Annotated in this window: 103 protein-coding genes and 6 pseudogenes (2 of these 109 cut by a window edge); 55 read left to right on the top strand and 54 right to left on the bottom strand. The window is 44.6% G+C overall.

Annotated features, from left to right (window positions below; translation table 11 throughout):
- On the bottom strand, positions 1 to 526 hold the 5' portion of the coding sequence (locus tag AK966_RS08450; protein ID WP_119463942.1) for an N-acetylmuramoyl-L-alanine amidase. 293 nt of this gene lie to the left of the window's left edge; the window shows 526 of its 819 coding nt (coding positions 1–526); it begins with the start codon at positions 524 to 526; its stop codon lies off the left edge, out of view.
- Positions 527 to 895: 369 nt separating this feature from the next.
- Here AK966_RS08450 and artP point away from each other — a divergent pair, with 369 nt between their 5' ends.
- From artP to artM, 4 genes are all read left to right on the top strand, one after another.
- Positions 896 to 1,624: an arginine ABC transporter ATP-binding protein ArtP gene (artP, locus tag AK966_RS08445; RefSeq protein WP_119463987.1), complete on the top strand. Its 729-nt coding sequence runs from the start codon at positions 896 to 898 to the stop codon at positions 1,622 to 1,624.
- Positions 1,625 to 1,702: 78 nt separating this feature from the next.
- Positions 1,703 to 2,446, top strand: a complete 744-nt coding sequence (locus AK966_RS08440; protein WP_119463941.1) for an arginine ABC transporter substrate-binding protein — start codon at positions 1,703 to 1,705, stop codon at positions 2,444 to 2,446.
- A gap of 1 nt (position 2,447) precedes the next feature.
- Entirely contained in the window at positions 2,448 to 3,137 is a 690-nt protein-coding gene (gene artQ / locus AK966_RS08435) for an arginine ABC transporter permease ArtQ (RefSeq protein ID WP_099080786.1), read from the top strand.
- Positions 3,134 to 3,802 carry an arginine ABC transporter permease ArtM gene (artM, locus tag AK966_RS08430; RefSeq protein ID WP_099080787.1) on the top strand — a complete coding sequence of 223 codons (669 nt, stop codon included), beginning with the start codon at positions 3,134 to 3,136 and terminating at the stop codon, positions 3,800 to 3,802. The genes artQ and artM overlap by 4 nt, the downstream gene beginning before the upstream one ends.
- A 148-nt stretch (positions 3,803 to 3,950) precedes the next feature.
- On the opposite strand, the gene AK966_RS08425 is transcribed toward artM, so the two are convergent.
- A complete protein-coding gene (locus tag AK966_RS08425; protein WP_099080788.1) occupies positions 3,951 to 4,262 on the bottom strand; it encodes a hypothetical protein in 312 nt (103 codons plus the stop codon).
- Positions 4,263 to 4,598: 336 nt separating this feature from the next.
- Between AK966_RS08425 and AK966_RS08420 the strand changes: the two genes are divergently transcribed.
- Positions 4,599 to 4,790, top strand: a complete 192-nt coding sequence (locus AK966_RS08420) for a hypothetical protein (RefSeq protein ID WP_119463940.1) — start codon at positions 4,599 to 4,601, stop codon at positions 4,788 to 4,790.
- A gap of 153 nt (positions 4,791 to 4,943) precedes the next feature.
- Here AK966_RS08420 and AK966_RS08415 read toward each other — a convergent pair whose 3' ends face one another.
- Complete coding sequence (locus tag AK966_RS08415; RefSeq protein WP_099080790.1) at positions 4,944 to 5,420, bottom strand: DUF1456 family protein; 477 nt, start codon at positions 5,418 to 5,420, stop codon at positions 4,944 to 4,946.
- A gap of 177 nt (positions 5,421 to 5,597) precedes the next feature.
- A complete protein-coding gene (locus AK966_RS08410; RefSeq protein WP_099080791.1) occupies positions 5,598 to 7,259 on the bottom strand; it encodes an electron transfer flavoprotein-ubiquinone oxidoreductase in 1,662 nt (553 codons plus the stop codon).
- A gap of 269 nt (positions 7,260 to 7,528) precedes the next feature.
- Between AK966_RS08410 and AK966_RS08405 the strand changes: the two genes are divergently transcribed.
- Both AK966_RS08405 and AK966_RS08400 read left to right on the top strand, forming a co-directional pair.
- Entirely contained in the window at positions 7,529 to 8,278 is a 750-nt protein-coding gene (locus AK966_RS08405; RefSeq protein WP_099080792.1) for an electron transfer flavoprotein subunit beta/FixA family protein, read from the top strand.
- 12 nt (positions 8,279 to 8,290) lie between these two features.
- Positions 8,291 to 9,256, top strand: a complete 966-nt coding sequence (locus AK966_RS08400) for an electron transfer flavoprotein subunit alpha/FixB family protein (protein ID WP_119463939.1) — start codon at positions 8,291 to 8,293, stop codon at positions 9,254 to 9,256.
- Positions 9,257 to 10,118: 862 nt separating this feature from the next.
- Here AK966_RS08400 and AK966_RS08395 read toward each other — a convergent pair.
- From AK966_RS08395 to pdhA, 3 genes are read right to left on the bottom strand one after another with little or no spacing between them, the layout of a single operon-like run.
- The gene (locus AK966_RS08395) at positions 10,119 to 11,261 is read right to left on the bottom strand and encodes a dihydrolipoamide acetyltransferase family protein (RefSeq protein WP_182852626.1); all 1,143 of its coding nucleotides are present in this window, start codon (positions 11,259 to 11,261) and stop codon (positions 10,119 to 10,121) included.
- Positions 11,258 to 12,241, bottom strand: coding sequence for an alpha-ketoacid dehydrogenase subunit beta (locus AK966_RS08390; protein WP_119463937.1), 984 nt, complete (start codon positions 12,239 to 12,241; stop codon positions 11,258 to 11,260). The genes AK966_RS08395 and AK966_RS08390 overlap by 4 nt, the downstream gene beginning before the upstream one ends.
- On the bottom strand, positions 12,234 to 13,328 hold the full coding sequence (pdhA, locus tag AK966_RS08385) for a pyruvate dehydrogenase (acetyl-transferring) E1 component subunit alpha (protein ID WP_099081060.1): 1,095 nt from the start codon (positions 13,326 to 13,328) through the stop codon (positions 12,234 to 12,236). Before pdhA ends, AK966_RS08390 begins: the two co-directional genes overlap by 8 nt.
- A 533-nt stretch (positions 13,329 to 13,861) precedes the next feature.
- Between pdhA and AK966_RS08380 the strand changes: the two genes are divergently transcribed.
- The 4 genes from AK966_RS08380 (at position 13,862) to AK966_RS08365 (ending at position 17,780) form a co-directional block, all read left to right on the top strand.
- A complete protein-coding gene (locus tag AK966_RS08380) occupies positions 13,862 to 14,182 on the top strand; it encodes a DOPA 4,5-dioxygenase family protein (RefSeq protein WP_119463936.1) in 321 nt (106 codons plus the stop codon).
- 213 nt (positions 14,183 to 14,395) lie between these two features.
- Positions 14,396 to 15,007 carry a hypothetical protein gene (locus AK966_RS08375; RefSeq protein ID WP_099081062.1) on the top strand — a complete coding sequence of 204 codons (612 nt, stop codon included), beginning with the start codon at positions 14,396 to 14,398 and terminating at the stop codon, positions 15,005 to 15,007.
- 119 nt (positions 15,008 to 15,126) lie between these two features.
- The gene (gene yegD, locus AK966_RS08370) at positions 15,127 to 16,479 is read left to right on the top strand and encodes a molecular chaperone (protein WP_099081063.1); all 1,353 of its coding nucleotides are present in this window, start codon (positions 15,127 to 15,129) and stop codon (positions 16,477 to 16,479) included.
- A gap of 263 nt (positions 16,480 to 16,742) precedes the next feature.
- The gene (locus AK966_RS08365) at positions 16,743 to 17,780 is read left to right on the top strand and encodes a Preprotein translocase subunit SecY (RefSeq protein WP_119463935.1); all 1,038 of its coding nucleotides are present in this window, start codon (positions 16,743 to 16,745) and stop codon (positions 17,778 to 17,780) included.
- 87 nt (positions 17,781 to 17,867) lie between these two features.
- Here AK966_RS08365 and AK966_RS08360 read toward each other — a convergent pair whose 3' ends face one another.
- A complete protein-coding gene (locus AK966_RS08360; protein WP_099081065.1) occupies positions 17,868 to 18,218 on the bottom strand; it encodes a DUF5666 domain-containing protein in 351 nt (116 codons plus the stop codon).
- A gap of 105 nt (positions 18,219 to 18,323) precedes the next feature.
- On the bottom strand, positions 18,324 to 19,595 hold the full coding sequence (locus tag AK966_RS08355; protein WP_119463934.1) for a DUF5666 domain-containing protein: 1,272 nt from the start codon (positions 19,593 to 19,595) through the stop codon (positions 18,324 to 18,326).
- A 90-nt stretch (positions 19,596 to 19,685) separates the two neighbouring features.
- Here AK966_RS08355 and AK966_RS08350 point away from each other — a divergent pair, with 90 nt between their 5' ends.
- The 4 genes from AK966_RS08350 (at position 19,686) to AK966_RS08335 (ending at position 24,104) form a co-directional block, all read left to right on the top strand.
- Positions 19,686 to 20,354, top strand: a complete 669-nt coding sequence (locus AK966_RS08350) for a response regulator transcription factor (protein WP_119463933.1) — start codon at positions 19,686 to 19,688, stop codon at positions 20,352 to 20,354.
- A complete protein-coding gene (locus AK966_RS08345; protein ID WP_119463932.1) occupies positions 20,326 to 21,579 on the top strand; it encodes a HAMP domain-containing sensor histidine kinase in 1,254 nt (417 codons plus the stop codon). The genes AK966_RS08350 and AK966_RS08345 overlap by 29 nt, the downstream gene beginning before the upstream one ends.
- Positions 21,580 to 21,717: 138 nt before the next feature.
- Positions 21,718 to 22,647 carry an SRPBCC family protein gene (locus tag AK966_RS08340; protein WP_099081069.1) on the top strand — a complete coding sequence of 310 codons (930 nt, stop codon included), beginning with the start codon at positions 21,718 to 21,720 and terminating at the stop codon, positions 22,645 to 22,647.
- Between the two features lie 167 nt (positions 22,648 to 22,814).
- A complete protein-coding gene (locus tag AK966_RS08335) occupies positions 22,815 to 24,104 on the top strand; it encodes an alkaline phosphatase (RefSeq protein ID WP_099081070.1) in 1,290 nt (429 codons plus the stop codon).
- A gap of 369 nt (positions 24,105 to 24,473) precedes the next feature.
- On the opposite strand, the gene AK966_RS08330 is transcribed toward AK966_RS08335, so the two are convergent.
- Positions 24,474 to 24,812 carry a hypothetical protein gene (locus tag AK966_RS08330; RefSeq protein WP_099081071.1) on the bottom strand — a complete coding sequence of 113 codons (339 nt, stop codon included), beginning with the start codon at positions 24,810 to 24,812 and terminating at the stop codon, positions 24,474 to 24,476.
- An 810-nt stretch (positions 24,813 to 25,622) separates the two neighbouring features.
- Positions 25,623 to 26,347, bottom strand: a pseudogene (locus AK966_RS08320) (amino acid permease); the annotation flags it as partial.
- Positions 26,348 to 26,469: 122 nt separating this feature from the next.
- Between AK966_RS08320 and AK966_RS19915 the strand changes: the two are divergent.
- The 3 genes from AK966_RS19915 (at position 26,470) to AK966_RS08305 (ending at position 29,295) form a co-directional block, all read left to right on the top strand.
- Positions 26,470 to 26,631, top strand: a complete 162-nt coding sequence (locus AK966_RS19915) for a hypothetical protein (RefSeq protein ID WP_172438197.1) — start codon at positions 26,470 to 26,472, stop codon at positions 26,629 to 26,631.
- Positions 26,632 to 27,200: 569 nt separating this feature from the next.
- Complete coding sequence (locus AK966_RS08310) at positions 27,201 to 28,154, top strand: glycosyl transferase family protein (protein ID WP_119463931.1); 954 nt, start codon at positions 27,201 to 27,203, stop codon at positions 28,152 to 28,154.
- A 223-nt stretch (positions 28,155 to 28,377) separates the two neighbouring features.
- Positions 28,378 to 29,295, top strand: coding sequence for a dienelactone hydrolase family protein (locus AK966_RS08305; protein ID WP_099081074.1), 918 nt, complete (start codon positions 28,378 to 28,380; stop codon positions 29,293 to 29,295).
- 221 nt (positions 29,296 to 29,516) lie between these two features.
- On the opposite strand, the pseudogene AK966_RS08300 reads toward AK966_RS08305, so the two are convergent.
- Positions 29,517 to 29,927, bottom strand: a pseudogene (locus AK966_RS08300) (PPC domain-containing DNA-binding protein).
- 1 nt (position 29,928) lies between these two features.
- Positions 29,929 to 30,504, bottom strand: coding sequence for a TetR/AcrR family transcriptional regulator (locus tag AK966_RS08295; protein ID WP_119463930.1), 576 nt, complete (start codon positions 30,502 to 30,504; stop codon positions 29,929 to 29,931).
- A 266-nt stretch (positions 30,505 to 30,770) separates the two neighbouring features.
- Between AK966_RS08295 and AK966_RS08290 the strand changes: the two are divergent.
- Positions 30,771 to 31,130 (top strand): annotated as a pseudogene (locus AK966_RS08290) (glutathione S-transferase N-terminal domain-containing protein); the annotation flags it as partial.
- Between the two features lie 285 nt (positions 31,131 to 31,415).
- On the top strand, positions 31,416 to 31,676 hold the full coding sequence (locus AK966_RS08285) for a hypothetical protein (RefSeq protein WP_099081076.1): 261 nt from the start codon (positions 31,416 to 31,418) through the stop codon (positions 31,674 to 31,676).
- Positions 31,677 to 31,787: 111 nt separating this feature from the next.
- Here the strand turns inward: AK966_RS08285 and AK966_RS20435 are convergent, their stop codons facing one another.
- On the bottom strand, positions 31,788 to 32,057 hold the full coding sequence (locus AK966_RS20435; RefSeq protein WP_259343747.1) for a hypothetical protein: 270 nt from the start codon (positions 32,055 to 32,057) through the stop codon (positions 31,788 to 31,790).
- Positions 32,058 to 32,796: 739 nt separating this feature from the next.
- On the opposite strand from AK966_RS20435, the gene AK966_RS08275 reads away from it, so the two are divergent.
- From AK966_RS08275 to AK966_RS08250, 5 genes are all read left to right on the top strand, one after another.
- A complete protein-coding gene (locus AK966_RS08275) occupies positions 32,797 to 33,921 on the top strand; it encodes an AI-2E family transporter (protein WP_099081077.1) in 1,125 nt (374 codons plus the stop codon).
- A 386-nt stretch (positions 33,922 to 34,307) separates the two neighbouring features.
- Positions 34,308 to 35,252, top strand: coding sequence for a hypothetical protein (locus AK966_RS08265; protein ID WP_119463928.1), 945 nt, complete (start codon positions 34,308 to 34,310; stop codon positions 35,250 to 35,252).
- A 220-nt stretch (positions 35,253 to 35,472) separates the two neighbouring features.
- Positions 35,473 to 35,931: an exoribonuclease R gene (locus AK966_RS08260; RefSeq protein ID WP_099081080.1), complete on the top strand. Its 459-nt coding sequence runs from the start codon at positions 35,473 to 35,475 to the stop codon at positions 35,929 to 35,931.
- Between the two features lie 384 nt (positions 35,932 to 36,315).
- Entirely contained in the window at positions 36,316 to 37,320 is a 1,005-nt protein-coding gene (locus AK966_RS08255; RefSeq protein WP_099077672.1) for a metal-dependent hydrolase, read from the top strand.
- A gap of 44 nt (positions 37,321 to 37,364) precedes the next feature.
- Positions 37,365 to 38,051 (top strand): glutathione S-transferase, encoded by a 687-nt coding sequence (locus AK966_RS08250; protein ID WP_099077673.1) that lies wholly within the window; start codon positions 37,365 to 37,367, stop codon positions 38,049 to 38,051.
- A gap of 86 nt (positions 38,052 to 38,137) precedes the next feature.
- On the opposite strand, the gene AK966_RS08245 is transcribed toward AK966_RS08250, so the two are convergent.
- The 4 genes from AK966_RS08245 to AK966_RS08230 form a co-directional block, all read right to left on the bottom strand.
- The gene (locus tag AK966_RS08245) at positions 38,138 to 39,898 is read right to left on the bottom strand and encodes an ABC transporter ATP-binding protein/permease (protein ID WP_119463927.1); all 1,761 of its coding nucleotides are present in this window, start codon (positions 39,896 to 39,898) and stop codon (positions 38,138 to 38,140) included.
- Positions 39,899 to 40,144: 246 nt separating this feature from the next.
- Entirely contained in the window at positions 40,145 to 41,404 is a 1,260-nt protein-coding gene (locus AK966_RS08240) for an FAD-dependent oxidoreductase (protein ID WP_119463926.1), read from the bottom strand.
- Complete coding sequence (locus AK966_RS08235) at positions 41,377 to 42,993, bottom strand: NAD(P)/FAD-dependent oxidoreductase (RefSeq protein ID WP_099077676.1); 1,617 nt, start codon at positions 42,991 to 42,993, stop codon at positions 41,377 to 41,379. The genes AK966_RS08240 and AK966_RS08235 overlap by 28 nt, the downstream gene beginning before the upstream one ends.
- Positions 42,994 to 43,398: 405 nt before the next feature.
- Positions 43,399 to 44,013, bottom strand: a complete 615-nt coding sequence (locus AK966_RS08230) for a PolC-type DNA polymerase III (protein WP_099077677.1) — start codon at positions 44,011 to 44,013, stop codon at positions 43,399 to 43,401.
- Between the two features lie 358 nt (positions 44,014 to 44,371).
- Between AK966_RS08230 and AK966_RS08225 the strand changes: the two genes are divergently transcribed.
- Both AK966_RS08225 and AK966_RS08220 read left to right on the top strand, forming a co-directional pair.
- Positions 44,372 to 44,632, top strand: coding sequence for a DUF5062 family protein (locus AK966_RS08225; RefSeq protein WP_099077678.1), 261 nt, complete (start codon positions 44,372 to 44,374; stop codon positions 44,630 to 44,632).
- Positions 44,633 to 44,841: 209 nt separating this feature from the next.
- Positions 44,842 to 45,336: a YcxB family protein gene (locus tag AK966_RS08220; RefSeq protein ID WP_119463925.1), complete on the top strand. Its 495-nt coding sequence runs from the start codon at positions 44,842 to 44,844 to the stop codon at positions 45,334 to 45,336.
- A gap of 671 nt (positions 45,337 to 46,007) precedes the next feature.
- Here the strand turns inward: AK966_RS08220 and folM are convergent.
- The 7 genes from folM to AK966_RS08185 form a co-directional block, all read right to left on the bottom strand.
- Positions 46,008 to 46,724: a dihydromonapterin reductase gene (gene folM, locus AK966_RS08215; RefSeq protein WP_099077680.1), complete on the bottom strand. Its 717-nt coding sequence runs from the start codon at positions 46,722 to 46,724 to the stop codon at positions 46,008 to 46,010.
- A complete protein-coding gene (gene folE / locus AK966_RS08210) occupies positions 46,721 to 47,359 on the bottom strand; it encodes a GTP cyclohydrolase I FolE (RefSeq protein WP_099077681.1) in 639 nt (212 codons plus the stop codon). The genes folM and folE overlap by 4 nt, the downstream gene beginning before the upstream one ends.
- Entirely contained in the window at positions 47,353 to 47,748 is a 396-nt protein-coding gene (gene folX / locus AK966_RS08205) for a dihydroneopterin triphosphate 2'-epimerase (RefSeq protein WP_119463924.1), read from the bottom strand. Before folX ends, folE begins: the two co-directional genes overlap by 7 nt.
- Before the next feature lie 42 nt (positions 47,749 to 47,790).
- A complete protein-coding gene (gene folK, locus AK966_RS08200; protein ID WP_099077683.1) occupies positions 47,791 to 48,306 on the bottom strand; it encodes a 2-amino-4-hydroxy-6-hydroxymethyldihydropteridine diphosphokinase in 516 nt (171 codons plus the stop codon).
- A 526-nt stretch (positions 48,307 to 48,832) separates the two neighbouring features.
- A complete protein-coding gene (gene gcvP, locus AK966_RS08195) occupies positions 48,833 to 51,697 on the bottom strand; it encodes an aminomethyl-transferring glycine dehydrogenase (protein ID WP_119463923.1) in 2,865 nt (954 codons plus the stop codon).
- Between the two features lie 125 nt (positions 51,698 to 51,822).
- Complete coding sequence (gene gcvH, locus AK966_RS08190) at positions 51,823 to 52,203, bottom strand: glycine cleavage system protein GcvH (protein ID WP_119463922.1); 381 nt, start codon at positions 52,201 to 52,203, stop codon at positions 51,823 to 51,825.
- Between the two features lie 51 nt (positions 52,204 to 52,254).
- Entirely contained in the window at positions 52,255 to 53,550 is a 1,296-nt protein-coding gene (locus AK966_RS08185) for a serine hydroxymethyltransferase (RefSeq protein ID WP_119463921.1), read from the bottom strand.
- A gap of 380 nt (positions 53,551 to 53,930) precedes the next feature.
- Here AK966_RS08185 and AK966_RS08180 point away from each other — a divergent pair, with 380 nt between their 5' ends.
- Both AK966_RS08180 and gcvT read left to right on the top strand, forming a co-directional pair.
- Positions 53,931 to 54,554, top strand: coding sequence for a helix-turn-helix domain-containing protein (locus tag AK966_RS08180; protein WP_099077687.1), 624 nt, complete (start codon positions 53,931 to 53,933; stop codon positions 54,552 to 54,554).
- Positions 54,555 to 54,814: 260 nt separating this feature from the next.
- Complete coding sequence (gene gcvT, locus AK966_RS08175; RefSeq protein ID WP_099077688.1) at positions 54,815 to 55,933, top strand: glycine cleavage system aminomethyltransferase GcvT; 1,119 nt, start codon at positions 54,815 to 54,817, stop codon at positions 55,931 to 55,933.
- Between the two features lie 179 nt (positions 55,934 to 56,112).
- On the opposite strand, the pseudogene AK966_RS08170 reads toward gcvT, so the two are convergent.
- A pseudogene (locus AK966_RS08170) lies at positions 56,113 to 56,301 on the bottom strand (TetR/AcrR family transcriptional regulator); the annotation flags it as partial.
- A 190-nt stretch (positions 56,302 to 56,491) separates the two neighbouring features.
- Here AK966_RS08170 and AK966_RS20430 point away from each other — a divergent pair.
- Positions 56,492 to 56,600: pseudogene (locus AK966_RS20430) on the top strand (AcrB/AcrD/AcrF family protein); the annotation flags it as partial.
- 182 nt (positions 56,601 to 56,782) lie between these two features.
- Here the strand turns inward: AK966_RS20430 and fruA are convergent.
- Genes fruA through fruB form a run of 3 tightly spaced genes read right to left on the bottom strand, consistent with a single transcriptional unit; the run spans position 56,783 to position 60,682 of the window.
- The gene (gene fruA / locus AK966_RS08160; protein WP_119463920.1) at positions 56,783 to 58,516 is read right to left on the bottom strand and encodes a PTS fructose transporter subunit IIBC; all 1,734 of its coding nucleotides are present in this window, start codon (positions 58,514 to 58,516) and stop codon (positions 56,783 to 56,785) included.
- 19 nt (positions 58,517 to 58,535) lie between these two features.
- Positions 58,536 to 59,537 carry a 1-phosphofructokinase gene (gene pfkB / locus AK966_RS08155; protein WP_119463919.1) on the bottom strand — a complete coding sequence of 334 codons (1,002 nt, stop codon included), beginning with the start codon at positions 59,535 to 59,537 and terminating at the stop codon, positions 58,536 to 58,538.
- 11 nt (positions 59,538 to 59,548) lie between these two features.
- On the bottom strand, positions 59,549 to 60,682 hold the full coding sequence (fruB, locus tag AK966_RS08150; protein ID WP_119463918.1) for a fused PTS fructose transporter subunit IIA/HPr protein: 1,134 nt from the start codon (positions 60,680 to 60,682) through the stop codon (positions 59,549 to 59,551).
- Positions 60,683 to 61,019: 337 nt separating this feature from the next.
- Between fruB and cra the strand changes: the two genes are divergently transcribed.
- Positions 61,020 to 62,012: a catabolite repressor/activator gene (gene cra, locus AK966_RS08145; protein WP_119463917.1), complete on the top strand. Its 993-nt coding sequence runs from the start codon at positions 61,020 to 61,022 to the stop codon at positions 62,010 to 62,012.
- On the opposite strand, the gene AK966_RS08140 is transcribed toward cra, so the two are convergent.
- Positions 62,009 to 62,944 (bottom strand): endonuclease/exonuclease/phosphatase family protein, encoded by a 936-nt coding sequence (locus AK966_RS08140; RefSeq protein WP_119463916.1) that lies wholly within the window; start codon positions 62,942 to 62,944, stop codon positions 62,009 to 62,011. The genes cra and AK966_RS08140 overlap by 4 nt on opposite strands.
- A gap of 155 nt (positions 62,945 to 63,099) precedes the next feature.
- Here AK966_RS08140 and AK966_RS08135 point away from each other — a divergent pair, with 155 nt between their 5' ends.
- The 4 genes from AK966_RS08135 (at position 63,100) to AK966_RS08120 (ending at position 67,141) form a co-directional block, all read left to right on the top strand.
- A complete protein-coding gene (locus AK966_RS08135) occupies positions 63,100 to 63,639 on the top strand; it encodes an RNA-binding S4 domain-containing protein (protein WP_099077693.1) in 540 nt (179 codons plus the stop codon).
- 395 nt (positions 63,640 to 64,034) lie between these two features.
- Positions 64,035 to 65,078, top strand: a complete 1,044-nt coding sequence (locus AK966_RS08130; protein WP_099077694.1) for an alpha/beta hydrolase — start codon at positions 64,035 to 64,037, stop codon at positions 65,076 to 65,078.
- 75 nt (positions 65,079 to 65,153) lie between these two features.
- Complete coding sequence (locus tag AK966_RS08125) at positions 65,154 to 65,357, top strand: hypothetical protein (protein ID WP_099077695.1); 204 nt, start codon at positions 65,154 to 65,156, stop codon at positions 65,355 to 65,357.
- Entirely contained in the window at positions 65,357 to 67,141 is a 1,785-nt protein-coding gene (locus AK966_RS08120; RefSeq protein WP_119463915.1) for a mechanosensitive ion channel family protein, read from the top strand. Before AK966_RS08125 ends, AK966_RS08120 begins: the two co-directional genes overlap by 1 nt.
- Positions 67,142 to 67,193: 52 nt before the next feature.
- On the opposite strand, the gene AK966_RS08115 is transcribed toward AK966_RS08120, so the two are convergent.
- From AK966_RS08115 to AK966_RS08095, 5 genes are all read right to left on the bottom strand, one after another.
- On the bottom strand, positions 67,194 to 68,171 hold the full coding sequence (locus AK966_RS08115) for a LysR family transcriptional regulator (RefSeq protein WP_099077697.1): 978 nt from the start codon (positions 68,169 to 68,171) through the stop codon (positions 67,194 to 67,196).
- Between the two features lie 320 nt (positions 68,172 to 68,491).
- Positions 68,492 to 68,662, bottom strand: a complete 171-nt coding sequence (locus AK966_RS08110; protein ID WP_253252634.1) for a MarC family protein — start codon at positions 68,660 to 68,662, stop codon at positions 68,492 to 68,494.
- Positions 68,663 to 68,822: 160 nt separating this feature from the next.
- A complete protein-coding gene (locus tag AK966_RS20130; RefSeq protein ID WP_259343746.1) occupies positions 68,823 to 69,146 on the bottom strand; it encodes a magnesium transporter MgtE N-terminal domain-containing protein in 324 nt (107 codons plus the stop codon).
- Between the two features lie 107 nt (positions 69,147 to 69,253).
- Positions 69,254 to 69,910, bottom strand: a complete 657-nt coding sequence (locus AK966_RS08100) for a DedA family protein (RefSeq protein WP_119463986.1) — start codon at positions 69,908 to 69,910, stop codon at positions 69,254 to 69,256.
- A 59-nt stretch (positions 69,911 to 69,969) separates the two neighbouring features.
- The gene (locus AK966_RS08095) at positions 69,970 to 71,061 is read right to left on the bottom strand and encodes a calcium:proton antiporter (protein WP_119463914.1); all 1,092 of its coding nucleotides are present in this window, start codon (positions 71,059 to 71,061) and stop codon (positions 69,970 to 69,972) included.
- A gap of 242 nt (positions 71,062 to 71,303) precedes the next feature.
- Between AK966_RS08095 and AK966_RS08090 the strand changes: the two genes are divergently transcribed.
- Positions 71,304 to 71,663 (top strand): hypothetical protein, encoded by a 360-nt coding sequence (locus AK966_RS08090; RefSeq protein ID WP_182852624.1) that lies wholly within the window; start codon positions 71,304 to 71,306, stop codon positions 71,661 to 71,663.
- Between the two features lie 31 nt (positions 71,664 to 71,694).
- Here the strand turns inward: AK966_RS08090 and AK966_RS08085 are convergent, their stop codons facing one another.
- The 5 genes from AK966_RS08085 to AK966_RS08065 form a co-directional block, all read right to left on the bottom strand.
- Positions 71,695 to 72,615, bottom strand: coding sequence for an amino acid ABC transporter permease (locus tag AK966_RS08085; RefSeq protein ID WP_119463913.1), 921 nt, complete (start codon positions 72,613 to 72,615; stop codon positions 71,695 to 71,697).
- Positions 72,616 to 72,679: 64 nt separating this feature from the next.
- Positions 72,680 to 73,498, bottom strand: a complete 819-nt coding sequence (locus AK966_RS08080; RefSeq protein ID WP_119463912.1) for a transporter substrate-binding domain-containing protein — start codon at positions 73,496 to 73,498, stop codon at positions 72,680 to 72,682.
- 10 nt (positions 73,499 to 73,508) lie between these two features.
- Positions 73,509 to 74,306, bottom strand: coding sequence for an amino acid ABC transporter permease (locus tag AK966_RS08075; protein ID WP_099077700.1), 798 nt, complete (start codon positions 74,304 to 74,306; stop codon positions 73,509 to 73,511).
- Positions 74,307 to 74,309: 3 nt separating this feature from the next.
- Positions 74,310 to 75,053: an amino acid ABC transporter ATP-binding protein gene (locus tag AK966_RS08070; RefSeq protein WP_409119915.1), complete on the bottom strand. Its 744-nt coding sequence runs from the start codon at positions 75,051 to 75,053 to the stop codon at positions 74,310 to 74,312.
- 193 nt (positions 75,054 to 75,246) lie between these two features.
- A complete protein-coding gene (locus AK966_RS08065) occupies positions 75,247 to 76,395 on the bottom strand; it encodes an iron-containing alcohol dehydrogenase (RefSeq protein ID WP_119463911.1) in 1,149 nt (382 codons plus the stop codon).
- Positions 76,396 to 76,575: 180 nt separating this feature from the next.
- Between AK966_RS08065 and AK966_RS08060 the strand changes: the two genes are divergently transcribed.
- Complete coding sequence (locus tag AK966_RS08060; protein ID WP_099077702.1) at positions 76,576 to 77,460, top strand: AraC family transcriptional regulator; 885 nt, start codon at positions 76,576 to 76,578, stop codon at positions 77,458 to 77,460.
- 274 nt (positions 77,461 to 77,734) lie between these two features.
- Positions 77,735 to 80,893 carry a chitinase C-terminal domain-containing protein gene (locus tag AK966_RS08055; protein ID WP_119463910.1) on the top strand — a complete coding sequence of 1,053 codons (3,159 nt, stop codon included), beginning with the start codon at positions 77,735 to 77,737 and terminating at the stop codon, positions 80,891 to 80,893.
- Positions 80,894 to 80,975: 82 nt separating this feature from the next.
- Here the strand turns inward: AK966_RS08055 and glgC are convergent, their stop codons facing one another.
- The 4 genes from glgC to AK966_RS08035 form a co-directional block, all read right to left on the bottom strand.
- Positions 80,976 to 82,190, bottom strand: a complete 1,215-nt coding sequence (gene glgC, locus AK966_RS08050) for a glucose-1-phosphate adenylyltransferase (protein ID WP_119463909.1) — start codon at positions 82,188 to 82,190, stop codon at positions 80,976 to 80,978.
- A gap of 371 nt (positions 82,191 to 82,561) precedes the next feature.
- The gene (locus tag AK966_RS08045) at positions 82,562 to 84,310 is read right to left on the bottom strand and encodes a formate--tetrahydrofolate ligase (RefSeq protein WP_119463908.1); all 1,749 of its coding nucleotides are present in this window, start codon (positions 84,308 to 84,310) and stop codon (positions 82,562 to 82,564) included.
- A 237-nt stretch (positions 84,311 to 84,547) separates the two neighbouring features.
- On the bottom strand, positions 84,548 to 85,852 hold the full coding sequence (locus tag AK966_RS08040) for an inosine/guanosine kinase (protein WP_099077706.1): 1,305 nt from the start codon (positions 85,850 to 85,852) through the stop codon (positions 84,548 to 84,550).
- Between the two features lie 130 nt (positions 85,853 to 85,982).
- Complete coding sequence (locus tag AK966_RS08035) at positions 85,983 to 86,456, bottom strand: CreA family protein (RefSeq protein ID WP_099077707.1); 474 nt, start codon at positions 86,454 to 86,456, stop codon at positions 85,983 to 85,985.
- 199 nt (positions 86,457 to 86,655) lie between these two features.
- Between AK966_RS08035 and AK966_RS08030 the strand changes: the two genes are divergently transcribed.
- The 4 genes from AK966_RS08030 (at position 86,656) to AK966_RS08005 (ending at position 91,677) form a co-directional block, all read left to right on the top strand.
- Positions 86,656 to 87,165 (top strand): flavodoxin, encoded by a 510-nt coding sequence (locus AK966_RS08030; RefSeq protein WP_099077708.1) that lies wholly within the window; start codon positions 86,656 to 86,658, stop codon positions 87,163 to 87,165.
- A 1,019-nt stretch (positions 87,166 to 88,184) separates the two neighbouring features.
- The gene (locus AK966_RS08020) at positions 88,185 to 88,853 is read left to right on the top strand and encodes an HAD-IA family hydrolase (RefSeq protein ID WP_099077710.1); all 669 of its coding nucleotides are present in this window, start codon (positions 88,185 to 88,187) and stop codon (positions 88,851 to 88,853) included.
- Between the two features lie 898 nt (positions 88,854 to 89,751).
- Positions 89,752 to 90,348: an ACP phosphodiesterase gene (locus tag AK966_RS08010; RefSeq protein ID WP_099077711.1), complete on the top strand. Its 597-nt coding sequence runs from the start codon at positions 89,752 to 89,754 to the stop codon at positions 90,346 to 90,348.
- Between the two features lie 75 nt (positions 90,349 to 90,423).
- Complete coding sequence (locus tag AK966_RS08005) at positions 90,424 to 91,677, top strand: DEAD/DEAH box helicase (protein ID WP_172438023.1); 1,254 nt, start codon at positions 90,424 to 90,426, stop codon at positions 91,675 to 91,677.
- 30 nt (positions 91,678 to 91,707) lie between these two features.
- On the opposite strand, the gene AK966_RS08000 is transcribed toward AK966_RS08005, so the two are convergent.
- Complete coding sequence (locus tag AK966_RS08000) at positions 91,708 to 92,496, bottom strand: EAL domain-containing protein (RefSeq protein WP_119463906.1); 789 nt, start codon at positions 92,494 to 92,496, stop codon at positions 91,708 to 91,710.
- A 195-nt stretch (positions 92,497 to 92,691) separates the two neighbouring features.
- Positions 92,692 to 93,324 carry a hypothetical protein gene (locus AK966_RS07995; RefSeq protein WP_119463905.1) on the bottom strand — a complete coding sequence of 211 codons (633 nt, stop codon included), beginning with the start codon at positions 93,322 to 93,324 and terminating at the stop codon, positions 92,692 to 92,694.
- 130 nt (positions 93,325 to 93,454) lie between these two features.
- Between AK966_RS07995 and AK966_RS07990 the strand changes: the two genes are divergently transcribed.
- The 3 genes from AK966_RS07990 (at position 93,455) to AK966_RS07980 (ending at position 94,975) form a co-directional block, all read left to right on the top strand.
- Positions 93,455 to 93,697 (top strand): DUF2164 domain-containing protein, encoded by a 243-nt coding sequence (locus AK966_RS07990; RefSeq protein ID WP_119463904.1) that lies wholly within the window; start codon positions 93,455 to 93,457, stop codon positions 93,695 to 93,697.
- Between the two features lie 172 nt (positions 93,698 to 93,869).
- Positions 93,870 to 94,409 carry a cytochrome b gene (locus tag AK966_RS07985; protein WP_099077716.1) on the top strand — a complete coding sequence of 180 codons (540 nt, stop codon included), beginning with the start codon at positions 93,870 to 93,872 and terminating at the stop codon, positions 94,407 to 94,409.
- Entirely contained in the window at positions 94,406 to 94,975 is a 570-nt protein-coding gene (locus AK966_RS07980; RefSeq protein ID WP_099077717.1) for a YceI family protein, read from the top strand. The genes AK966_RS07985 and AK966_RS07980 overlap by 4 nt, the downstream gene beginning before the upstream one ends.
- Positions 94,976 to 95,066: 91 nt before the next feature.
- Here AK966_RS07980 and focA read toward each other — a convergent pair whose 3' ends face one another.
- Positions 95,067 to 96,518, bottom strand: coding sequence for a formate transporter FocA (focA, locus tag AK966_RS07975; protein WP_099077718.1), 1,452 nt, complete (start codon positions 96,516 to 96,518; stop codon positions 95,067 to 95,069).
- Positions 96,519 to 96,804: 286 nt separating this feature from the next.
- On the opposite strand from focA, the gene AK966_RS07965 reads away from it, so the two are divergent.
- Together AK966_RS07965 and AK966_RS07960 are read left to right on the top strand one after the other, a co-directional pair.
- Positions 96,805 to 97,710 (top strand): LysR substrate-binding domain-containing protein, encoded by a 906-nt coding sequence (locus tag AK966_RS07965; protein ID WP_099077719.1) that lies wholly within the window; start codon positions 96,805 to 96,807, stop codon positions 97,708 to 97,710.
- A gap of 302 nt (positions 97,711 to 98,012) precedes the next feature.
- Positions 98,013 to 98,279, top strand: coding sequence for a DUF1097 domain-containing protein (locus tag AK966_RS07960; protein ID WP_099077720.1), 267 nt, complete (start codon positions 98,013 to 98,015; stop codon positions 98,277 to 98,279).
- Between the two features lie 113 nt (positions 98,280 to 98,392).
- Here the strand turns inward: AK966_RS07960 and AK966_RS07955 are convergent, their stop codons facing one another.
- Complete coding sequence (locus AK966_RS07955) at positions 98,393 to 100,027, bottom strand: ATP-dependent endonuclease (protein ID WP_099077721.1); 1,635 nt, start codon at positions 100,025 to 100,027, stop codon at positions 98,393 to 98,395.
- Positions 100,028 to 100,535: 508 nt separating this feature from the next.
- On the opposite strand from AK966_RS07955, the gene AK966_RS07950 reads away from it, so the two are divergent.
- The 3 genes from AK966_RS07950 to AK966_RS07940 all read left to right on the top strand — a co-directional run bounded on the left by AK966_RS07950 (position 100,536) and on the right by AK966_RS07940 (position 104,299).
- The gene (locus AK966_RS07950) at positions 100,536 to 102,275 is read left to right on the top strand and encodes a bifunctional UDP-sugar hydrolase/5'-nucleotidase (RefSeq protein WP_099077722.1); all 1,740 of its coding nucleotides are present in this window, start codon (positions 100,536 to 100,538) and stop codon (positions 102,273 to 102,275) included.
- 535 nt (positions 102,276 to 102,810) lie between these two features.
- Positions 102,811 to 103,830 (top strand): TerC/Alx family metal homeostasis membrane protein, encoded by a 1,020-nt coding sequence (locus tag AK966_RS07945; RefSeq protein ID WP_099077723.1) that lies wholly within the window; start codon positions 102,811 to 102,813, stop codon positions 103,828 to 103,830.
- A gap of 277 nt (positions 103,831 to 104,107) precedes the next feature.
- Positions 104,108 to 104,299, top strand: coding sequence for a hypothetical protein (locus AK966_RS07940; RefSeq protein WP_119463903.1), 192 nt, complete (start codon positions 104,108 to 104,110; stop codon positions 104,297 to 104,299).
- A 100-nt stretch (positions 104,300 to 104,399) separates the two neighbouring features.
- On the opposite strand, the gene AK966_RS07935 is transcribed toward AK966_RS07940, so the two are convergent.
- From AK966_RS07935 to AK966_RS07915, 5 genes are all read right to left on the bottom strand, one after another.
- Positions 104,400 to 105,305 (bottom strand): homocysteine S-methyltransferase family protein, encoded by a 906-nt coding sequence (locus AK966_RS07935; RefSeq protein ID WP_119463984.1) that lies wholly within the window; start codon positions 105,303 to 105,305, stop codon positions 104,400 to 104,402.
- Between the two features lie 166 nt (positions 105,306 to 105,471).
- Positions 105,472 to 106,029 carry a PhnA domain-containing protein gene (locus AK966_RS07930; RefSeq protein WP_099077725.1) on the bottom strand — a complete coding sequence of 186 codons (558 nt, stop codon included), beginning with the start codon at positions 106,027 to 106,029 and terminating at the stop codon, positions 105,472 to 105,474.
- A gap of 316 nt (positions 106,030 to 106,345) precedes the next feature.
- Positions 106,346 to 106,555: a YgdI/YgdR family lipoprotein gene (locus tag AK966_RS07925; RefSeq protein ID WP_099077726.1), complete on the bottom strand. Its 210-nt coding sequence runs from the start codon at positions 106,553 to 106,555 to the stop codon at positions 106,346 to 106,348.
- A 137-nt stretch (positions 106,556 to 106,692) separates the two neighbouring features.
- Positions 106,693 to 109,101, bottom strand: coding sequence for a VolA/Pla-1 family phospholipase (locus AK966_RS07920; RefSeq protein ID WP_119463902.1), 2,409 nt, complete (start codon positions 109,099 to 109,101; stop codon positions 106,693 to 106,695).
- A 21-nt stretch (positions 109,102 to 109,122) separates the two neighbouring features.
- Entirely contained in the window at positions 109,123 to 110,358 is a 1,236-nt protein-coding gene (locus AK966_RS07915; protein ID WP_099077728.1) for an outer membrane protein transport protein, read from the bottom strand.
- 411 nt (positions 110,359 to 110,769) lie between these two features.
- On the opposite strand from AK966_RS07915, the gene AK966_RS07910 reads away from it, so the two are divergent.
- A complete protein-coding gene (locus AK966_RS07910; RefSeq protein WP_182852620.1) occupies positions 110,770 to 111,798 on the top strand; it encodes a site-2 protease family protein in 1,029 nt (342 codons plus the stop codon).
- A 78-nt stretch (positions 111,799 to 111,876) separates the two neighbouring features.
- Here the strand turns inward: AK966_RS07910 and AK966_RS07905 are convergent, their stop codons facing one another.
- On the bottom strand, positions 111,877 to 112,665 hold the full coding sequence (locus tag AK966_RS07905) for a M48 family metallopeptidase (protein ID WP_119463901.1): 789 nt from the start codon (positions 112,663 to 112,665) through the stop codon (positions 111,877 to 111,879).
- Positions 112,666 to 112,858: 193 nt separating this feature from the next.
- Here AK966_RS07905 and AK966_RS07900 point away from each other — a divergent pair, with 193 nt between their 5' ends.
- The 4 genes and pseudogenes from AK966_RS07900 to AK966_RS20125 form a co-directional block, all read left to right on the top strand.
- Positions 112,859 to 113,293: a hotdog fold thioesterase gene (locus AK966_RS07900; protein ID WP_099077730.1), complete on the top strand. Its 435-nt coding sequence runs from the start codon at positions 112,859 to 112,861 to the stop codon at positions 113,291 to 113,293.
- A gap of 6 nt (positions 113,294 to 113,299) precedes the next feature.
- The gene (locus AK966_RS07895) at positions 113,300 to 113,533 is read left to right on the top strand and encodes a DUF3389 domain-containing protein (RefSeq protein ID WP_099077731.1); all 234 of its coding nucleotides are present in this window, start codon (positions 113,300 to 113,302) and stop codon (positions 113,531 to 113,533) included.
- A gap of 78 nt (positions 113,534 to 113,611) precedes the next feature.
- Positions 113,612 to 115,318, top strand: coding sequence for an SgrR family transcriptional regulator (locus tag AK966_RS07890; protein ID WP_119463900.1), 1,707 nt, complete (start codon positions 113,612 to 113,614; stop codon positions 115,316 to 115,318).
- Positions 115,302 to 115,343: pseudogene (locus AK966_RS20125) on the top strand (hypothetical protein) (it continues 208 nt past the right edge of the window). The gene AK966_RS07890 and the pseudogene AK966_RS20125 overlap by 17 nt, the downstream one beginning before the upstream one ends.

The following is a 115,343-nucleotide window of genomic DNA, read 5'->3' as shown; positions in this document are numbered from 1 at the left end:
TCCTTGTCGGCGCGATATCTTTATGCCCAATGATTTCCTCTAATTCATAGTGACGAACTAACGTAAGCGAGACGTCTCGCGCCACTTCCAATTGTTGTTCTGTATAAACATGCCAGCCTGAACCGTTTGAATCTACCAATACTTCGTTATCTGGAACTGGGCGACCCCAGGTTGTACGCCAGTTACCAGCCGAGCCTTGAAGTAAACCAGGATTATCAAGTTCAATACCAATCGAATGGCTATTGAGACCTTTGACTCCTTTCCACTGACTCCTTCCGGCATGCCACGCTTTTCGGTTGAATGCGACCAGTTGTGTAATCGCACCATCACGGCCGATAACAAGATGAGCGGATGCTTTCGCTAAGGGATTGGTTAACCAGCTGATCGAACTTTCTGCGCTTGAGCCTGCGGTATAGTGCATGACTAAATATCGAGGTTGAATGGCACCGCTACTTTGATTCGGACTTCTTTTGAAAGGAACTTGTGAGTCGTCAGTTCTGAAAAGTTTGTGCGCTTTTATTTTCATTTGATGCCTCCTAAATTGGATAGGCAGTCGAGAGAATTGCGATTGCTTCGCGGTGGGGATACGGGATACCGAGCTTTATCCATCGCCGCCTCAGTTATGTCTAAAGTTCATACAAACTATAGCCGTAAGATGCTTCTGCTGCGTAATTCTAAAGGACAAAAGTCCTGTGGGGCTTGTGTCCGAGTACTAAGTCGATTGATGCCACCCAAATACGGATAAAACCACACTCATTGCACCAGTCAGATGCTCTGCTGTGCTGGTTGATAATTATAAAAAAATTAGCAATATAAATTCTTATACATTTTTATTGCATAAAAAATCTTTCTTGATAGTATAAGTGGAAAGTGACAATTAATGCAGTATGTCAGCATGAGTATTCAAGTTAAAAGCATCAATAAATCTTACGGAAATACACAAGTCCTTCACGATGTCAGTTTTAATTGTGAAAGTGGTGAAACGCTTGTGTTACTTGGCCCAAGTGGGGCAGGGAAAAGTTCTCTGTTGCGCGTCCTTAACCTGCTTGAAGGGGCGGATAACGGCCAGTTAAACATTGCGAGTGATGCATTCGATTTCTCAATTGAGATTAAAGAGAAGCAAGGCCTTGAGCTTCGTCGTAAAGTCGGCATGGTATTTCAACAGTACAACCTGTGGCCGCACCTGACCGTGATGGAGAACCTGATTGAGGCTCCAGTGAAGGTCGCTGGTATGAATAAAGACGAAGCAAAGCAACAGGCGATGCAAGTGCTGGCAACCCTTCACTTGGCGGATAAAGCAGACGCCTGGCCGATGCAACTCTCTGGCGGACAGCAGCAACGTGTAGCCATTGCACGAGCGCTAATGATGAAGCCAGAAGTGTTGCTTTTTGATGAGCCTACCGCAGCACTAGACCCTGAGATTACCAATCAAGTCGTTAAAATTATAAAAGATTTGAGCGAAACGGGTATTACTCAAGTCGTGGTCACACACGAAGTGGATTTCGCCAAGAAAATCGCCAGCCATGTTCTATACCTAGAAAAAGGACATATTGTAGAGCACGGCACGCACGACGCATTTATTCATCCGCAAACCACACAGTTTGCTGATTATCTAAAACACTAAAACAACATTAAGTTAAGAGCAGTCAAACACGGCTGTCATTGCGAGTGTCAGCCCAAGACGTACACACGGAGTATTGCAATGAAAAAGATTCTACTAGCGTCACTAATTGGTCTTGTTTCTGTAAACGTAGCAGCGAATGCAGCAGCACAAGAAGAGATCAAATTCGCGATGGAAGCGACGTACGCGCCATTCGAATACATGGATGAAAACAACCAAATTCAAGGTTTCGATGTCGATCTGGCGAACGAACTATGTAAAGAAATGGAAGCAAAATGTAGCTTTCATAACCAAGCTTTTGACAGCCTGATCCCGGCATTAAAATTCAAACGTTATGACGCAGCAATCTCTGCAATGGACATTACTGAAGCGCGTCTTGAGCAAGTGAACTTTTCAAATGCGTATTACGACAACTCAGCAGCGTTTGTTTCTATTCAGGATAAAGTCGCTGACCAAAAAGCGCTAGAAGGTAAACGTGTTGGTGTCCAAAATGGCTCCACGCACCAGAGCTACCTCATTGATCAAATGCCGGGTGTGACTGCGGTGCCTTATTCAAGCTACCAAGATGCATTCATCGATATGAAGAACGGTCGTATTGATTCTGTCTTTGGTGACACTGCGGTAGTAGCTGAGTGGTTCAAGAAAGAAGACAACCTCGCGTACGTAGGTGAGCACGTAACAAACCCTAAATACTTTGGTAACGGCTTTGGTATCGCAGTGAATAAAGGTAATGACGAGCTAGTGAATAAGCTAAACACCGCATTGAAAACGGTGAAAGCGAACGGCCAATACGACGTCATCTATAATAAGTACTTCGGTAAATAATATGGCACTAACGGGTTACTCTTTAACGCTTGTTCAAGCTAGTTGGATGACTGTCCAGCTTGCATTCACAAGCCTTTTCGTCGGTTTGATTCTGGCAGTGGTGTTCGCCAGTGGTGAAATGTCTCGTCGCGTATTTGTGAAATGGCCAACAACGGCGTTTGTAACGATTGTACGCGGCTTGCCAGAAATCCTTGTCGTGTTGTTCATCTATTTTGGTTCGACGCAGGTTTTATTTCTGATCACCGGAGACTTTATTGAGGTTAGCCCGTTCTTGTCTGGTGTTGTGGCGCTGTCGTTAATCTTCGCTTCGTACGCTTCTCAAACCTTACGTGGCGCGTTAAAAGCGGTCAGTAGAGGGCAGAGAGAAGCCGCAAGTGCACTTGGCATCAGCCAATTTCATGCATTCGTGCGTATTGTTTTGCCCCAAGCGGTAAGACACGCATTACCAGGCTTAACTAACCAATGGTTGGTTTTGCTAAAAGACACGGCGTTAGTATCACTTATCGGTGTGACCGATTTGCTGAAACAAGCTCAGCTTACCTCAGCAGCGACGCATGAAGCATTTACATGGTACGCGACAGCTGCTGCAATTTACTTAGGCATTACTTTGATGACGCAACGGGCTGTGAAGTTGATTGATAAGAAGTTTTCAATCCAAGGTATGAGCATGGGGCAGGAGGTGACGGCATGAACGAACAGCACGTTTGGCAAATGCTCGATGGCTTAGGTACAAGCCTTCAATTGACCGCGGTTTCTTTAGTCGTGGGCTGCATCCTAGCGCTGATGATGACGTTGACGCTGATCCTTCGTACACCGGGTTTACATTGGATAAGCCGAGGCATTATCACCTTGTTTACAGGTACGCCTTTATTGGTTCAGATCTTCTTGGTGTACTACGGACCGGGTCAGTTTGATGCAGTAAGAGAAAGCGTTTTTTGGATTTGGTTAAGTCAACCTTGGTTTTGTGCAATGTTAGCGTTAGCATTGAATACCGCGGCATACAGTACACAACTGTTTAAAGGGGCGTTTAATGCGATACCGTCTGGTCAGTGGCAAGCGTGTCGCGCATTGGGTATGAATAAAACGGCAACGCTGAAAGTGCTTCTTCCTTATGCGATTCGCCGTTCCGTTCCTGCTTATTCGAATGAAGTGATTTTGGTATTTAAAGGAACATCACTTGCGAGCACCATTACGATCATGGATTTGATGGGTTATGCCCAGCGTATTAACGCGCAAACTTACGACACGTTAGCGGTCTTTGGTATTGCGGGTGCATTCTACTTAACAGTGAATGGCGTTCTGACGTTGATTTTTCGCCAAGTTGAGAAAAAGGCGTTGGCGTTCGAAGTCGCATAAAGCCAGCATTAAAACTCGGCTTTGATATTCTCCTGCGAATGATCCTTCGCAGGGGCATTATTTTATAGGGGATAGGGTCAAACTTCGCTCATTGGTTTGTTAAACCAGTATTTGGCATCAGCTCAGTTTTGAAAGCTCTGGGCAATTTTTATTCCGTAATCAGAATACTTGCAAGGTTTTCATTACCATTTAAAGTTAAGAAAATTTTTAAGGCGATAAGGTAGTCATTTTCACTCACCATGACTTCTTTGTAAGAGCCGTCCCAATAGTTAATGTTAACCATACCGTCGGGAATATACTGGCTCTCAATAATACGATCATACTCATCTAAATCTTCTGGATATGTCACACCAGAATAACCGTTGTCGCTACAAAAGCCATGACGTTTTAAGGCAAACTCGACGAGTTGTTCTTTACTAGGAAAAGATTGAGAGAATAAGTCATTATAGATTTCTTTCATTTTTTTCCTGTGGCATCTCAATAACAAAATCGCCGTATGCTAAAAATGCTATGTGCAGGCTCACTCTTAACTCATTTACTGGTTGGCTTTGTAAGTAAGCATTACAATCATATACTGAATACAAAATGAGCAAATCAACATTTTGGGCAGATTGTCACAAAATTAATGTTAACACATAATTAAATTGCGGCGGAAATCTCGCAAGTATAGATATGAGCTATAAATTAATGATTGTCTTTTATTACATCATTTTTGCCTATTTTATAGGCGATTGATTCTATCGCAGCCACACTTTATGTTAAGGCGTATCTGCAATCATATTAATCGGGGGTTACTATGGAAAGAATACTCACTTCAGCAATGGAAATTAAGAAACGAACTCAGGTTACCAGTTTATTTGCGGGCAATGGATTCAAAATAGTCATGACAGATTTTGATAGAATGACGTTTGAACGCGCGAATACTAAGGTGAACATTCGTTACGATTTGTCTTCGAATGTTGAGTCGATTCATATATTACAAAAATAAATACGATGAATTTAGCGGGTTAGTCAGGTTGAAATATCCAAGCAAACGCCTATTAGGTGTGAGCAACCCAATATCTAAGCCTCTGGAAACCACCTTAAACGCAACGCATGGTAAAAATACCATGCGTTGCCAATCACTTTAAACCGTTTGTTCTTATTCTGATTCGTTACCATTTGGGCGCAACTGAAGCTGAAGCCCTAATAAGAAGTTACGAAGAACTTGGTCTTTGCATTCTCTATAATGTTTGTTATCCGGTTTGCGGAAGAACGCACTGAGTTCATGCTTACTTAAACGAAAATCCGCAAGTTGCAGAACCTCAAGAATATCTTCTGCTTTTAGGTTCAAAGCAATACGCAACTTTTGGAATACGATATTATTACTTAACTTCTCTTCTGGTTTAGGTTGTTCACCTTCACGTTTACCACGTTTAAAATTGATAAAACCGTTTAGAAATATTGCCAATTCAGTATCACTAAGTTTCACAAAAGATTCGTCTTCTTCTTTCTTGAGCCAACTAGTGACTTGGTCAACGGTCACATCAAGATTGGCTAAAGAGAAGATTTCAGTCATTGCATTGTCTTTTAAATCAAATGTATAACGTACACGGCGTAAAATATCATTATTGGTCAAAATAGTTCCTAGTTTTAGGTAAATCCAGTGCTATCAACGTGATTACTGGAAGACTTGAATTTTATCAGACTTACCGTCTACTCCCTACCAATTGTGCAATTTAGCGAAATCATAACGCCTTATTTCTTACCGCTAGAAACGCACGTATAAGAGAACTATCTCTTGCACGCTTAGACACTACATATTCCGATAACTAGGGCCACCACCACCTTCTGGGGCTTTCCATGTGATATTTTGAGATGGATCTTTAATGTCGCAGGTTTTGCAATGCACGCAGTTTGCCGCATTGATTTGAAATTTAGGCTTGCCATCAATCTCAATGACTTCATACACACCTGCCGGGCAGTAATGCTGGCTAGGTTCGCCAAATTTCTCTAGATGCACATCAATTGGGATGTGAGGGTAGGTGAGATGTAAGTGGCATGGTTGATTTTCTTCATGCAGTGTACCAGATAAAAACACTGAGGAGGGTTTATCGAAGCTAAGTACACCATCGGGTTTTTGATACTCGATAGGTTGACAATCTTGAAGTGGTTTTAGCTGTTCATGATCAAGAGACGGATCGGTGACCGTCCATGGTAACGGCTTTTTAACCAGTGGTTGCCATAAGTTATGTTCAACGGTTGAAAGGGCACCACCAAGTATACTACCGAATTTATGAATGTTTGCGCCAAAGTTACGAGTATCATTTAGCTCTTCATACAGCCATGAATATTTAAATAAGCGCTGATAGTCTGGTTCTTGTTTTGATTGAGCCATCGCTTCGACAATGGCTTCTGCTGCGAGTAAACCGGATTTCATTGCAGTATGGCTGCCTTTTATCTTTGCCACATTTAACGTGCCGGCATCGCAGCCGATCAGCACACCGCCTGGAAATTGTTGTTTCGGTAGCGAAGAAAGTCCACCTTTGGCGATGGCCCTCGCGCCATAAGCAATGCGCTGCGCGCCTTGTAGATGTTGTGCAATAGCAGGGTGATGTTTAAAGCGTTGAAATTCATCAAATGGGCTAAGGTATGGATTACGATAGTTCAAATCCACGATTAGCCCGACGGCGATTTGATTGTTCTCCATATGGTAAAGAAAGCCGCCACCAGTGGTATCAGATTCACTTAGCGGCCAACCAGCGGAATGAATCACGCTACCGGATTGAGCTTTTGACTCTACAGGTCGCTCCCATATCTCTTTTAATCCAAGTGCGTAGTGTTGCGGCTGTGTGTCACTATCTAAGCCGAATCTTTGAATCAACGATTTGCCCAAGTGGCCACGGCAGCCCTCTGCAAATACCGTATATTGGGCTTTAAGTTCGATACCGGCTTCAAAGTTGGGTTTTGGTTCGCCATTTTTGTTTAATCCCATATCGCTGGTGGTGATGCCAGTGACACTACCGGAAGCATCATAGTTGATGCTCGATGCCGCAAACCCAGGAAAGATCTCGACGCCGAGTGATTCCGCTTGCTCTGCTAGCCAACGACACAAGTTTGCCAAGCTGATGACGTAATTGCTTTCATTATTCTGCATCGGATTTGGCGTAAGAAAGTGGGGAACGCGAATATGGTTAAGCTCGGTTGTGAGGTACAAGAAGGCATCATTAATAACAGACGCAGAAAGCGGGGCACCCATGTTTTGCCAATCAGGAAAAAGTTCATCCAATGCTCGGGTTTCAAATACTGCACCCGATAAGATATGTGCGCCGACTTCGGCGCCTTTTTCTACCACGCAAATGGACAGCGGTTCGTTTTCACTCTCTTGATTTAACTGAGCTAACCGACAAGCGGCACTGAGCCCTGCAGGACCTGCCCCGACGATAACCACATCAAACTCCATGCATTCTCTTTCCATGCCTATGTGTCCTTTATATAAATCAGTCTTTGCTCATCAACCCGTATAAAGAACTATAGTCCAGTTGACGTAAACGTAAACTAAACTAAGCTCAAATGGTGATGTTATCGTGTGTGTTCAATGCTTTTAGTGACATTGTCACTCAGTGATGGGCCAATCGAAATGAACAGGGAATTCATTGAGTATGAGCGGCTTTCATCACTCTATCTACCACACATGATTAAGTCGCTAGGATGCGATTTGTGTTGGGCGATCTGCTAGGAGGGAGTATGAAAGTATTGGTTGCAATTAAACGTGTCATTGACCCTTACGTTAAAGTAAGAGTGAAATCTGACGGCTCTGGCGTGGAAACCAACAACGTGAAGATGACGATGAACCCATTTTGTGAAATCGCCGTGGAAGAAGCCGTCAGGCTTAAAGAAGCCGGCGTAGCAGAAGATGTGCTGGTGGTTTCGATTGGTGCGTCAAGTTGTCAGGAGCAGTTACGTTCTGCGTTAGCGTTAGGGGCCGATCGTGCGATTCATATTGATGTTGAACAATCCCCAGAGCCCCTTGTGGTTGCCAAACTCCTAAAAGCGGTCATGGAGCAAGAACACGTGCAGTTAGTTTTGCTCGGCAAACAGTCTATTGATACAGACAATAACCAAGTAGCGCAAATGCTGGCAGCATTGACGCAACGGCCGCAAGGGACATTTGCATCAGAACTGAAAGTGGAAGGGGAAGCGATTTTGGTTACGCGAGAGATTGATGGTGGCTTAGAAACGTTGAAGTTGACGTTGCCCGCGATAGTGAGCACCGATTTGCGTTTGAATGAACCTCGCTATGCTTCTCTGCCCAACATCATGAAAGCGAAGAAAAAGCCGCTATCAGTCATGACTCCGGAGTTCTTTGGTGTGAGTGTCGAGAGCTCGCAAGAAGTACTTGAAGTTATGTCACCTCCAGTGCGTAAAGCTGGTGAGATTGTAGGCAGCGTGAATGAGTTAATTGACAAACTTAAGAACGAAGCGAAAGTGATGTAAGGAGGCATGACGATGGAAACTAAGCAGTTAGCAACCTTGGTTGTTGTCGAGCACGATAATCAATCGCTTTCAGTGGATACGCTAAAAGCATTCAATGCGACTTCTAAAATCACCGATGATGGTGCAACGCTTCCGGTTAGCGCTTTACTGATAGGGCATCAATGCAGTGCAGTACTGGATGCTTTGAAACGTGTACAGGGCGTCTCACAAATCATCGTGATTGATGCAGCAGAGTATCAGCATCCGTTGGCTGAAAATCTGTCTGCATTGATAGCGGAAGTCGGTAAAGCCTATTCTCATATTCTTGCCCCTGCGAGTACATTTGGTAAAAATCTTCTGCCACGTGTCGCAGCGTTGCTTGATGTTGGTCAGCTATCTGATGTGGTGGCGATAGAGTCTCTAGATACGGTCATTCGCCCGATATATGCGGGCAATGCGTTAGCCAGAGTGCGCTCGAATGATGCAATTAAAATCATGACAGTTCGAAGCTCGGCTTTTGATTTGGTGGTAATGTCTGATTCTCCAGTGGTTGAGAATGTCATAACATTAGAGACGACGATAGTCGCTGAACACAGTGAGTTTATTTCTCAGCAAAAAGTGAAAAGCGCAAGACCAGAATTACCTGCAGCGAGTGTGGTGGTCTCTGGCGGTCGCGGGTTGGGTTGCAAAGAGAACTTCGCGTTGGTCGAGCAGCTCGCAGATAAACTCGGTGGTGCCATTGGTGCATCTCGTGCTGCGGTGGATGCAGGTTTTGTCTCAAACGACTTGCAGGTAGGTCAAACCGGTAAAATTGTCGCGCCCCAGTTGTATATTGCGATTGGTATTTCCGGGGCGATTCAACATCTAGCGGGGATGAAAGACTCGAAAGTGATTGTCGCAATCAACAGCGATCCAGATGCGCCAATTTTCCAAGTTGCAGACTATGGTTTGGTTGGTGATCTGTTTGAGATCATGCCGGAGCTTTTGGAGAAGGTTTAGACACACACCTTTATGTTCGTCATTCTGAACAGCGAGGAACGAGCGTGACTCAGAATCTGTTATCAAAATGCGCTGCGGGTTCATTGCTATGAAAGCCCTTCAGTGCACTTTGCCAATTAGATTCCTAGTCGCGCTTAGGCTTGCTGGAATGACGTGCTAAAATTTCCTAACGAGAATCAGATTCTTAAGGCGCTTTTTGTTGAGTGCATACCAGACAGCGTCATTCCTTAGAACGAAGAATGAACGAGCAGGAAATCTCTTTCCTGCTCACTACTTTAAGTCGTCAATTCTGAACAGCGAGGAACGAGCGTGATTCAGAATCTGTTATCAAAGTGCGCTGCGGGTTCATTGCTATGAAAGCCCTTCAGTGCACTTTGCCAATCAGATTCCTAGTCGCGCTTAGGCTTGCTGGAATGACGCGCTAAAATTTCCTAACGAGAATCAGATTCTTAAGGCGCTTTTTGTTGAGTGCATACCAGACAGCGTCATTCCTTAGAATGAAGAACGAACGAGCAGGAAATCTCTTTCCTGCTCACTACTTTAAGTCGTCATTCTGAACAGCGAGGAACGAGCGTGACTCAGAATCTGTTATCAAAATGCGCTGCGGGTTCATTGCTATGAAAGCCCTTCAGTGCTCTTTGCCCTCAGATTCCTAGTCGCGCTTAGGCTTGTTGGAATGATGCGCTATAAGTTTTTCAAATAATCAGAGTCTTAAGATTCTTTTCAGCGAGTACAAACCTAACCGCGTTATTCCCTATAGCGAAGAATGAGTGAGTGGGTAATCTCTCTTTAACGCGAAAGTAACCCTCACAATAAAAGGGCTTCCAACTGGAAGCCCTTGCTGATTACTGGTGATCATTCGCTAGGAACTCGGCTTTCTCAAGTGCGCAGCTAGTACTTTAGTAAACCTCGCAGCCTCACCACCGGTACATGCGCGGTGGTCAAAGGTAATCGACAGTGGTATCGCCTTAACCGCTACGGCATGTCCATCTCGAATCACCACTTTCTCAATGATTCGACCTGCACCCACAATCGCGACTTGTGGAGGCGTGACTACGGGTGTTGCGTAAATGCCTGCAATTGCGCCAAAGTTTGAAAGCGTAATAGTCGCATGTTGCAACTGCTCGCGGCCAATTTTTCTGCCACGAATACCTTGTACAGTTTGGTCTAGCCAACGGCGTATCTCTTGTGGCTCATACTCATCAGCGTGTCGAAGAACAGGCACGTACAAACCGTGTCGGCTGTCTACGGCAATACCAATGTTGACAGTACAGTGGACACAGCGCGTCATGGTTTCTGCGTCAAACCAGGCATTCATGGCGGGCTCTTCCTGACAAGCATGAACGATGGCTTGTACCAAACGGATACTGATATCTTCACCTTCTTTCCAGCCATCTAACACGGCTTCTTCGGTGATGGTAACGGCCGCGACGTTTTGATGAGATTCCGCCATGGTCGAAACCATCGTCCGGCGTGCACCTTTCAGCACTTCGGTCCCTGGGCGTTGTTTGCCAGCTTCGTCGTAGATATCGGAATCGACAATCAAGCCATCAGGCCCACTGCCTGTGACCATGGCAAGATCTACGCCCAGTTTCTTAGCTAGTAAGCGAGCAGAGGGAAGAGCGGTGATCAGGTTGTCTGGTGATGGGTTATGTTCGCCGCCAATCCAGAAGTCATCCACATTCACGCTGTGCGCATGTTGGGATACATTACCCACCACAGTTGCTGCATCAGCAGTTTGTTTTTGCTCGGAGACTGTTTGTTCTGCGCCGGTTTCATCGATTTCCAGAAGCAGAGCACCAATGTTAATTATGTCGCCTTCTTCCCCGTGACGACTCACAATTCTGCCGCTGTATGGGGCAGGCACATCAACGGTCGCTTTGGCGGTTTCTACGGTGAGTACAACTTGGTCGAGTTGGACCATATCGCCAACATCAATGTGCCATTTTACGATTTCTGATTCAGCGAGACCCTCGCCGAGATCAGGTAAATTAAACGTCTTCATTTCCAATCCTCCACGAGTTCGCGTGCGGCCAGCACAATGTCTTCCTCTTGAATCATGTAGTAATCTTCGTTGCGGTAGTACGGCATAATGGTATCCATGCCAGTGACGCGTTTTGGTGGCGCTTTAAGCAAGCACATCGCATGCTCAGCGGTTTGAGCTAAAAGCTCAGCGCCGACACCGCAGGTTTTACTCGCTTCGTGCACCACAAGCAGGCGTCCTGTTTTCTCTAATGAGCGGAAGATGGTCGCGGTATCAATCGGTTTGATGCTGGCCAAATCAATCACTTCCACTTCAATACCTTGATTTGATAGTGTTTGAGACGCTTGTAGTGATTCCACCACGCACGCGCCCCAAGTCACTAATGTGATGTCGCGACCTTTGCGTAAGGTAAAGCAAGTATCCAGAGGTAACGCTTCGCCGTTATCAATTACTTGCGATTTTACGGTGCGATAGATGCGTTTCGGTTCGAAGAACATCACCGGATCATTGCTACGAATCGCGGCAAGCAGTAGCCCGTATGCACGTTGAGGAGAAGACGGAATCACCACCTTGAAACCAGCGGTGTGGGCGAACAGTGCTTCGACACTTTCTGAATGATGCTCTGGCGCGTGGATCCCACCACCAAACGGCGCACGGAACACCGCAGGGCAGGTGAGTCGTCCTCGAGTTCGGTTACGTATTCGCGCGGCGTGACACATCAAATGCTCCAATGCGGGGAAGACAAAGCCTTGGAACTGGAATTCTGCAATAGGGCGTAATCCTTGCGTTGCCATACCGACCGTTACGCCACCAATTAGGGCTTCGGCAAGGGGGGTGTCGATAACACGTTTAAGGCCGTATTTTTGTTTTAGCCCAACGGTCGCACGGAATACACCGCCGTTATCACCTACGTCTTCACCGAGGACGACTACATGAGGGTCGCGTTCCATTTCATGATGCAGCGCGAGGTTCACCGCTTCAACTAACGTGAGTTCAGCCATGTTTTCCTCCCTGCATACGCATTGCTTTGTTGATCAGTTCATCCCTTTGCGCGTGAAGCTCTTGTGGAAGAGATTCGTAAAGGAAATCAAAGCCCGTTTCTGGTGCCTGATTTGGCATCTTGAGATAGCGTTCGACCGCAAGTTCAACTTGCTCTTTACAGTGCTCTTGCCACTGTTGCTCTTGCTCGTTGTTCCAAGCGCCTTGGTTAGTGAGGAAGACTTTGAGGCGACGAACTGGTTCGTATTGCCATGCGGTTTGGACTTCATCCTCGTTACGATAGCGAGTAGCGTCGTCTGCTGTAGTGTGGTCGCTTAAACGGTAGCTGATCGCTTCAATAAGCGTCGCGCCTTTGCCTTTTCTGGCTCGGTCGAGGGCATTCATTGTCGCATCGAATACGGCAACAACATCGTTACCATCGACAGTAATACCGGGTATACCAGCTCCTTTGGCTTTTTCTGATAAAAACTCAGCGGCGCATTGCAAACTACGCGGGACGGATATTGCCCATTGGTTATTGTTCACCATAAACACCAATGGAATATTCCAGATACCAGCACAGTTAATGGATTCAAGAAAGTCGCCTTTGGAAGTCGCACCGTCACCACACATGACTAAAGCAGCGTCGTGATTACCGTGGATCTTCAATGCTGAAGCGACTCCGACAGCATGGGTGCACTGTGTTGCGATAGGAACGCAGAAAGGTAAATCTCGGCTAGGTATCGGGCTACCTTCTGGGGTAAAAACACTGCCTCGCTCATCACCTCCCCAGTATTGCAGGTTTTTTTCCATACCAATGCCACGACACCACAATGCAGGCATGTCGCGATAATAAGGGATAAACACATCGCTGGTTTTTAGTGCTCTGCCCACCGCAATCCCAATGGCTTCTGAGCCGAGGTGCGAAGGGTAGGTGCCCAGTTTACCAGTGCGTTGCAAGGCAACGGCTTTGTTATCGTAGGTGCGAGTTAATACCATATCTTGATAGAACCCGACCAAGGTTTTTAAGTCAGCCCAATTGGGTAGTTGGCTAACGAGATTCCCATCATGGTCGATAAACCGATGCATGGGTAATGCCTGAACGTTCATCTCAAGCTCCTTTTGACGCTGCGGGTCTTTTGGACTGCAGCTGCTCATTGTTAAATCAAAGCCAATATGAGTACTCAAGCATTGATATCAGCGCAAAAGGCTATACCTAGGGTTAGTGTTCTAATAGTACGCACTTATACCAATGCTGCGTTTAACGAACTTGTGCTTTGGAAAACGCAATGCGTTACTTATTACTGCTGTTTACACCGCCTAATCCAGTAATGATTCTTGGTATAACCAGATACAGTAAGTGTAAACAAAATGTTAATTTATGCTTTAATCCGGGCTGAGCCCAACAGTAAAGTTTTGCTTACACCGTGAGTTGGTAGGCTAATGCACTGGTTTTTAGCGTTATACGTTTTCTAAATTGAATGGAATCACTGAGTTTGACAGGAATGTTGCAACAAAATTGCCTACTCAAATCGAAGCGTTACGAGGCAGTGAGACAGCCTGCTTCTTGAAGTCATTAGGAGATAGAGGTAGTGTAGCGACTCATTAAAGGGAGCATACCCTGAGAATATCATGGAGAAGTTATGTATCACGTTCACGTTTATTTTCCGTTGCAACGAAAGGAAGAAGCGCAGGCTTTAAATGACATTATTCGCAGAGAGCGCGAAGATGTGTTGCACGTATTCCCACTTGTATGCAAATTAGTTGGCCCGCATAAAATGCCCATGTTCGAAATGCACTTAGAATCGTTGAGCGAAGAATTTGTTGCTTGGTTAGATAACCATCGCGGGGTTTTCTCTGCCCTCATCCACCCTGTGAGTAATGAAGAGCTGCTTGACCATACTGAGCGCGCGATTTGGCTTGGCCGCGAGCTCGGTGTTTTTGAGGAAAAGCTCGAGGCTTAGATTTATTGGGTAGGCGATGATATTCCCGCCTGTTTGTCCTACCCAGATTCAGCAACTCCTTCCATCGTGTGCTAAACCTTAACAAAGAGAAAAAAATATTATTTGATGTTTAACAGTGCATTAAAACGAGATTAAGCACGATAATCTAGGGAAGTGCAGTTTACGACCCCAACGCCATTGGCAGTGGAAAGGACATTTCTGAAGGGGGGGGGTATGTTAGCAATACTCTTAGTGGCATTGGCGCTGACCATTTTTTGGCTGCTGTTTCGTAACGGCCCTGCTTTTTCTGAGCGCATGCCAAGCAAAAAACGCAATTGGGTTGGGCCTACTACCAACCAAGAAGAGTGGCGAGGCTATTGCTCTGAAGTATTTCGACCATTCAGCTCACAAACTACCTTTTACGCCATTGCGTATTTCGCTAATTTCGTCGCTGCGGCAAATGCGATCTCGTGGTCGATAGTTTACGAAGGTGACTACCCGATCATTATGAGTCGATTTGGCAGTTATTTTATTCTCAATACCCATGATACCTTACTAGTGGCAGGGTTTGTCGCATTGGCATGTTTTATTATAAATTGGCAATTCGCGGTACACTGTGCCGGTATCTTCAGCCAATATTTAGTTCGTGTATTAGTGATCAATCGAACTCGTTTTGTTGCGATAAGTTTGGTGTTTTGCTGTTACTTTTCCTACTTACTTACGATTGGGATTTTTTGGTTATTCCATGATGATTATTCTATTTGGCAAGGACTGAAACTAACGCCAGTGTTCTTGCTACTTGCTCTCTTGATTGCCGTGGTTGTGCCATCCATGAAGAAAGAATAAACACCACGCATTCTGTTTTGTTACTGTATACCCAAGCATCTTGAGGTTATTTGGGTATAGAAATTCCATTGATGTTGAGTTAGCATTGCCGACCTTTTTTTCCGTCAGTGGGAGGACTTATGTATATCGGTTTTGACTATGGCACCGCAAACTGTTCGGTAGCAAAAATGGCACAAGGTGAGCCTCAGTTGCTAAACCTTGAAGGGAGTAGCCCTTACATTCCTTCCACTTTAGCGGCACCAACTCGTGAATCGGTATCTGAGCATCTGTTTCGTCATCGCAGCATCAAACCTTTTGATCAGGTAGGCGAGCAAGTCCTGCGCCGCGCCATCAACTTCAACCGTGAAGAGAGCATTGAACTTGAGCCTGAAGATATGGTGTTTGGTCAAGCCGCGTTAGAACGCTACTTGGAAGACCCGCGTGATATCTATTACGTGAAGTCACCCAAGTCGTTTTTGGGGGCGTCAGGTCTGCGTGATGTTCAACTGAGCTTCTTTGAGGATCTCGTTTGCGCCATGATGGATAACATCAAGTCGCAAGCTGAACATGATGCACAGCAAATCATTACCGATGCGGTAATCGGTCGTCCGATCAACTTCCACGGTCGCGGCGGTGAAGCGGCCAACATTCAAGCGGAAGGCATTCTACTGAGAGCGGCAAAGCGTGCGGGTTTTCAAAATGTAGAATTTCAATTTGAGCCAGTTGCTGCAGGTTTAGAATACGAAGCAACGCTGACGGAAGATAAAACCATTTTGGTTGTCGATATTGGTGGTGGTACCACTGACTGCTCATTGATTCAAATGGGGCCGTCTTGGCGTGGTAAAGCTGACAGAACGGCAAGTTTGCTAGCGCATAGCGGCCAGCGCGTCGGAGGTAACGATCTGGATATTGCATTAGCATTTAAACAATTGATGTTCCCATTCGGCATGGAAAGTAAGATGGAGTCGGGCATTCTGATGCCAACGACTCAGTTCTGGAATCCAATCGCGATCAACAATGTAGAAGCACAAAGTGATTTTTATTCTCGTGAAAACCTTGCCGCATTAAAGTTGTTGCAAAAACAAGCGCAAGAACCAGAGAAACTCGCGCGTCTTCTGGAGGTGTACCACGAGTCTCTTGGCTATAACATTGTACGTCGAGCGGAGGAGGCCAAGGTCGCGCTTTCAGATCAACCTTCTTACCGTGCAGGCATCAATCTTCTTTCTGAATTGATTGAGGTCGATGTACTGCGTGATGAAATGATAGAGGCGATTGAATCACCTAAGAATAAAATGACCGCATTAGTGACAGAGGCAGTCGAGCAAGCAGGCGTAAAACCTGATGCTATCTTTATGACCGGTGGTTCAGCGCGCTCACCAATTCTTCGTGATGCTGTGCAAACGGTCTTACCGAATATACCCGTGGTGAGTGGCAACTACTTTGGATCAGTCACCGCAGGGTTGGCTCGTTGGGCCGAGGTGTGCTTCAAATAGCAATACCCTAATTCAGAGAGTAGGTTGTTCGACAATCGTCATGTTTGCGTGTTGCTAGCTCGTCATATCGATAGTTGTGGTGGTGGTTTTACGTGCTAGTTTTGTGGGATATGAGTTCAAAGTGACTATCTAATCTTCAGTTGCTTGTCGTTAACGGAAATATGACAGTAATCTCGTCGAGGATGCGGTATTCTCTCGCACCTTTATCATTGCCTGAAGCTCCGTTTTATCAGGGTTTCACGGATAATTAAGAAATTCCAAAAATGAAATACGAACAACAGATCGGATATCGATATCCTAAAGGTCGATTTGCTATGGTGAGTGTCTATGCATTCACAGGGGCTGCGATTTTAGCATCGACAATTTTTTCTCTTTTACTGTTTTTGTCTATCGATGAAAACCCGATGATGCAGGCGTTATTTGGTGGTCTGGCCATCATATTTGAAGCTGGTAAGTTTTACGCTTGGTATGAATACGGTGAGCGTCGTGCACACCGAAATTACACAGGCGCACTTACCGCGTTAGTATTTTATTTGGTACTGGCAGCGATTTCGATTGGGGGGAGTATTGGTGGCATTAACAGTGCAACCAATACGGCACAAAGCCATATCTCTGCTGAGCAAGCAAAAGTCGAAGGGTACAACCGTCAAATTACGTCAATCGATAATCAGATTGAGCTTAATAATATGGCGGCGCAGAAGTACATTGAGATGGAGCGAATTGCCACTGGTGTAACGCGTATTCAAGAACAAAATAAGAAGCTACGTGAAGAGCAACAACGTTTAGCAATGGAGCGAGATAGATTGCCACCAGTTGCACAAGGTTCCGTTATTGGACTCATTGATAGCTTGGCAAAGGCGTTCGGCACAACGTCTTCGCAAGCGCAATTGGGGTTGGTTGTGTTCCTGTCAATATTATTGGACTTCTTTGCTGCGTTCTTCGTGGGCTTGATTGGTGAGGAGCAGCGCTTCCGTCAATTCTTTCATCGCTACGGTGGCGTCACGCTCGCGAATGTTCGAGATATCGAACCAGAACCGGCGGGTTACCTTCCTCATATCAAAGAGGACGAGCAGGTTGATGCGGCACAACCAACGGAACCTGAAGAGTCCAAAACGTTGATAGAACAAGTGAGTGAGGCGCTAGGGGAGCGTCAAATTACCTGTACGAAGAAGGCAGTCTCTAAGCAATTTAGATTGTCAGCAGAAGAGGTAGACAAGGTCTTTGAAAAACTCAGCGAGCTGGGACTTGTCGGTAAAAAAGCCAATCATCATTACCATTGGATTGGATCGGGAACGGCTTAATTTCGAATCAATCAATACCAAAAAGAGCATCTCTTCATAAAGCGATGCTCTTTTTTTTATCCTGAATATGGGTGGACGTCATCCAGCTTAGTCGCCACCAAGTTCAATTTCTTTTGCTAAGTTTTTACCGTGAACAACCACGCCTTCAACTTCGACAGTGGCACCTGCTAGGTTAGATTCTTGGATACCAGTAATTTGAGTATTGTCATCAATCATCACTGTTTTTGTTTGAAAGTCTGGCACATGCTCGGCTTGGCAGGAGAGCACAAAACTACGAGTTGAAGCGTCGTAACTGTTCACTAAGCCTGTACAACCAAACTTTAGTAATCTTTCATGCGAATCGGCGGCATGTGAATCCACGGCATGTGAATCCGCGAAACTACTTGCTGAAGCACAAACACCAAAAAGCATAATCAGTGGCAGTGTTATTTTACGCATTGCTTAATCCCTCATTTGGTTATACGTATTTGAGTGAGAATAGTAGAGAAAAGGGGAATACGCACAAACGAAAAAGCACCACGTGTATGGTGCTTTGATAAGGGGTTAGTCTTCTAGTTCAACTTCGCGAGCAACGTTTTGGTCATTGATGATGATGCCTTCCACTTCAACCCATGCATCGTTGATGTTCATCTTATCGATATTTTCAAAGCGAGTTTGTGCATCGATGATCACTTCATTGTCTGCAATAATTTGTTCTGCGTTATTTTCACAATGAGAAACTGTGAACGATACTAGTTCATTAGTATCTGCGCTGTAAATGGCGTTAGAAACTCGACCTTCACATTCAAATTCTTTACCTTGCCAGTTGCCTTGGTTGTCATCCCAATCTGGTTGTTCAAATTCGATGATAGACGCAATACGCTGATCTGATACAAACTTAGATGTTACTTCAACTTCCACGCCTTGTTTTAGTTTACTCTTTAGGTTCGCATCACAGCGGTAACTATCATCTAAGCGGTAACACGTTGATGAATCAGTCACGAATGAGCCACGGTAGTTTAGAGTGAAGCTTGGCGTACTTGTATGCAAGTCCTCAACTGAAGTGACAATACCTTCGATATCACTGTCATCAAATGCATCATCAATGTCATAGCCGTCTAACTCAACTTCCGTTGCGACGAAGTGGTCACCTGAGCTGTGGCCTTCAACCTCTACCCATTGTCCCACTTTCAAGCCAGCATGAGGCAGGGCTGCGTTGCTGTAGTCAACGTTTATGTTTGAGCCAAGCACAAACATCGCTTCGTTTGCGTTCATTTGTGCAATTCGACCTTCAATTTCATAGTGATTTGCTAGTCCCGGATACTCATGTTCTACATCAATCTCAACAACGGAAAGAACCTTGTAACCGGCATTTGCTGTTGGTAAAGAAGAAACTAAAACCCAGCTTCCATCATCAATACCAGAAGTTTTTAAATCAGAGTATACGAGTTGAATACCGTTGATAGAGAATATTCCTTTATCTTCATCAATCAAGTTGATTCTCCCTGCCATTGTCGGTTCTAGTGTAACTGTTGCTGTATTGATTTTCTGCGCAGTGTCAACTCGAACTACCATGTTTTTCATAGCATCAGTGAAAGTAAATTTTTCCAATTCGATGTTGTTAAACTTCACATTTGAAACGGTGAATTTGAGCCCGTTTACGGTAATTTCGTTTCCATTAACGTCCTCAATAGAACCAGTCACTGACGCAACAGTTGGTTCGGTTACAGGTGGCGTCACTGAACCACCATTGTTGTCACCATTGCCACCACCTGAACCGCCGCCACAACCAGACAACGCAAGACCTACAGCAGAGACAAGTAATAGTTTTTTCATGATATCGACCTAAATTTGAAAGCTTATTTATTAATTTGGTTGTATCTTATGTTTTGTATCGTGAAGTGATCGTGAAGAAACGTGAGCCCTATGAAAATTTTGATTGTTGATGATAACCACAATGTTTCCGAGACCATTGCGGACTATCTAGAGCTCGAGGGAATGACGATTGATTGCGCTTATCATGGAGAAGCAGCGCTAAATTTAGTTCAAGAAAATCATTATGATGTGATCATAATGGACATCATGATGCCGAAGTTAGACGGTATCAGCACCGTACAGACACTTCGCCAAGATCACCTTTGTGGTACCCCAATCTTATTCTTAACCGCGAAAGATACTTTGGACGACAAGGTAGCGGCATTTCATGCGGGTGGAGATGACTACCTGATGAAGCCATTTGCCATGCAGGAGTTGAGTTTACGAGTGCATGCGTTAGCGAACCGTGGGCCGAGACAAGATATCGGTACACTGAAATTTGCTGATATCCAGCTTGATGCCCGTACCGATCAAGTAACGCGCATGGGCAAGGCAATTAAGCTCAGCCGCATTCAAACCAAAATCCTAAAACTGTTGATTAAGCGTGCACCCGCAACGGTTTCTCGCAATGAAGTGATAGAGAGTGTATGGGGAGATGAGCCCCCAGGTAGTGATGCGCTACGTAGCCACATTTATGGCCTCCGAACAGCACTAGATAAAGGTTTTGACGATTCCAGATTAGAGACCATTCATGGACAAGGTTACCGACTCAAAGCATAGCCAATACCCAAGTATTTATCGCAAAATACGTTGGGGCTTCGGCTTTATGACATTTGTGATGTTTACGTTATTTTGGTCGCTGATTTATGTGGCAGAGAACAAATTAGAAATTCTTAGCTTACATCACTGGCTCGATACTGAAGCAGCACTGTATGAGGATAATTACCAAAAACTGGGCTGGGACGCACCTTTGCCGAATGTGCTTGAGTTTGACTCTTACTGGAGTGAGGCGCCGACGCCTAGTTGGCTACTGGCCTTTAAAACGCCAGGTTTTTACGAGTACCTTTTAGGCGATGAGGATAAGCACTTTGTGGTGCTTGAACATCCATCAGGTAAAGGGCTTATGTATATCGTTTTTCATGATGACTCAGATGATTACTTGGATGAATATGAAAGTTCTCTGCATCAACTGACGTTTCTTCTTGGTGGCGTGTTCTTATTTTTCATTATGGGTTACAGCATTTACATGGTGCGCAGCCTATCGCGTCCGCTGTCTCAAATTGAACAAAAAATTGGCCAAATGCCACCAGATCGCCCAGCGTTTGAGGTGGATACGAAATTCAGTGAAACGCGCCATATCGAGCAAACATTGTTGGATAGCAAAAGTGACATTGCTGGTTTTTTCCGTCGTGAGCAAGAATTCAGTCGATTTGCTTCTCATGAGTTACGCACACCAATTATGGTCATCCAAGGTTCGACGGATATTTTAAGTCGCATACCGGAACAACCAAGAGTTGCGCAGAAGGCCATTGCGCGAATGCAGTTGGCGTGCGAAGAAATGCGAGTGCTCACAGAAGCCTTTCTTCTTTTGGGTAAAGAGAGCGTTGAGTCGCAGCATTTTGGTGATCACGCGCTGATAGCTTGCCTCAATGCGCAGCTTGAAGAACTGTCGCCTTTGTTTGCAAAACAGGACTCGTCGTATCAACTGGTTGAACTGAATAGTGGACAAGTACATGCGCCAGAAAGCTTTGTAACGATCGTCATCAATAACCTGATTAAGAATGCGTTTAGCTACAGTATCGGTGATATCCAAATCGAGCTGGATGGTACGAAGTTAACGATTGTTAATCGCCATGATGGTAATGAGACTTACAATGCAGGTTATGGATGTGGGCTGGTTATTGTTGAACGAATTTGTGAACGTATGAACTGGCAATTTGACCTTGCTGATGATGGCGTTAGGTTCTCCGCACAAGTTGATTTCATTTCATTGCAAAACCGATAGCCATCTCATTTTACTTCGTCTATTACCCAAAGCCAGAGCCTGTCCTCTGGCTTTTTTGTTCTAACCCTGAGTGAAAGAATAAAAAATTAAGATTTGAATTAGACTAAGTAAGTGAAAGAAAAAACGCAAGGAGTGACTATGCTTTCGTATCAGGTCAGTAGAGGCATTGAAATCGATAAAACTCAGGTTGAAATCATTAATTATATAAAGGATTTCAAGAGTTGGCCTGAGTGGTCCCCTTGGCTCATACTCGAACCCAACTGCGATCTCACTTACAGCCCTGAACAAGGGCGAGTTGGGTCAGGGTTCCAGTGGAATGGTACACGTATCGGTACCGGAGCTATTGTGCTTGAAAGCACTCAGGCTCATCGACTGGATATGGAGCTGCATTTCTTTCGTCCTTTTAAAAGCCAAGCAAAAGTGACGTTTCTCGTGACACCGTTAAATAAAGGCTGTCTTGTTGAATGGCGAATGCAGTCGCGTGTTCCTTGGTTCTTGTTCTTCTTGAGAGGCATGTTTAAATCGATGGTGGAAATGGATTATGACCGAGGGTTGCGTATGCTCAAAAGTCAGTTGGAAACTGGAAAAGTGCTGTCAGAACTCATCGAAATAGGGAGTCGAAAGCAAGGAGAAATCAATTACATTGGATTATCTGGAGCTGGAGTCACTCAAGAAATTGGCCCAATAATGCAAGAGAATGTCGCGCGCTTATATGAACTCGTCGAACAAAATAATGTGCGAGTGACAGGTGAGCTGTTCAGTTTCTACTTATCAATGGATATGAAGCGAGGCTACTTCGAGTTTATTACTTGCTTACCTGTTGAAGAAGGAACCAGTGCAATCGGTGACGTTGTGACTGGTACTATCCCGGCCTGCGATACCTTTGTGGTAGAGCATCAAGGAGAATATGTGTTTTTGGGCAATGCTTGGTCGATGGCGATGAGCCTTACACGGTATGACGGTATTAAGGTGAAGAGTAAACCGCTTGGTATTGAGCGTTACCTGAATAATCCTAACGACACGGAGAAAGCGAAGCTTCGTACTGAGGTGATACTCTTTCGAAGATGATTACCCCAAAGTCATTGCCGCGGAACCAAACATCTCGAGGTCACTTGGTTATACTCGTTGTAAAAATATTAACTAACATCCCTTTTCATCCTAACTGCATGATAGTATTAGGTATACAGAATGATGAATGCCTCAATGGCAACATCGCGTTATGTCATGGATGAGATATGAAAACGAAATACGCCTTAATTGTAGCCTGCATTTTTGCTGGCTTTGCTCACGCAGACGATACTCCTAAAAATATCATTTATATGATCGGTGACGGCATGGGGCCTGCTTTTACCACGGCGTACCGCTATTACCAAGATAACCCAGATACCAAAGAAATTGAGCCCACTGTTTATGACGCGATTTTGGTTGGTATGGCAAAAACCTATCCAGATGACGATACTTTTGTCACTGACAGCGCCGCCAGTGCAACAGCATTGAGCAGCGGTGTTAAAAGTTATAATGGTGCGATCGCGGTGGATAGCGATAAAAAGCCAGTCAAAACCATGCTAGAAATAGCAAAAGAACAGGGCATGACGACGGCATTGATCGCGACTTCTCAAATTAACCATGCAACACCTGCAAGCTTCGCAGCTCACAACGAATCACGCCGTAACTACGATGAAATTGCCGATGATTACTTAGACAATGAAATTAAAGGCCATTTGCCGGTCGATTTATTGTTAGGTGGTGGGGTTCGTTATTTTGAGCGTGAAGATCGAAATTTGGCGGAAGAATTTAAGCAGCAAGGCTACCAGTACCTAACGGACTTTGAAGCTCTACCATCTTTGCAAACCTTGCCTGCCTTGGGGTTGTTTGCGGATAAAGCTTTTCCATTTGCATTGGATGAGAACCCAACGCGTTTAGAAGTGATGACGAACAAAGCGTTGTCTTTGTTGCAACGTACAGATAATGGTTTCTTCGTCATGATTGAAGGCAGCCAAATTGATTGGTGTGGCCATGCTAATGATATCGCCTGTGCGATGGCAGAAATGGATGATTTCGCGAAGTCTATTGCACTCGCCAAAGCGTATGTTGATGCGCATCCTGATACCTTGCTGGTAGTGACGGCTGATCACTCAACGGGCGGCTTAACAATTGGGTCTGACGGCAAATACCGATGGGATACGGAGGTAATCAAAGGCGTACGCCAAACCGCATGGCCGTTGGCAATGGCTTTAGCAAAATCGACGGATATTAGACAAGCATGGTCTGAGTCTGTTGATTGGGGGTTGTCAGACGAACAATACCAACAATTGAAGCAAGCTAAGCAAAGTGAAGAGCCAGTCAAGGCACTGTATCAAGAAGTGAAAGATGTGATTAATAAGCAGAGCTATACCGGCTGGACGACAAAGGGTCATACCGCGGTGGATGTGCAAGTTTTTGCCTATGGTAAAGGATCGCAAAAGTTTGTGGGTTCTCAGAACAACACCGATATTGCAAAGCAATTGATTGAATTTATCCAGTAGGTTGCCATAGGGAAAGGTGTTGTATCGTTGAGTGCATCACGCTTTCCTGCTTAACACTGAGTGACACTTTCAGTTAAGTGGAATAGTTTGTATTTTGATTAATGCGTGTTTCCATCTTTGACCTCATGTCTTTGTTTGGAATTGTTAACCCTGTTTGATACTCCTTGATACAGATCTAAACAAAGCTAGCGGTTAAAGAGGAAAACGAAAACCGTTTATATTCTGTTTACGTTTGTATTCCGACGCATGATATTAACTTTGCGTTAACGAATTGAAGGGAAATAGAAATCTAGATAATTGAAAGGTAGATGAATATATAAAAATCAGTAAAGCTAGCGCTATTTCCTGATTTTTATGCAATGCGCTGTCTTATATGGCAGGTTGTATGGTTACCTCTGGTTTTGTCTTGGCTTGTTCTTTTCGCAGGAGCATTTCATTGACGATTTTTTCAACGTAAAGTTGCTGATATTGTTGATCACACCAACGCTTACTCAGGCCGCGACGGTTGAACTCGGCTCCAATGGCAACACGCGTCTGATTAGATGGACGTTTGTAATAAAGCGTCTCACACAATTGCATGCTGCTCATCTGCTGTGCATAAACATTAACACTGCTACTTCTCATCCCCAGTTGCGCAGCCTGCTGGTTACTGCAGGCAGTAGAAAACAGTGATGCAATTGCAATAATAAGAGATTTATATTTATTCATGCTTTTTCCGACGCTTAGTTAGGATATCGTGTAGGCGTTTTTCAGGATACATTTTGAGAGCCGAAGCGTGCAACTGTCAATGTGGAATTAGGGAAAACCACGTTTTCAGTTGTTGATAGTGTGTTATACCCAAGTGACTTCAAGATGCAGGATTCAGAGCGTTGTCACTGATTGCCTGTTTACCGAAAGTAAGCAAGGAAAACAACGCAGCGTAATAGCAAGCTCTTTCCAAGTTGTTTGACGATGCTATTTATTCAACAAAGAACGAGCTTCCGTGACACGCTCTCAAAGGGCCCTATTTGCGGATAATAAGGGCCTTGGTTCGTATGCTTTGTTAACAATTTTTGATTTAAAACCACTAGATCTTCAAAGTATTGCCTCGCCTTCAAACCAAGCCATTCTCGCTGAACCTAGCACCTGAGGTTACTTGGGTATACTTAAGGAAGAAAGGGGAGTTGCATCGGGTACCTTTTATCTTTATACAAAATATCATCTTACTGTCATAAAAGTTTCATCTTATTGTGGTTGTGAAGAATAGTGTTTTTATACATAGTGTTAGTAAGCCAGAAAAAATTGGCTGTTATCATAAGAATGGAGTTTTCCTATGCACAATGAAATGATTCAACCATCCCACTTCGGTATTATTGGACGTACTTGTATCGCGTCAATTGCAATGATAGCGGTCGCTTTCGTTCTGTTCTAATAGCGGAACGAATCCTATTAAGCATGCCTTATTAAATGAGAGAAATTCAGGGAACTACCATCGAGAGATAAGGTATTCCCCTGAAAATCAAACTCACATCAACTAAATTAGCTCAATAGGCTATAAATAAACGCACTTACCGCAACAACACCCGTCATCATTACAAAGTAAGTCGACGCTTTTCCACGATATTGTTTGAGGCTTCCACTTTGTAGACTGCCAGCATCGGCATAATGAACAAAATCATGGCGATCACTGGGCCTGATAGCGCTTCCATCATTCCGAGAATGCTTGGATTCAGAATGGCAGCGATCCAAATTGAGATAAATAGTATTACCACACTAAGGCGATCAACTCGTTGTTTCGGCATGTCTGAATGCTTTGTAATCAAACCATTTAAGCTTTCGCACGCGCCGAGAAAATGGCCTAGGAAAGACGACGTAATCGCCACAAACGCGACAAGTGGGCCAAGCATCGCAATAAACGGGTTGTCAGTTGCGTTCGCAAGATAAGAGATCACGGATACGTTTAGCGATTTAGCCTCTGAAAGCTGCTCTGGTGAAAGAGCGAGAACGCATGAGAAGACAAACAGTAGAACAAACGCTATCAACATGACACTGGTACGGCGTAGGATCATTTCGGATTTTACATCTGCGTTTTTACCATAGTGACGACGCTGAACATTCGCGAAACTTGAGATCGCAGCCGCATGGCTGAATGAGAAGATCACGACAGGAATAGCAAGCCACATTGTACTAGCGAGTGACGACAGATCTGGGGTTTCCAGTACAGGTATGCTCCAGTTTGGAATCAAGTAGAATGAAAGAAGCGCGTGTCGCGGGTAACGCTCTAATGGAAGCAAGTAGTGAAAATAATACCCAATGGATCCTTTCATTATCGGTAGATACAGCACATCGAGGCAAGGGTGTTGCGCGTTGACTTGTGGAGCAGGTGTTGGCGAAAGTGGGAGCGGAATCGGTAGTGAAATTAACCGTTGATCCAAATAATGCACTAGCTTACATACTCTATTGCTCATTAGGCTTTATTGCCGTGGAGGAAGAAGAAAACTATTTCGGTGATGAAGAGCTGCGCTTGGTCATGCAACTAGGCCGCTAATCCTGCACTTCTGTGATACAAATCCGCACTTAATCAGTGCATTGCTAAATATAAAGTGAGATCTGAATTTATTAGGTTGTTGAAAATTAAGGGTGTTTGAAATTGGCATCGGGTTTGCATTCTTATGTTCATCGTTAACTCGATGCGCCGCTTTTCCTTAGCAGGCGGTTAAGCGGATAGGGTATTACTTTTTTGAGCTTTATAGGCAATGTAGCCTCTCTCGTTTCGGGAGAGGTTTTTTTTTCTTGTAGCTGGTCAAACATTTCATTGCTTAAGAGTTGATACCGGACATTACCGCTGTAATCGGCTATTCTGCATGGGCTTAGAAAAGTCATCGCAGATAGAAACGGGTTTAATCCGTCTGGTTTGACGCGCGATTTCCCTGTGGAAGTTATTACTCATGGATGCAGCCCACAGCAACAGGTTCACGTTACACAATTCAATGAGCTCAAGGATTTATTGATGATACTTAAAGGTGTGCGCCCAGCATTGATTGTGATGGAAGAAGTCGTCAAACTGCGCTAACAATTAATAGAAACCGTACAGTCAGTGTCGGAATACGAGGAAATATGAGCAGCATTTTGGAATGTATCAGAACAGTCGGTCGTGGTGAACGTGGTAGAAGGCCACTTAACTTTGACCAAGCGTTTCGTGTGATGGATGAATACCTAAACGGTGAATGCGATGACGATCAGATGGCGATGTTATTGATGCTGATCCGCGTACAGAACGAGACTCAACAAGAAATCGCTGGCTTTGTAAAAGCATTCCAATCCCGTATGCCCGCTATTGGTGCAGAGATCGACTGGCCATGTTACGCAGGTAAGCGAGCAGCGGCAGGCCAGCCTTGGCATTTGTTGGCGGCGAAGATCCTTGCTGAAAATGGACATAAAGTGTTGATGCACGGCTATCACGATCGTCAATCAGAACGCTTGCACGCTGAAGATTACCTCGACACGTTTGCCATTACCAAGGCCAACTCAGCTGAAGAAGCAAAGCGTGTGTTAGAAACGCAGAACATTGTTTACTTGCCGCTTAATGCCTTTGCGCCTCAAGCTGAAACCATGATCGGTTGGAAGAATCGTTATGGGCTCAGAACGCCGATTAATACTGTGGTTCGAGCGCTGAATCCTGGACAGGCAACGATTGGTATTCGTGGTAGCTTCCATCCAGGGTTTCAACAACTTCATGCTGAAGTCGAATATGAAATAGGTCAAACCGCTCACGCTGTAGTCTCATTCAAAGGGCAATCGGGTGAATCGGAATACAATCCCAAAGTAAGCCAAACGGTATGGCTGAGCCAAACGAGCGGCGTAACTTCGCATTACTGGACGGAGCAAATGTTGTCTGATGTGCCAATGCCGAAACGTTGTCCGTTTGGCACATCCTTAGCCGACATGAATCAAATGGGGAATACGGTACTGGCGACTATGACAGTAGTTTTGTTTGCACAAATGCATGACAGAGAAAAATCGTTTGAACGTGCATTCTCATATTGGCAGGCGTACTGTTTAAATACGTAAAACCAAAGTGTAAAAGCTTGTAAAACCCACAGCGCAAAGTTGTTGAATCTGAATCCATTATCTATTGTTTGAAGAAGGTAAAAGATCCTAGCTCGCCAATGATATGTTTCATCGCTTTGTTTTATATGAGGGGGCGAATTGCAGTTCTAGCCTCAATCGCGTTCGTTTTAAGCTCGATTGAGATTTTGAAATCCGATAATGGTAGATACAGAGGACATGGATAATGGTTCTAAAGCATACCACTTCGAGTGAAAAGGCTTCTCATCCTATTCCACAGGAAGCGTTCGATTGGTACGATGAATACGCGCATGGAAAGATCTCTCGCCGTGAGTTTCTCAACAGGCTTAGCGGCCTTGCTATATTAGGCTTTAGCATGACGACTCTTGTCGGTGCGCTGACGCCTAATTACGCTCTTGCCGAGCAAGTCTCCTTTAATGACCCAGAAATAAAAGCCAGTTACGCAATTTTCCCGTCACCGAATGGACACGGAGAAGGGCGTGGTTATTTGGTCATGCCGCAAAAGAAGACATTAAAATCGCCAACGGTGTTGGTGATTCATGAAAACCGAGGCTTAAACCCTTACATCAAAGATGTCGCTAGACGACTCGGTAAAGACGGTTTTATTGCATTTGCTCCTGACGCGCTTTATCCACTTGGTGGTTACCCAGGTAACGATGATGAAGGCCGAGCAATGCAAAAAGAATTGGACAGATCCAAGATGGAGCAAGACTTTATCGCTGCAGCGAATTTCATTAAACAACATAAAAGTGGCAACGGTAAGTTTGGCGCGGTAGGGTTTTGTTTTGGTGGCTATATCGTCAACATGCTTGCCGCAGTGATGCCTGATATGCTTGATGCTGGGGTGCCTTTCTATGGAACGCCTGCCGCGCAAGAACTACAGAAACAAGTAAAAGGCCCTTTGATGATTCACTTTGCGGGACTCGATAAACGCGTAAACGAGACTTGGCCTGCTTATGAGCAGCAACTGATCGCGACCGATGCTCAGTATCAGGCGTTAATGTATGAGAATGTCAATCACGGTTTCCATAACGACTCGACGGCACGTTATGCACCAGAAGAAGCGGCGCTCGCTTGGGAGCGTACGGTAAGGTTCTTTAAAGAACATTTAGAACAAAGTTAGCCCAAGTACAGATGCACTTATCGGGTTTAGTGACCCTTTTGGGAAGATGAAGCGTATTGTTTGAATGCTTGTAAAATGACAGTCGAAAGTGATGAGGTTTGTTATCTAATCTAGGAATAAAGAGCGATTTGGAACGGGTTTATGTTTTCAATGAGACTTACCTTCCACTGAATACTAGATAAAGCTCCAGGGATCACAAGAATATGGCTCTGGAGTTTCCTTTATTTGCAGTTTAAGGAGTGAACTTCTAGCTCGGTATAGCCAGTCGAGTCGTCCATGGCTTTTGTAAACTGGAGCTCCGAATAAGAATGGATGATCAACTCTGCCGTGGTATCAACGAGAGTACCTTCCATCAAGTGCCCGCCCCAAACACATCCTTCTTGCTCAGACACTGAGATATGAGCGTGTTGATGTTCTGGTGTAAGCGTTCCCATCACGGACACAATCTCAAATGGCGCGTGTTTCGTTAACGTACCTTCTACGCCATCCAAACGAAGTTTGAGGTCAGAGATTCAACCAACACAAGAAGCAATCGAACCTGCTTTGATATCATGTTTTTTGACGAGCAGTTCAAGGTTCTGTTTTAAATCCATGCCTTTGGTTAGACGAACCGCGATCACTTTAATCGACATGTTATTTCCTAATCAAAACTAGCAAGCAGGACAGAGCTGTATCTAGATCTGTATAACGTTTTGCTTTTCCGAGCACACGCATGCCTTGCATGTTGTTAAGAATAAATCGAGCCAGCTCTTCTGGTTTCAGTGTTTTCGGAATCAAGGTTTCCTTCTGTGCGTTTTTTAACACATCAGAAAAGACATCGATAAGGTAGTCAAACAGGTAATGGCCTTTACGTAGTACATCGTCGTCTTCTCCGGCGTGCTCTATCAATGCATTTTGAATAAAACAACCACAGCTGCGTTTGCGTTGTAGCTTAGCAAATGCCCTCAAAAATGATTCTAATTCTGAAAGTGACGCACCTTCATTTTCTAAATCCGTTAAAGAGGGCAGTGAGACTTTTTTTAAATACGTATCGAGCGCCTCATAGTAAAGCTGCTGTTTATCACCATAGGTGTTGTAAAGACTGAAGCGATTGATGTTCAACTCGTCAGTGAGATCCGAGATGGAGGTGTTCGCGAAGCCCTTGCGCCAAAACACATCCATAGCCATGAGAAGCTTTTCATCTCGATTGAAGTTGGCCTTTCTTGCCATATATTACCTACCTGGGCCTGTTTTTAGTAATTGAACTATTTTGGAGGGATGGACAGAGAACCTAAAGGCGTTCTAACTGAACCAAAATCGCGTTAGCGCATGACCCCAAATTCATGTGAACCCACAAATGGCATCAAAAATTTCGCCTAGCAAACAGACCCAAAACGGTTTGAAATTTTTTGATAGTGAAGTTCTTGACTGATCGTTTATAAACTCACTGTAGTATAACCTAACCAGTCAGTTAGAAAAAGATAAATGGATGTGAAATGAAGCTTTATGAAACCGCAATGACGCCGAGTTGTAAGCGAGTTAACCTTTTTCTTAAGGAAATTGGAGGCGAGGTTGAGCGATTGGTGCTGAATGTTCGTGAAGGTGACAACCTGACCGATGCATTTAAAACAAAAAGCGTAAACGGTAAAGTACCAGTGTTAGAGCTCGATGATGGAACGACGCTGTGTGAAAGCGTGGCCATTTGTCGTTACCTCGGTGAGGTGTTTGAAAATGACTTGGCACTGTTTGGTGCAAACCCACTAGAATGCGCTCAAGTGGAAATGTGGCATCGCGTCGTTGAGTTTCAAGGGCTTTATACGGCGTTTCAAGCCTTCAGAAACATCACCTCATATTACTCGTTGGTATGAGCGGCTGGCCACACGCCAAGCATTTCAGGACTGTTTTTTATGAACCTGCGGGGGGTATACACTCGCTGTTCTCACCTCTCATTCACCAAACATCTTCTATTTCTTGAAGTTTTTCTTACTTTTTCTGCTGTTAGCCTATAATTAAATTTAAAAATAGAGTTTACCTCAATTGGTTTTAAGGCGTTTTAGAGTTTTGTGCTCTTAGTGTGTAGACGTTCTTTTCATCATGGCATTTCACCGGAAATTAAGGACATCAAGGAACAAGGAGAGGTTATGGGGCTTCAAATTAAAACCATTAACGCTGTGCTGTTCGCGTTGCTCGTGGCATCGGTATGTGGTCTGGTTGCGATGTATCAGAATCACAGCCAACAGCACCAACAAATTGAAGTGCTTCAAGCGCAGTTGATTGAAAAAGAGAATCAAATCGTCGTTTCAAATGAAGCGTTGTCATACCGACGTTATCAGCATCAGCTGTTAGTTGAAGACTATGACCGCTTTAGAAGTCAGCAGTCATTAAATAGCATGGTTCGTTAGTGAGCCTAGAGTGCGAGTATTAAGGAGTGATGTGGCGATAAGTGACGGATTCAATCACTCCCGTTTCCGTTTTATTTATGCCATTGACCTGCCTTTGGAAGTAATACGGGATTAGGGTTGGTGAGCGTCCTTAATCGCATAATACAGAGTGACAGGTGTTTTATTGAGTGACCCTGATGCAAGTGTTCCTACTAGCGCATGATCAAATTGGTAGTAGCCCTTTCCCCAATGGAATGCTTTGGTTGTTTTTGGGTTCACTCCCCCCCCATATTGATGGTCGACCCAGACATCCATCAAACTACGAGTGGTGTAGGGCAATGTCCCCCGACTTGACCATTCTGCATCGCCAATGTCATTGCCGCGTGGTCTAGTTCCGCCCATTCCCAAGATGAACTTCTATTCTTATTAGGCCGGCTCTGCCATCCTGGGATCGCCAGTTAAATGAAACAGTACACCGTAGGCGTACGTTTGCCGAGACTTCATGCGTGTATATTCACAGTCGAAGTGCGGTGTAATCGAACTGTGGTTGAGTTCAGAACAGACATTGTTCACGTCAAGGAACCTGCCATCAACACATCGAAAAGTTCCCGATAGGTACGCCAAGGGCTTGTTTTTGCATCCAGTAGGGTGCTAATCCGCTTGAAGCATGAGTTAGCCAATCCTTGGTGGTTGGAAAGCGAGCCTTCTGTTCAGCGAATGACGAAGAAGAAAAACACAGACAAAGAATCAGCCAGCAGAAGCGAGCGAGCGGAAAGACGCATAATAAAATCCATAAAAAAATAAAAAGGGTGACGATATCGCGTTGTTATGTGTGCATACTGTGGATTCAGTTGGTTTTTCGCTGACAGGGTTTGAAATATTGCGTGAAATTTCAATCTAGGCTGGCGAGCTAGAATTGGAGAGAGAAACACAATGGGTGTGATTGCAAACATCATGGAGAAGTTTGTAAGTGTGCGTTCAACCACTTAAATGAAATGATAAAGAAGTTAAGTAACTTGTTGGATATAAGTCGATATGTACTATTTTTAATATCGTAATGTGATAAAAGGTTGTGTCAGTTACTGCGCTTCGTTGTACATCGTCAAATACTGTGTTGGATATAAACCAAAAGGATAAGCAGTTGAATAATTCAAATGAGCATTTAGAGAAAATACTGTCAAAAGCGTTTACAGCTTCTCTGATCCGATTCTCGGTTATTACGTTTATTGTGATTGTCTGTAGTTGGGCATTTTTACCGTTTCTTCCAATCTTACTTTGGGCTTTGGTATTGGCGATTGCGCTTTATCCCCTTAGTGAATTTATACAAGCTAAATTAGGTTGGACATCAGCGCGTTCAGCAACCGTGATAGCACTTATTGGCGCACTAATATTGGGTACGCCAACCGCAATGGTTGGCAACTCGCTAGCATCCAAAACTCTTGGTTCATTTAATGCCTACCAAGAGGGAACGTTAGTCATCACCCCCCCAACGCAGAGTGTCAAAGAGTGGCCGGTTGTGGGGGAAAAGTTGCATGCTGTGTGGTTTGAGGCATCGAATGATTTGCCGCAGTTTATTGAAAAACGTCAACCTCAGGTGAAAGGGGCGTTGAATTGGTTTGTGGATGCAGCAAGTGGCGCGGCAAAGAACGTATTATTGCTGATCGGTGCCATTATTATCGCGGGTATCATGTTGGCATGGGCAGAACCTGCCGCCAAATCCATTCGTAAAATTTTTATCAGCTTATCGGACGAAGCCAAAGGCCCAGAGCTACACAAGCTGACAACCGCCACCATCAGACAAGTGGCAGTGGGCATTATCGGTATCGCATTTTTAACCGCGATGGTGTTTGGTGCTGTTGTTGCCTTATCTGGTGTGCCAGCTGCTGCGTTATTTGCCGTTGTCGCACTGATATTTGCGATTGTTCAATTGCCCGTCACCATCATCGCGTTAGTTGCAGTTGGCTTATTGTGGTCTGGTGATAGTGGCACAGTGCACAATGTGATTTTTACCATATTACTGATCGTTGCGAGTTTAGTTGATAACTTTTTAAAACCATTGATCTTAGGTCGAGGGTTGGAAGTGCCGATGCCAATTGTTCTTATAGGTGCCATTGGCGGTATGATGTCGGGCGGTATTTTGGGTATGTTTATTGGCGCGGCGTTCTTAGCAGCAGGATACCAAGTGTTTATGAAGTGGGTGGATGCAGAGACGCAAGATGTCGCCAACGTTATTGAAAATAGTGAATCAAAAACGGATAAAACCTAGCGAACGACCTTGCTCATGCCTGGCTTGCAATACCCTCAATGCTTTAGAACGACTGGCTAATGTTGTCAGCGGGTCATGGTTGGCTTAAAACTTAACCGTTTGAGTTCTATACCTACCGATAGATTCGTTAAGCTAATCACAAACGCCTCGACGCCATCAGCTAATCCCTTAAACACACTCGCTTTCATTTCATAAAAGAGCCAATACTTTGTTCTGTGCTCAATTTCAACATTGTTAACCACAAAACCATTCTTGAGTAGGCGCCTTGTTTGCTTCTGGGATAGTAGGAGTGGTGATCTCAAAGGTAAGCCCTTAATATGCTTTAACTTGCCGAACCAATCCATTGCGGCCGCATTTTGTGTCGTCTCATCGCCAAGTTGGACCGGATGTGGGTTAATGGAACTCAACTTACTTACTACTTTTTTAAAGAGCCAGCAATATGGAGAGGAGGAAGTGGCCAAGAAGATGCCGTGAGGGATGCCTTTGCTATGTGGAAAGAGTTAGGAATTGGCCTAATATTCAGAGAAGTCCAGCATGCTGAAGAAGCAATGATTCGGATTGGTTTTGATCAATCGGATGGTTCTTGGTCATACGTTGGGCGTGACTGCATTGATTTTGTAACGAGCCCTAACCAAAGAACAACGAATTATGGTTGGGACTTAACAACCCCGTATGGGAGAGACACAGCTTTACATGAAATCGGACATATACTTGGGTTTCCGCATGAGCATCAAAACCCGCGTGCTGGGATCGTGTGGGATGAGGAAAAAGTGTATGAAAGTTTAGGGGGGGCTCCTAACTTTTGGTCAAGAGAAACAACCTATAGGAATATTATTCGAAAAATACCACCTAACTCCGTTGATGGTTCCGATTGGGATAAAGATTCAATTATGCACTATCAATTTGAGGCAGGCCTAATCAAAGATCCAGCAATATATAAAACACAACCATTGGTTCCTCAGGGGGGGTTATCACCAATCGACATACAAACTGTGACAACCTTATATCCTGAGCAGAAAGCAACGCTCCCAGAGCTTCGTCAATATGAGTCTCAAAGGATTACTATTAAAGCAGGAGAGCAAGTTGATTTCATTATTAAACCGTCTTTGACTAGAAAATATACATTGCAAACATTTGGCAAAATGGACACCGTAATGGTGTTGTTTGAGCTTAGAGATGGTGTCGAAGAATACATCGAAGGCGATGATGATTCAGGTTTTGACGTTAATGCTAGAATCGAAACTCATTTGCATAAAGGTCGTAAGTACATTGTAAGAACAAGACTGTACTTTACCAATGCTCAGGGGAGTGGGGCTATTATGCTATGGTGATGTAGAGCGAATCAACGCTTCATTCACTTATGGTGATTTGGGATATACAACAACATATCTCTACATAGTTTTAGCCCAGCTTTATCTAAGCTGGGCGCAGAGAGACGTTCACACGAAATTTGCTACGTTTCGTGCGATAGATAAGAATAAAAAGTGGTAATTGAAATCTCAGCGCTTAGAATGCGCAAACTAAAAGTTATAACTGATGTAGAGTGATTTTATGCTTCGTGATTACACCTTTGATTGTCTTGTAACCATGCCTCGCCATGAACTGGAAGAGTTTAGTGCTCGCATGATCAGTAAAATGGTGCCAGAAGACGTGATGAATGAGCTATTTACTTTTGAACAAGAAGAAGTGGATAGTGAAGAGCGCATGCTGACAGCACGCCTTGATGCCATGTTACGTATGACGGCAATCGCATTGAGTGAAATTCAACAAGCGTTCGATGACTCAGACAACGCGAAGCAAAACAGCGAGCGAATGACACGTCTCGTTCTTTGGCATTTCTACGCGATCTCATTTAACTTGGAAGAAGCGATCACGCTTGAAACACACTGTGCGCAAGTTGAAAAATTACTCAAAAACACACCGACAGACGTATTTGTTTGGGTTAAAACACTGACCGAGCTTCTACACACTTACGCTGAAATCAACGCGAAAGAGAATTCTCAAGACTAAGCTTGATCTGGTTTTTAGACGTTGACCGCAAACAAAGGCGAGCCATAAGGTTCGCCTTGTTCTATTCCGGGGCTAGAAACGAACCTGCTTTCGCCTTTTTAAATGAATAAATACTGATTTGGCCAGAATCTCAGCTGGTGGCCTCCTCAATAACGCTGCGTGTTAGAGCGACAGTACCCACTTCGGATGATCACCAACTAGCGAACAGCACCATTCCTTCTTACACTAAAATGGAAATGTTTTTTTTCAATCCCTTTAATGTGTGATGGCTATTCAACTAAATACGGAAAACTTATGCCCAAAGACTCCCCAGTTTTTACGCTCGATTTATTACTGCAGCGCTTTTATCTGTGTATACAGAGATAGCCTTGGCGTGAGTAAGTTATGGATCCATTAACGCAGGGTTTACTGGGTGCATCGTTACCACAGTCGGCAAGTAAAAGGGGACAGTTGGTTATCGCTGGCGTTTTAGGATTGTTTGCTGGAATGGCTCCGGATTTAGATGTACTTATCCGTTCATCGAGTGACCCATTGTTAGTGTTGGAGTATCACCGACAGTTTACTCATTCACTGTTGTTTATTCCCATTGGTAGCTTAATTTGCACTTTGGTTTTACATCCGTTATTTGCAAAAAGGCGTGGACTCACGTTTAAACAAAGTTGGTTTTATTGCACGTTAGGCTATGGCACTCACGCGCTGCTGGATGCTTGCACCAGTTATGGCACCCAACTATTTTGGCCGCTAAGCAACCTACGTTATGCATGGAATACCGTCTCGGTTATCGATCCTGCATTTACATTGCCCATATTGATACTCGTTTCTTTTGCAACATTGAAGCGAAACCCTTGGTATGCTCGTATCGCTTTTCTTTGGGCTCTGGTTTACCTAACGTTAGGGATGATTCAGCGAGACAAAGCTGAAGTCGCAGGATGGGAGTTAGCGCAAGAAAGGCAGCATACACCGATACGGCTGGCGGCAAAACCTACGTTTGCCAACATATTGGTTTGGAAAATCGTGTATGAAACGGAAGGGCACTACCACATCGATGCAGTAAGGGTAGGAGCGACAGTCAAATCCTATCCTGGAGAATCCGTTGCCAAGCTAGACGTCAATAGAGACTTCCCGTGGCTTGACCCAAAATCACAACAAGCCAAAGACATCGAACGCTTTCGATGGTTTTCTAATGGCTATGTTGCGCAAGATCCTAGCGATAAACTGCGGATCATTGATGTACGTTATTCAGTCGTACCAAATGAGGTCAATGCGCTATGGAGCATTCAGTTATCACCAATCGCAACGGCCCATGCACACGCCGAATACAAAACGCATCGTGATAATAGCTCAGAATCACGAGAAGCTTTTCTCGGTATGCTCACCGACTTTGATTGATGTGGGTGTTAAATTGAGAGATGCAACTGTTGACGGAGCCCCATATGGAGAACAACTCGGCCCCCATTCTCTATTCACTGCACAATTGCCCTTATGCCATTCGCGCTCGGTTTGCTCTGCTTAAGGCGCATCAGAGCGTACTCATTCGGTCAATCAAGCTCGATAACAAACCAACAGAGATGTTAGAAGCATCACCAAAGGGGAGTGTGCCCGTTTTAGTCATGCCCAAATCCACATTAGGGAATAGAAATACACCAAAAGCAACTGAGGTGTTGGAAGAAAGTCTAGATATCATGATTTGGGCACTTTCTCAAAACGATCCGGATGGCTTGTTACAAGGTGATAATCCAAAAGCCTTGCCTATAATGCGCTCTATAATCGAAGACTTCGAACGAACTTTCATCCCGGCACTCAATATCTTTGGGTGTGCTAAACGCTACCATGAAGACAATACGGATGAATTACGTAAAGCGTGTGAAATCGAACTTGCCAAGCTTGAAGCGCGTTTAACTGAGCATTCATTTCTGTTCTCGGATCAAGAGAGTTTAGTCGATATCGCACTACTGCCATTTCTACGTAAATATGCTCGCATTGATAAGCAGTGGTTTCGTCAAAGCCCATACGTGAAGTTAAAAGTTTGGCTGAATGGTTACATACAAAGTCCGCAGTTTTCCAGAGTTATGAAAAATTATGAGCTATGGGAGGGCAGAAATAAAGATGAGTATTTTTAATGCGTTATATATAAACTTAGAACGAAGGCGAACAATTGGTTTCGCCTTTTTAAATTTGGATTGTTTATAGCGAGCTTAAGCAAGTGTTAATCTAAATGTTTAAATTGCAACGCGACCAATCGCTGATACAACTCACAGCTTTGCATCAATGATTGGTGATTGCCGATATCAATCAGCTCGCCACCGTCTAATACCGCAATCTTATCCGCATGTTGGATGGTGGATAGGCGATGTGCAATGATCAAGGTCGTACGGTCTTCCATTAACGCCTCAAGCGCTTGCTGGACATGGTGTTCACTTTCACTATCGAGTGCGCTGGTGGCTTCATCAAGCAATAAGATTTTCGGATCTTTAAGAATCGCACGAGCAATGGCAATTCTCTGCTTTTGGCCGCCAGACAGTCTTACGCCGCGCTCACCTAAAAAGCTACGATAGCCATCAGGCAGCTTCTCGATAAATTCATGCGCATGGGCTTTCTTTGCCGCTTCAATCACTTGCTCGTCTGTGGCGTCTGGGTTGCCGTAGCGAATGTTGTGGAACACATCGTGGCTAAACAACGCTGGTTGCTGAGGTACCAACGCCATTTGACGGCGAAGATCGTTTGGATCGAACTGTCGAATGTCTTCTCCTCCAAATAGCACTTGCCCTTGCTGCGGGTCGTAAAAACGTTGCAGTAACTCGAATAGTGTCGTTTTACCCGCACCAGAAGGGCCAACCAACGCCAACACCTTGCCTTGTTCTGCCGTCAGGTTTAACCCCTTGATAGCAGGTTGGTCAGGGCGAGAAGGATAGTTAAAGTTCACTGAGTGAAATCTCACTTCAGCAGGCATATCTTCGCTGATTGGCAAGTGGTTGATTGGCGCGCTGATATCGCTCTCCACTTGTAGAATTTCAATCAATCTCTCGGTTGCGCCTGCGGCTCGTTGCAGTTCGCCTAACACTTCTGAAATGGTTGCGGTAGAAGAGGCCACCATAATGGCGTAAAACACAAATGCGGCTAGATCACCCGCCGACATCTTGCCATTAATTACGTCACTACCGCCAACCCAAAGCATGCCAGCAATGGCACTGAACACAATCACAATAACGCCAGAGATCAGAATCGCGCGCTGCTTTACTCGTTGTCTACCTACCTCGTAGGCTCTTTCTACTTCAACGGCAAAGGCGGCTCTCTCATGTTGTTCTGAGCTAAAGCTTTGCACCGTTTTGATATGTTCTATCGCTTCACCCGCATAACTGCCGACATTGGCCATGGAGTCTTGACTTTGGCGCGATAGGGCACGTACTCGTCGTCCGTAAACCAAAATAGGAACCAACACGAATGGCACGGAAGCAAGCACAATCAACGTGAGCTTAAAGTTGGTCGCAAACAACATAATGATCGCGCCAAAACACATTAAGGCGCTGCGCATCGCCATAGAGAACGACGAGCCAATAATGCTTTGTAGCAACGTGGTATCCGTGGTGAGGCGCGACATAATATCGCCGCTGCTGTTGGTCTCAAAGTAGCTAGGGTGCAGTGTGATCACATGGTTAAACACCGCAAGGCGAATATCGGCGCTGACGCGTTCACCCACCGATGAAACAAGATAGAAACGGAAGAACGTACCTACCGCAATACACAGCGTGACACCCACAATAAACTGAATCGCATTAGTGAGCTCTTGCAATGATTGCTGAGCAAATCCTTGGTCAATCAGAATGCGTACGCCATAGCCAACCGATAAGGTGAGACTTGCCGTCGCAACCAGTGCTACTAAGGCAGCGGAAACCCGCCATTTATAGGGTGACACAAAGGCGTTGAGTTTAAGGAGAATACCGAGGTTCTTTTTATTTTTACTGCCCATGAGTGGCTCACAAAGCTTTGTAGGTACTTGGCATAGTATGCGACTTTGGAGAGTTAGACCAGTGAGCACCCACGATTAAGTGATAGGATGAGTTACTTTGGCTTGTATACATTGTTAACGATTTTTAATTTAGAATCCCTAGATCTTCAAATCGTTGCCTCGTCTACAAGCAACGCATTCTCGATGAACTTAGCATCTCGAGGTTACTTGGGGATAAGGTTTGATTGGCCATTAAGAACCGTTCAATTAAAAATATCGGTGTACGATATAGTCAGCATATTCGCTCGTAAATCCCACGCAGCTAAAATTGAGTATTTCGCCAGCATAGTAGGTGTGCTGATTTCCTTGCATCTTATCGAGTTTGTCATAAAACCCGTCGTTCATTTCAGCGGAATCGACATGAGGGAAGTATTTCCAATGAATAAATTGATGAATAGACTCTATCTCCCCGCCCATTTGGCGAACAAACGTTCTTAGGTTATCAGTGACATCTTTTTCGCTGATGTTTTTATCGGTTAGAACATAAAAAGAATAGATTGGCTGTCCGGCTTGTCTGTAATACCAGAAAACGGGATGACCCTCTCGCTCCCGAATGAAGTTCTCAGGTACGTAGCCTGTCTTTTCAACGAAATGGTTCACCGTGCAAAGAATGGTTTGATAATCAAGATACATGATTTTTTCGAATAGCATCTGCTCTTGAACACTCAAGTCCATAAATAACGCCGTCTCATCCAATGGTGAGGTAACGATAAGCTTATCGAACTCTTCTGCACCTACCTGCGAATGAATGGTGATGACTTCGCCTCGGTTGATTTGGGTAATCTCAGCCTCAAATCGGACATCATGCTCTTTTGCGACTCGTGTCCATAGCTCCTGGATACCATCGGGAAAGAGATAAACTTGGCTTTTTAAGTAAGCTACGATGGTCTTCCTGTTGACATATTTCAATACATAAGCCGTTGGCACATGATCGGAGTAGCAATAGCCGAACCCGGAAAGAAACAGACTGAAGATGTTGGCCAAGTCAGTCATTTTTTTCTCTTTGGCAAATTGGTCGAACGGCACAGTAATCTCCGGGGAAAGATTGTGAAACCCGGGTGATTCCAGCGCTCTGTATTGCTTGAGAATACGCCGGTAACGGAAAAACAGTTGCCAGAGCACTTTGAGCTTGAACGTCAGTGACTGTGTCGCGATTTGTTGGCCGTTTTTGTCGACATAAATACTTTGGCCGAAACGAACCTGCTCGATGGGGATCCCATATTGTTTGGCTAGCTGGAGCGGTACGGTGTTATTCTCCGTGACAATACCCGCCCCGAGTTCGTAGGTTTTTGAGCCGAGCTCGACACTCAGGCACTTTCCGCCAGCGTGATCGGTACGCTCGAAGACCGTGATGTGTTTATAGCCTTTTTGCTTCAGGGCTTCTGCAGCACTGAGCCCCGCAGCACCCGCACCAAGGATGGCAATACGCTGATTGAGATCTATCTTATTGTTTTGTGGACTGTCCATAGAAGGTTTTTCTTTAAAATTGTCGACGCGCACAGCAACCCTGCCATGGTGCCCCCCGCGATACTTGCTGTCATGACATCCTGCCCCGAAAGAAATAGTCCAGATATCGGTGTTTGAACGCGCAGGAACTTTTGCCTAAAGCGCTGCGGTGAATGGGCAATACCATAGATCTCTCCTTGCTCGTGGTACGAGAAATGACGCGTACTGAGTGGGGTAGAGACTTCGTAATAATCGACCTTGCCCTCAAGCTGCGGTGCCACGCGGTAGAGCTGCTTCAACATTTGCTGCGCTAATCGTTCTTTAAGTGCGTTATATTCTTCGCCACGGTTATGCCATTTGGTCGCTTCCCATTGTTTAAACCAGTTATAGGGCACCAAAATCACAACTTCAGCGGTGCTTTTTCCGGGATGAGTTTGTTCTGCTGATGGGTCTTTTGCCCAAGGGAATGAGACAAAAGATACTGGAAGCGTGGAGGCAAAATCCTTGTATTCGGCTCGCCCTTGATCATGATTGTACTGCTGCGGGAAAATCCAGTAATTGCATTTGGGTAAATTTAACGTTGAAGAGGACTCTTTGATACCAATATATAATCCGACATGCGCCGTTGAAGGTTCTAACTTGTCAATAAGCTTGTCTAACTGATGCTTCTGACACACCTCTTTGGGCAATAAATGCGAATAGGTGTTCACAATACCAGTGGCGCTAACAATCGTCGTGGCGTAAAACCTTTCCCCGTCATTCATACGCACGCCAACAGCTCTATTGTTCTCGATGATAATTTCACGCACGTCGGCCTGTGTTAAGGCCACACCTCCCGATTGCTCAATAATCGGAACGATGCACTCGGCAAGTTTCGATGCTCCGCCTACTGGATAAGCGGCCCCTTCGATATAGTGATTAGCAAGCAATGCATGCATGTAAAAACTGCTTTTTGACGGTTCTAAACCATAATCGCCATATTGACAGGTCAATACCCCAATCAGTTTGGGATTGTCGGTAATCCCACTTAATACTTCTAATGTGGTTTTGTCGGAGAATTTGAGCGTGCCGCGACGAAGAAAATCGCCAAAGAGATTTGACAGAAATGGAGGGAGGGTTTTTTCAATGTAATAACCGCTACCGAGTTTTTGTGCCTCATCGAGTAAAGAGAAGTACGTATCGATTGAGGCTTTATCCTGTTCTTCTGGGAAGTATTGCTTTAGCTTGCTCTTAAGGTTCTCTCGCCCTCTAGGGAACTGGAATTCATCTTTGCCAAAGACCGCTCGGTCATAAATGTCATCAAGGGGAGCCCATTTGAGCGTGTCTTTCGAAATATAGCGAAAGACCTTGTTTAATGTCGTTCCCTCGATATGAACTTGGCCCACATAGTGCAGACCCACATCCCAGGAATATCCCTTGCGGCCAAACGTATGGGTATATCCCCCGAGTACGTTGTGTTGCTCTAACAGAAGGACGCGTTTTCCTGTCTGGGCTAAAAAGGAGGCTGCACTCATGCCTCCGGTTCCTGAGCCAATGATAATAATATCAAAGGTGCGAGCGTCTCTAGTTTGAGCTGATTTAATGTAGTTTTTGTATCCCTTGCCAATCATATTGCGCACCTTTCGGTTAAGGTTGCATTATTATCAAAGTGCCTAGGGGCTAGGCAATTTCATCAATCAATACTAATAACGAAAAAGACATCCGTTCTAATAATAGCAGTAAAATTAGGAGGCTAGCGCAAAAATTGTAGTCAGCGAGCAATTCAAGAAAAAAATGCCAAGTCACCCCCAATGAGTGGCGAAAAACCGTTAAATACTAAGTGATACCAATTGAAGTACATAACTGCTCACCCTAGATTGCTGGAACGCGAATTCTGATCATGTACTTGCTGCGATAGGTATGAATGCTCTAAAACGGTGACTCCCCAAAAGCACCTTGAAATTCACATTAACGCCTGAGAAGGTAACTCAAACGCCCTCTAATGCTTACTAGAGAAGCGTTTGAGTGGGAATGAATTAAGCGAGGTGTTTAGCGAGTAGCAGATCTACTTTGCCTTTTGCTGTTTTGCTAATGGTCTGCATAAACTGAAAACTTGGCTTGGCGATGCCTGATTGCTCTAAGCCTTCTATCATTTTCAGCCAAAGGTTGGCGGTCATTTGGGCATCGGCTAAAGCGCGGTGAAAAACACCGTCATTGACGATGTTTTTGTAACGAATAAGCTCCCCCAGTTTGTGCGATGGCGCATCTTGGATCAATCGTCTTGCCACCAGCAAGGAGCAAGCGAACTCGCCGGAATAACCAGAGTGGATTCTCTCAAGCTCGGCATCTAAAAATCGTTTATCGAACGATGCATTGTGAGCGATAAGGTTCTCCCCGGCAATGAATTCACTAAACGATGCCATTACTTCATCACAACCGGGTGCAGTGCGTAACATGTTATTGGTGATACCCGTGTAATTTTCAATGAATGAGCTTACTCTGAAGCCCGGATTCATCAACTGCTGAAAACTATCGATAACCTCACCATCGACTAATTTCACCGCACCAATTTCAATGGCACGATCGCCCATATTAGGAGAGAGGCCAGTGGTTTCAAAGTCGAGTACGACCACGGAATTTGCTTGAGGCATGACGTTTTCCAATCAATCAAGAATGTGCAGAGTATCATCGAAAGCGATAGAAAAAGAAAGCTCACGGCGCACTCTTGAGGAGTCAACACCGCATTACTCAAGGCGGTCATTCAAGCGAGTCCAAGCGAAACTAGGAATCTCACACAGCGCGCTTCTAAGCTATCGATAAAAACTGTGTCCGGTATTTGATGACCGTTGCAACTTAACGCGTTCTTCCCGATAGAGAAGTTGATTGATTCGGGCGTTTTAATCGCTTACTGAATAATGTGGCGAAATCTTATCAATATGAGAGCTTAATAACACGCCGTTGGCGACACTTAATGTATGCTTAGTCCAAGCGAAGAAGAGGATTCTATTAATGGCAAAAAGCGCCAAGCTTCACAATGAAGACAAACTGGTTAAAAAGGCACTAGAGATTGGCGGGAAGATGGCGAAGTTGCAAGGCTTTGATCTTCCTCAGTCACCACAACCTGTTAGAGTAAAAGCGATTTACCTATTCTTGGTCGATGCCAAGCAGATCACGCCATTACCTGATAACAAGCTCGACGGCGCAAATATCAAACACAGACTGGCTCTTTGGATTCATAGTGCGTTGCCAGACAATGACCCACTAAAATAAAATCATGATGAGTGGTGACTAGGCGAATCGAATGGTTCGCCTTGTTTGCTCTTGGCAAGTTCAACGCGGTCTTCTAGCGCTTTCGGTATTATTGACTTACAAAACAGAATCAAAATAGCTAAAGATTAGTCTCGAGAAGCGCTACAATGCTCGTATTGCAATAGCATAACCAAGAATTCTCATTCACAGAAAACTTAAAGTAACCCTACATGTCTAAAGATTTCGAATTCACCACAGAATACACACTCGACAAGCCTTTCTTTGCGGAGTGTTATGATCAAACTAGCCAGCCACCTAAGTTCCCACAAGCTTATCTGAAAGGGATCCTCTTTCTTATCTTCGGTGTGGTGTTATTGGAATTTGAGCTGCTACCTAACGGTTACGTCGGTTGGTTCTTTATCGTATTGAGTGTTATTGAAGCGTTCAGTGTTTATTTTAAGCGAACTTGGTGGTTATGGCGACAAACCATCAGCTCAAACCGCGGCAAAAAAGTGGTGTTTCAAGTGAACGAGAACGGTGTGAATTACAAAAGCGGTAAAATCGATCGCAGCATTGCTTGGAAAGAAATCGACCAACTAGAACAAACCGATTTGGGCCTTATCCTCCATCTGGGTAAGCAACGTCAATACATCAGTAAATCTTGCTTAAATGAAGAAGTGATCGGGTTCATGTTAGAGCAGCACGCGGCATCAAAAGCTAATTAACCTTATCGCGCGCAATGGGGCTTTACCCAAAACCGAGTTTTGTGCAAGGCGAGTTATTTGGGTCGCCTTGTTTGATCTATTCTCGGGTATTCTAGCGAGTCTAAGCGAGGCAAGGAATATCAGAAAACGCGCTTCCAAGCTAATAGGCAAACTGAGCCACACAGCATGTGGTTAGTAGATTTTCAATCATGCACGTTCCCTTGCGGTTCAGAATAACGAGATCCAAACAACTGACTAACGATGCTTGTACTTTCAACTCATATTTGCCCCTTTTCAAACTTGCGCAACAGAACACTGATAATCCCTGTCAGAAAATAACCCGACTTGTGCTAATGGCAGACTACGCACATCGATGCTCGCTTTCTCCCATTCTCGCGCAAAATCGGCATTTCTAACCACCAAATACCACCTGCATTGTTATGCGGTATCATTGATAAACAATATCATTGAAAGGCATAAATCGCAGTTGGATATATATGGACGCCCATGTGATTGCAAGAACTGATTCGGTTCGCTGACATATATCCGATGTCCCTATGAGCTTTTACTGCTCGCGCCATGATGTAATCTGCTCTCTGCTTCCTATACATTTCTACGGCATCAGTAAAGCCTTATCCAGAATTAGGTTTTCGCAGAGATGTTGACCGTAAGCTTAAAATACAAGGACTTCTTCACTTCAAATGTCTGCCGCCATCAAGGTGCAAAGTTCTTCCTGTCATGTAGTGACTAGCCAAAACAAACTTGATGCCATCTATCACTTCTTCAAAGCCCGCCTCTTTGGGGATCAGTGCTTTTTGCAGAGCTTTGGACTTGTACGTCTCGTCGTCATGTTCATTGAACTTAAGCATGGCTGGAGAGATAGTATTGACTTTCACCTTTGGAGCCAGCATCGCTGAGAACGAAAGCGTCAGGTTGTTGAGTGCGGCTTTGCTTGCAGCGTAAGCGATGTGTTTCTTACTGCCTTTTTCCACAACGTAATCACTGATGTGAATAATGTCCGAAGTTTTATCGCCAGACATCAGATTGTCTTTGAGTGTTAAATTGACCAGATAAGGCACGGTAGCGTGAAGCGTCATCATCTGGCTCATGATTTGTGATGCGTTCTCAATGGGATTATTCTTGTTCTCCGACTTCCAGTCGGATGCATTATGTATGATGGCTCGAAGTGTTTTATATTCTTGACCAACGTAATGAAGAAAGCCCTCTAAGCTACCTTGTTGATAAAAGTCTACCTGTTGCAAGTCTGCCCCATTGTCGCGCAATAGTTGCAGTTGAGGATAGCAGCTTCTGTAGGTACCAACGACATTGTAACCGTCCGATAACAGTTGCTGCGCCAGTGCGAAGCCTAGTCGCTTTCCCACACCAGTTACTAGAATCGTTTCATTCATCGTAAAAACTCAGCTCTAGTTTGAGGATTAGTTTTGAAAATACCACCGAGAGCGGTTGTTGAGGTTTCTGAGTTTGCATCCATGACGCCTCTGGATTTAACGCAATAGTGAGTTGCTTTTATAGTTACGGCAACATTTTCTGTTTCAACTAGAGTCTGTATCGCGACCAGAATTTGCTGAGTAAGGCGTTCTTGGACCTGAGGGCGCTGAGCGAAGAATCGAACAATACGGTTTATTTTAGACAGCCCGAGAATCTTGGATTCAGGGATATAGGCAACTTGTGCTAAACCATCGATGGTGATGAAGTGATGTTCGCACGTCGATGTTAAATCTATGTCTGATACCTTAACCATTTCATTAAGAGACATTTTGTTGTCTATCACAGTGATTTTTGGAAAGTTATTGTAATCGAGCCCTGAAAATATCTCATGAACGTACATTTTTGCAATGCGGTGAGGTGTTTCAGCGAGACTGTCATCGGTTAAATCCAGTCCAAGAGTACTGACAACTTCAGTTAAAAGTCCTTTGATGCGGCTGTACTTCTCATCATTGTCCATTTTGCTTGGTGTCATCGGTGTTTCTAGTCCTCTTGCGAGCAAAGCTTCTCTTACTTTTTCAGCTTCAGTGGTTAGCATTTATTCGCTCCTTTTGAATTATTGTCGTGGTCTGCCTCATAGCTCAGGGTGAGCGAGACGGAGTCGGCAAAACGTAAAGCATGAGGTTTATCAATTCTAACTTGAGCGTATCGTACCCATGGATGATCTATACAAATGCTGAGTACGTCGCTGGTTAACTTTTCTAAAAGCAAAAATCTTCCGGATTCGACATGTTGAATAATTCTTTTGCAGATGTTTTTGTAGTTAAGTGCATGGTCCACATCGTCTGCGAGACAAAGGTTGTTCGCGGGGTAATGGATTTCTGCATTTATAATGATGTCTTGCTGCTTAGTTTTCTCTTCTTCGTTGAAACCTATAAAAGTTCTTAGTCTGAGATTTGTAATGGTAATAATGGCGTTGTGATTCATAGCAGTTTCCGATCCTTAGAAGTAAATGTCAGTCGTTCTTTCTTACGGCAGTTGCAAGGACTCAGTGAAACTGAGCTTAAAAGGGATAAGTTCGGTTTTCTGACTCAACTGATCGAAGTTATTCCAGATGTGCTGAAAAGAGATGTTTAGAGTGGGGTGAAGTTCTTGCGCGGCAACATCGACTAAAGGTCGAAGCACAAAAGCGTACTCGGTGATTTCGCATCTAGGCAGCTCTACTCCGTCGATAATGCCTACTTGATTACCATAAAGAAGGATATCGATATCTAGAGTACGTGAAGCATACGCTTTCGTCTCACGCTTGCGATCATTCTCTAATTCGATTTGATGTAAAACCTTAGCCAGTTGTGCGACAGGGAGGTCACATTCGAATCCAACGACGAGGTTTAGAAAGTTATCCCCTTCGAAACCAACAGACTGGCAATCGTAGAAATTAGAAATGCGCAGAGGTGCAAAGCGATTATTTAATGCATGGATAGATTCTGTGATGTGATGTTCGCGGTTAATGTTGCTTCCAATGCTTACATAGACGGTGGCCATATTATTATCATCCCCTTTAAGCAACTTTGTTGCGTATTTCGGTGATTGCGAGCGATTATTTACGGTTGATTCCGAACACCTGAACCAATACTTTTTCTCTTTCCATATTTTACTCTAAGTGTTCAGATTGTGCCAGAATGAGCTCTTGAAATGAGATAAGATTACTAATCTTGAACGATATAATGGACATAGGTTATTTATTAACACTGAGCGTTAATGATTTTATTTTCTTGAATTTAATTTGTCAGTTGCTATTGAAGAGAGCGCTTATTTTATTAAAGACGCGTCGATACTCTTAAGTGATGAAGTTTATAATCAGGTTGTTAGCTGTGGATTAGTTTCTTTCACTGATTATGATTATGGGGTAGAACGACCTGAGTTCTTAGTACCTCAAATATGAAGTCATACGAGACTAAAAACGGCACATAGACAAAAGGCGAACCATTTGGTTCGCCTTTTGTTATTCAAGTTAGTTTCCAACTTAGTTATCGGTTTCCAACTTGGTTATCTGTGATCACTGCAAAAATTAATCTTCGTAGTTATTGATGTTTGGGCACGAGCAGATTAGGTTACGGTCGCCGTATACGTTATCTACGCGGTTTACTGTTGGCCAGTATTTCCAAGATTTGGTTGCTTTAGAAGGGAAGCAGCCAAGCTCACGAGAGTAAGGGCGATTCCATTCTTCTTTCGCAAGGTCAACTTGAGTGTGTGGCGCATTAACAAGCGGGTTGTTATCCAGCGGCCATTCACCGTTCTTAACCATCGTCATCTCTTCACGGATTGCGATCATCGCATCACAGAAGCGGTCTAGCTCTTCTAGGTCTTCCGATTCCGTTGGCTCAACCATTAGCGTGCCTGCTACAGGGAACGACATGGTTGGTGCGTGGAAACCGTAGTCCATAAGACGCTTGGCGATGTCTTCTTCGCTGATGCCTGTTTCTTCTTTCAGTGGACGAATGTCGATAATACATTCGTGCGCGACGCGGCCATTCGTACCACGGTAAAGAACAGGGTAGTGTGGGCGCAGCGTTTCCATCACGTAGTTGGCGTTCAGAATCGCCACTTTTGTTGCGTCAGTAAGGCCTGCTTCCCCCATCATTGCGATGTAAGCCCAAGAGATAGGCAGGATAGATGCACTACCCATATCCGCTGCCGATACTGCGAAGTTTTCGCCGTCTGCACCATTTTCAATGTGGCCTGGTAGGAAAGGCGCTAGGTGTGATTTCACACCGATAGGCCCCATACCCGGACCGCCACCACCATGTGGGATACAGAAGGTTTTGTGTAGGTTTAGGTGAGAAACGTCTGAGCCGATAAAGCCCGGCGTTGTTAGACCAACCTGTGCATTCATGTTTGCGCCGTCTAGGTAAACCTGACCGCCCGCAGCATGAACCATTTCACACACTTCTTTCACTTGCTCTTCATATACGCCGTGCGTAGAAGGGTAAGTGATCATGATGCTTGATAGGTTGTCTTTGTGCTTTTCGATTTTCACTGCTAGGTCGTCGATGTCGATGTTGCCCTCGTCATCACACTTAACCACGACAACTTTCATTGACACCATAGACGCTGTCGCAGGGTTCGTACCGTGCGCAGAGCTTGGGATCAAACATACGTTGCGGTGACCTTCGCCACGGCTTTCGTGGTAGCGTTGAATCGCGATAAGACCTGCGTACTCACCCGATGCACCAGAGTTTGGTTGCAGTGAGAATGCGTCGTAGCCTGTGATTTCACATAGCTTCTCTTTAAGATCTTTTGCTAGCGCTGCGTAACCAGCGGCTTGTTCTGCTGGTGCGAATGGGTGGATCGAACCAAACTCAGGCCAAGTTACCGGAATCATCTCTGCTGCTGCGTTCAGCTTCATCGTACAGCTGCCCAGAGGGATCATGCCGTGCGTGAGCGAGAAGTCTTTGTTCTCTAGCTGTTTCAGGTAACGCATCATCTGTGTTTCGCTGTGGTGCGTGTTAAACACAGGGTGAGTTAAGTACTCTGTTGTGCGGCGCAGAGCTTCTGGAATGGCTGCAAACTCGTTACCTGCGATTTCAGTGGATAGTGCTACCACGTCTTCTTTCACACCGAATACCGCGAATAGGGCTTCTACGTCTGCCACAGTTGTGGTTTCGTCGAAGCTTACACCTAGCTGAGTACCAAGCTTACGCAGGTTGATGTCTGCGGCTAGTGCTTTCGCGTATAGATCTTCGGTTTGTGCACCTGTGTTGATGGTGATGGTGTCGAAGAAGCTGTTGTGAGCAAGCTCAAAGCCGCCTTTTGTTAGGCCAGCCGCTAGGATTGCTGTCATGTGGTGCGTACGACGTGCAATAGTGCGTAGACCTTCTGCGCCGTGGTAAACCGCGTAGAAAGAAGCCATGTTGGCTAGCAGTGCTTGAGCGGTACAGATGTTTGATGTCGCTTTTTCGCGGCGGATGTGCTGCTCACGCGTTTGCATTGCCATGCGCAGTGCTTGGTTGCCGTTAGTATCGATAGAAACACCGATAACACGACCTGGCATAGTACGCTTGTGCTTGTCACGTGTTGCCATGAAGGCTGCGTGTGGACCGCCGTACCCCATAGGCACGCCGAAACGTTGTGCAGAGCCAATTGCCACGTCTGCGCCCATTTCACCCGCAGGTTTTAGTAGGGCAGAAGCCAATAGGTCGGTCGCGATAGTTACCAGCGTTTTATTCGCTTGTGCTTTTGCGATGATATCCGTTAGGTCACGAACTTCACCCGTTGTGCCAGGATATTGAACGAGTGCGCCGAATACATCTTGCTCTGGTAGTGAGTCTAGAGAACCGACTAAGACTTCAAAACCGATGAATTTCGCACGCGTTTTTACCACTTCGATGGTTTGTGGATGAACGTCGTCAGCAACGAAGAATACGTTACTCTTGCTCTTACCCGCACGCTTACAAAGTGTCATCGCTTCTGCCGCTGCCGTTGCTTCATCCAGCAATGACGCATTCGCGATTTCCATTCCCGTTAGATCCATCACCATTTGTTGATAGTTTAGAAGGGCTTCTAGACGACCTTGTGAGATCTCTGGTTGGTAAGGGGTGTAAGCGGTATACCAGCCCGGGTTTTCCATCACGTTACGTAGAATCACGTTAGGCGTGAAGGTGTTGTAGTAACCCTGACCAATGAAGGTACGTTTAACTTGGTTCTGATCAGCGAACTTGCGCATTGCAACCAGCATGTCGGCTTCGCTTTTTGCTTCTGCCAGTGTGAGTGGTTTTTCTAGGCGAATTTGCGCTGGTACGGTTTCGTCGATAAGCGCATCAAGGCTAACGGCGTTGATCGCTTCCAACATTTTCTGTTGATCAGATTTGTTTGGTCCATTGTGGCGAGCAACGAACTCGTTTTGTGTGCTGAGGCTTTGAAGTAATTCAGTCATTGTCCTTTACCTACTCCTTGGTTCGGGTATCGGAAATGGTCATCTGACACATTTAATTATACGTCCGAACCTAGAAAAAAAGCTGCCCACTTGGTGTTAAGGGGACAGCTTTCGTATTGTCCTAATTACTCTTCTTCGATAGAGCTTAGGTATTCTTCCGCATCTTTTAAGTCATCCAACTCAGATGGGTCTGAAAGCTTCACTTTCACAATCCAACCACCTTCGTATGGGTCTTCGTTGATTAGCTCTGGGCTGTCTTCTAGTTCTTCGTTGATTTCAACGACTTCACCTGTGATTGGTGAGTAGATGTCTGAAGCGGCTTTTACAGATTCCACCAAAGCAAAGCTTTCGCCTGCTTCGACTTCATCTTCCACTTCTGGCAGGTCAACGAATACCACGTCACCTAGCATCTCTTGCGCGTGCTCTGAAATACCGATAGTTACTGTGCCGTCACCGTTGTCACGTACCCACTCATGGCTATCTGTAAACTTCAGTGTTTTGTCCATTGCTTAATCTCCAAATAACTTGTCAGGAATATTCTGATCTAATAAATCGTTTTATTGGTAAAGAGGGTAACGGTTGCAAAGTTCTTTGACTTGTTTGCGAACGCGTTTTTCGACTTCTGCGTCACCTTCAGGGTTGTTAACCAAACCATCCAGCACATCGCCAATCCAGTTACCAATGAGTTTGAATTCTTCAGCGCCAAAGCCGCGGCTTGTCCCCGCAGGCGTTCCTAAACGAATGCCCGATGTAATCATAGGCTTCTCTGTATCAAATGGGATGCCATTTTTATTACATGTGATGCCTGCACGCTCTAGCGCCTCTTCTGCTTGGTTGCCTTTCAAGCCTTTAGGGCGAAGGTCAACCAGCATGAGGTGCGTGTCAGTACCACCAGTTACGATGTCGCACCCGCGAGTTTGCAATACTTCCGCTAGAACTTTTGCGTTATTGATCACCGAATCAATATAAGTTTTAAATTCAGGGCCAAGCGCTTCCCCAAATGCGACCGCTTTAGACGCGATGACATGCATCAGTGGACCGCCTTGTAAGCCTGGGAATACCGCTGAGTTGATTTTCTTAATGATGTCTTCGTGATTGGTCAGAATCATACCGCCACGTGGACCGCGCAGTGTCTTGTGTGTGGTCGTTGTTACGACGTGTGCGTAAGGAAGTGGGCTAGGGTGCGCGCCTGTCGCAACAAGACCGGCGATGTGGGCCATGTCGACCATTAGAATCGCGTTAACTTCGTCGGCGATTTCACGGAATTTTGCGAAGTCGATAGTACGTGGAATAGCACTACCACCTGCGATGATCATTTTAGGTTGATGCTCAAGTGCCAGTTGGCGAACGTCTTCGTAGTCGATTTCGAGTGTATCGCGATCCACGCCGTATTGCACTGCGTTAAACCATTTACCAGAAAGCGCTGGGCGTGCTCCGTGAGTGAGGTGGCCGCCAGCGTCAAGAGACATACCAAGAATGGTGTCGCCAGGTTGTAGCAGTGCCAGTTTTACTGCGCCGTTTGCTTGTGCGCCTGAGTGTGGTTGAACGTTTGCGTATTCACAATCAAAAAGCGTTTTTGCACGTTCGATAGCAATGGTTTCCACAGTATCAACGTGCTCACAGCCACCATAGTAACGGCGACCTGGATAACCTTCCGCATATTTGTTGGTTAGGCATGTGCCTTGAGCTTGCATTACCGCTTTAGACACGATGTTCTCAGAAGCGATAAGTTCGATTTGTTCGTTTTGGCGAGCGAATTCTGCCTGAATGCCTGCAAAAACCGCATCATCTGTCGCAGAGAGGTTGGTAGAGAAAAAGTTTTCCAAGCTGTAGTTAGGGTAACTCTTGTTCATGGTAGTTGACCTTCAAAATTGTAAAATGAACCCGCAGTAGAAATAGTTGTTTGATTGCGATGGTGGCTCATTTATCCTCAAAACAGCTGAACTGCAAAGCAGAACAGAGTGAACTTCGGCCCGAAATAAGTGGGCAAACGCCGTCGGATTGTGCTTTCTCGTATCCAATCTCTTACAGAAATGTGCATCTCCGCATCTAACAAGTTGGTAACATAGCGTTTGCAGTATGAATAATCAACCCGAAATTTCCTATAGGAAACAAGATTTCTGGTTTTGTTAACAAGAGCACGCTTTAATTAACGTGGTGGACTTTTATCCACTATAGGGTTCATGCACAATGCTAAATAGGAAGGGATAATGGAATTTTTAAAGAGGGATTTATGGCAGAAAGTGTATACGATGAATACCCGTCGATGACGTTGGCGAAAGAGCATAATGATAAGAACATAGAGCCGCTTAAGCTCGGTCAGCGCATTAAAGATATCCGCTCAAAACTTGGTATTACTTTAGAAGAGGCGAGCCAACGTACTGGTCTTGCGCGCTCTACACTGAGTAAGATTGAAAACGAGCAGATCTCTCCTACCTTCCAAGCAATGCAAAAATTGGCGCATGGCTTACAAATTGACATGCCGCAACTATTTGAACCGCCGAGAAAAAAGGTGGCGACAGGGCGTAGGGATGTCACTAAAAAGAAAGAGGGTAAACCGCACCCAACGCAAACCTATGAACATGAGCTGCTGGCGACGCAACTTTCCCATAAAAAAATGATGCCGTTTAAGAGCCAAATTCGAGCTCGCAGTTTTGATGAATACAAAGATTGGGTTCGCCATGATGGAGAAGAGTTTTTGCTCATCTTATCCGGTGAGGTTATGTTTTATTCTGAGTTCTATGAGCCTGTTGTATTAAGCGAAGGCGACAGTGTGTATTATGACGCGAACATGGGCCATATGTTGACCAGTGTGAGTGAGGAAGATGCGCACATTTTGTGGGTAACGGCCAAATAGTGATAAGTAGTTGTAAATTTCCTATAGCGAAAGCAAACGATTGCTATTCGTTTTGAATACGTTAATATTACGCTCTGTTGATGGTATATCACTCATAAAAGCGTATTTTTTGTGCGCTTTGTTGTGATAAAAATGTTAAAAATCACATTTTTGAACGTCGAGTGATGTCTTGTTCGTGCAAAATTGAATCAGCCGTGTTTATTATTGGAAATACAATGAATGCCGACAGCATCATCGGGTCTATCTAAATGGAGACGAAAATGACTCAAGAACTTCTGAAAACACCACTGCATGCACTTCATGTTGAAGCAGGCGCAAAGATGGTCCCGTTCGCGGGTTACGACATGCCTGTTCAATACCTACTGGGCGTAAAGAAAGAACATTTACACACGCGCGACGCGGCAGGTCTGTTTGATGTTTCTCATATGGGTCAACTTCGTTTGATTGGTGATGGTGCAGCAGCATTTCTAGAAACATTGGTTCCGGTGGATATTGTTGATTTAGGTGCAGGCAAGCAGCGTTACGCGTTCTTTACCAATGAGCAAGGCGGCATCATGGACGACTTGATGGTGGCGAACCTTGGCGATCATCTGTTTGTTGTTGTGAACGCTGCCTGTAAAGAGCAAGACATTGCACACCTTCAAGCGCATCTTCCATCTGGTATTGAGCTGGAAATCATTGATGATCGCGCACTGCTTGCGATTCAAGGTCCTAAAGCGGCACAAGTGCTGGCGCGTTTTGCTCCAGAAGTGGCAGAGATGTTGTTTATGGATGTACGTAAAGTTGAACTGCTTGGCGTAGAGTGCATTGTTTCTCGTAGTGGTTACACCGGCGAAGATGGTTACGAAATCTCGGTACCAGCTGACAAAGCAGAAGAACTTGCACGTAAACTGACGGGCGAAGAAGAAGTCGAGTGGATCGGCCTTGGCGCGCGTGACTCACTACGCCTTGAGTGTGGTCTGTGCTTATACGGTCACGACCTAGACACCACAACGACACCTGTAGAGGCAAGCCTGCTATGGGGTATTCAAAAAGTGCGTCGTACGGACGGTGAACGTGCGGGGGGCTTCCCGGGGGCAGACATCATTCTTAAGCAGATAGAGACGAAAGATGTGGCACGTAAGCGCATCGGCTTGGTTGGTCAAACTAAAGCGCCAGTGCGTGAAGGTGCTGAGTTGTTTGATTCGGACGGCAACAAGGTTGGTGTGGTAACCAGTGGTACAGCGGGTCCTAATGCGGGCAAGCCAGTATCAATGGGGTATGTGCGTGCGGATTTAGCCGCTATTGGCACTGAGCTGTTTGCAGAAGTACGCGGCAAAATGCTACCAATGACGGTAGAGAAAATGCCATTCGTACCACAACGTTACTACCGCGGTTAATTAGTTTAATTTATTGATTTAGTTAAACTAGTGTTGTCATTCCAGCGAGCTCAAGCGAGACTAGGAATCTACTCTCCACGCGCTGTATAACCGCCGTGTCGCACTCTCTGAAATGATAAAACATAAAAAATGCCGAGCAGCAAGCTCGGCATTTTTTATGTTCGTTTGAAAGACGTTGATTAAGCGATTAACTCATCAATAGGGCAGCGTACTTCAATAACAATATCGCTTAGTTTCGCTGGCTGAAGCATGTCTTCTTTTGCGATGCCAAACTGGTTTGCCATGATCGTATTGAACAGACCTCAGTGATTGATCAGCAATTTATCACGGTGCTGGGCGTCTTGTGGCCAGGTCTCTTGCATCATTGGGCCTCTCAGTGATGCTAGCGGGTTGTAATAAAGCCGTATCAGAACCATAGGAACCACTCATCAAACCGGTAAAGTTACTTGTCGTTAACGATCTTGTCGCGGCTGATATGGTCAAAGCCAGCTGTTCATCGATCTCCTCGCGGTTGGCGGAGTAACGTCGTTTCTCGCATTTGGGTGATTAGAAGCTTCAACCTTTACGATTACGATTACGGCTGGCCTTGGTTTTTCTACCGTGCTGACACTGATCGTTGTGCCAGTCATGTTTGCCACTGTTCAGGATTAAACCGACCACTGCATAGAGAGCATAAGAAAAGGGCGACCACTAATAGTGAAAAGTGTGTCGCCCTTTGTGTTTTATGCACCCAATAAAAAACACCTCCCTAAGCCGAAGCTAGAGGGAGGTGTCGAATGCCAAATCGAGAGAGGCATTATAAAGGCTAAGCACTCGTAAACTAGGTAAGCATAAGCTGCTCAGCATTGATTAAGCGGCTGCTTGTTGTTTTGCTTCTGCTTTGTTCTTTAGGAATGCGTAAGTGAAACCCGTTACCGCTGTACCTGCTGCGATGGCTGCCAAGTACATCAATACTGGAGAGATAGCGTTAGGGATGAGCAGTACGAACAGACCACCGTGTGGTGCCATCAGCTTTGCACCAAACAGCATTGATAGAGCACCGGTTAGAGCGCCACCTGCCATACACGCAGGAATAACACGCATTGGATCTTTCGCAGCGAATGGGATTGCACCTTCAGAGATGAAGCACAGACCCAGTACGAACGATGCTTTACCTGCTTCACGTTCAGTTTGTTCAAACTTGTTCTGCGCAATAAACGTCGCCAGACCCATACCTAGCGCAGGGACCATACCCGCCGCCATGATTGCTGCCATTGGTGCGTAAGTATGAGAAGCTAACAGACCAACACCGAACGCGTAAGCCGCTTTGTTCACCGGACCACCCAAGTCGAAACACATCATTGCGCCAAGGATAATACCTAGTAGCACTGCGCTGTCAGAGCCCATGTTGTTCAGGAAGTCAGTCAGGGCATTCATGATGCCAGAAACCGGACCACCCACGATGTAAATCATCACAAGGCCTGTAAATAGCGTTGCAACAAATGGGATGATCAGAATTGGTTTCAACGCTTCCATCGATTGGGGAAGTGTTACTTTATCTGCAAGGAACTTCGCTGCGTAACCTGCAATGAAACCCGCAGCGATACCACCTAGGAAACCCGCGCCAGTCGAACTTGCTAGCATACCGCCAACCAGACCCGGAGCCAGACCCGGACGGTCAGCGATAGAGAATGCGATGTAACCAGCAAGTACAGGAATCATTAAAGCGAATGCAGAGTCACCACCGATTTTCATTAGCGCGGCTGCAAGCGTACCTTGTTCTTTAAACGCTTCGATACCGAATACGAAGGATAGGGCGATGATCAAACCACCAGCAACCACAACAGGAAGCATGTGTGATACACCTGTCATTAGGTGTTTGTATGCGCCTTTTTTCTCGTCTGTGGCTGATGAAGCGCTAGATGCGCCAGAGTGCTGGTACACGGTCGCTTGTTCGAATGCTTTATCCATCTCTTCTGCGGTTTTCTTCAGAGCTGGACCGGTTTTCGTGCGGTACATCTTTTTGCCATTAAAACGATCAAGCGGCACTTCGATGTCAGCCGCAATGATAACCAAATCCGCGTCTGCGATTTCTTGGTCAGTCAGTTGGTTTTTCGCACCTACTGAACCACGCGTTTCCACTTTGATTTGGTGACCGCGACGTTTGCCTTCTTCTTCTAGCGCTTCTGCTGCCATGAAGGTATGCGCAACGCCTGTTGGACATGCGGTGATCGCAACGATTTTCTTCGTTGCTGATGCGCTTTCTACTGTCGCTGCAACGGTGATTGCTTGCTCTAGCGTTGCTGCGTTTTCTACCGCAGTTTGTAGGAATGCAGATGCGTCTTTTGCAACGGTGCTGATATCTGCTTGGTAGACTTTTTTACCTACGAAACGAGAAGTATCAACTGGAGTGTTAGCCGCAATGACGATCACTTCTGCTTGTTCAATGTCAGCGTCTGTTAGCCGTGTTGGCTCAACCACGCTTGATTGACACTCAATTTTTGCGTTCCAACCCAACTTAGCTGCTGCTTGTTCTAGTAGGCCTGCCGCAATGATGCTGTTCGCAACACCACTTGGGCAAGCTGTAATAATGGCAATATTCATACTGATAACCTTCTGTTCCTTAGTTATTGTCTAAGTTCGTATTAGGGTAAAGCTCGGTTACTTGTGTTTGGAGCTTAATGTTCTCCAGTTCTTCCTGACTGGTTAGGCCAACGCCAACTTGGCTCACTGCTAGGGCAGAAAGCGCCGTCGCGAAGCGCAGCAAATCGTGTTTTGGCATCACCTGCATGTGGCCCCAGCACAGACCAGCAACGAGCGTGTCACCTGCACCTACTGTGCTTACCACATTCATACGAGGTGGTTGTGCGCGCAGCCATTCACCTTGGTTTAGCCACATTACGCCGTCTGCTCCCATTGAAACCACGATGTTTTCGATGCCTTTGTCGCTTAGCGTTTGCGCCGCAGCCTGGCATTGCTCTGGTGTTTCTAGGTGATCGCCTACAAAGTCGCTTAGCTCTTCATCGTTTGGTTTAATAAGCCATGGATGTGCATCGATACCTGAACGAAGAGCGGCTTTGCTGCTATCGAACAACACTTTTTTGCCCAGTTGACGCAGCTTTTCAATCCACTCTGCACATTGCTCAGCAGTCACACCACCTGGTAGGCTGCCAGCAAGCACAAAGTAGTCGTGTGTTTCTGCAAGACGGAATAGGGTTTGTTCAAAGCGCACGATTTCTTCTGCGGTTACTTGAACGCCAGGGAAATTGATGTCACTGACTTGACCATCGACTTCAACCAGTTTTACGTTGATGCGCGTCGCACCTTCCACCTCAACAAACTCATTGTTCACACCGATTTCCGCAAATAGCTGGTGGAAGAGCTCTGGGTTGTCTTTACCTAGGAAACCGGTCACCGTCACATCAGCACCAAGATCGCTCAGCACTTTGGCGACGTTTACGCCTTTGCCTGCTGCGTGTAGGTTGCTGTTTTCTACAAGGCTTACTGAACCGACTTTTAACGTGTTTAGCGAACCTGTTAGATCAAGCGCTGGGTTAAGCGTGATGGTAACGACCTTATTTGTTGCAGTTGTTGTTGCCGTTATAGAGTGAGATGTTGCTGTCATGAATCCGCTCCTTAACTTTCACCAAGACCAGACGCGATCGCTTTACCGATAGACTCAAGTGCTTGCGCTGCATCTGAACCGTCAGCAGAGAATTGAAGCTGGTGGCCGTGTTTCACACCAAGTGCGATCACTTTCATTAAGCTTTTCGCGTTGACGGCTTTGCCATCTCCATCTAGGTTTGCTACGCGAATGTTTGATTCGAATTTCTTTGCTTCTGCAACCAGCATTGCGCCTGGACGAGCGTGTAGACCGTGTGCGTTTTTGATCTTAAATGTTGCCGTGTTGCCATCTTCAGCTGTTTCGGTTGCCATTTCCTCACCTTTGAATAGCGCCAAAACTTGTTCTACAGTCGCATCCAGTAGTTTGTTGTGTTCGTTGTTGAACACAAGCTTTGAGATCGTACTTAGGATAGATAGGTGAGCATTGTTGCAAGCGGCGAATGCAATCAGCGCACGTACTTTCTCGCCTTCAAACTCACAGTCGTTAGCAGTAGAAACAAAAGAAACGCCAGTGCGAGTCACTTGCTTATCGCTACCGACTAGCCATAGACCTTGACCAAGATGCGTTGGTGTTTTGGTTACTAGATCAGCGACGAACTCATTACCGGTACAGCCAGTATTTTTTAGTAAACCACCGGCAACGGCGCTCATTTGAACCATGTCGCTTGCTGGGAATAGCAGCTGAATAAGGGAAGCATCGAAATCGGCTTCTAGCTGAACGTCACCATGAAGTAGGGCAATGAGCTCGTCATCATTTTTCGCATTGCGTAAACGCGCTTCCACGCCGTCAGCACCTAATATTTTGGTTAGCTGCTTAAGAATGCCCAAGTGCTCATCGGATTTTGCCGCGATACCGATAGCCACGAAGACTTGGTTGCCATCGCCCCATTCAACACCTTCAGGGAAGTGATGAACGGCTACGCCAGTGGTTTTCACCATTGAACGTGTATCGGTTGTACCGTGTGGAATCGCGATGCCGTTACCCAAGAATGTTGAGTTTTGGTTTTCTCGGTTTAGCATGCCTTCTACATAACCTTGTTCAACCAGACCTTTGTTAGTCAGGCTTTGAGCGATGCTTTTGATCGCTTCAAATTTATCTGTCGCAGATTGTGAAAGGGTAATATCGTTCTTATTTAGCTTAAGCATGGTGCTTCTCCAGCCTTAAGGTCTCTATTTCTAATTCATCTTGGTTACGCAGCGCGCAACGCCGAGAGTGTATTTTTTGCTGAACGTGTCTATTCGCTTAATATCAAACTGAATCGATTCGGCAGGTAATTAAATTTTTAAAGCATTCAGCGAAACTGTTTAAAATCAGATGTTAACCTGTCAGTGCTTAACGATTGATTTAGGTGACTCCCGTCAACTTTTAAGTTTTGCTGAATCCTTTCAGCTTTTATACTGAATCGGTTCAGCGTATAATTCAACTTATCTTAGGATCGTTGATGTATTAATATGATCCGGCGCACATAGTAAGGCTTAGGATATGACACTGGATGAAATAGCGAAATTAGCAGGGGTTTCTAAGACCACAGCAAGCTATGTAATAAATGGAAAAGCGCAGAAGTACCGCATCAGCGAGAAGACACAAAAGAAAGTGATGGCGGTTGTTGAGCAATATAATTACAAACCAGATCACGCGGCCTCTTCTTTACGTGCGGGGAACTCACGCTCATTTGGGTTAATCATTCCCGACTTAGAGAACACCAGTTATGCAAGGTTGGCGAAACTGATTGAACAAAACTCGCGTAAAGCGGGATACCAGATTTTAATTGGTTGCTCAGATGATGATCCGCAAACCGAAGAAAAGGTGGCTGAAGCTCTAGTGAGTCGCCGAATCGATGCGTTATTCGTTGCGAGCAGTATGCCAGCCGCAAGTGAATTCTATTTGAAGTTACAAAACTCAGGCACGCCCGTTATCGCACTTGACCGCCCGATGGACGATGAGCATTTCTGCTGCGTGATCAGTGAAGATTTTGATGCGGCGTTTGAACTTACCGAATCGGTCCTCTCTTCTGATATTGAAACGATCGGCCTTATCGGTGCATTGGAAGAGCTACAAGTATCGAAAGAGCGTGAGTTGGGTTTTCGTTCAGCATGCCAGCAAGAAGGTAAAACCGTTTCGGTTGGCTACGGCCAGCACTTCTCTCGGGAAGAAGGTAAGAAAGTGCTCGAAGGCTGGATTGCCCAAGGCAAGCTTCCAGATGCGGTTGTGACCATGTCTTACACCTTGCTTGAAGGTGTATTAGACGTGATGTTAGAAAAGCCGGATCTCATGGGAAAAGTGCGTTTAGCGACGTTTGGCGACAACCGTTTACTGGACTTCCTACCAATCAAAATTAACTCGTTGCCTCAGCAATTCGAACTGATTGCCGACAGCGCGATGGAGCTGGCTTTAAATGCATCGGCAAAACGCTATAAAGCGGGTATTGAGCTTATCCCTCGTAGGATTGTTAAGCGTTATCGAGATGCAATTTAAAGCTTAATCTCTACCGTCAGCGCCACAAATGCGTGGTCGCTGGCGTTCTTATCTCTCTCAAAAGACGGATTGATTAAGTGCGCATCAAGTACTTGGTAACTCGTCACTTCTGCAATCGATACATCTGCATGCGAGTTGAACTCTTGCGACAATAAGATGTAATCCAACACGTTTCCTTTTGCGAAGTGGTAATGGGTTGCTGGGCGTGGTTCTAATGTTGGCGCGATTTGCAGTTCCCAACCATCACCAAGCTTTAGGTCGATGACACTGTCACCGAATTTTTCGACTAAGACACGATTTACGCTTGTTGAAGTGATGGGTTGGTTCATGTCGCCCATCAACACAGTCGGCATTGGGGTGAGAGCATATTGCTTTTGCATGGCATCGCGCAGCATTGCTGCCTCCCAGCCGCGTTGTTGCGTGGAAAGCCAGCGAGCAATGGGTCTGCTTGCTTCTTCTGGTGTGTCAGAATCGGCAGGGCGTTGCGATTTTAGATGCGTAACATAAACAGCGATATGCCCAATGATAGGGTGAACTATGATTGCTCGAATCGGTTTGCGACTGAAAAGAGGCGCGTCGACTTCACCGAAGGCATCGAGCGTCTCTTCATCGAATGTTACCGGTTCAAAATGTTCAATAGGAAAGCGAGACGCTACTGCAACAACAGGGCGAGAGTATATGTAATCCCCTTCGATATGTGGTGTGTCTACCGTGGCAAAATATTCATAACCCATATCAGCGAAAAATGTTTTGGTTTCGTCAATACTAAATACTTCTTGTAAGCCAATGATGTCGGGATTCAGATGGTTAACTTGTGATGCGGTCCAAGCGAGCTTGTCTTGCCACTGCTCAAATGAGTAGATGTTCTCAAAGTCATAATACGCATTCGGTGGTGCGATAAAATTAAACAGGTTCGCAGTTGCAAAAGTCATTTGGCAGGGGGTGGACAAAATTTATGCTCGTTCAAAGAGTTATTGGGTCAGTATATACTCAAGTAACCTTCAGGTGCGAGAATACGCCAAGATCACGTTTCTATTTGGCCGTATTCCGTTTAAACTCCGTGCATCAAGACAAATGAGTAAACAACATGACCCAAGATTACGAAAACGAAGAGTATTTAGAAGGCGAAGAGATTGAGATCGAAGCGATTGGCATCGACGTTGACGCGCACCCAATTGAGCTGTACAAGCTTTTCAAAATCGCAAACTTGGTCAGTGGTGGTGGCGAAGCTAAACATGTAATCGATGAAGGTTACGTGGCTGTAAATGGTGAGCTAGAAACGCGTAAACGCCGCAAGATGTACGATGGTGATTTCTTTGAGTTCAATCAAGAGTACTACGTGGTTGTGTGTGACGCACCAGTAACAGAACCAGAAACCGCAGAGCAAAAAGCACAAAAGAAAGCGAAGAAAGAAGCGCAACCTGCTCGTAAAGAAAAGCCACGCAAAGAGAAGCAACCTAATGTAAAGGGTACTGGCCCTCAATCAACGGGTCGTAAAGCGGCGGATAAAAAATGGAAAGAGCAACAAAACGCGTTGTCTCAATCTGCGAAAAAAGGCAAGAAAGCAGAAAAGCCTCAAGCCGTGCGCGATCCGAAGAGTGGTCGTAACTCGATCGACTTTTTCTAAGCCATTTGCTGCAAATCAAAACAAAAACGCCGACATCAGTTCGGCGTTTTTTATTTGGACTGGTATTAACGCCGATAGTTTATTGGTAAATGTAGGAGTGTGCGTTCTGCATCAAAGGCAACAACTCATGTGATTAGCGACTAAGCCTCATTACAAGCAAAAAGAAAAATACTAAGTACGCAGAAAATATGGTGATGATCGGTAGATATTTCATGGAACCTCCTCATAAGCTAGGTGTTCGTTATCTCATGAGAATCCCTTAAATTTAATGAATTAGACAAATTCATTATTGCAGGGTTTGACAGGGCAAATTTGAATTTCTCTAATTCATGGGCATTATGGTTTGCTCAATGAATAATGGCTTCAGTTAACCAAAACCAACAACTGGAGCGACCATGAAATCTAAACTAGCAACTCTTATTCCTACTCTTTTAATCGGACTATCAAGTTCTGCAGTATTTGCAAATACTGTGTTGGACAAACGTACTATTCCTACCCCGACTGGTGTTTCTAATGAGTTTTCCGCCCTAATAGAACAACGAGGCACTCAATCACCACTTAATGTTTCTGTACCAACCACAAAAGAAGAATGGATAAAGTTTCAAACGATGTATGACCAATCTGGTATCGAGCTTGCGCATTACGCGCTAGAGCAGACAGGGACGACGTTTGAAACGAAGCAGATTGGAGGTGTAGATACCTTCCTTGTGACCCCAAAAAATATAGCACCAGAATACAAAGATAAGTGGCTTGTCCACATCCATGGTGGTGCTTTTGTCCTTGGTGGTGGAGAGTCTGCAATGAGAGAAGCGATTTGGGTTGCAAACGGCTTAGGTGCTCAAGTTATCTCGATAGACTACCGCCAGCCGCCACATCACGCGTTCCCAGCGGCTATCGATGATGTGGTGACGGTATGGAAAGAGCTAATAAAGACGCAGGCTCCTGAAGCGACTGCCATGTTTGGTACGTCCGCTGGTGGTAATTTGACCCTGGCATCAACACTTAAGCTTCAAGAGCTTGGGTTGCCTACTCCAGGTGCTTTGTTCGCAGGGACGCCGGCAGTCGATCTAAAAGAGACGTCAGACACATGGCACACATTGAAAGGGCTTGATCCACTTGGCCAACGCGAAGGCGTGATTCAAGGCACATTTGATCTGTACGCCAATGGGGAGCCTTTGGATAACCCGCTGTTATCACCAATCAATGCAGAAATAGAATCTTTTCCACCAACGATTTTCATCTCAGGTACTCGCGATCTTCTATTGAGTGACACCGTTCGAATGCATCGATTATTGCGTAGTGCAGACGTTGACACGCACTTGCATGTATACGATGGTCAAGCCCACGGTGATTACATGAATGGCCTTATTGTGGATATGCCAGAATCAGACGATGCACTGAAAGAGCTTGGTTTGTTCTTCGATAAGTACATTAACTAGTGAGAGTTGAAGCTTTGAGTTCGACTAATTGACTTTTCATATCACAAGGACGTGACTCGTTTGATGGAGGCAGCCATGAAACAAGTACGTAAATTTTTCTCTTTTTGTACATCGACTTTATTAAAAGCGGTCAGCCATTATTCCACCCACCAATCTTTGATTGATCATGGTTATTCCATAACCCCAATGGAACAAGCCAAGGTACAGCCAGCCAATAATACTCAGGGTGCACCTAGCGGTGGTCTAAAACAGCCAGTCAACGGGGAGGAAGAGAAATAATGTTAAATCGTTATATTGCAATCTTATTCTATGCTTTGCTTATTTCTATCAGTTTATCCTCCCGAGCAAATGAACCGGTGAAGTTGGCTGACACATCGAGCCCAAGTGATACATTAGCCAGTTTTATGTACGCATCGGATGTGGTGATCAAACATTGGCAAGATGAGACCTTACAACTTCCTGAAGCTCAACAGGCTTATGCTCAGGCTCTAAGAACCATGGATCTCTCATTGGTACCTAACCGCAGCCGCACCGTCGTAACGATGGAAAGAATCATTTTACTGCGAGAGGTTATTGACCGATTTGATTTGGATGTTCGTGAAAGCTCGCCAGATCTTAATCAAGTCAGAGAGAATGATTTGTCGTATTGGCGTCTTGGAAACTCCGATATTGTTATCTCCAAGCAATTGAGTGGAGATAATGTTGACCAATTTTTGTTTTCAGCCGCGACGGTTCAGAGCTTACCCCGTTGGTATCGGACATTAGCTTCGAATGATTACGCCGTGAAGCCGAGAGATGATCACTATCAAACGTTTTTAGCCAGCCCAGGCCCTTTGATTTCTAAGCGGTACATACAGGCGTTGCCATCTTTGTTTAACCAGTTGTATGGACCACTTCCATTGTGGCAGTGGTTTGCATTAGCCTGTGTTCTGTCATTATGTAAAGTAATGATTAAAATCAGCTTTATGTTTGGCGATCGCTGGAACGATAAGTGGGAAAGTAAAGGGCTCAAGTGGCGAGTAGGCAGGTTAATTTCATTGGTGTCAGTGGTATTGCTACTGATGATGACCAGAAAGTTCATTGATGATGGTGTTTGGTTAACCGGGGGTATTTATCAGTTTTTCGCTACTTCTTTCTTAGTTGCGCAGTTCGTTTCTGTGTCTTGGTTGATCATGGCAATATTTAACTATTTTGCAGAGATCTATGTATTTAAAAAACACAATGGGAAGCACGTAGATTCTTCTCTCATCACTGTCTTGGCGAGAATTGTCGGTGGATTGACGATTGTGGTGCTTGGTGTTTATGTCATTGAGTATATGGGATTCTCAATCTCGCCCATACTTGCTGGTTTAGGTGTGGGTGGTTTGGCGGTCGCGCTTGCAATTCGCCCGGTGTTGGAGAATGTGATCAACGGGTTGACGCTCTATGCCGATGGTGGAATCAAAATTGGTGAACTTTGCCGTTATGGTGAAAAACTTGGAACAATCGAAAGCATCGGGTTGAGATCGACTCGGATCCGAACGTTAGAGCGATCTTTGATTACGATACCGAACTCAGAGTTCGCCAATATGGAAATTGATAATTTAGAAAGGCGCGATAAACGTCGGATGGATCATGTATTGAGGTTACGTTCGGAGATCAGTTTAGAGCAATTGCGCGTTCTGATAGTTAATATTCGGAGATTGTTACTCCAACATCAAATGACAGAAGCGGAACCTGTACGTGTGAGGTTAATTGGAGTTGGGGAGTTCTCAATCAACATCAACATCATGGCGTATATTAGATGCCGAGACAATGAAGAGTTTATGGCCGTGCAAGAAGATATTCTTTTTGCCGTATTAGCGCAGGTAGAAAGTATTGGAGCGAAAATCGCACACTCCAACCAATACCAGTTAGTGAAGAAGCAGGGCTCGGATGATGAGGAGCGAAAGACAAAAGCCGCTCAAGTTGTAGCAAAATGGCATGAAGAGGGTGCGTTTCCGTTTCCTGATTTCAGCTATGAATACAAACATGAAATCAAAGACACCATTTTATACCCCCAAAAAACCTCTTCAGTTCGATAAGCTTCTGGCTTGTTATCTTCAAAAGAGTAGTGATTGCGTATCACTACTATTTTTAGCGTGTAGGTAAAATGTGAGTTCCAACGGTACTTTTTAAACCATGGAGGCAATCAGGCTGCTCAATGGAATCGAAGTAGCTTTGTATTGCTTGGTGTAGATGCTGGTTAAGCGGAAAGCCGCGCTTAGATTGCAAGTAACCCCCGTTAAGCTGAACTTGGTGCATTTCTTTAGGGAGCGTTGGAAGAGGGTAGCACTGCAATTCAGGTTCATTCACTGTCATAAAGGTGCTACCAAAACACAAAGCATCAGAGCTTTTGATTTTGTTAATTAAGACAGAGACACTGTGTGTCGCGAGTGTGACTTGTACTTGGTACCCTTTAGAGAGATATAGTTCTTCAATCGGTGAACGCTTGGTATTAATACCGTCTAGGAGTATTCGAGCGACAGGGATATCATGAATATCCTCCCAGTCTTGACCTTGGCTTAAGATCGGGTGATCTTTGCGTGCGACAAGGCTAATTTTGATGTCTTGAAGTTTGTGTTGATAGATATCTTGTGGCAACGGCATGCCTGCAAAATGAATTAAGTAGTCAATATTCCCACTAAGGACATCTAACAAACTGTGCTCTTGCCAGTACAGCATTTTAAAGCTTGCTTTAGGAAGCGCTTCTCTAAGTGCGCTAAATACCCCGTCACCAAATTGTTCGAGTAAAAAAACATTCATTGCAATGGTCACTTCGCCTGTAAATTCTAATGGCTCGAAGTGATGGTACGACTCAACGACTTTCATTATAGGGTTGAGCATTTCATCAGATGCCTCAGCAAGTTTCTCTGCCAGTTCCGATGGTTCAACACCATGTGCTTTGCGGATAAAAAGTTGGTCTCCAAATGTATCTCTTAATTTAGCCAGACCTCGACTCACGCTTGTTTGAGAGATGCCGAGCATATCTGCCGCTGCATGAGTATTTTGAGTCTCGACGACAGCTTTCAGTATTTTGAGAAGATTGAGATCCAAATCTTTTAAATCAATCATAAACCCTCACAGCAATAAATAGGAATCGTGCTTATTAGTATATGTGAATCGTTGACAAACTCAATGGTTCATTTTGTAAGCAATGAATAACAAAAGATGATGATAAATCGACAAGGTAATCACTGAAACTAGGCTGGGAGCAAAATTTAATGAGTGAGGAATTATTGGTTTGGTACTTGATAATCTATGAATTACAGCAGTTCAAATTTTCATGTTTTTCTTTTTAATTAAAAATACCCCGACGAATTATCGACGGGGTATATATGGTTTAATTATTTGGGTGTAATATTTTATGGAGATTCGTTTTTGTATTTTTAAAGTTACAGCAAATGATTTATTTCTAGAACGATTTCTTCAATGCCTAGAGTGAAGAACTGTACGCCCATACAAATTAGAAGAAAGCCCATGATACGCGTAAATGCATCAATTCCGTTTTGGCCCAGCGCTTTAAGTAGAGGGTACGCCATGGTTAGAGTAAAGGTCGCAATCAACGTAACGCCATTCTAATCTATCCAGATTTTGTTCTTCCGCGCTTAGCATGGTGCTTAAGGTGTCGACTGTTGCGTTTGAGTCGATTTTGAGTACTTCGCTTTTACAAATACCGCCTGCCGAGTAAAGCGGGTAACTTAACGCAGCGCGTTCTTCATACTTCTATGCTTCTGGCAATGAGGCTCTTAACTGCACCTGTAAATCGTGAGGCAATTCTTTGATAAGCAATCGACGATCTGCTGAATGTATGTATTGAAACAAACAAATCGTTGTGCTCGTAGTGAGTTGACTCATCAAACTGACCAACTCCGAGTTAGAAAAATGATCGAGCAGATTGGCCGCTAAACTCGGGTTAACATCTATGAGCATTTCCCAAATCGCGATACGTTCTTCGTTTGTGAGCTTGTGGAAAATCGAGGCGAGTTGCTGAGACTCTGCCTGACTAATCAGTTGTGCAGTTTTTTCGCATTGTCGTTTGAGAGGCATTCACCTAGTTTGAAATACAGGTTTTAAGTACTTTTATCCTGAAAAGGTAAGTTTATAAAGGTCATAACTTTGGCCCTAGAAGTAAGTTTTGGCTTGATAACAGGGAGTTACCCTTGGGTATTCATGTCGTTGTTGTTTATGGCTAAACGAACAAAGAGAGTGATCGTTGCTGTCACCATCAAAAGGAGGCTGCCAATTAAGAACCACTTTGCTAGTAATGCTTGATACTGTTCGATAAATGGATGTCTCATCACCCATTTGCCGATGAATAGCAGTGTTACTACCCACGTTAAAGAACTGGTGAAGCTGATAACAACCGTTCGCCAAAAACTAAGTTGAGCCACGCCCATTAACATCGGCGTGAGTACCCGAACAAAAGGAATGAATCGTGAAATAAACGGGGACAAGAAACCGTATTTATTCAATAGAGAGCGAGTTTTTGGCAGTGCATCTTTTGGTAGAGTTTGTTCCGCTTTATTCATGAACTTTGAATTGTGTAGCCAACGCCCCTGCAGATAAGCAATGACACTACCAACAAATGCGCAAAGGGAGAGGACAATTAACGCACTTGAAAAATCGAGTGCACCTAACCCAACAAGACCACCGACAAAAAGGACTAAGCCGTCGCCCGGCAGTGGCAAAAACACCAGACTCGACTCCAAGAATGGAACCACGCCGAGTAACAGCAATAAGATGTGCAGGGAATTAATTTCAAGAAGCGCATCAAAATCTTGTGACCAAATTGCGCTAAGAATATCTTGCATAGCATTCTCCAATTTATCGTGGGGCTTTGGCGTACGAGTGCCAAAGCCCTTTTTCATGATTAATCAAACATTAAAATGATGTAGGCGAAGAATAGAATGAGGTGCGTGGCCCCATTGAGTGAATTGGTTCTACCGTTACTGAAGCTCACACTGGTCATGAGGAGCGTTGCGCCGAGCAATACCATTTCTGCAGGTGCAAGGCCCAAACGAATTGGCTCGTTCATTACGCCAGATATCAGCAGTACCGCTGGGACGGTCAGCGCTATCGTCGCAAGTACTGAACCGAAAAAGAGATTCATCGCACGCTGCAGTTGATTGGTTACCGCTGCTTTGACTGCGCCGACGGCTTCTGGAGCAAGAATGATCAACGCAACCACCAATCCACCTAATGCTGCTGGTGCGCCCATGACGGTGATACCATCATTGATTGGAATCGCCAGGCTTTTCGCAAGTAAGATGATCACGACGAGATAGCTGACGAGCATGATGGTATGGAATGCATTGCTATGAAGTGGCCCATGGTGATCGTGACAGTCCTCATTATCCGCATCGATAAAATAACTGGTATGGCTTCGTGTCTGAACAAAGAGGAACACGGCATAGAGCGCAATCGAAGCGAGCACCAATGTCCACGTTAGGCTAGTCGACATGTTGCCGAAGGCATCCGTACTGGTGAAGTTAGGCAGCACCAAACAAAGTAGCGCCAGTGGAATAATTGCTACCAAGTAGGCCTTGATGCCATCTAGATTGTAGGTTTGAGTGTGATACTTCAAACCTCCGATCAGCAAGGTAATACCTACAAAGCCATTCAACACTGCCATAACAACAGCAAACATAGTGTCCCTTGCTAAGTACGGGTTTGAATCACCGGTAAGCATGACGGATGAGACCATGATGACTTCGAGCAGTACAACGGAAAGGGTAAGGATGAGAGTGCCGTAAGGATCGCCTAGTTTGATGGCAAGCGCGTCAGAGTGGCGTACCACCGAGAAGATCGCGACCATGACCACATAGAACAGGACACCCGTTGTCAGTACGTAGGAAATTGGTGCTAAACCGCCAGTCAGAAGGTTGTCGCCAATAAGCTTAAAAAACAGTACGGCGAGAATACCTAAAGGCAATTTGTATTCTTGTTTGAGTAGGTTAAGCATGTTGAGTCTTTATTGCGTTGCCGAAGGCTCGTTATGTTCCTTTAACGAGGAGATATCGGATGAATACTGCAATTCCTCTGCGGTAAAACGATGTGGTAACAATAAAGGCAATGAAATCGTGTTGAAATGGTTTAGAGAAATTCATATCTGCGTCATCAATTATGAATTTCTCTAATTCGTATCGTTGAAAACAAAAAATAATAATAATAAGGGGGTAAACAACGCTTACTGAGGAAATAACTATGGAACGTGCCATCTACTTAAATGATAGAAAATACCGAATTTGTGATATCGGGGAAGGGGAATGCACTTTGGTCATTACCTATTCTGATGATGTCGAATCCTTGTTTTATAGCTATAGCCATTTGTACTTGGAGTTGGAAAGGGTATTGATAGTAGACATATCACGCTGCTGGAGTCAGAGGCTAGAGGAAATGACTACGGCAGAATGTGAATTATTGGCCAAAGACATTCAATTATTAGCAGATGTTTATTGGCTTGATGAGGTGAAAGTAATGACTGAATGCAAAAATGAATCCCTTGAAATTAGTCTTTTTGATAAGTTTTACTTTCGAAAATTACAGATGCTAAACACGCGATAATTGCTAATTGCTAATTGCTAATTGCTAATTGCTAATTGGAATAGGATGCTGATTTTTTCTCGATGTATCTAAAAAATAGGGATAGCCCGAAGCAAATGAGGAAATAAACCAATCCCACTATAAGCCAGATCTCAAAAATGTAGCCAGACGAGTTCGCTATTTCTGTGCCAACAAAAGTCATCTCCTGAATTGAGATCAGCGATACGATTGACGTGTCTTTCACCAAGGCGATAGTTTGCCCGGCAAGTGCGGGTGTAATGGCTTTTAGCACTTGTGGCGCAATGACAAAGCGGTATTTTACCCAGCGAGAAAGGCCAAGTGAATCTGCGGCTTCCCATTGGCCTTTATCGACGCTTTGCAATCCAGCACGCACGACTTCTGCAATGTAAGCAGAAGAAAGTAAGCCAACACATAACACCCCAGACGCGAGGTTTTCCCAAAGGTTAGCAGGACCAAATAAGAAGAGTTGAAGCGCGTTAGGTTCGCCACGATAGTTACGCAACCGATCTTCTAATCCGAGCAGGGGAATTAATTGGTTGGAAATAAAGAAATAGAAAATGAATACAAACACCAATGGAGGTATGTTTCTCACCAATTGAATGAATGTATTCGTAGGTGTGCGTAACCAAACAGAATCAGAAAAACGCGCCAAACCAAGAACGGTACCAAATACGACTGCCAGGGCAATGCCCCATAAACTCAGACGTAAAGTCGAAATCAACCCCTGGAAGAAGTAGGGTAAGCTGCCGTCTGCTCTTGGCGTCAATAGCAGTTCCAGCGCTTCCTTCCAATGCCAGATGTAGTTCACCCCTACGGTGGAGCGATGATAGAGCCAACCCCCAACTAATGCACAGATGGCAAGCAGCACCCAATCAAGTAGATTAAAACGACTCAAGAAAAAGCCTGATTTTACTTTGTTAGGTGCAAGGCGTGTGGTGGTTTGTCCGCTCAAAAACTTAAACTCCGATGTGAACGTGGTAAAAGAGTGGCTCGCTCAAACAACGAGCCATCAAGGGTTACTGACCTTGTGCGATTTGATCTTGCCAATCTAATGTAGAGAACCAGTATTCGTAACGTTCATCTAGCCAGCCATCTTGTGTACGATCTTCAATCCATTGGTTGAAGAGTGCTTTTTTATCTTCTTCACCTAAGCGAACCGCAAACGCTTCGTTCCCTTTTGATAGGCGCTCAGTAAACGGAATAAACAGTTTGTCTGCGTGCTTGATTGCTTCATGTTCTGGTTTCGGGCTTGAAGCAATGACAGCGTGAGCATTACCGTTCAGGACTTCTTGGAATGCTTGAGCGTCATCATCAAATTGAAGAATTTTCGCTTTCGGGAATGTCTCACGTGCGACTTGCACTGTGAACGCACCACGTCGAGCTGCAATTTTTACACGGCGAGAATCAAAGTCTGAAAACTCACTAAAGCCTGAAGCTAACTCTTTGTTTGCAGAGATTTGAACGCCAGAATGAGAGTAAGGTTGGGTGAACAATACGCTCTTGGAACGCTCTGGTGTGATCGACATGCCACCAATGATGACATCAAACTTTTTAGCAAGTAGAGCAGGGATGATCCCGTCCCAAGCGGTTGGTACAAACTCCACTTTCAAGCCCGAATCTGCGGCGAGGCGTTTTGCTACATCAATTTCAAAACCGATCAATTCGCATTGTTTGTTACGCATTGCCCAAGGTACGAAAGTCGACATACCGACGCGAAGCGTGCCGCGCTCTTTAATTTGGTCCACATTTGGGGTCGTTGCTTCTTCTTGTGCAAGCGAAGGCAAAGCAATAGCAAGTCCCAATAATGCGATGATGGTCGCTTTGAATAACTTCATCGTTATCTCCTTATAATTTTCGCCAACTGGCTCCCAGTTTGTGTTCCAGCCAAGCGGATAAGCCAGATAGTGACAATGTGAGAGCAAGGTAGATTGCTGCCACGCTAAACCAAATTTCAAACGGCATCGCCGTCTCAGATACAATGTTTCTCGCTTCTGTTGTCAGGTCGAAAATCGCCATCACGCTGACGATAGAAGAGTTTTTAATCAGTGAAACTACTTCGTTCGTCAGTGGTGGCAGAGTACGTTGAAGTACCTGAGGAAGAATCACGTCTTTGTAGGCAAAGAAAGGGGATAGCCCTAAGCTTTTTGCTGCCTCAAACTGCCCTTTTGGAATGCTGTTTAAGCCCGCACGGAAGATCTCAGCGGTGTATGCCCCTTGGAAAAGGGACAGCGCTAAAACGGCGGTACTGAAGCGGTCTAAACCGATCACGGGTCCAAATACAAAATAAAGCAAATAGATTTGGACGAGCAGTGGGGTGTTACGAATGAGCTCTACATAGGCGGAGCCAATTGCGTTGCCTACTTTTGAATCGCTGAGTCGCAAAAGCGCCGTCACTAACCCGATGGCTAAGGTAAAAAAGAGGCTTATCGCAGAGATTTTTAAGGTGACGATTAATCCGTCAATCAATTCAGCGGGCCACCATTCGCCATCTTCATAAAAGGCAATGTAGTCCGGCACGCGCTCCCACTGCCATTGATACCCCATGGCTTGAGCGCCAGAATCGAGTACCCATACAATGACAACCAAGAGGATGGCCATTTGTAATATTGCTTGCAGAACCGGTTTGATGATTCGAATCACCATAGATTAGTAACTCAAAATTTGTTCAAGGAATGCTTGTGTTCGCGGATGTTGAGGCGTCTCAAAGAGCGCAACTGGCGAGTTCATTTCAATGATTTCACCCTCATCCATAAACACGACTCGGTTTGCGACTTTTTTTGCAAACCCCATTTCGTGTGTGACACAAATCATCGTCATGCCACTTTGGGCGAGTTCAACCATGACATCGAGCACTTCGTTGATCATTTCTGGATCAAGTGCTGATGTTGGCTCGTCAAACAATAACAAGTCTGGCGCCATACAAAGAGAACGGGCGATAGCAACACGCTGCTGCTGACCACCAGAAAGCTGAATAGGGTATTTGTTGGCTTGCTCTTCGATATTAACGCGTTTTAGATAATGGCGAGCACGCTGTTCTGCTTCTTGCTTGGATAGCTTAAGCGTGCGGACAGGAGCAAGCATGAGGTTTTCTAGGACAGTAAGATGCGGGAAAAGGTGGAAGTGTTGAAACACCATCCCAACCTTTCCAGGCTTTTGTTTTTTCGAGCCTGCGGGTTGTTCAAAAACGCTCACTTCACCTTCTTGAATAGATTCAAGATGGTTAATACAACGAATCAGAGTCGATTTTCCTGAACCCGAAGGGCCACAGACGACAACGATTTCTCCAGTATGGACCGAAAAATTGATGTCCTTAAGAGCGTGGAATTCACCATACCATTTGTTTACGCAGCTGAACTCAACAACGATGTTTCTCTCTTTCAAAGGCGACAACTTTTGCAATACTTTTCTTTTAACAATAACAACTTAATTACCTTATTGCACCTCCAAAAATAATAAAGTGCATGGAAAACATGAGCCGAGATAACCAGTTAACCAAAGTGAGGCTGAAAAGTGTTCAACGCCAATAAAAAGCGGCATTGCGTCCGTAAAGACACAATGCCGTCAGAGGTTTAACCGATAGTGATTATGCGACAGCTAGTTCGAGGATTTTACGGCTATTCTCTAGGTCGATAGATTGGTTTTCTCCTAGTATCGTCATGCCGTGTTTACTTAGCTGATCAATAATGGCATTGATTGCCTCGTCACGATCGCCGCCGTAGTTTTCTAGCTGTGTTGCTACGCCCAGTTGGTGATAGAAGGCTTCGATTGCTTCGATCGTGCGTTCTGCCAAATCACCACCGTCAGCCAATCCGAATACATTGCGTCCCATTTGTTCTAGTTTAGGACGCTTGAACGTCATTTGGTTACGCAGTAATGATGGTTGAATGATCGCTAGCGAACGTGCGTGGTCAACGTGCCATAGTGCGGTCAGCTCATGGCCGATCATGTGCGTTGCCCAGTCGTGAGGAACGCCGCTACCGATGAGACCATTTAACGCTTGGTTTGCTGTCCACATCAGGTTCGCACGCCATTGATCGTTGTCGCGTTCAGCGAACTGTTCACCCAATACTTGTAGGTTTTTCAGTAGTGCTTCTGCGTAACCGTCTTGAACCATCGCACCTGTTGGCTGTGTTAGGTATTGCTCACAAACGTGAACCCAAGCATCGACAATGCCGTTGATAAGTTGACGTTCAGGCAGTGTTTTCATGACATCAGGGTCAAGCACGGCGAATTTTGGCTGAACCGCAGGTGCCATGAAAGCCAGTTTGTCTTGCGTTTCTGCTTTAGTGATGACCGCACCCATGTTCGACTCAGAGCCTGTTGCTGGTAAAGTCAGAATCGCAGCTAGCGGGGTCGCTTGTGTTACTTGATGTTTGCCCACCATGATGTCCCAGCCATCACCATCGTACTTAGAAGATGCAGCAACGTATTTAGATCCATCGATAACGGAACCACCGCCTACAGCAAGAATGAAATCAATGCCTTGTTCTTTCACGATGGTAACCGCTTTGTCTAGTGTCTCTTTCGTTGGGTTTGGCTCAACGCCAGAAAACTCCAACCAGTCTCGTCCCTCTAGTGCTTGCATTACTTGATCGTATACGCCGTTCTTTTTGATAGAACCGCCACCATAGATAACCAGTACTTTTTGACCCATAGGAATGGCGTCTTTGATCGCTAAAATTTGGTGTTGACCAAAGAAAATTTGAGTTGGGTTTACGTATGAAAAGTTCATTGCTTTACCTATTTCTTCCATTGTGAGGAGAGTGAATGCATGCATATTAGTACGATGAAAGGGGAGGGAGTAGGTCGATTTCTGTAAATTTATTGCCTATTCCTACAAAATTTCAGGTCTTATGCTGGAACTCTATTCAGAACTCAAAGTATAGTGCCCCATAATCGATGGAGTAGCGCAATGAACACACTTGCAGAGCTTATGCAGCAATACGCTGAGAGTCATGACTTGCATGATCTCGAAGGTATTAAAGAAACCGCGTTAGAAGGCGTTTGGTTTTATCGAAGCAGTAGGGGCAATCAGCGTCAGCCCTTTATTTATCAGTCTGGCATCATCGTTCTTGGTCAAGGGGACAAAAATATCCATATTGGCACGACGCCAGTGCGTTATGGGCCTGATGACTACTTGGTTGTAGGGGTACCTATGCCGTTGGAGTGTGAGGCAATTGCAACCAATAACGCGCCTTTATATGGGATCTCGATAGATATCTCACCAGCACTTTTACAAAAGTTAGTCAAGAAACTCGAAGCGAAACGTTTTAGTAACGTTGTCGAGGATTCTGCTCAGTGCGGTTTGAAGTCGGTTCGTATGAACGATGCCATGCTTGATGCATGCAAACGCTTGATGAGCATGTTATGCAATGAACTAGATATTGCGATGCTAGGAGATATGTTACTTGAAGAAATTGTTTATCGTGCACTTGTAAGTGAATCAGGGCACGTACTGTTTGAATTAGCACATCAGGAAGGATCTTACGCTAGGGTAGCAAAAGCGTTAAACCGTGTTCATCAGGCGTATCACGAACAACTGAATGTTCAAACCTTGGCAGAAGAAGCCAATATGAGCGTTTCTGCGTTCCATCAGGCTTTTCGTAATGTAACGCTCGAATCTCCATTACAATACATCAAAAAAGTAAGGTTAAACAAAGCACGAGAATTAATTCAACTGGAGGGAAGAAGGGTAAACGATGCAGCACGCTTAGTTGGATACAGCAGTCCTTCACAATTCAGTCGAGAATACAAAAGACATTTCAATGAAACGCCGAGAGCGACAAAAATTACTTGACCCATAGACCCAATATTGAACTTTGGTTAGATGTTTTTGTTTATTTGCGATCGACTTATTTATTCGGTCTATAAAATTACTTATCGGTGCAAAATAAGCCGTACTTTGTTGCAACGTTTTAGTGGAATGTTGAGAAGTGCTGTTGAAAATTTATAAATATTTAATGTGAAATGGGAAAGTTGTACTTAAGTTATTTTACGTCAAAACAAAAGTGTGAATGCAGCTTATGCAATTCATATAATAACGTGTAAACAATAACTTAAGGAAGAGCGCTATGCACCTTAGAAATGGGAAAGCAGCAAAGAATGTCTTTACATTCAGCACTTTGACTGCTTCTTACCTAATGGCATTCAACAGCTACGCAGCCGTTGACTGTACCCCTTTAGATACTTGGGATTCGTCAAAAGTTTATCATGGCGGCGATCAAGTTCAGTTTGAAAACAACGCATACCAAGCGCGTTACTGGACGCAAAACAACAACCCTTCACAATCTGGCGAATGGGGAGAGTGGAAAATGCTTGGCGTTTGTGATGGTGGCGTCATTGATCCCCCATTAAATGAAATACCGACAGTCACTTTAACATCACCTTCTGCGTCGGCTTCTATCACGGCAGGTGACGTAGTAAACCTAGCAGCAGAGGCTACGGACACTGATGGTACAGTCAGTAAAGTTGAGTTCTTCGTTGACGGCGCTCTGGTTGGTACATCAACAGTAGCGCCTTTCACTGCATCATGGACGGCAACAGAGGGTAATCACGAGTTCTCAACTACAGCTTACGACGACAAGAATGCCGCGAGCACAGTCAGTGCAGTCACTCTTACTGTAAACGCAGGTCAACCGGGAAATGAAGCACCAACGGTAGACGTGGCACTATCAGCAACTTCTGTTGAACTTGGTGGTACGGTAACGGTTTCAGCTAACGCGGCTGACGCGGATGGCACGGTTGCTAAAGTTGAGTTCTTTGCGGCAGGTACGATTATTGGTACGGCAACCGCTGCGCCTTACGCTGTTGATTTCACTCCGGAACAAGCAGGCAGTGTATTTATATATGCTAAAGCGACAGACGACGCTGGCGCAACAACGGATTCTTCCCTTGTATCGCTATCAGTAAATGGTGGTGAAGTGACTTCAAACTGTCGTCCTGACGGCTTGTACCAAACGGCTGGTGTGGATGTTCCTTATTGTACAATTTACGACGAAGAAGGTCGTGAATTAATGGGCACCGATCACCCACGCCGTGTCATTGGTTACTTCACAAGCTGGCGTAGTGGTGATGATCCGCAAGCGACTTACCTCGTCAAAGATATTCCTTGGGAGCAATTAACGCATATTAATTATGCATTCGTGAGCATTGGCTCTGATGGTAAAGTGAACGTTGGTGACGTGACTGATCCTACGAACCCTGCAACAGGTAAAACTTGGCCGGGTGTGGAAGTTGATCCTGCGTTAGGCTTTAAAGGTCACTTCGGTGCACTGGCAACTTATAAGCAAAAACATGACGTTAAAACTCTGATTTCGATTGGTGGTTGGGCAGAAACAGGCGGTCACTTCGGCGCTGATGGTAACCGTGTCGCTGATGGCGGTTTCTACACGATGACAACCAACGCAGACGGTTCAATCAACTACACAGGTATCGAGAAGTTTGCAACGTCTGCCGTAGAGATGATGCGTACCTACAAATTCGATGGTTTAGATATCGACTACGAATACCCCACGTCTATGGCTGGTGCGGGTAACCCTTACGATAAAGACTTCATGGAACCACGTCGTCCGTATTTATGGGCATCTTACCAGGAGTTAATGAGGGTACTTCGTGAGAAGCTAGATGTCGCCTCTAATCAAGACGGTATTCATTACATGCTGACGATTGCAGCACCATCTTCAGGTTACCTGCTGCGTGGTATGGAAACCTTCGATGTAACTAAGTACCTCGATTACGTGAACATCATGTCTTACGACTTGCATGGTGCCTGGAACGATCACGTTGGCCACAACGCGGCACTGTTCGATACAGGTAAAGATTCAGAGCTCGCTCAGTGGAACGTTTACGGCACGGCTGCATACGGTGGTATTGGTTACTTGAACACTGACTGGGCGTATCATTACTTCCGTGGTTCAATGCCTGCTGGTCGCATTAACATTGGTGTGCCTTACTACACCCGTGGTTGGCAAGGTGTAACAGGTGGTGAAAATGGTCTTTGGGGCCGAGCTGCGCTACCTAACCAATCTGAGTGTGCACCAGGTACAGGTGAAGGCGAGAAGAACAACTGTGGTCACGGTGCTCTAGGTATCGATAACATGTGGCACGATACTGACCCTAAAGGTAACGAAATGGGCGCTGGTTCTAACCCAATGTGGCACGCGAAGAACCTAGAGAAAGGCATTTGGGGTTCTTACGCTCAAGCGTACGGTCTAGATCCAGTAAACGAACCATCAGACCAATTGGTGGGTACGTACACGCGTAACTACGATGATGTTGCAGTAGCACCATGGCTATGGAACGCAGAGAAGAGCGTATTCCTGTCAACAGAAGACAAAGCGTCAGTTGAAGTGAAAGCAGACTACGTTATCGATAAAGAAATCGGCGGTATCATGTTCTGGGAACTAGCAGGTGACTATAGCTGTTACGTACTCGACGCGAACGGTAACCGTACGACGATTGATGCAACTGAACAGGCATGTGCGGCTGGTAATGGTGAGTACCACATGGGTAACACTATGACTAAAGCTATTTACGACAAGTTTAAGTCTGCAACGCCTTACGGCAACAAGATCGCAATAGGTACTATCCCGACAGAAGCAGTCGACATCGCAGTGAGTATTGGTGGCTTCAAAGTGGGTGACCAAAACTACCCAATTAATCCGAAGATCACGTTCACAAACAACACGGGTCAAGCGATTCCTGGCGGTACAGAGTTCCAGTTCGATATTCCTGTATCTGCACCGGATAACGCCAAAGATCAGTCTGGTGGTGGCCTCAGTGTGATTGCGTCTGGGCATACTCGTGCAAACAACATCGGTGGTTTGGACGGTGTAATGCACCGCGCATCCTTCTCTCTACCTGCATGGAAAGACCTGCCTGAGGGAGGGAGTTACGAGCTTGATATGGTTTACTACCTACCAATCTCTGGTCCTGCTAATTACACGGTGATTTCTGGTGGTAAAGAGTTTGCGTTCAAGTTTGAGCAACCAGAATTACCAATCGGTGAGCTAAACTCTGGCACTGGCACTGGCGGTGCGGAACCTGGTACTTGTGACACGGCTGGACTGGTCACTTACCCAGACTTCCCTCAAACAGATTGGCAAGGTAACCCAAGCCACGCAAACCAAGGTGATAAAGTGATTCATAACGGTGTGGTATACAAGGCGAACTGGTGGACAGCATCGGAACCAGGTAGTGATGGTAGTTGGTCAACAGTGTGTAATATCTAATCCAAATTAAATGGAGATGAAAAAGCGCGCGATGTACATCGCGCGCTTTATTTTTGCTGCTTTAATTCAGGCATCTGAAGCGCTAAAACTCGTAGTCCTCTGGTATTACAACAATGCCTTTCTCGGAAACATGGAAGCGTTTAGCATCTTCAATTTTATTGATTCCAATTTGGGTATGAGGTGGTATCTTCACATGTTTGTCGATGATGCAGCTAACCAGCTGGCAACCTTCTCCGACTTCAACGTTGTCAAAGATAATGCTATCGACAATAGTAGCGCTGTCGTTGATAATAACATCTGAAAAAATCACAGAATGTTGCACAGAGCCTCCGGAGTTAATCACACCATTTGCAATAATGGAGTTAATAAAAATACCTTCATTCCCCGTAGCGGAAGAGACGGTACGTGCTGGTGGAAATTGTCCCTCGTAGGTACGAATTGCCCAGTTGGGCTGATAGAGATTCATTGGTGGGACTGGCTCTAGTAGATCCATATTCGCCTCGTAGAAAGAATCAAGAGTGCCCACATCACGCCAGTAGCAATCTTTGTCTACTCGACCTTTACTACCACAGAATTTGTAGGCGTAAACGGACTCGGTATCGATCAATTTCGGAATGATGTCTTTACCAAAGTCATGGCTTGAAGTTTCCAATTTGGCATCTTCTTCCAGTGCAACTTGCAGAACGTCCATATCGAAAATGTAGATTCCCATAGAAACAAGGCTTTTCGTTGAGTCCTCAGGGAGAGTTGGTGGTTGATCAGGTTTTTCTACAAAGGACTGGACCAGACCATCTTCATTGATCCCCATGACGCCGAAGGCGCAGGCCTCTTCTACAGGAACATCCATGCAGGCAACCGTGAGTTTTGCACCATTCTCTTTATGCTCTTCTAGCATGGCTGCATAATCCATTCGATAGATATGATCACCAGAAAGTACCACGACGTACTTCGCATCATTACGAGATAACAGCCACATATTGTGGTAGATCGCATCGGCCGTCCCTTCATACCATGCACCACCTTTGCGCATCTGCGGAGGTACGGCCGTGATGTATTCACCAAGTTCAGGGTTGAATATGGACCAACCGTCACGAAGGTGTTTTTGCAGTGAATGTGATTTGTACTGTGTCAGGACGAGAATCTTTCGTAAACCTGAATGAAGACAGTTAGTCAGTGTGAAGTCAATGATTCGGTACTTACCACCAAATGGTACGGCAGGCTTGGCTCTGTCATCAGTAAGGGGGCTTAGCCTAGAGCCCATTCCACCGGCCAAAATTACTGCGAGTGCATCTTGCATAAATCTTCCCTTTCCCTTGTATTATTTTCGAAACAGCATTAAACCCGGGGAGTGGGTTTATCCTAAATCTGCACGATGAATTGGTAATCGAATGTCCATTTCTTAAACTTTAGTTCAAGAATCGAGCCATAGAGTGTATTAAGCAAAATCAATGTGGTAGAGAGGGGACATCAGGCAATTGCACTAATTTAGGGGATGATCACCTTGTCTTGCACTGTATTGGGGCGATAGTTGGTGAGGAAGTCTGTATTATGACGATCAGTACCCAAGTGCCTTGATGAAGCCACTTGGGTACAAAGCTATCCTTTAGTATGAACTATTAAAAGGAGAATGAATGGAAGAAAGAAATACTAGTGATCTTCTCTGATAGATTATGACAAACCAACAATATTGCCATGCTCGTCTAGGTCAAGGTTCATAAATGCAGGTTTATCTGGAAGGCCTGGCATGGTCATCACGTTACCGGAAAGCGCATAAATAAAACCTGCACCAGCGCATAAGCGTAGCTCGCGGATAGGCACAGTAAACCCGCTTGGCGCACCTTTAATCGCAGAATCTGTGGTGATAGACAATGGTGTTTTGGCAATACACACGGCGAGATCATCAAAGCCTAGTTTTTCAAAATCTGCCAGTTGCTTTTTAGCCAACTCACTCATCTCAATGCTCGATGCACCATATCCTGCTTCACACACGGCCATCAATTTCTCTTTTAAAGATTGGTCTTTGGTGTAAAGAGGGCGAAACTCAGAAGGTTGCTCACAAGTCTCGATCACATGTTGTGCCAGTTCAATCGCGCCTTCACCACCTAGGCCGAACGCCGTACTTACTGCCACTTTAACACCAGGATTGAAGCTGTTGATTAGGGATGTTAGCTCCGCCAACTCATCTGCGGAATCTTGTGGAAACTGGTTGATCGCGACAACGGTAGGGATACCATACTTATGTACGTTATTGATGTGCCATTTAAGGTTTTCAAACCCAGCTTCTAACGCTGCAGGATCCGGATTGAATATGGTATCGGGAATGGCCATTCCCGGTCGCAAGTCGTAGTGACCCGAGTTCGCTTTTAAACCACGTAATGTTGCGACAATCACCACACAGTCAGGTGCACGGTTGGCTGCCGTCGCTTTAATGTTGCACGCTTTTTCAAAGCCCATGTCTGAACCAAAACCAGCCTCAGTGACAACGTAACTAGAAAGTTTAAGTGCAATCTGGTCTGCGATGATGGAAGAGTTGCCGTGAGCAATGTTGGCAAACGGACCTGCGTGAATAAGAGTAGGGACGCCTTCAAGTGTTTGCATCAAGGTTGGTGCAATCGTCTCTTTGAGTGTTACTGCCATTGCCCCAGCAACTTGCAGGTCTTCTGTTGTGACAGGTTTTCCATCTAGATCGTAAGCAACAACGATACGACCGATACGCTGGCGGAGATCTTTTAGGTCTTGCGACAGCGCAAGAATCGCCATTAGCTCTGAAGCCGCTGAGATATCGAAACCTTCTTCGCGCTCAAAACCATTGATGGTTTTGCCTTCTTCGTTCAGGCCAATCTTAACCATGCGCAGCGCACGGTCGTTATGGTCCATTACGCGTTTCCACGTAATGCGCTCAACGTCTATTTTTAGTGCGTTGAGCCCGGTACGCGCTTCAAATGCATCGTAGCCTTCACGTTGCTCGTGGTATAAGCGAGCATCAAGCGCTGCAGAGGCAAGGTTATGGGCGGCTGTGACAGCATGAATGTCACCAGTAAGATGAAGATTAAGTTCGTCCATTGGCGCAACTTGAGAGTAGCCACCGCCCGCAGCACCACCTTTCACACCAAATACCGGCCCCATGGATGGTTGACGGATACACGCCATCACTGATGGGGTGATTTTTGATAGGCCCTGCGCAAGACCGATGGTTGTTACGGTTTTTCCTTCACCCAAAGGGGTAGGTGTAATTGCAGTGACCAGCACCAATTTACCATCTTGGTTGGTATTTAAGCGTTCAAGACATTGGGGATGAACTTTAGCTTTGTGTTTTCCGTGTGTATCGAACTCGTGCGGCAAAAGACCAGCATTTGCAGCAACGGTCACAATAGAAGACAACGGTGTGTTTCGGCAAATTTCAATATCAGACTGCATGGATACTCCAAAAAAATGGCTAACACGTCGCTTTCAACATAAACAATCGAATAGACAGTATTGTTATTGCGCAAACGTTTGCGTGGGGATGATACTGGTAAAATAAAAGCTGTAAAGCAGTTCATGCGCGGTAGCGTGCTACATGATAACAAAAAACACTAAATACTGCGTTAGATCAAAACAAAAAGGCCACCAAATGGTGGCCTTTACCAATTTTTTGCTCTAAGCACTTAGTTTTTAGCGATCCCAGTAGGTCTCTTCTAGGCTATCTTCACGCTCTGGTAGCGCTCGAGATAGACGAGGAGAGTGCTGAGTAAGCACTTCGTAGCTTACGCGGTTTGCGTATTTACAAATCTGGGATAGAGAAGAGTAAGTTAGACAACGTACTTCATGTTTCTCAGAGTTTGGTACTTCCTTCTGGTGGAAAGAGTTTGCTGCCATATCGTGAAGAAGTGCAGACAGTGCTGCATCACCAGCACCATTTGTGTTTTTAATCTCAAGTGGACCGCCAAGGTATGGGCCGATGTGAGAATACACTTTCATTGGCTTCTTACAGTCTTCTTGACGCATCGCGCGACTAAACTCGAATTTGTTGAACTCTTTAATGGAGCCTTCAAGAATATCATGTGTCGTTTCGCGTTTTACTATCTCGTCGGTGTAGCCTGCCATGTATAGGCCATCAGGCCCAGCGGTACACAGTACAAGATCAACCCATTCTAGTGCTTTGTCGGCGGCAGTAAGAGGATCAGATTCACCGGTTAACGCCGCGCCTTCTTCTTCATTCATCGCGACAACAGACACGTTTTCACGGATGTATTCCTGCCACCACTCAGCATTACCTTCAATGACGTACTTTGTGCCAAGCGTCAGAACTACAGGAACGTCATGCTTCTTAGCGAAGTTGATTGCACGCTGAACCGCTTTTGGCATTGGATCTTCTTCTTTACCACGCATAAGGTAAGAAGAAACAACAAGAGCAGAGGCTTTTTTGAATACTTCTTCTGGAATGCTTTCAGGAAGCAGTTGGTTCATGTGACCTTCGTTAATCGCGAAAGTTCGTTCACCATCTTGAGTAATGAGTGTATAGCAACGACCAATCGGACCATCAACCGTTTGGAGGTGGTTTAGGTTCATACGAGAAGATGTGCGGCATAGGTAGCGGTATGCAAATGAACCAACTTGGATGTTCTTAGACATCACACCTAGAAGCACCGATTTGCTGTCTGCCAATACTGAGTAGTTGTGCAGCGTGTTACCAATCGTGTCACCAGGGTACTGATGGGTAATCAGGCCTTTTTCGACTAGCTCTTCGTATAGTGCATCCGCTTTGCTCTCTTCAAGAACGAGCGAGTGTCCTTTGCTTAGTTTGTATTTTTCTAAAAACGCATCGTCAACGCGTGCTTCGATATCTACGATGGTTTGACCAACACCAACAACCGTTGGACGGTACAATTTCGGAGTTGGTCGAATTTGGTTAACTAATGGATCTCGAGCGTGAGTTGGGAAGTAGTGTTTAGATTTACGCTGACCAGGAAACTTCATGCTTGTTCTTTAATGAGAAAAAAAAGAGACGAAATTATATCACAAAAAAATGAAATTCATTACCTAAATCACAAAGAAATTTGCCCGCTGAAAAATGCAGCGGGCTGATGTTATTACAAGCGATTTAGGATTACTTTTCCTGTGTTACAGCCGGTTCTACGTAAGCTTTAGTGCCCCATAGTGGAACCGTTGATAAGCTGTGCTTAAAGCTACCGTCGGTCTCTTTGGTTGTGTAAGACAAATACAGCAATGTTTGGCTCTCTGGATCAAAGATGCGTCTTACTTTCATTGTTTTGAAGAAGATGCTCTTTGATTTTTTAAACACTACTTCTCCTGATTTACTTTTGTCGATTTTGGCTATCATTTCTGGGGTAATATCACCGGTTTGACGGCAAGATATGGAGCTGTCACTTGGATCGGATAAGCTTAAATTCGCTTCGATAGAGGCGATATGGCAAGTAACACCAGTGACTTCCTCATCCTGTAGGTGGCCGATTTTAATATCTTTCATCGTGAACATACCTAGCGATACATCACCAACCTCGTTATCGCCACATCCCGCTAAGACGGTAACTAAACTTAAAGCAAGCAAGCGTTTTTTCATTTTATATCCTTAAAATCGGCAAGTTATTAGTTCAATTTATCAGACAGACGAACTGAAAACAAAATTTGGCGTTACCTCAGGAGTTTAGCTAGGTTTGTTAGAGGCTTCATGCTAATGTACCTCTCAATAACGGGTAGTGTAATCAAAGTCCCGTATTTACTCGCTGCAGGTTGATGAATGTGGCACTTAAGGTAACAAAATGAATGAACAACAGTTAGATATCATAAAACGAAAAAACGCATGGCTACATGATTTAGTCGAAGTGGAGTTTCCGACAAAAGAAAGTCTCGAAGGGCGTGAAATTTACTTCCAAACTCTTGAAACGCTAAGCCATGAGGTTATCGATAAATCACTGTTACTTACTAAAGATAATGTGCTGGAAGCAAAGGATATTTTCCTTGTCGATTTTCATAGGCTGACGGTGATGTTCTCTATCCTTCAGTCACAGCGTTGGGACGAGCAGCGCGATCAAGAAATGATCATTGAGTATTTGACCCAGATAATTTTGGTTCCTGAGTTTGAGTTGTATGTCGGATTTAGTGATGGAGAGGCGGTCGGTGCGGCCATTGTGAGTCATCTGGAAGGGAACACCCTAATTTCGGATATTGCTGTTTCTCAACACTTAGACAAGCAGCAGTTTGCAGCAGATTTAGCTAAAAAACTCGATAGAGATAAAAAAATGTGTGAGACGATTGTGTTAGAACACTGATTTTTGTGGAGTTCTGTCCGGAATTCAACATTTCATCGACGCAACATTTCTCTTAAGCTGGGTAAAACACGATTAAGCGTTTTGAGCCTGTAATGGCGCTGTTGTTGTGCTTAGGGACGGCAGTAGTCAATGTTCACGACTCTGAAAGGGGAACTCAAACGAATACTGGTTCTACATGCCTATGAACCATCTTATCAATGGACCAATGTCATGTAAAAGGCTTCGAGCAAACCGATAACGAAGTCAAGCTGTTTATCGAATATCTAGATGCACAGCGAATCCACTCTGATGGCTATTTACCGTAAATAGCTCAGTACATGTTATTCAAATCTCAAGACTATATTTTTGATGGCATTATCATTTCAGACGATACGGCGCTACCATTTTTCAGCGTTATCTACCTAATTTTCAACGTGTTGCTCAGTGGATTGCTGTAGGAATAAATGACGAACAAGCGTCGTTAGTCAATACGACACACAGGCACGGTATTGTATGAATGCGATCGTGTAGAGGAAAATATTAAACTGATTAATCTTCTACGACCAAGTATTAAAAATCAATATTATCTTGCCGTTCGAAGTATGACTTCCGAATTAATTCGCCAGCGCGTGACCGTAGAAATGGAGAAGTTTCCTCAAATTAATTTTGTCGAAATTCGGGATGAAAGTTTATCAGAAGCGGCAGAGCTTTTGTTACGTGGAAGGGGCCAACATTTGACCATGCCTTGTGTCAACTCGTGTTTGATAATTTAGAACGTTTCGTTTAGGAGCGTTATTTATATCCAGGTTGTGAAGACTAACGATAAGGTTATGTTGTTTTATATCGCATCTTTTTTGAGCTTGACGGCGCTTTCGGTGATCTTGTGCGAAAAAAAGTGAATTGCTCTTTGTCATTTTTGAGAAATGCCAACTCTCTCGTTTAAAGCGACCTAAACTTTAATATCATGTTGAAATCTGAGCAGCAGGTGGAAAAGACCAAGATGATTGGTTGACACAAAAATTAAGGTTTGGGGGCATGCCATGGCTATTAACGAGATTAAATGCATCATATTTGACTGTGACGGAACATTGGTTGACAGTGAGCGTTTGTGTTGCCAGGCCTTAGTTAACGTATTCGGTCGGCACGGAACAGAAATGACCATCGATGACTGTATCGTCCATTTCAAAGGCGGTAAATTAGCAGATATCTTGATTGATGCTAAAAAGTTAATGGCAATGGATGTGTCAATCGATGTACTCGAGCCACAATATCGAGAAGAAGTGCAAAAGCTATTTGTGCGTCACTTGAAGCCAATGGAAGGCGTGAAAGAGTTGATCGATTTTCTCGACTCACACCATATTGAATACTGCGTAGCGTCGAATGGACCTAAAGATAAAGTTGAATATGCACTTGAATTAACGGGCTTACTTGATATTTTTAAAGGTAAGGTTTTTTCTGCGTTTGATGCAAACAGTTGGAAGCCTGAGCCGGATCTCATCATGTACAGTGCGATGAATATGGGCTTCCTGCCAAGTGATTGCTTATACGTTGATGATACACCAAAAGGCGTTGAAGCGGGCCTTAATGCAGGCATTAAGACGGTTCAGTTGTATAACGGTGTACTTATTAATCTTGTTGACGATGAACGAGTCATTCGTATTAACCACTTGCACGAACTAAAAGAGCAGCTGTTAGGCTGCTCGGTATAGCGATGCGCTAATTCTTAATCTCGTTTAATGGCACACGTTACTCAAACTATGAACATGTTTGAATTTAGTTTGTAGATAGGGGGTATGATGTACACGTTGGATGGAAGAAAAGTGTTTTGTATGGAACCCACATGAAGCGCATGTGAATTTTTCGCCATTGGATGAGATCATATACTCATCACATTGACAGAGTGGGCATTGAAGGTCGTCAGTATTTTTTGTGTTGTTGTAATTATTCATATTATTCACTAGCAGCAAAATGGATTTGGCATCATCAAGAATAGCTGAAGGCTTACCTTTAAGACATTTTTTCATCAAATACAGAAAATTATTTCGATTCACTTCAAAATAAAATGTGCAAGCAGGGCAGCTCACATGATTGAGAACAGGTATCACATCAAAGGTGAGTTAATGTTACTAGCAACGAAAAGGGCCAGTGTGGCGTCTTTTCGTTGAGAGTGGATTGGACTAACGGTTTACCTTCGTGCCTGCCACTTGCTCACGTTGTGTAATAAAACGGTGGCAATTCGTCGTCAATACAATGCATTCGTTTACTTATGACTCCTGTTATAGCTTTTTAAATTGTTATTTCTCACTGTTATATATGTGTCATATAAAGGCTATAAAATAGGAGTAGCTGTCACTGAAAATTTGGAATTGTGGCAGTGAAGTGTGAAGCAGATTTGCTTCAGGAGATGCAAATAAAGGAAGTCACAATGAGCGATCAAGACCAAAAGGATGAATGCCTAGAGATGCTTGATGCTCTTGAGAACGGTATTATCTTGTCGGATTACATTGGCTCAGAAGACGAATAAGTACAATTAGTACTCCCCCGTGTCACAACAGACGTTATACTAAGCTCATGTAAGACGAGCTAAAAGACCACTCACAGCGTCTAATGAACTTTCTAGCCCACCTGCATATTGCAGATCACTGTAATAGCCATTTAATGGGAAACTTGCTTGGAGATTTCGTAAAGGGAGATCCAAGCAAGCAGTATCAAACTGAAATTTCCAATGGCATAAAACTTCATCGCTTTGTCGATCGTATTACCGATCAACACGCCATTGTCGAAGAGTGCAAACCACACTTTACTGGCGTTGCACGCCGCTTTGCTCCCATCGCCCTTGATATGTTTTGGGATCATTGCTTAGCAAAACACTGGAATGCATTCCATCCTGACTCGCTTGACGAGTTTGTCTATTTCGCTTTTCAAAACGTCAACGCTCAAGTGGTTGACACATTACCACCTCGTTTTTTGCTGCTTCACAGCCGTATGTGGAGGGAGGGATGGCTTCTATCGTATCGAGCACTTGAGAATATTGAGTTTGCTTTACATCGAATGTCTCAGAGAAGCCCTCGAATGGCGGATTTAACCACAACATTTGAAGTGCTAGAAAATGAATATATGAGTTTAGAGGCGAAGTTTCCGTCGCTTTATCAAGATGTTCTGAACCAAGCGTACGAATACCATCAACAACTGAACAAATCTTAGGTTGACGGTTTCTAAAAGTAGTATGACTAAGGTGGCTCTGGTAAACTCTGCGCTCCAAAATTTATGAGGTTTATCATGTCCGTTAATTTCGCTGATCTTGGCATTGATCAACAGTTGGTAGAAACCCTAAGTGGTTTGAATATTGTGTCGCCAACACCTGTACAGGAAAAGTCGATTCCGCATGTATTATCGGGAAAAGATCTACTTGCTGCTGCGCAAACGGGAACCGGTAAAACGGCGGCGTTTGGATTGCCTATTATTCAAGCGGTACAGCAAAAGAAACTTAACGGAACCCCACAAGCGTTGATACTGGTTCCGACTCGTGAACTTGCACAACAGGTGTTTGATAATCTAGCGCAATATGCAGCTAATACAGAGCTTCGCATCGTATCTGTGTATGGTGGTACAAGCATTGGTGTACAAAAGAAGAATCTGAGAGAAGGGGCGGATATCCTTATAGCGACCCCTGGTCGTTTGCTTGACCATTTGTTTAACGGCAATGTAAACATCTCAAAAACAGGCATTCTTGTTCTTGACGAAGCCGATCGAATGTTAGACATGGGTTTTTGGCCTGACTTACAGCGCATTCTTCGTCGCTTACCAGAAACCAAGCAGATCATGCTTTTCTCTGCGACGTTTGAAAAGCGCATCAAAACGATCGCGTACAAATTGATGGATTCTCCGGTAGAAGTAGAAGTCTCCCCGGCAAATACCACAGCTGAAACTGTGAAGCAAATGGTTTATCCAGTGGATAAGAAGCGCAAACGTGAATTACTTGCGTATTTGATTGGCTCTCGCAACTGGCAACAAGTGTTGGTATTCACTAAGACGAAACAAGGTAGTGATGAGCTTGCGAAAGAGTTAAAGCTTGACGGTATTAAAGCGGTATCAATAAACGGGGATAAATCTCAAGGTGCCCGTCAACGTGCACTGGATGAGTTCAAAGCGGGTAAAGTTCGTGCTTTGATTGCAACAGACGTCGCAGCGCGTGGTTTAGATATTCAAGAGTTAGAGCAGGTAGTCAACTTTGATATGCCATTCAAGGCGGAAGATTATGTTCATCGAATTGGCCGTACTGGACGTGCAGGTAAGTCAGGTTTAGCCATCTCATTGATGAGTCGTGATGAAGAGTACCTGTTGCACGCAATAGAAAACTTGCTCGATCAGCGCTTGCCTCAAGAGTGGTTAGAAGGCTTTGAGCCGAGCTTGATCGAAGATATTGAGCCCGAACTCAATGGTTTAGGACAACGTAAGAGTCGCTCATCAGAAAAGCGTAAGCTAAAGGCGAAACTCGCGATTCACAAAAATCGTGGGAAAAAGCGCCGATAAAAAGGTGATGATGGCTATCAACAATGTTGATTAAGCCGTTTTTGCTTTTTGAAATGCTTCAAGTGCTTGCGGCATGGCTAATAAGTAGCCTTGATACATATCGAAACCGAGCTTTTTAACTAAATTTAGTTGATGTTCGGTTTCAATTCCTTCCATGACTGTTTTTGAGGAGGTTTCTTGAGCAAGAGCCAATGCTTCCATCAAGCAAGAAAAATCTCCGTTTTCGTATCTTAAAAGTAAGGAGCGATCGATCTTAATGATGTTCGGCTTCACCGATCTTACTCGCTCAATTGTTGAAGCATCAATGCCGTAGTCATCTATTGCCAGTAAGTAGCCATTGTTACTTAAGTCTCTGGTTGCTTTATACAGCAGTGTCTCATTACGGGCATCCAGCTCAACCAACTCAATCACGATCTGGTCCCTTCGTAAGTTAGCTTGAATGATCGTACGATTGAGTAAGTTACGATAAGCGATATCTTGCGCAAGTAATTCTGCCGCTGTCGGCAATACATTGAGAAACAGCTTATTGTTATTGAATTTTGATTGACTGAAATTGTTTATGTGAATCAAACGGCTTAGACGTTCGACATTAATTTGGTCTTCGGCTGGAATGCAGTTGGACTGAAAAAATTGATCTGGTCTTATCAATAACCCATCTTGATTACTGATACGGACCAATGCTTCGAGTCCGACAATGGAAAGATCTTTATGATAGATAGGCTGGAAGACACTTCGCAATGTCAGATGCTTGTATTGTGCGATGTACTGTCCATCTACTTGCTTTAAAATGCAGTCAAGCAACTGCGAGATGCTCATCATTATTGTTACAACCTAGACTAATGCTATTCATTCGTTACTTTACTGATTGTTTGCAATTAGTTTTACGACGGAGTAGAAAATTTTCGCTGACGAATACACCAAAAGCAAGAGAGTTTGTGTTAGTTAAATAGAATAGTCGACCCATATCAAACAAATCGATAAATAAGTTAATAACGGGTCCAGCGAACTTGCAGGCTACCATTGTAACACGGCATACAATTGAAGATACTTTCTAACCAACTGTTGCTTATTTGAACGCCGTAATGGATGGCCTGACTTTATGTAACACGGGCTAATACCGAAGCGTGTATCAAGTGAATTGGTCAACTGAGACTCGCTGGTATACAAAGTGATGCCTTGTTCTGTGTATTCATCGATGGGTACGGGTAGTTCCCCCATCCACCAATGCAGTAACTCACGACTGGTTTTACTGCGGCTTATCCAGTGATCAGTCACCAAAAACAACAAATCGTTTGGTTGTAACGCATAGCCATACTCACTTTGCCATTCTGTGATAGAAGACAATAGATTCTCACGACAAGAATTACCTGCGCTGACCATATGATGACTCAGAACCCAAACTGTGCCTATTTCAGAAGAGATACGATAGTGATGAGGTAGATCTTGCGCATTAAGCACCTCAATAGGCTTGATGATACTATTATACCCAAAATGTCGAAAGGTATGCTCCATACGTCTGGAAAAAGCGAGGCCTAAGTGATGTTCACTCATGCCTTGATTATGAACCGCAGGATAATGCTTCTCGCACAGTTTAAGACAATCGTCTTGAAAATCATTGACACTTTGGATGACTAAGTCGAGCAGCAAAGAATATACCTTCACAGTTAATAATATAAACTGCAAAAGGTTAGCATAGTCCTTTGAGGATAGACTAATTTAGTTAGGCAACTTCTTGATCTAAACTACAATTTTGGCACTATTACATAAGAGGGATGACATGATAAAACTAGAGAGAGCACAAAAAGAGGCGCTTGCAAATGCAATTCAAGATTACATGCAAGATGAGTTGAGTATCGATATCGGTCAATTTGATAGCGAGTTTTTAATAGACTTTATCACCGATAAGCTAGCACCACTTTATTACAATAAAGGGGTTGACGATGCAAAAGCGCTCATTGAACGACGGATGCTTGAAATGGCCGATGAACTGTATGAAATCGAGCAAGATGTTCAACTCTAACTATCGGTTTCTAGATAATTTGTGTCTTCTTCTAATTTTTCGAACAAGTTGTTTGAACGGGGGTTGTTGGCTGGGTGTAAATGATGGTAAATAATCTGTTTCATTCAAGGTTGGTAAGTTAATGTTATGTTTTCGAATAATATTAACTTAGAAAGATATCTAGGAACATGAAATGGGAACAGTAGTAAAGAATTACAACCTAACTGCACGATTTATGCATTGGCTATCTGCACTTTGCATCATCGGTTTGTTTGCTGTGGGTTTGTGGATGGTGGACCTTAGCTATTACAGCGAGTGGTATCGAACCGCACCACATTATCACCGCTCTGTGGGCATTCTATTAGCCATACTCACTTTGGCACGCATCGTATGGAAGTGTGTGACAGCGTCACCTAAAGTGGAAGGGAAACCTTATGAAGTGGTTGCTGCAAAAGCGGTTCATGGTGTGATGTATCTGCTACTTATTGTTATCTTTATTTCAGGTTACCTCATCTCAACCTCTGACGGTCGTGGTATCGATGTGTTTAACTGGTTTACGATACTTGGGGTAGGAGAGTTATTTCCGGGACAATCAGACATCGCTGGGGAAATTCACTTTTATGCCGCTTGGGCTCTGATACTAATGGCTGGTGTACACGCCGTCGCTGCACTCAAACATCACTTTATCGATAAAGACAACACATTAAGAAAAATGCTAGGAGCTTCACAATGAAAAAGTCACTTTTTGCTACAGGATTAGCTTTCGCACTTGCATTACCATTCGGTGCAAATGCTGCGGATTATGTTATCGATACGAAAGGTGCTCACGCATCGATTAACTTTAAAGTTAGTCACTTAGGCTACAGTTTCATCAAGGGACGTTTTAATACATTCTCTGGTGATTTCTCTTTCGATGAAAACAACATTGCTGATGCGCAAGTAAACGTAGTAGTAGACACAACTAGCCTTGATTCTAATCACGCAGAACGTGATAAGCACATTCGTAGTAATGATTTCATCGACGCGAGCAAATACAGCGAAGCAACGTTTAAGAGCACTAAAGTGACCGATAAGGGTAATGGTAAACTCGATGTAACCGGCGACCTGACTCTACACGGTGTAACGAAACCAATTACCATTGAAGCTGAGTTTGTTGGTGCAGGTAACGACCCATGGGGGGGAGAGCGTGCTGGTTTTATCGGCCAAACTCGTCTAGAGCTTGCTGATTTTAAAATCCCAGTAATGGGGTCTTCAAGCTACGTTGATATGGAACTGCATATTGAAGGTATCAAAAAGTAATTCTTCATCTTTTATCGCTTAAACGAAGAAAGCGCTCATAACCAAGAGCGCTTTTTATTTTGTACCAACTTGTTTTGATAGTTTGTCGTGTTTATGCCGTTTCTAGGACTTTTTCTTCAACTAGATTTAGACGCTCTCCGTAAACAGGGCGTAGTGCTTGTAGAACCTCGTTACGAGTAATGACACCGACCATGTGGCCATTTTCTAGGACAGGCAGTACTTGTGGCTTGCTTACTTTCATGCTTTTCACTCGTTCTTCTAGAGAAAGAGAGGTAAAGCGAGTAGCCATGCCCATGCTTGTTGTTGGGTATAGTTGCTCTTTATCAATACATAGGAATTCAACAACATCCACCAATTGGTCACTTGCATCGATTGCGACAACGTCACGACTCATCAAATCCACCACTTTTTGCTCTTTAGCAGGGATGTAATCTTGGCACCACAATTCAACCATTACATCGTGGGCTGAGAAGAAACCAACCAAACGGTTTTCGATGTCAATAACTGGTGCGCTGATTAGATTTTGGTCCAATAGGGTATCTAGTGCGGTTGATACTGGCATTTCTACGCTCAGAGTCACTGGACTCGGGTTCATGATCTCTTTTACAATTGATGCGTTTTTCATAGTGCTTTCCTTAACTGACGTGAGTGTTGTAGTGGTTGTGATGGATGAAATTTTTGCTGCTTTTAGTTCTGGTCGACGATAGATACACCAGTTAGCTAAGCCAACTAATACTCCGCCACCAATAATGTTGCCCAGCGTCACTGGAATTAGGTTGGCAGTGATAAAGTGTCCTACATTGAGGTCTGCGTACTGAGCAGCCGACACGCCAACGGAAGTCCAGAATGATTCCGGTGCGAAATTCGCGATAACGATACCTAGCGGTACCATGAACATGTTGGCCACACAGTGCTCAAAGCCACTGCTGACGAACATTGCCACAGGCATGATGGTCATCGCTGCTTTGGTCATTGCATTTGCAGAACTGAACGTAAGCCAGATTGCTAGACAAACCAATAGGTTACATAGAACCCCTAGGGCAAATGCTTGTACCAATGTGTGGTGTAATTTGTGCTGTGCAATATTTAGTGCGTTTAAACCCCATTGACCAGCATCCATTTGGTATAAGCCTGCTGCGCTGACTAGGGCGAGCAAGAACATGGCCCCGATAAAGTTACCGACATAAACTTTGCCCCAAATCGACAACATCTTGCCAAACGAAATTTGTTTGTTGGCCCAAGAGATACTGGAAAGTACTGAGCTGGTAAACAACTCACCACCGCAAATAACGATGAGAATCAACCCCATACTGAATGCTAAGCCACCGGCCAAACGGTTAAGGCCCCAACTGGCTTCTGCACTCCCTGTTGTCACTGTGATGTAAAACAAGAATGCTAGACCGATGAATGCGCCAGCCATGATGGCTAAACCCAGTGTCATGCCGCTGGTTTTGTTCGCTTTGCTAAGGGCAAACTTCTCGGCTTCAGCCATCATTTCTTTTGGAGAGAAATATTGATGATTTTGAATGCTGGTCACCGTCATGTTGACTCCTTAGTTTGTGGTTTCATAGAAACTCCTTGGTTAATGAAATCGAGGTGTTTGTTGCGCTCGAAAGTGAAGGTGTTATTTGTTTTTGTTGCGGTGTTCCCGAACCGCATATCCAGATTACGCAGCTGAGCAGTAGAGGTAAAATTGATAATATTTAGAATCCTCATCAAATTATTTGATATGTTTTTCAGGCTAGGTAAAATGAACTTTATTGCGTATTAACGCAGTTATTTTTTGGGGACAGGAGTATGGGAAATACTCGCTGATTAGGGAGGACACTTTGCGCTACTCACTTAAGCAATTAGCGGTTTTTGACGCAGTTGCAGACACCGGCAGTGTAAGCCAGGCCGCGGATAAACTGGCTCTGACACAATCAGCGACAAGTATGTCGCTTGCGCAATTAGAAAAAATGCTTGGAAGGCCTTTATTTGAACGGCAAGGCAAGCAAATGGCGTTAACGCATTGGGGGATGTGGTTAAGGCCAAAAGCGAAGCGTTTGCTGCAAGACGCGCTGCAAATTGAGATGGGCTTTTACGAGCAGCATTTGCTCAGTGGACACATCCGACTAGGGGCAAGTCAAACACCAGCAGAACACCTCGTTCCTGACCTTATCAGTATCATTGATAACGATTTTCCAGAGATGCGAATTTCGTTAGGTGTGCAAAGTACGCAAGCAGTTATTGATGGTGTACTGGATTACAAATACGATTTGGGCGTGATTGAAGGCCGCTGTGACGATAACCGTTTACACCAAGAGATTTGGTGTCGTGACCACCTTACTGTAGTTGCAGCGTCTCACCATCCCTTTGCTCGTAACGATTCTGTCAGCCTAGCTCAGTTAGAGCATGCGAAATGGGTACTGCGAGAACATGGCTCTGGTACTCGAAAAATTTTTGATAGCTCTATTCATCATCTTATTGAAGACTTAGATGTATGGCGCGAATACGAACACGTACCCGTGCTCCGTAGCTTAGTTGCGAATGGACAATATTTGACTTGCTTACCGTACTTAGATGTAGAACGTTACATTGAAGCAGGTGAATTAGTCGCGTTAAAGGTTCCTGAGCTAAAGATGGATCGTACTTTATCGTTCATATGGCGAGCCGATATGGCGGAAAACCCGCTAGTAGATTGCATCAAACGTGAAGGTTTACGCATGATGAAGGGCAAACCTTCCGTGTTTTAAGTCATTTTCAACCTGATTTTTTAAAGGCTCTGTGTTTTTGCAGGGCCTTTTTGTCATTTGTTTTCCTGTTCGGTTCGGTTCGATTCGTTTTGATTTTATTATTTCCAAAATCTGTTGTTTTAACGATTGCGTCAAATGATCCATGCAAATGATAAAGCATTCTGCCACTTGGCGTGAACAGTGTCAGCAGTGTCACCAAATTGATGGGATAATAGACCTAGTATTGTCTGCCTGATTTTATATGTATGAAGGCAGTATTCGAACCATAGTGGTACGGTACTGACCAAGCGGGTAAGAATACCATGACAATACTTTTAACAATTGCAATTACAACAGGTATTCTGTCCGGCGTTTGGGGCTGGATTGCTATCACCTTTGGCCTACTGCCTTGGGCTGGTTTTCTCGGCTGTACTAGCTACTTTGCATCCCCGACGAGTGGTTTGAGAGGGTTGGCAGAAAGCTTAATCATTAATATGACAGGCGTGTTTGGTTATCTCATGAAAGCCGCAGGGCTTTGGCTACATGCGAAATCAGCGACTACTTCTTCGCTTTCCGAGCAAGTTCAGTAGTACCCCCGATATAATTTGTATCTATCGTGTATGGAGTTTGAGTTTATCCCGCTTAAATACTGGTAATCAAAATTACTGATTCTTGATACGAGCACACCCACATGGTGTGTTTTTTATGTGTTGCCGTTAGCCATTGTGACAACCCGCTTGAGCGTCCAACGTAACAGGACGGGTATGCACTCTTTGCCTTGTTTTTCACAATGAGAGACGATGGCTAAGGCGAGATCAGGCTTTGCTTGTTTCTTTAATACTCGATTGACAACTTTCTTTGCCGGTATTGGATGATCGTGAGGAACTTTGATGATGTCCTTGAAGAAAATTTCGAACCCATGGTTGTACAAGAAATGTTCGATGTCTTTGTCTGGTAGCTCTGTTAAGCGGTGGCGCTCTTGGTCATGAGCGAGCATTGACCTTACAGTATGAGCGTATTTTTTACCTGCCTGGTCACCATCAGTAACCACATGCCAATCAATATCAAATGCTTTTGCAACTTTGATTAGAGATTTTAATCCTGATTGCGCAAACTCGACGATCTGAACGCCTTCGGCGGCGAGATCGTAGCCACATTGACGTGCTAGTTCGTTAAACAGCCAAACTTCGGTTTCGCCTTCGACAAGTAACCAACAGCGAGCGAAGAGCGCTCCAGCCCGATGGAATCGAATATGAAAGCCAATCCGACGGAGTTGATCAACGCTAAACCTTGATGGATTGAGCGACGTTGCGTTTGTTCTGTCAGATAAACGCACAAGGCGACGTATCGAAGACAAAGGAACAGAACCCAGCAAGTGTGCACTGTTTGTTGTTAAGATTTTCTGCATTGGTAAGAGCTGTAACAATCCCCAAGCCCGTGATAGATGAGTGGGGTGCAAGCGACCTTCGGGATCTTCAATGATCAAAAGAGGGCGGGCGCACCGTCGCAAGTCAGTGGGCCCCTTTGCTTGAAGAAATGCGTTGAGTAACCCCATCAACAATAATCGTGTCTGTTTATTATTCGTTGCTTGTAAAAACTGCTGCAACCCTGTTTCTGAAGAGGGGTTGGCGTAAAACATACCATCGCGTGGCTTTCTTGGATCGCCTCGATAGTTTGAACGAAAAGAGAAATAGTGCTCAACTAAGGTTTGCATTGAGTCAAGGCTGCTGCGGATCTCGCCTTTATTGACGTGCCCAGGCATCGCGAGTAAACGGCGGCATGTATTGCTAATGCGCTTCTCGATGCGTGTATTTTTACTGTCGCCATTGACATGCTTTGGATGAGTAAAGCGGCGAGAATCACGCAAGCGGATCACTGGATGCAATGTCATCAACTCTACCGCCAGTTTTTCAGTGTGATGCAGTAATTTAGGCTCACCGTTACAATCAAGAAATGCGTATTTGGTTTTTATACTTGCGCCTTCTCTTGATGCACTAATGCGATAGTAGATCACATGCTCATTGTTTTCATTGATACACCAAGTGGGCTTGATTCGGCGATAGCGACCAGCGTTTGCTTCTTGTTTATCCTGAGCTTTGAAACACAAAATGATTTGTAAATGTTGAGTTTGTGGGTGAGAAATGGAGTAATCGACGTGGAAGTCGGTCATTTGGAACTGACACAGAGTGCCATCAGCGGGAAGAACAAGAGACAGCGCATCCAGAAGTGAAGATTTACCCCAAGTATTTTCACCAATTAAAGTCGTCAGTTCGTCAAAAGAGAGTGCGAGGCGCTTAATTCCCCGAAACCCAGAGATTTCAACTCGTTCTAACCTCATCACTCTTCTCCTTGCAATTATTTGAATTATTGTGATTTCTTGAGTCTTCCCTAAGCATATATGAATTTAATATTGCTGGGTTACGTTCAGTTCACAAAATGATTAGCACTCAATTTAACAACAAAGACTGCTTTATCCGGGTGTCACTTTCATCATGGTGTAGCAAAGTAATAATGATAACCAAAGAACCTCGAGGTGCTTGGTGCAGCGAGAATCACTTGGCAGGCAGGCAGCGATTTGAAGCTCGAATGTTTCTAAATTGAAATTGTGTTAACGATGTATGCAAACCAAGGCAACTCACCATTAGGGAGCGTGTCACTACAACAGCACTTTCTTTGTTAAATCGCATCGTCATACAACTTGGAAATAGCAACTATGATCTGAATCCAGCATCTTAAGTCACTTAGGTAGATCACTTAAAAATGAAATCAAATTTTCTATGTTTCATAAAATTCATGATTCTGTCATGATTCGCTTCTAATAATTATAAGGAATGAAAAGAGAGAAGATGATAATGAATAAAAATCATAAGCCAATCAGACTGAAATTGGCACACATCAATGACACACATTCCTACTTTGAGCCAACGTCATTACAGTTAAAGCTAAACGTGAATAGCGATCATTTCCTTGAACCATATGTGAGTGCGGGGGGCTTTTCTCGTATTGCGACTCGGGTAGAGCAGTTGCGAGATGACGCTCAACGGCAAGGACAAGGTATGCTGTTTTTACATGCTGGAGACTGTTTTCAGGGGACGCTTTACTTTTCATTGTTTAAAGGAATCGCAAATGCAGATCTGCTCAATGCTTTACAGATAGATGCCATGGTATTGGGCAATCACGAACTTGACATGGGTAATGAGCCTGTCGCGCTGTTCTGTAAACGCACTGAATTTCCATTGCTTGCCGGTAACTGGGATCTATCGAATGAATGTCAACAGAAGTGCCATCGCCTCAACAATTGTAGTAACGTCCTGAGCTATCAAGCGGAAACGAAAAGTGCGCAATTTCTGGTGAAAGAGTTCAGTGGAGAAAAGGTGGCTATCTTTGGCCTATCCATTGATAAAATGAGCGATATCGCAAATCCTGATGCCGACACGCCATTTGTTTCGGCAATTGAAACGGCAAAGTGGACAGTGAAGCAGATTCACAATGCAGGGATCAAAAACATTATCCTACTTAGTCATTTGGGCTACGAAGGAGATTTAGAGCTTGCTGCTCAAGTCGACGGTATTGGGATCATTGTTGGTGGACATAGCCATAAGTTACAGGGTGACTTTACAGCGGTCGGTTTAGGCGAAGATGACCCTTATGGTAGACGAGTAAATGACACCTACGTTGTGCAATCGGGCTTTCACGCATTAACCATCGGACATTGTGTCCTGGAGTTCGATGAAAATGGTAAAGCGACGATGTTAAGCGGCCAAAATGAGTTGTTATTAGGACGTCGAATATTCTGGGACTCAACATTAAGCGAACAACTAGACCGAGGCATGTTTGAAACTGCTTGTGATTTTATTCATGGTCAACCCAATGTAGTCGTGTGCAAAAAACACCCACAGATCCAAGCAATTCTTAACGACAAATATATCCCTAGAGTGCGTCAATTGCAGTCCCAAGTGATTGCACATGTTGATGCTAAAAAGCGACACGTGAGAGTGCCAGATGCGTTCGGTGGTAGCGATATAGCACCAGCGGTTGCACGTTCTTTTTTATATAGTTTGAATAAACGTGGTCAGCAGGTGCAATTTGCCATTCATAACGCAGGTGGAGTGCGAACGTCACTGAACCCAGGTAACATTACCGTGGCAGATGTTGCCGGTCGATTGTTGCCATTTGCCGTGCCGATCGGTTGTTATGACGTGCAAGGTGGTACAATTCGACATGCGTTAGAGGGCGCAATCAACAATGCGCTTAATAACGGTGTTGAAGGGACAGGGTCCGGCAGTTACCCATACACGCATAATTTGAGTTTTGATTATAATGCTGAGGCACCACGAGGTGAGCGTATAAAGAACCTTCAAATCTTTGATGGTCAACACTGGGATCATGTTCAAGATGAGCAATGGTATCGCGGTGCATCTTCCGCCTATACAATGAAAGGTAAAGAGGGCTACGAAGCACTACTTGATATGAGAGGTGAAGGAGTCATTAGCAATCTCTCTATGGCCGATTGCTTTATAGAGTTACTGACTGATGAGCCAAATTGTTTGAATCAAGATCATAAATTGTACTCGAAGAGTAAATAACCAATGTAGTTGGTTCCATTTTTGCTTTCTTTGTTGTTGCGGAACGTGAATGGAAGGGAAGGGAGCATGTGGAATTCAGATTGGGCAGATGCCGCAGTGGTCGTTGCTTGGATTGCTGTATGGTCTACGTTAGTTTATTTAGTACCTATTAACGGTTTTTAATTGGCTAACGTCATTGTGAAATGAGGAGCACCAAAAGTGCTCCTTTTTTGTTTTTTATAACAATGAATTCATAGAAATAATTGACGGCACGATAGGGATTCACGTTAGGTATCGATAACTATTTTTTGTTGGAGATCGAGGTTTGCAAGCGTATGATGGCGGCGTTTGGGGAGTAGTTAGCGCAAGTTTACTTATCGTCATCTCGTTAAGCGTCAGCTTATCCGGTAAGTAAAGGTGTCATTTGATTCGTCAGGTGATCACTTCAACGAGACCAACGCATTCATTGAACAGCGGGCACATGGCTAATGTGACTGCTAGTTTTTATTGTCTGCGGAAGGTCAACCTGAATATGTCCTTCCGCCTGGGAGGAAGCATGTCTCTTATCGAAAATACCACCCAATTAAGCCAATCCGTTGCAATGCAAGAATCACTGACGATGTACGGTGTATTCGGCCTATTTACTTTAGTTTTGGTTGCCCTTGATATCTATCAAACTCGCGGCGACACAGTAACCATGAAAAAGGCCATCGGATGGAGCATATTCTGGTTCCTGCTAGCGTTTGTCTTTGCAGGCTCTATCTACTTCTTTTGGGATTATTACGCGCCTCACAGTGGTTACACTCACGAAAAAGCAACGGTCTCTTTCTTAACCGGCTACTTACTTGAAAAGTCGCTGAGCGTTGATAACTTGTTTGTATTTGCGATTATCTTTGCTCAATACAAGGTGCCGGAACATTTGCGTCCTCGCGCTCTACTATGGGGGGTGATTGGTGCACTTGTATTGCGTGCAATCATGATTGCGGTTGGCGCTCAACTGCTAGCCCAATATCACTGGGTACTTTACCTATTTGCTGTGTTTCTAATTTGGACTGGTATCAAACTGGCACGTGATAAAGGCGAAGAAGAAGAGGTGAACCCATACCCAGAGCAGTTCATCCGCAAATTCTTACCAGTAACAGAAGAGTATCAAGGTAAACACATGATCTTGAAACAAGCTGGTAAGTGGGTAGCGACACCTATGCTGATCGTGGTTGGTGTGATTGCAGTAATGGATGTGATGTTTGCACTGGACTCAATTCCTGCAATCTTTGCAGTCACTCGTGAACCTTTCCTCGTGTTGGCTGCGAACGTGTTCGCACTGTTGGGCTTACGTTCTTTGTACTTTGTACTTCAAGCAATGCTGGATAAGTTTGTGTATCTAAAACCGGCACTGTCAGTGATCATGATGTTCATTGGGGTGAAGATGTTGTTGGTTGGCACACATTACGAAATTCCAACCGCTTGGTCACTAACGTTCTTGGTAACGGTAATGACAACCGCAGTTATTGCTTCTATCTATAAGAACAAAGAAACCAATACCACTAGCGTTAAAATTACTAATCAAAATCTTTAATGATTTTGTGGATTCAAAAACCTCAAAAAAGTTTGTGGTTAAAAATATGTTGCTTTTTAACTTGGCTCTATAGACGTAAGTCCAAGTTATTCAACTAAAGATTCGCCCTGGTGAATGGATATGCATGAAAGTTGTTTTTGTATTCGTGCAGTTTGTAAGTGATTTGTTTGATTAGAAAAACTAATCTGAATAACCAAAATTTGTCATTTTTTGCTCAGAGAAAAAATGACTAATATACAACCAACGAAACAAATTACTGCTTTTAAGAGAGGCAATCATGGCACAAGCAATGCAAATGATAAATGTAGCTTTACCAACCTCTATGGATAAGAAGACCTACGCGGTTAACTTCAAAGGATTGATTGCTCACTTACTGGATATTCTTTTCGTAGATAACTCTGCACCTCGCAGTTACTATGCAGAAGACCTATCTGTACACATTCAGAAAGACATCGGTATGTACCGTTAATCTGAATGAAAAGCGAATTAAAAATGCCGGCTGAATCGCCGGCATTTTTGTATCTGCAATTTACACTTCCACTAAGGAGTCGTGCCCGCTACCTTTGCTCTTAAAGGGAGCGTTTCCAATCAGACAGAGCTTTGATGTGTTCTGGACCAATGCCGCAGCATCCTCCAACAACGCTTGTTCCGCGCAGGTGCCATTCTTGCGCGAAAGCTAGGTATTCCACTGGTGACAGTTCTCGCATCGATTGCAATGCGCTGTTGGCTTCGTGGTCAGATTTGATTGCCGTAAAGTTATTCGCATAAACGCCAATCGCTATATCGCTCCCATGTTTCTGCAAAACCGCTTGAGTTTCGCTGACGGCTTTTGCCATCACTTCTGGTACAGAGCAGTTGAAGTAAATCCCAAACGTATTCTGATTTGCCAAGCTTTGTGCAATATGCTCGATTGCGAGTGTGACAGTTTCTCCTGAGCGTAGAAGCGCCGTCTCCAATGCGCCATCACTAAGAGAGAAGGCGTACGCTACAGGCTTGTTGTTATCTTTGAATACCTTTTGTAAGCATTTTAGTTCTTCTATGCTGCAAATGGTCTCTGCTATCCAGATGTCGACGAACTCGTCTTGAGCATTAAGTAAAGAGCGGAAGATTGCTTCGCCTTCCACTGGTTCGAAGAGGTCAGGGCGGTAACTACCAAATACTGGTGGAATACAACCTGCCACTTGAACAGAGTTCGGCGACTTATCTGCACATTCACGTGCGATTTGGGCGGCAAAGCGTGCTAGCTCTCTGCCTTGTTGAGCGTAAAGGCGTTGTCCTAGATGAAATGGTACACAAGCGTAACTGTTGGCGATAACGATCTCTGCACCAGCCTGGATAAAGTTGTTGTGTGCTTGGTAAACAAATTCTGGCGATTCAATCAGAGCTTGCGCGCTCCAAAGCGGTTGAGAGAATGGGGCGCCCATGCGTTTGAGCTCTCGTCCCATGCCGCCATCAAGGATAGTTAACTTCTTCATACTACAATCCATCTTATTTTTTCCTTTTAGAACCTTAATCGAAAATGGTTACGAGCGAAAGCGGCGAATCACGTAGATTAATTGGATAAGGAGAAAAAGAGAGGATGCAAAAACGAAAACGGGGTTCCAATTGGAACCCCGTTTAATATCGAAAATAATGTTGAGATTACTTCTTACGGCAGTACTCAGCGATCACGTACATAGACTGACCACCGTTTGCCTTACCTGAAACAAGTTTAGGATCATCACCAAGGCTGATACCGCGAATAACAGTACCTTGCTTAATTACTTGGTTTGTCCCTTTAACTGGTAGGTCTTTGATTACTGTTACGTCGTCACCTTTTTTCAGTTCAGTGCCGTTGCAGTCAACCGTTTTATCGTCAGCAGACATACCTTTCATCGCCCAGTTCATTAGCTCTTCTTCCATGTACATCATGTCAAGAGCGTCTTGAGCCCAGCTTTCGGTGTTTAGGCGAGTTAATTGGCGCCATGCCGTTACTTGAACAGCAGGAACCTGACTCCACATGCTGTCGTTTAGACAACGCCAGTGGTTAATGTCTTTAGGTTCTTCGATCTCACCGTGGCACTTGTCACAAACCATGATAGCGGTATCAACGGTGACGTGGTCGTGTGGTGGTACCGCGTATGCGGTTAATGGAGATTCAGAAGAACACAGTTCACATTTTGACTCGCAGCGAGCAAGCAGAGTAGCTTCGATAGACATAAGGACTCACCTTAGTAATGTTATTTCGTGGCGGTATTATCCACTTTATCTTGAGAAATAAAAGCGTGTTAGCGAATTAAAGACTAGATTTTACAATATTCCAACCTGAATAGGTTTAAGATGTAAATTATTGGCTAAACAATTAATGCCAAGAATATAAATAAGACAGCCAATTACTTTGAATGACGAATTGATTTCATCGCCACTTTCTCCAGTCATGAGCCAACCATTGGCTTGCGAGCAGCCTAAGAATACCTTCCACATCAGCAGAAGGCATGCGGTACCCCCAAAATCTTAAGGCAATTTAGGCATATCATTAACGTTCTATAATTTGCACAATTTCGTCTTTAGCAATGCTCATTTCTTTACCGTCTACATCCTCATACTCATACATCCCAGTCTCTTCATTAAGATCAGGCTTTCCATAAGAGGTGATGACCTTTCCTTCATTTGTTGACATAAGATATTGGCTGCTGCCGCATGCGGCGAGGAGTAGTGCAGTAACAATAACGGTCAATATGCGCATATCGCTTCCTTTTTTAAACGAGTGAGTTAGATATATAAAGACAACGATTTAACTATAGCAGAGGAAGTATGAGTGGGCTTTGGTGATACAGAAAGCAAAAAGCCCAGTCGAAACTGGGCTTTGTATTCAATGAAGGATTACTTCAACACAGACGTGCTTGTTACACCTGAGAGCGCGTCATCCACTAGGAAGTCCGTATTTTCCATCTGCATTTCTACGTGATGATCAAAGTCAGCCAGTGTTCCTGCTGGAGAAGCAAACGTGCTGTGCGTTGCCGTCGCATTAAACTGAACAAAGCTAGCAGATGGGGACACAGCTGTGTTCGAACGGTTTACCGTGGTTAGGCCCAGCTTCGCTGCTAGAGGCTCAGTGCCGGCAAATGGTGCATTGGCAACGTTATTCGGAACCGTATCGTCACCATCTACTTCTGTCATGAAGAACGGTGTTGATAGTGAGCCAGTAGACATCAGGTCACTTGCATTGGTGAATGGATCAACGGTATCAAGCGTTGTTTGTGCAGCATAGATAAAGCTAGAGAAGCCAGAGTGAAGTGCTCTAAGCTGATCTTCAGTTGCCACTTGTTCAAACGCCTCGTAACACGCTTTATCTGATAGCTCTGCACAAGATGCATCTGCGTAGCTCGCGTAGTCTGCTGATGCTACGTAAGCTAGGTTATGTTTGATCTGCGGGCCAAAGTTAGACGAACCAAGCAGTAGGTTACCAATTTGGCCACCTGCGTTTTGGATTGATGCACCACTAAATGTGTACAACGCGTCTGCCGTTGGGCTACCCAATGTGTTGTTTGCAGCTGCAACCGCTGAAGTTCCAACGATACCGCCCAGTGAGTGACCAAGCATCTTCACTTTTGAGCCTGCCATTGGGTTAAAGGCTTGAAGAGGGGTGCTCGCTAGAAGGCCCGCTTGTGCTGAAACCACTAAACTCGCACGAAGACCCAGTACATCAAGCACGCTTTGACGAAGGTTGTCACGTGCCACAGCTAGGTTAGACAGGTTCAAGTAAGCCAATACATCCGCGTTAGCAGAGCGTTGTTCGTCTAGACTACGAGTACCATGGATTGGTAGGTCGATAGCGATAACCGCAACGCCTGCTTTCACCATGTTAAACGCGAAAGAATAGGCGTTCTCTTTTGCCGAAGTAATACCGTGTTGGTAAATCACAACGTCTGTTGGCGTTCCTGTTTCTGGCGTAAATAGAAGAAACTCAACGTCTTCTAATGACTTAACAACAGGGACTGGCGAGTAGCGAGTAATAATACGCTCGCTGTCTAACCGGGTGCCGCTCGATAGAAACAACTCAGAGCCTACCAATTTTAGTTGTTCTGTTGGGTCAGTAGCAAGTTTCGTTACATCAACAGGATCATCAGCGAAGATACCAGTAGATAGCTGTTGGACCATGTTTGCTTGCTCATTAGGATCGGCCAATGCAGCGCTCAGTTTCGCAAGGCTAGGCATTGCAGATACCATAGGCTGCATGTTCCAATCCGCACCTTTATCAAGGTAATGTGGAAGCCTTACCACACCTTGAGTGACATTGACGTTTACCGCTGAGCCAGCATAGAGACCTTTAATCGCTGTTTTAGCTGCATCCAAGTCACTGATGTACTTGTTGAAGTCTTCGTCTGCATCAAGTGCTGTAACGAAATCTTGAGTCGTACCCAGCGACATAGTGTATGCAGTCGCGAGGTCAACAGCACCATCACTTTCATCGTTCTTGTAAACGGCGTTCAGCGTATTAGCACCTGTTGCGAAGCCCGTCGCGGTCACACCTTTTACTGCGGCAAGCGTGTCACCCACTGACTGAGTACTAAACCATGAAGAGTAAACGATGTCTGCCGGGTTAACGCTTGCAAGACCAAAGATCCCTTCTACCGCCTTCGTCACTGCTTGGACTGAAGCTAAATCGCCACTCTCGTAAATAATCTCGTTAGACTTGCCAGTCGCATAGCTGTTGGAAGTGCCAATTGGATTACCATTTACATCCGAGATTGCCTGAGTTGCGGCGAAGATATATTCACCAGATTCATCGAGAGAGTTCATGAACTGAATGTATAACGAGTTACCGCGTGCTTGAACAACAAAATCCGTACCTAGCGTTAGAACTTTTTCGATTGGATTAGAAGTGCCGTCCCAGTCTGTTAAGCGCTGATTGATCTTGATAACACTGACGCCAGAAGTCACAAGGCCATCTGCAAAACCGTCACCATTAAAGTTGAGCACAATTGGCATTGAGGTCGACCAGCCGTCCATCGTATTCATTGCCGCGGCTGGGTTAGTTAGTGCGTCATCGCCATTAGTTGGGAGGCCAAGCGTTCCGTCTGATGAATCCATTAATAAGTATGATGGAACTGGTACATCGGCATTCGCCCCTTGCAGTGTAAAGCTAATCGACGTGTTGCGATCAAGCAGTGCCTGAACCGCAGGCTCAAACGTTACGGTATCAGAAGTGCCAGAGCTAGAGGTATTGTCACCACAACCAGCAAGTAGGATCGCAGAACAAAGCAGTGATAGTTTAAATGTATGTTTCATTGGCTTACTCCATTAATCCAATTACTTGAATGTGTAGTTCATCTGTACAGCACTGATGTATGCCGCTCCTTCTGAATTAAAGGTAATTTCTTGATCCAGAGCATTTGTTTCAGTAAATGACCCTGATTTACTCTTAACGAACGCAAAACCGGCATCAAAAGTGAGGTTTTCACGCATTGCATAAGTCACGCCTGCGCTGTACCAGAAGCGATCGCTGTCAGGGATGCTCAATGTCGCTTTACCCGCTTGCTCGTCATAAGCGATACCTGCGCGCAGTGTCCATTCGCTATTCAGGGTGTAAGTGCCACCAAATGAGTAACGGTTGTTGTCTTCATATTTTTCAGGCTTGTAGAAACAAACGCCGTCAGCACAATCTGAACTCGTTGCTTTGAGTTCTTTAAAGGTGCTCCAATCGGTTTGTTGCCAACCGTAGTGGATAGCCCATTGCTCATTGAGTTGGTGGAATGCGGACAATTCGATGATCGATGGGAGAGAGATTTGTAAACGTCCATCAACTTTTGGTGCGGTAGCAATGCCGGAGTCATAGCTACTGAACTCACCGTTATCGAAGTCAAGGTCAACTTGTGAACGATAACCAAACCCGAATCGGTTGCTTTCGTTGAGCTCGAAGAGAGCACCAATATTCCAGCCCCAAGCAAATGTATCACCGACCATGCCAATCAATTTGTCTGATTTTTTCCCACCCAAGACACCAGCGAGTACGCCTTTGTGACGAGTGAGTTCTGCATGTGCATAAACAAGATTAATACCACCACCGATGCTGAATTGCTCGTTGATACGGTATGCAACGTTCGGGTTGATGTTGACAGAAAGTAGGGCGGTATCGCCTGCCATGTCACCAGCAGAGATATCATCCGGGTAGTCGGTAGCTACTCCATAGGTGGTGAACATGCCAATACCCCAAGCCCACTGGTCATTGATTGGGCTGATGTAATAGCCAGCAGGGACAACTTGTAGAGGGGCAACGTCATCAGCGTGTTCGTCATGAAAAGTATCATAAACGTTTACTTCCGGATCGACGATAGAAAGCGCTCCAGAGAACTGAGCTTCTTTAAAAAGAGTCATTGCAGCAGGGTTACGCGCTAGAACGCTTGCATTATCGGCGACCGAACCTTCACCGGAAAATGCCCGACCAAGACCTGATGCTGAGTGCTCAGCAACCTGAAAACCTGCAGCATGGGCTTTACACGCTAACAATATTGAAATTGTAAGCAGAGAGCAGTGCTTCTTGTTCATCCTTGACCCTCCTAGGGTGTCATTATGCTAGACCGAAGTCTTTGTAATTATTGGGTGGCGAGTACATCAGCGTTTATGGAATAGACTTACAACTCTAATGTAACGGATATGTTAATTGTCCATATGCTATTTTGTCAAAGATTGCACACCTTTTACGTTTTAAATATGATGCATAGGTCAAGTGATGATTTTTAATGTTATGTTTTTAAGTGAATTTTTTATCTAGATTGGTTAGACCAGATTTATTTTGACACTTTAACGAGAAATGAAGTTAAAACACGTCGAGTTAACATGCTTTGTGTTCTTTTTTATTGCAGGCATAATTCGCACTTTGTGTTTGTCGCATTGGAAACCGCGTTGGAACTACTACACATAGAATTTTTAGGAAGATCGCTTAGGCTGGAAGGCTCAATGGCGGGGTGGCAACAACTTTTTTGGGATAACACTCTGGTGTCCCAAATCGATGCCAGTGACGATGAGTCAGGTGTTACTCGTCATCAGTTTACATTGTCAGCAGGCGAAGAGGTTTTACACTGTCAGCTTGACTGTGAACTAAATTGGCAACCCTTTGACTTTTCATATCAAGTATCAGTCAACGATGTTCCGGTAACAGAAGGGGGACGCAATGAAAAAGACATCGAACGCCAAGTACCAGTTGAAGCCCCACCAGCAGAAAAGCGGTTCAGCTTAATTGGACTCGTTTCCCTTGGAATGAAGGCGCTAAAAAGTGCCAAAGTAATAAAGGTGGCGTTGGCATCTGCTAGCTTAGCCGCCTACTCATGGCTGTTTTCTATTGAGTTCGCATTAGCGCTTGTGGCGTGTTTAGTCTTTCATGAATACGGCCACATTCGGGCGATGAAGTATTTTGGCATGAAAACCAAGGGCATCTACCTTATTCCGTTTTTAGGTGGTTTAGCCTTGAGTGATGAGAAGATAAATACGCGTTGGCAAGATGTGGTTATCTCCATCATGGGACCGTTTTTTGGTTTGGTGTTAAGTATTGTCTTTACCGTGTTGTACTGGATGACTGGTGAGATGATCTTTGCTGGCCTTGCGGTATTTAATGCTTTGCTAAACCTCTTCAATCTCTTGCCAATCCTGCCTTTGGATGGTGGTCATGTACTTAAGAGCATCACGTTCTCGATGAATACATGGGTAGGGCTGGCTGGAAGCATTGTTGCTGCTCTGCTTGGTATCTATATCAGTTATACCTTTGGTTTAACGCTGCTAGGCTTCTTATTGATGATGGGGATGCTAGAAGTTGTGATGGAGTGGCGAACGCGGCACCATAGTCATTTACTGCCGTTAACGCGATATGGTCAACTGTTCTCTTTTGCTTGGTACCTATTCTCTGTGGGTGGGTTTATTGCCATCATCTGGTATTTTGCGGGCTTAGGAGACAGCTTACTCAGCTTGCCATTGCAAATTCTTGGTACCTAAGAAAAATGAAAAGCGCCATTATGGCGCTTCTTTTTATCTTAATCGGTCTTTGTTTATCAACCAAAATCACCCCAAAAACTAACCGCATTTAGGTGCTTTTACATTGTAAGCTGGTAATGTTTTGATCGTTGCTTGCAACTCTTTGATGCGCGTGTTGTGGGATGGGTGAGTTGAAAAGAATTCAGGTGGTTGTGAGCCACCAGAGGCTTTACCCATATTTTTCCATAAGTCCACACTTTGATTTGGGTCGAAGCCCGCTTTTGCCATGAACTCAAGGCCGACAATGTCCGCTTCTGACTCTTGCGTTCGTCCATATGGCAGGATGACTCCGTATTGGACACCTAAGCCAAGTGCAGACATGGTCAACTGTTGGTACTCTTTGTATTCTGAAGCGCCTAACGCAACGTTTGCTAGGGATAGACCCGCGTTCGCCAGTTGGCTTTGAGAAAGACGCTCGTTACTATGATCAGCCAAGACGTGCGCTACCTCATGGCCGATAACTGTTGCTAGTTGATCTTGGTTTTTGGCAACGTTTAGTAGACCAGTATAAACACCGATTTTTCCGCCGGGAAGAGCAAAGGCATTGACCTGGTTACTGTCAAACACGACAACCTCCCAATCTTTAAACCCCGCTTGAGGAGGAATGGTATTGGTGATCCGTTTCGCAACGCACTGAACATAAGCGTTCACTTTTTTGTCTTTGTTTATTGGGATTTCTTTCTTCATTTGCTCGAAAGAATTTGCGCCCAGTGATGACATCTCTTGATCGGAAAACATCAAGATTTGGTTACGTCCAGTGGGTGAAGCACTGCATGCAGTAAGCCCGGCAATGGTCAACAATGTCGAGGCTTTAATCCATGTCCTCATAATCGGCTCCCTATATATTTTCTGTGTTGTTACAGTAGAATAGCGTTAACAAGTGAGATGTTAAGGTATTTAAATTGAGTAGGTCAATATATCACTTTAGCTTGAAGCCTATCTAGAAGAAAGACTATCCTGAGCACGCTTGATAAGGGTGAAACCGCCAGTCCACAACTAAGTTTGATAAGAGCAAACAAAAATGAGTATTTGGAAAAAGCCAATAAACTTGGACATTCTTAACGCGACGTCCAAGAATACAATGATGGAACATTTACAAATTGTTTATACCGATTTTACGAACGACTCACTCACCGCCACGATGCCGGTTTGTAGTTTTACCCATCAACCACTTGGCATGCTGCATGGCGGAGCATCCGTCGTTTTAGCGGAAACGCTTGGCTCTTTAGCGGCGAATTTCTGTGTTGGTGAGGGCAGTTACTGTGTGGGATTGGATATTAATGCTAACCACGTTCGTGCGATGCGAAGCGGTAAGGTGGTTGGTACCGCAAGACCCGTTCATTTAGGGGTGTCGACCCAAGTTTGGCAAATCAATATCACGGATGAGCGAGAGCGTTTGGTTTGTACTAGTCGCCTGACCATTGCCGTTAAGCAGCAAAAGACAAAGGCAGAATAAAGACAGATGGTTATCGAATTCTCAATTGGAAAAATCATTGCAACACAACGAGAAATTGTCATCAAGTTGTCAGGCAATAGCATGGTGACGTTGCAAGCGCAAACGGATGCGATTCAGTTACTAGGGCGTGGGGCCAACGTTGTGCTAGCGCATGGCGCAGAGAGTAAATGGTCAATTAAGCTTGATGATGAAGCGCAATTACGCCAAATAGCACAAGAAATTGGTATCGATATTCAATAATTTAGCTATCGATGTTTGCACTTTTTGCCAAAAATGAGGAAACTTGGTTTATCGTTCAGAAAACTAAATTTCCTCTTTATGAGTAGCCCACGTTTACGTGTTCAATTCGAAACACTTTTTGAAAAATTTTCTGGTAATGATACAGAAGTTCAACTCGAAGATATAACCGAAGCGTTATTCTGTACCCGCCGAAATGCCCGAATCGTTCTAAATAAACTGGAAGAAGAGGGGTGGATTGAGTGGCACCCTGCTGCCGGTCGAGGTAAGTTATCCAAGCTTGTCTTTAAACGTAATCGTAGTGATGTAAGCGAGAACCTTGCTCGTCGTTATCTGGATGAGGGCAAGATTGGTCAAGCATTAGAAGCACTAGATAATGACGCTGGTAAACTGACTCAGGTTATCCAAGGTTATCTTGGTTTGCGACACAGTCAAGGTGAACAAGTCGTGCGTCTGCCTTATTATCGTCCGCTTGCGATGCTCAACCCACAAAAGCCAATGCGTCGCTCTGAACAGCACATCGCACGCCAAGTCTTTAGCGGGTTAACCAAATTGGATGATAACGAGCAACTTCAGCCAGATTTAGCTCATACCTGGGAAGCGCTTTCTGATACCCATTGGCGTTTTTATTTACGTCGAGGGGTACGTTTTCATAATGGTGAATTGCTCACTACGGATTGCGTCATTGAGAGTCTCTCAGCGCTCGGCAGTTTAAATCTGTTCTCACACATCGAAAAAGTGCTCACTCCAGAGCCTTGGACGATTGATATTCACCTTGTACGCCCTGATAAATACCTGCCATTAGCATTGAGTGAGTCACAAGCAAAAGTGTTGTTGCCAACAGCGCTGCGTTCAGAAGAATTTGATAGAAAACCCATTGGCACAGGGCCGTTTTTAGTCAAAGTGAACGACGATAAACGCTTAATTCTTACTGCCTTTGATGGTTATTTTGGCTTTCGTCCGTTACTGGATCAAGTGGAAGTCTGGGTGATCGATGAAGCCTATTCATCTATGGTCTATCCGAGCTTATCTAAGCCACAGATGGATAAGCAAGCATCCAGCGATGAGGTAGAACTGGATCCTGGTTGTACATTTTTATTGCTAAATAAAAATACAGGGATCGCAAAAGATCCTCGCTGGGCAGAGTTTTTAAGCCAGGCGTTAAACAGTTATCAAGTTTACTCACTCGTTCCTCAAGATAAAGTCATTGAGTTAGGGGTGCTGCAAGCATTCGGATTAAAGCCGGGCTGGATAGACCTTAGGCCGGTGAGTGCTGGGGATGCGCCACAACGCGAGAAGTGCATTTGTGTGGCATACCAAAAGAAACACCCAATGTTTCCTGTCATTGCAAAGGCCATTAAGACTTTACTCAAACCTCATGGTGTTGATGTGGCGTTTATTCGTTACGATACCCAACCGCCATCCCCAGAAGATGTCGATATTTGGATCAAAGCCATGGGAATTGCGACCAATCGTAATGACGCATTGGCAGGATGGCTATTAGACTATAGTGATATTGACAAATTTAGTGCTGAATACGATTTTTCTTGTTGGTCGACGCTGGTGGATCAATGGCGTGCCGGAAAACACAGCGATTTTCCTGCACGTGAGTTAGGCAAGCAATTGGTGAAGAGCTGTCAAGTTATACCCATGTTCCATTGTTGGCTTGGTGTGAACAAGGACCACAGTGGCGCACTACAAAATGCCAAGTGCAATGCGCTAGGTTGGTTTGATTTCAGTAATGTGTGGGTGAAGCCCGAAATAGAGTACGATGGCAAAACCGAATAACAAACAGCCGACGAGAACGGTCGAG

It is taken from the genome of Vibrio sp. PID23_8 (assembly GCF_003584965.1).
Classification (GTDB): Bacteria; Pseudomonadota; Gammaproteobacteria; order Enterobacterales; family Vibrionaceae; genus Vibrio.
The sequence above is the reverse complement of the archived record's forward strand: the minus strand, read 5'-3'. Positions and strand labels throughout refer to the sequence as shown.

Coding starts and splice junctions, on each gene's coding strand:
- artP (WP_119463987.1), top strand. CDS start 896: ATGAGTATTCAAGTTAAAAGCATCAATAAATCTTACGGAAATACACAA.
- AK966_RS08440 (WP_119463941.1), top strand. CDS start 1,703: ATGAAAAAGATTCTACTAGCGTCACTAATTGGTCTTGTTTCTGTAAAC.
- artQ (WP_099080786.1), top strand. CDS start 2,448: ATGGCACTAACGGGTTACTCTTTAACGCTTGTTCAAGCTAGTTGGATG.
- artM (WP_099080787.1), top strand. CDS start 3,134: ATGAACGAACAGCACGTTTGGCAAATGCTCGATGGCTTAGGTACAAGC.
- AK966_RS08425 (WP_099080788.1), bottom strand. CDS start 4,262: ATGAAAGAAATCTATAATGACTTATTCTCTCAATCTTTTCCTAGTAAA.
- AK966_RS08420 (WP_119463940.1), top strand. CDS start 4,599: ATGGAAAGAATACTCACTTCAGCAATGGAAATTAAGAAACGAACTCAG.
- AK966_RS08410 (WP_099080791.1), bottom strand. CDS start 7,259: ATGGAAAGAGAATGCATGGAGTTTGATGTGGTTATCGTCGGGGCAGGT.
- AK966_RS08405 (WP_099080792.1), top strand. CDS start 7,529: ATGAAAGTATTGGTTGCAATTAAACGTGTCATTGACCCTTACGTTAAA.
- AK966_RS08400 (WP_119463939.1), top strand. CDS start 8,291: ATGGAAACTAAGCAGTTAGCAACCTTGGTTGTTGTCGAGCACGATAAT.
- AK966_RS08395 (WP_182852626.1), bottom strand. CDS start 11,261: ATGAAGACGTTTAATTTACCTGATCTCGGCGAGGGTCTCGCTGAATCA.
- AK966_RS08390 (WP_119463937.1), bottom strand. CDS start 12,241: ATGGCTGAACTCACGTTAGTTGAAGCGGTGAACCTCGCGCTGCATCAT.
- pdhA (WP_099081060.1), bottom strand. CDS start 13,328: ATGAACGTTCAGGCATTACCCATGCATCGGTTTATCGACCATGATGGG.
- AK966_RS08380 (WP_119463936.1), top strand. CDS start 13,862: ATGTATCACGTTCACGTTTATTTTCCGTTGCAACGAAAGGAAGAAGCG.
- AK966_RS08375 (WP_099081062.1), top strand. CDS start 14,396: ATGTTAGCAATACTCTTAGTGGCATTGGCGCTGACCATTTTTTGGCTG.
- yegD (WP_099081063.1), top strand. CDS start 15,127: ATGTATATCGGTTTTGACTATGGCACCGCAAACTGTTCGGTAGCAAAA.
- AK966_RS08365 (WP_119463935.1), top strand. CDS start 16,743: ATGAAATACGAACAACAGATCGGATATCGATATCCTAAAGGTCGATTT.
- AK966_RS08360 (WP_099081065.1), bottom strand. CDS start 18,218: ATGCGTAAAATAACACTGCCACTGATTATGCTTTTTGGTGTTTGTGCT.
- AK966_RS08355 (WP_119463934.1), bottom strand. CDS start 19,595: ATGAAAAAACTATTACTTGTCTCTGCTGTAGGTCTTGCGTTGTCTGGT.
- AK966_RS08350 (WP_119463933.1), top strand. CDS start 19,686: ATGAAAATTTTGATTGTTGATGATAACCACAATGTTTCCGAGACCATT.
- AK966_RS08345 (WP_119463932.1), top strand. CDS start 20,326: ATGGACAAGGTTACCGACTCAAAGCATAGCCAATACCCAAGTATTTAT.
- AK966_RS08340 (WP_099081069.1), top strand. CDS start 21,718: ATGCTTTCGTATCAGGTCAGTAGAGGCATTGAAATCGATAAAACTCAG.
- AK966_RS08335 (WP_099081070.1), top strand. CDS start 22,815: ATGAAAACGAAATACGCCTTAATTGTAGCCTGCATTTTTGCTGGCTTT.
- AK966_RS08330 (WP_099081071.1), bottom strand. CDS start 24,812: ATGAATAAATATAAATCTCTTATTATTGCAATTGCATCACTGTTTTCT.
- AK966_RS08310 (WP_119463931.1), top strand. CDS start 27,201: ATGAGCAGCATTTTGGAATGTATCAGAACAGTCGGTCGTGGTGAACGT.
- AK966_RS08305 (WP_099081074.1), top strand. CDS start 28,378: ATGGTTCTAAAGCATACCACTTCGAGTGAAAAGGCTTCTCATCCTATT.
- AK966_RS08295 (WP_119463930.1), bottom strand. CDS start 30,504: ATGGCAAGAAAGGCCAACTTCAATCGAGATGAAAAGCTTCTCATGGCT.
- AK966_RS08285 (WP_099081076.1), top strand. CDS start 31,416: ATGGGGCTTCAAATTAAAACCATTAACGCTGTGCTGTTCGCGTTGCTC.
- AK966_RS20435 (WP_259343747.1), bottom strand. CDS start 32,057: ATGGGCGGAACTAGACCACGCGGCAATGACATTGGCGATGCAGAATGG.
- AK966_RS08265 (WP_119463928.1), top strand. CDS start 34,308: ATGTGGGTTAATGGAACTCAACTTACTTACTACTTTTTTAAAGAGCCA.
- AK966_RS08260 (WP_099081080.1), top strand. CDS start 35,473: ATGCTTCGTGATTACACCTTTGATTGTCTTGTAACCATGCCTCGCCAT.
- AK966_RS08255 (WP_099077672.1), top strand. CDS start 36,316: ATGGATCCATTAACGCAGGGTTTACTGGGTGCATCGTTACCACAGTCG.
- AK966_RS08250 (WP_099077673.1), top strand. CDS start 37,365: ATGGAGAACAACTCGGCCCCCATTCTCTATTCACTGCACAATTGCCCT.
- AK966_RS08245 (WP_119463927.1), bottom strand. CDS start 39,898: ATGGGCAGTAAAAATAAAAAGAACCTCGGTATTCTCCTTAAACTCAAC.
- AK966_RS08240 (WP_119463926.1), bottom strand. CDS start 41,404: ATGGACAGTCCACAAAACAATAAGATAGATCTCAATCAGCGTATTGCC.
- AK966_RS08235 (WP_099077676.1), bottom strand. CDS start 42,993: ATGATTGGCAAGGGATACAAAAACTACATTAAATCAGCTCAAACTAGA.
- AK966_RS08230 (WP_099077677.1), bottom strand. CDS start 44,013: ATGCCTCAAGCAAATTCCGTGGTCGTACTCGACTTTGAAACCACTGGC.
- AK966_RS08225 (WP_099077678.1), top strand. CDS start 44,372: ATGGCAAAAAGCGCCAAGCTTCACAATGAAGACAAACTGGTTAAAAAG.
- AK966_RS08220 (WP_119463925.1), top strand. CDS start 44,842: ATGTCTAAAGATTTCGAATTCACCACAGAATACACACTCGACAAGCCT.
- folM (WP_099077680.1), bottom strand. CDS start 46,724: ATGAATGAAACGATTCTAGTAACTGGTGTGGGAAAGCGACTAGGCTTC.
- folE (WP_099077681.1), bottom strand. CDS start 47,359: ATGCTAACCACTGAAGCTGAAAAAGTAAGAGAAGCTTTGCTCGCAAGA.
- folX (WP_119463924.1), bottom strand. CDS start 47,748: ATGAATCACAACGCCATTATTACCATTACAAATCTCAGACTAAGAACT.
- folK (WP_099077683.1), bottom strand. CDS start 48,306: ATGGCCACCGTCTATGTAAGCATTGGAAGCAACATTAACCGCGAACAT.
- gcvP (WP_119463923.1), bottom strand. CDS start 51,697: ATGACTGAATTACTTCAAAGCCTCAGCACACAAAACGAGTTCGTTGCT.
- gcvH (WP_119463922.1), bottom strand. CDS start 52,203: ATGGACAAAACACTGAAGTTTACAGATAGCCATGAGTGGGTACGTGAC.
- AK966_RS08185 (WP_119463921.1), bottom strand. CDS start 53,550: ATGAACAAGAGTTACCCTAACTACAGCTTGGAAAACTTTTTCTCTACC.
- AK966_RS08180 (WP_099077687.1), top strand. CDS start 53,931: ATGGCAGAAAGTGTATACGATGAATACCCGTCGATGACGTTGGCGAAA.
- gcvT (WP_099077688.1), top strand. CDS start 54,815: ATGACTCAAGAACTTCTGAAAACACCACTGCATGCACTTCATGTTGAA.
- fruA (WP_119463920.1), bottom strand. CDS start 58,516: ATGAATATTGCCATTATTACAGCTTGCCCAAGTGGTGTTGCGAACAGC.
- pfkB (WP_119463919.1), bottom strand. CDS start 59,537: ATGACAGCAACATCTCACTCTATAACGGCAACAACAACTGCAACAAAT.
- fruB (WP_119463918.1), bottom strand. CDS start 60,682: ATGCTTAAGCTAAATAAGAACGATATTACCCTTTCACAATCTGCGACA.
- cra (WP_119463917.1), top strand. CDS start 61,020: ATGACACTGGATGAAATAGCGAAATTAGCAGGGGTTTCTAAGACCACA.
- AK966_RS08140 (WP_119463916.1), bottom strand. CDS start 62,944: ATGACTTTTGCAACTGCGAACCTGTTTAATTTTATCGCACCACCGAAT.
- AK966_RS08135 (WP_099077693.1), top strand. CDS start 63,100: ATGACCCAAGATTACGAAAACGAAGAGTATTTAGAAGGCGAAGAGATT.
- AK966_RS08130 (WP_099077694.1), top strand. CDS start 64,035: ATGAAATCTAAACTAGCAACTCTTATTCCTACTCTTTTAATCGGACTA.
- AK966_RS08125 (WP_099077695.1), top strand. CDS start 65,154: ATGAAACAAGTACGTAAATTTTTCTCTTTTTGTACATCGACTTTATTA.
- AK966_RS08120 (WP_119463915.1), top strand. CDS start 65,357: ATGTTAAATCGTTATATTGCAATCTTATTCTATGCTTTGCTTATTTCT.
- AK966_RS08115 (WP_099077697.1), bottom strand. CDS start 68,171: ATGATTGATTTAAAAGATTTGGATCTCAATCTTCTCAAAATACTGAAA.
- AK966_RS20130 (WP_259343746.1), bottom strand. CDS start 69,146: ATGCCTCTCAAACGACAATGCGAAAAAACTGCACAACTGATTAGTCAG.
- AK966_RS08100 (WP_119463986.1), bottom strand. CDS start 69,910: ATGCAAGATATTCTTAGCGCAATTTGGTCACAAGATTTTGATGCGCTT.
- AK966_RS08095 (WP_119463914.1), bottom strand. CDS start 71,061: ATGCTTAACCTACTCAAACAAGAATACAAATTGCCTTTAGGTATTCTC.
- AK966_RS08090 (WP_182852624.1), top strand. CDS start 71,304: ATGGAACGTGCCATCTACTTAAATGATAGAAAATACCGAATTTGTGAT.
- AK966_RS08080 (WP_119463912.1), bottom strand. CDS start 73,498: ATGAAGTTATTCAAAGCGACCATCATCGCATTATTGGGACTTGCTATT.
- AK966_RS08075 (WP_099077700.1), bottom strand. CDS start 74,306: ATGGTGATTCGAATCATCAAACCGGTTCTGCAAGCAATATTACAAATG.
- AK966_RS08065 (WP_119463911.1), bottom strand. CDS start 76,395: ATGAACTTTTCATACGTAAACCCAACTCAAATTTTCTTTGGTCAACAC.
- AK966_RS08060 (WP_099077702.1), top strand. CDS start 76,576: ATGAACACACTTGCAGAGCTTATGCAGCAATACGCTGAGAGTCATGAC.
- AK966_RS08055 (WP_119463910.1), top strand. CDS start 77,735: ATGCACCTTAGAAATGGGAAAGCAGCAAAGAATGTCTTTACATTCAGC.
- glgC (WP_119463909.1), bottom strand. CDS start 82,190: ATGCAAGATGCACTCGCAGTAATTTTGGCCGGTGGAATGGGCTCTAGG.
- AK966_RS08045 (WP_119463908.1), bottom strand. CDS start 84,310: ATGCAGTCTGATATTGAAATTTGCCGAAACACACCGTTGTCTTCTATT.
- AK966_RS08040 (WP_099077706.1), bottom strand. CDS start 85,852: ATGAAGTTTCCTGGTCAGCGTAAATCTAAACACTACTTCCCAACTCAC.
- AK966_RS08035 (WP_099077707.1), bottom strand. CDS start 86,456: ATGAAAAAACGCTTGCTTGCTTTAAGTTTAGTTACCGTCTTAGCGGGA.
- AK966_RS08030 (WP_099077708.1), top strand. CDS start 86,656: ATGAATGAACAACAGTTAGATATCATAAAACGAAAAAACGCATGGCTA.
- AK966_RS08020 (WP_099077710.1), top strand. CDS start 88,185: ATGGCTATTAACGAGATTAAATGCATCATATTTGACTGTGACGGAACA.
- AK966_RS08010 (WP_099077711.1), top strand. CDS start 89,752: ATGAACTTTCTAGCCCACCTGCATATTGCAGATCACTGTAATAGCCAT.
- AK966_RS08005 (WP_172438023.1), top strand. CDS start 90,424: ATGTCCGTTAATTTCGCTGATCTTGGCATTGATCAACAGTTGGTAGAA.
- AK966_RS08000 (WP_119463906.1), bottom strand. CDS start 92,496: ATGATGAGCATCTCGCAGTTGCTTGACTGCATTTTAAAGCAAGTAGAT.
- AK966_RS07990 (WP_119463904.1), top strand. CDS start 93,455: ATGATAAAACTAGAGAGAGCACAAAAAGAGGCGCTTGCAAATGCAATT.
- AK966_RS07985 (WP_099077716.1), top strand. CDS start 93,870: ATGGGAACAGTAGTAAAGAATTACAACCTAACTGCACGATTTATGCAT.
- AK966_RS07980 (WP_099077717.1), top strand. CDS start 94,406: ATGAAAAAGTCACTTTTTGCTACAGGATTAGCTTTCGCACTTGCATTA.
- focA (WP_099077718.1), bottom strand. CDS start 96,518: ATGACGGTGACCAGCATTCAAAATCATCAATATTTCTCTCCAAAAGAA.
- AK966_RS07960 (WP_099077720.1), top strand. CDS start 98,013: ATGACAATACTTTTAACAATTGCAATTACAACAGGTATTCTGTCCGGC.
- AK966_RS07955 (WP_099077721.1), bottom strand. CDS start 100,027: ATGAGGTTAGAACGAGTTGAAATCTCTGGGTTTCGGGGAATTAAGCGC.
- AK966_RS07950 (WP_099077722.1), top strand. CDS start 100,536: ATGATAATGAATAAAAATCATAAGCCAATCAGACTGAAATTGGCACAC.
- AK966_RS07945 (WP_099077723.1), top strand. CDS start 102,811: ATGTCTCTTATCGAAAATACCACCCAATTAAGCCAATCCGTTGCAATG.
- AK966_RS07940 (WP_119463903.1), top strand. CDS start 104,108: ATGGCACAAGCAATGCAAATGATAAATGTAGCTTTACCAACCTCTATG.
- AK966_RS07935 (WP_119463984.1), bottom strand. CDS start 105,305: ATGAAGAAGTTAACTATCCTTGATGGCGGCATGGGACGAGAGCTCAAA.
- AK966_RS07930 (WP_099077725.1), bottom strand. CDS start 106,029: ATGTCTATCGAAGCTACTCTGCTTGCTCGCTGCGAGTCAAAATGTGAA.
- AK966_RS07925 (WP_099077726.1), bottom strand. CDS start 106,555: ATGCGCATATTGACCGTTATTGTTACTGCACTACTCCTCGCCGCATGC.
- AK966_RS07920 (WP_119463902.1), bottom strand. CDS start 109,101: ATGAAACATACATTTAAACTATCACTGCTTTGTTCTGCGATCCTACTT.
- AK966_RS07915 (WP_099077728.1), bottom strand. CDS start 110,358: ATGAACAAGAAGCACTGCTCTCTGCTTACAATTTCAATATTGTTAGCG.
- AK966_RS07910 (WP_182852620.1), top strand. CDS start 110,770: ATGGCGGGGTGGCAACAACTTTTTTGGGATAACACTCTGGTGTCCCAA.
- AK966_RS07905 (WP_119463901.1), bottom strand. CDS start 112,665: ATGAGGACATGGATTAAAGCCTCGACATTGTTGACCATTGCCGGGCTT.
- AK966_RS07900 (WP_099077730.1), top strand. CDS start 112,859: ATGAGTATTTGGAAAAAGCCAATAAACTTGGACATTCTTAACGCGACG.
- AK966_RS07895 (WP_099077731.1), top strand. CDS start 113,300: ATGGTTATCGAATTCTCAATTGGAAAAATCATTGCAACACAACGAGAA.
- AK966_RS07890 (WP_119463900.1), top strand. CDS start 113,612: ATGAGTAGCCCACGTTTACGTGTTCAATTCGAAACACTTTTTGAAAAA.